Annotated in this window: 106 protein-coding genes and 1 riboswitch (2 of these 107 running past the window's edge); of the genes, 58 read left to right on the top strand and 48 right to left on the bottom strand. The window is 62.2% G+C overall.

The features are described from left to right. Positions 1-57: the final stretch of a hypothetical protein gene (locus tag AC0NIE_RS18965; protein WP_473486560.1), read on the top strand. It extends 609 nt beyond the left edge of the window; only the last 57 of its 666 coding nucleotides appear in the window; its start codon lies off the left edge, out of view; it ends in the stop codon at positions 55-57. Here AC0NIE_RS18965 and AC0NIE_RS18960 read toward each other — a convergent pair. Then, positions 54-479: a L,D-transpeptidase gene (locus tag AC0NIE_RS18960; protein ID WP_473486561.1), complete on the bottom strand. Its 426-nt coding sequence runs from the start codon at positions 477-479 to the stop codon at positions 54-56. The two genes, AC0NIE_RS18965 and AC0NIE_RS18960, sit on opposite strands and share 4 nt — an antisense overlap. Before the next feature lie 240 nt (positions 480-719). On the opposite strand from AC0NIE_RS18960, the gene AC0NIE_RS18955 reads away from it, so the two are divergent. The 6 genes from AC0NIE_RS18955 (at position 720) to AC0NIE_RS18930 (ending at position 7,884) form a co-directional block, all read left to right on the top strand. Then, the gene (locus tag AC0NIE_RS18955) at positions 720-2,000 is read left to right on the top strand and encodes an acetylornithine deacetylase/succinyl-diaminopimelate desuccinylase family protein (protein WP_473486562.1); all 1,281 of its coding nucleotides are present in this window, start codon (positions 720-722) and stop codon (positions 1,998-2,000) included. A 130-nt stretch (positions 2,001-2,130) separates the two neighbouring features. Next, entirely contained in the window at positions 2,131-3,612 is a 1,482-nt protein-coding gene (locus AC0NIE_RS18950) for an ABC transporter substrate-binding protein (RefSeq protein WP_473486563.1), read from the top strand. Positions 3,613-3,634: 22 nt separating this feature from the next. Continuing rightward, entirely contained in the window at positions 3,635-4,582 is a 948-nt protein-coding gene (locus AC0NIE_RS18945) for an ABC transporter permease (RefSeq protein WP_473486564.1), read from the top strand. Beyond that, a complete protein-coding gene (locus tag AC0NIE_RS18940; RefSeq protein ID WP_473486565.1) occupies positions 4,579-5,448 on the top strand; it encodes an ABC transporter permease in 870 nt (289 codons plus the stop codon). The genes AC0NIE_RS18945 and AC0NIE_RS18940 overlap by 4 nt, the downstream gene beginning before the upstream one ends. Continuing rightward, positions 5,445-7,088: an ABC transporter ATP-binding protein gene (locus tag AC0NIE_RS18935; protein WP_473486566.1), complete on the top strand. Its 1,644-nt coding sequence runs from the start codon at positions 5,445-5,447 to the stop codon at positions 7,086-7,088. Before AC0NIE_RS18940 ends, AC0NIE_RS18935 begins: the two co-directional genes overlap by 4 nt. 52 nt (positions 7,089-7,140) lie before the next feature. Then, positions 7,141-7,884: a CPBP family intramembrane glutamic endopeptidase gene (locus AC0NIE_RS18930; protein WP_473486567.1), complete on the top strand. Its 744-nt coding sequence runs from the start codon at positions 7,141-7,143 to the stop codon at positions 7,882-7,884. A 92-nt stretch (positions 7,885-7,976) separates the two neighbouring features. Here the strand turns inward: AC0NIE_RS18930 and AC0NIE_RS18925 are convergent, their stop codons facing one another. Continuing rightward, the gene (locus AC0NIE_RS18925) at positions 7,977-8,408 is read right to left on the bottom strand and encodes a tellurite resistance TerB family protein (RefSeq protein ID WP_123150746.1); all 432 of its coding nucleotides are present in this window, start codon (positions 8,406-8,408) and stop codon (positions 7,977-7,979) included. Between the two features lie 206 nt (positions 8,409-8,614). On the opposite strand from AC0NIE_RS18925, the gene AC0NIE_RS18920 reads away from it, so the two are divergent. The 4 genes from AC0NIE_RS18920 (at position 8,615) to AC0NIE_RS18905 (ending at position 11,089) form a co-directional block, all read left to right on the top strand. Beyond that, a complete protein-coding gene (locus tag AC0NIE_RS18920; RefSeq protein ID WP_473486630.1) occupies positions 8,615-9,400 on the top strand; it encodes a TSUP family transporter in 786 nt (261 codons plus the stop codon). Between the two features lie 51 nt (positions 9,401-9,451). After that, positions 9,452-9,622, top strand: coding sequence for a hypothetical protein (locus AC0NIE_RS18915; protein WP_084646958.1), 171 nt, complete (start codon positions 9,452-9,454; stop codon positions 9,620-9,622). A gap of 99 nt (positions 9,623-9,721) precedes the next feature. Continuing rightward, entirely contained in the window at positions 9,722-10,555 is an 834-nt protein-coding gene (locus AC0NIE_RS18910; protein WP_473486568.1) for a helix-turn-helix domain-containing protein, read from the top strand. A gap of 114 nt (positions 10,556-10,669) precedes the next feature. After that, positions 10,670-11,089: a VOC family protein gene (locus tag AC0NIE_RS18905; RefSeq protein ID WP_473486569.1), complete on the top strand. Its 420-nt coding sequence runs from the start codon at positions 10,670-10,672 to the stop codon at positions 11,087-11,089. 370 nt (positions 11,090-11,459) lie between these two features. On the opposite strand, the gene AC0NIE_RS18900 is transcribed toward AC0NIE_RS18905, so the two are convergent. Continuing rightward, entirely contained in the window at positions 11,460-12,929 is a 1,470-nt protein-coding gene (locus AC0NIE_RS18900) for a cobyric acid synthase (RefSeq protein WP_473486570.1), read from the bottom strand. Next, entirely contained in the window at positions 12,929-13,543 is a 615-nt protein-coding gene (locus AC0NIE_RS18895) for a dimethylsulfonioproprionate lyase family protein (protein ID WP_473486571.1), read from the bottom strand. Before AC0NIE_RS18895 ends, AC0NIE_RS18900 begins: the two co-directional genes overlap by 1 nt. A 152-nt stretch (positions 13,544-13,695) precedes the next feature. Between AC0NIE_RS18895 and AC0NIE_RS18890 the strand changes: the two genes are divergently transcribed. From AC0NIE_RS18890 to AC0NIE_RS18875, 4 genes are all read left to right on the top strand, one after another. After that, positions 13,696-14,862, top strand: coding sequence for an isobutyryl-CoA dehydrogenase (locus AC0NIE_RS18890; protein ID WP_473486572.1), 1,167 nt, complete (start codon positions 13,696-13,698; stop codon positions 14,860-14,862). Positions 14,863-14,878: 16 nt separating this feature from the next. Then, the gene (locus AC0NIE_RS18885; RefSeq protein ID WP_473486573.1) at positions 14,879-15,238 is read left to right on the top strand and encodes a four helix bundle protein; all 360 of its coding nucleotides are present in this window, start codon (positions 14,879-14,881) and stop codon (positions 15,236-15,238) included. Between the two features lie 77 nt (positions 15,239-15,315). Further along, entirely contained in the window at positions 15,316-16,200 is an 885-nt protein-coding gene (mmsB, locus tag AC0NIE_RS18880) for a 3-hydroxyisobutyrate dehydrogenase (RefSeq protein WP_473486574.1), read from the top strand. A gap of 719 nt (positions 16,201-16,919) precedes the next feature. Then, on the top strand, positions 16,920-18,944 hold the full coding sequence (locus tag AC0NIE_RS18875; protein WP_473486575.1) for an ABC transporter ATP-binding protein/permease: 2,025 nt from the start codon (positions 16,920-16,922) through the stop codon (positions 18,942-18,944). Positions 18,945-19,069: 125 nt separating this feature from the next. On the opposite strand, the gene AC0NIE_RS18870 is transcribed toward AC0NIE_RS18875, so the two are convergent. Further along, the gene (locus AC0NIE_RS18870) at positions 19,070-19,366 is read right to left on the bottom strand and encodes a YciI family protein (RefSeq protein ID WP_473486576.1); all 297 of its coding nucleotides are present in this window, start codon (positions 19,364-19,366) and stop codon (positions 19,070-19,072) included. A 144-nt stretch (positions 19,367-19,510) separates the two neighbouring features. On the opposite strand from AC0NIE_RS18870, the gene AC0NIE_RS18865 reads away from it, so the two are divergent. Beyond that, the gene (locus AC0NIE_RS18865) at positions 19,511-19,957 is read left to right on the top strand and encodes a winged helix-turn-helix transcriptional regulator (protein ID WP_095494557.1); all 447 of its coding nucleotides are present in this window, start codon (positions 19,511-19,513) and stop codon (positions 19,955-19,957) included. 107 nt (positions 19,958-20,064) lie between these two features. On the opposite strand, the gene AC0NIE_RS18860 is transcribed toward AC0NIE_RS18865, so the two are convergent. The 3 genes from AC0NIE_RS18860 to AC0NIE_RS18850 form a co-directional block, all read right to left on the bottom strand. Continuing rightward, positions 20,065-20,265 (bottom strand): hypothetical protein, encoded by a 201-nt coding sequence (locus AC0NIE_RS18860; RefSeq protein WP_473486577.1) that lies wholly within the window; start codon positions 20,263-20,265, stop codon positions 20,065-20,067. A 47-nt stretch (positions 20,266-20,312) separates the two neighbouring features. Beyond that, positions 20,313-21,692 (bottom strand): aspartate aminotransferase family protein, encoded by a 1,380-nt coding sequence (locus AC0NIE_RS18855; RefSeq protein WP_473486578.1) that lies wholly within the window; start codon positions 21,690-21,692, stop codon positions 20,313-20,315. Between the two features lie 241 nt (positions 21,693-21,933). Continuing rightward, a complete protein-coding gene (locus AC0NIE_RS18850) occupies positions 21,934-23,997 on the bottom strand; it encodes a prolyl oligopeptidase family serine peptidase (RefSeq protein ID WP_473486579.1) in 2,064 nt (687 codons plus the stop codon). A 146-nt stretch (positions 23,998-24,143) separates the two neighbouring features. Here AC0NIE_RS18850 and AC0NIE_RS18845 point away from each other — a divergent pair, with 146 nt between their 5' ends. Further along, positions 24,144-24,680: a hypothetical protein gene (locus AC0NIE_RS18845; RefSeq protein ID WP_473486580.1), complete on the top strand. Its 537-nt coding sequence runs from the start codon at positions 24,144-24,146 to the stop codon at positions 24,678-24,680. Positions 24,681-24,706: 26 nt separating this feature from the next. Here AC0NIE_RS18845 and AC0NIE_RS18840 read toward each other — a convergent pair whose 3' ends face one another. Both AC0NIE_RS18840 and AC0NIE_RS18835 read right to left on the bottom strand, forming a co-directional pair. Further along, positions 24,707-25,867 carry an MFS transporter gene (locus tag AC0NIE_RS18840; protein WP_473486581.1) on the bottom strand — a complete coding sequence of 387 codons (1,161 nt, stop codon included), beginning with the start codon at positions 25,865-25,867 and terminating at the stop codon, positions 24,707-24,709. 125 nt (positions 25,868-25,992) lie between these two features. Next, positions 25,993-27,861 carry a phospholipase D-like domain-containing protein gene (locus AC0NIE_RS18835; protein ID WP_473486582.1) on the bottom strand — a complete coding sequence of 623 codons (1,869 nt, stop codon included), beginning with the start codon at positions 27,859-27,861 and terminating at the stop codon, positions 25,993-25,995. A 225-nt stretch (positions 27,862-28,086) separates the two neighbouring features. Here AC0NIE_RS18835 and AC0NIE_RS18830 point away from each other — a divergent pair, with 225 nt between their 5' ends. The 4 genes from AC0NIE_RS18830 (at position 28,087) to AC0NIE_RS18815 (ending at position 35,546) form a co-directional block, all read left to right on the top strand. Next, positions 28,087-29,664: a trimethylamine methyltransferase family protein gene (locus tag AC0NIE_RS18830; protein ID WP_473486583.1), complete on the top strand. Its 1,578-nt coding sequence runs from the start codon at positions 28,087-28,089 to the stop codon at positions 29,662-29,664. A gap of 178 nt (positions 29,665-29,842) precedes the next feature. Beyond that, complete coding sequence (locus AC0NIE_RS18825; RefSeq protein WP_473486584.1) at positions 29,843-32,416, top strand: GcvT family protein; 2,574 nt, start codon at positions 29,843-29,845, stop codon at positions 32,414-32,416. A 90-nt stretch (positions 32,417-32,506) separates the two neighbouring features. Then, the gene (locus AC0NIE_RS18820; RefSeq protein ID WP_473486585.1) at positions 32,507-34,201 is read left to right on the top strand and encodes an ArnT family glycosyltransferase; all 1,695 of its coding nucleotides are present in this window, start codon (positions 32,507-32,509) and stop codon (positions 34,199-34,201) included. Between the two features lie 25 nt (positions 34,202-34,226). Next, positions 34,227-35,546 carry a M24 family metallopeptidase gene (locus tag AC0NIE_RS18815; RefSeq protein WP_473486631.1) on the top strand — a complete coding sequence of 440 codons (1,320 nt, stop codon included), beginning with the start codon at positions 34,227-34,229 and terminating at the stop codon, positions 35,544-35,546. 6 nt (positions 35,547-35,552) lie between these two features. Here AC0NIE_RS18815 and AC0NIE_RS18810 read toward each other — a convergent pair whose 3' ends face one another. Together AC0NIE_RS18810 and AC0NIE_RS18805 are read right to left on the bottom strand one after the other, a co-directional pair. Continuing rightward, positions 35,553-36,395 (bottom strand): phosphate/phosphite/phosphonate ABC transporter substrate-binding protein, encoded by an 843-nt coding sequence (locus AC0NIE_RS18810; protein ID WP_473486586.1) that lies wholly within the window; start codon positions 36,393-36,395, stop codon positions 35,553-35,555. A gap of 41 nt (positions 36,396-36,436) precedes the next feature. Continuing rightward, the gene (locus tag AC0NIE_RS18805; RefSeq protein WP_473486587.1) at positions 36,437-37,438 is read right to left on the bottom strand and encodes a fatty acid desaturase; all 1,002 of its coding nucleotides are present in this window, start codon (positions 37,436-37,438) and stop codon (positions 36,437-36,439) included. Between the two features lie 238 nt (positions 37,439-37,676). Here AC0NIE_RS18805 and AC0NIE_RS18800 point away from each other — a divergent pair, with 238 nt between their 5' ends. After that, the gene (locus AC0NIE_RS18800) at positions 37,677-38,519 is read left to right on the top strand and encodes a helix-turn-helix domain-containing protein (protein WP_473486588.1); all 843 of its coding nucleotides are present in this window, start codon (positions 37,677-37,679) and stop codon (positions 38,517-38,519) included. An 89-nt stretch (positions 38,520-38,608) separates the two neighbouring features. Beyond that, positions 38,609-39,625, top strand: a complete 1,017-nt coding sequence (gene bmt / locus AC0NIE_RS18795) for a betaine--homocysteine S-methyltransferase (RefSeq protein ID WP_473486589.1) — start codon at positions 38,609-38,611, stop codon at positions 39,623-39,625. Between the two features lie 112 nt (positions 39,626-39,737). Here the strand turns inward: bmt and AC0NIE_RS18790 are convergent, their stop codons facing one another. The 4 genes from AC0NIE_RS18790 to AC0NIE_RS18775 all read right to left on the bottom strand — a co-directional run bounded on the left by AC0NIE_RS18790 (position 39,738) and on the right by AC0NIE_RS18775 (position 44,931). After that, positions 39,738-41,852, bottom strand: coding sequence for a vWA domain-containing protein (locus AC0NIE_RS18790; RefSeq protein ID WP_473486590.1), 2,115 nt, complete (start codon positions 41,850-41,852; stop codon positions 39,738-39,740). A 2-nt stretch (positions 41,853-41,854) separates the two neighbouring features. Continuing rightward, positions 41,855-42,415 carry an RNA polymerase sigma factor gene (locus tag AC0NIE_RS18785; RefSeq protein WP_473486632.1) on the bottom strand — a complete coding sequence of 187 codons (561 nt, stop codon included), beginning with the start codon at positions 42,413-42,415 and terminating at the stop codon, positions 41,855-41,857. Positions 42,416-42,577: 162 nt separating this feature from the next. Further along, complete coding sequence (locus tag AC0NIE_RS18780) at positions 42,578-43,267, bottom strand: hypothetical protein (RefSeq protein WP_473486591.1); 690 nt, start codon at positions 43,265-43,267, stop codon at positions 42,578-42,580. Between the two features lie 89 nt (positions 43,268-43,356). Beyond that, positions 43,357-44,931, bottom strand: coding sequence for a trimethylamine methyltransferase family protein (locus AC0NIE_RS18775; RefSeq protein WP_473486592.1), 1,575 nt, complete (start codon positions 44,929-44,931; stop codon positions 43,357-43,359). Positions 44,932-45,201: 270 nt separating this feature from the next. Here AC0NIE_RS18775 and AC0NIE_RS18770 point away from each other — a divergent pair, with 270 nt between their 5' ends. Next, positions 45,202-45,900, top strand: a complete 699-nt coding sequence (locus AC0NIE_RS18770) for a corrinoid protein (protein WP_095494578.1) — start codon at positions 45,202-45,204, stop codon at positions 45,898-45,900. A gap of 1,344 nt (positions 45,901-47,244) precedes the next feature. Beyond that, positions 47,245-47,439, top strand: coding sequence for a hypothetical protein (locus AC0NIE_RS18765; protein WP_473486593.1), 195 nt, complete (start codon positions 47,245-47,247; stop codon positions 47,437-47,439). 1,140 nt (positions 47,440-48,579) lie between these two features. Here AC0NIE_RS18765 and AC0NIE_RS18760 read toward each other — a convergent pair. Together AC0NIE_RS18760 and AC0NIE_RS18755 are read right to left on the bottom strand one after the other, a co-directional pair. Then, positions 48,580-48,795, bottom strand: a complete 216-nt coding sequence (locus AC0NIE_RS18760) for a hypothetical protein (protein WP_473486594.1) — start codon at positions 48,793-48,795, stop codon at positions 48,580-48,582. 280 nt (positions 48,796-49,075) lie between these two features. Beyond that, positions 49,076-49,216, bottom strand: coding sequence for an EncA/B family entericidin (locus AC0NIE_RS18755; protein ID WP_473486595.1), 141 nt, complete (start codon positions 49,214-49,216; stop codon positions 49,076-49,078). A gap of 64 nt (positions 49,217-49,280) precedes the next feature. Here AC0NIE_RS18755 and AC0NIE_RS18750 point away from each other — a divergent pair, with 64 nt between their 5' ends. Next, entirely contained in the window at positions 49,281-49,910 is a 630-nt protein-coding gene (locus AC0NIE_RS18750) for a DUF1638 domain-containing protein (RefSeq protein WP_473486596.1), read from the top strand. A 56-nt stretch (positions 49,911-49,966) separates the two neighbouring features. Here the strand turns inward: AC0NIE_RS18750 and AC0NIE_RS18745 are convergent, their stop codons facing one another. Continuing rightward, positions 49,967-50,890, bottom strand: coding sequence for an NAD-dependent epimerase/dehydratase family protein (locus AC0NIE_RS18745; RefSeq protein ID WP_473486597.1), 924 nt, complete (start codon positions 50,888-50,890; stop codon positions 49,967-49,969). 123 nt (positions 50,891-51,013) lie between these two features. Between AC0NIE_RS18745 and AC0NIE_RS18740 the strand changes: the two genes are divergently transcribed. The 9 genes from AC0NIE_RS18740 to AC0NIE_RS18700 all read left to right on the top strand — a co-directional run bounded on the left by AC0NIE_RS18740 (position 51,014) and on the right by AC0NIE_RS18700 (position 59,765). Next, positions 51,014-51,586 carry a DUF4893 domain-containing protein gene (locus AC0NIE_RS18740; protein WP_473486598.1) on the top strand — a complete coding sequence of 191 codons (573 nt, stop codon included), beginning with the start codon at positions 51,014-51,016 and terminating at the stop codon, positions 51,584-51,586. 282 nt (positions 51,587-51,868) lie between these two features. Beyond that, the gene (locus AC0NIE_RS18735; RefSeq protein WP_473486599.1) at positions 51,869-52,780 is read left to right on the top strand and encodes a fatty acid desaturase; all 912 of its coding nucleotides are present in this window, start codon (positions 51,869-51,871) and stop codon (positions 52,778-52,780) included. Positions 52,781-53,020: 240 nt separating this feature from the next. Next, positions 53,021-53,323 (top strand): virulence factor, encoded by a 303-nt coding sequence (locus AC0NIE_RS18730; RefSeq protein WP_473486600.1) that lies wholly within the window; start codon positions 53,021-53,023, stop codon positions 53,321-53,323. Next, positions 53,316-53,915, top strand: coding sequence for a methylenetetrahydrofolate reductase C-terminal domain-containing protein (locus AC0NIE_RS18725; protein WP_095494586.1), 600 nt, complete (start codon positions 53,316-53,318; stop codon positions 53,913-53,915). Before AC0NIE_RS18730 ends, AC0NIE_RS18725 begins: the two co-directional genes overlap by 8 nt. Then, positions 53,912-55,003 (top strand): methylenetetrahydrofolate reductase, encoded by a 1,092-nt coding sequence (locus AC0NIE_RS18720; protein WP_473486601.1) that lies wholly within the window; start codon positions 53,912-53,914, stop codon positions 55,001-55,003. Before AC0NIE_RS18725 ends, AC0NIE_RS18720 begins: the two co-directional genes overlap by 4 nt. A gap of 79 nt (positions 55,004-55,082) precedes the next feature. Further along, positions 55,083-56,057: a methyltetrahydrofolate cobalamin methyltransferase gene (locus tag AC0NIE_RS18715; RefSeq protein ID WP_077383680.1), complete on the top strand. Its 975-nt coding sequence runs from the start codon at positions 55,083-55,085 to the stop codon at positions 56,055-56,057. Further along, positions 56,008-58,137, top strand: a complete 2,130-nt coding sequence (locus tag AC0NIE_RS18710) for an ASKHA domain-containing protein (protein ID WP_473486633.1) — start codon at positions 56,008-56,010, stop codon at positions 58,135-58,137. Before AC0NIE_RS18715 ends, AC0NIE_RS18710 begins: the two co-directional genes overlap by 50 nt. Positions 58,138-58,327: 190 nt before the next feature. Continuing rightward, positions 58,328-58,513 carry a hypothetical protein gene (locus AC0NIE_RS18705; protein WP_473486602.1) on the top strand — a complete coding sequence of 62 codons (186 nt, stop codon included), beginning with the start codon at positions 58,328-58,330 and terminating at the stop codon, positions 58,511-58,513. A 268-nt stretch (positions 58,514-58,781) separates the two neighbouring features. Next, positions 58,782-59,765, top strand: a complete 984-nt coding sequence (locus AC0NIE_RS18700; RefSeq protein ID WP_473486603.1) for an alpha/beta hydrolase — start codon at positions 58,782-58,784, stop codon at positions 59,763-59,765. 1 nt (position 59,766) lies between these two features. Here the strand turns inward: AC0NIE_RS18700 and AC0NIE_RS18695 are convergent, their stop codons facing one another. Further along, positions 59,767-60,666 (bottom strand): LysR substrate-binding domain-containing protein, encoded by a 900-nt coding sequence (locus AC0NIE_RS18695; protein ID WP_029351948.1) that lies wholly within the window; start codon positions 60,664-60,666, stop codon positions 59,767-59,769. A 232-nt stretch (positions 60,667-60,898) separates the two neighbouring features. Between AC0NIE_RS18695 and AC0NIE_RS18690 the strand changes: the two genes are divergently transcribed. The 3 genes from AC0NIE_RS18690 to AC0NIE_RS18680 all read left to right on the top strand — a co-directional run bounded on the left by AC0NIE_RS18690 (position 60,899) and on the right by AC0NIE_RS18680 (position 62,850). Then, on the top strand, positions 60,899-61,087 hold the full coding sequence (locus tag AC0NIE_RS18690; protein ID WP_077383673.1) for a hypothetical protein: 189 nt from the start codon (positions 60,899-60,901) through the stop codon (positions 61,085-61,087). 321 nt (positions 61,088-61,408) lie between these two features. Then, positions 61,409-61,555, top strand: a complete 147-nt coding sequence (locus AC0NIE_RS18685) for a hypothetical protein (protein WP_163602974.1) — start codon at positions 61,409-61,411, stop codon at positions 61,553-61,555. Between the two features lie 293 nt (positions 61,556-61,848). Then, complete coding sequence (locus tag AC0NIE_RS18680; RefSeq protein ID WP_473486604.1) at positions 61,849-62,850, top strand: GlxA family transcriptional regulator; 1,002 nt, start codon at positions 61,849-61,851, stop codon at positions 62,848-62,850. A 52-nt stretch (positions 62,851-62,902) separates the two neighbouring features. Here the strand turns inward: AC0NIE_RS18680 and AC0NIE_RS18675 are convergent, their stop codons facing one another. From AC0NIE_RS18675 to AC0NIE_RS18660, 4 genes are all read right to left on the bottom strand, one after another. Further along, positions 62,903-63,751 (bottom strand): DUF1194 domain-containing protein, encoded by an 849-nt coding sequence (locus AC0NIE_RS18675; protein ID WP_473486605.1) that lies wholly within the window; start codon positions 63,749-63,751, stop codon positions 62,903-62,905. A 128-nt stretch (positions 63,752-63,879) separates the two neighbouring features. Beyond that, positions 63,880-66,441, bottom strand: a complete 2,562-nt coding sequence (locus AC0NIE_RS18670) for a GcvT family protein (protein ID WP_473486606.1) — start codon at positions 66,439-66,441, stop codon at positions 63,880-63,882. A 279-nt stretch (positions 66,442-66,720) separates the two neighbouring features. Continuing rightward, entirely contained in the window at positions 66,721-66,864 is a 144-nt protein-coding gene (locus tag AC0NIE_RS18665) for a hypothetical protein (RefSeq protein ID WP_473486607.1), read from the bottom strand. Positions 66,865-66,990: 126 nt separating this feature from the next. Beyond that, entirely contained in the window at positions 66,991-67,254 is a 264-nt protein-coding gene (locus tag AC0NIE_RS18660; RefSeq protein ID WP_023798910.1) for a hypothetical protein, read from the bottom strand. A 184-nt stretch (positions 67,255-67,438) separates the two neighbouring features. On the opposite strand from AC0NIE_RS18660, the gene AC0NIE_RS18655 reads away from it, so the two are divergent. After that, positions 67,439-67,870, top strand: a complete 432-nt coding sequence (locus tag AC0NIE_RS18655; RefSeq protein WP_473486608.1) for a hypothetical protein — start codon at positions 67,439-67,441, stop codon at positions 67,868-67,870. A 39-nt stretch (positions 67,871-67,909) separates the two neighbouring features. On the opposite strand, the gene AC0NIE_RS18650 is transcribed toward AC0NIE_RS18655, so the two are convergent. Continuing rightward, positions 67,910-70,399: a mechanosensitive ion channel domain-containing protein gene (locus AC0NIE_RS18650; protein ID WP_473486609.1), complete on the bottom strand. Its 2,490-nt coding sequence runs from the start codon at positions 70,397-70,399 to the stop codon at positions 67,910-67,912. 218 nt (positions 70,400-70,617) lie between these two features. On the opposite strand from AC0NIE_RS18650, the gene AC0NIE_RS18645 reads away from it, so the two are divergent. The 4 genes from AC0NIE_RS18645 to AC0NIE_RS18630 all read left to right on the top strand — a co-directional run bounded on the left by AC0NIE_RS18645 (position 70,618) and on the right by AC0NIE_RS18630 (position 75,847). Then, positions 70,618-71,877, top strand: coding sequence for a sarcosine oxidase subunit beta (locus AC0NIE_RS18645; protein ID WP_473486610.1), 1,260 nt, complete (start codon positions 70,618-70,620; stop codon positions 71,875-71,877). An 88-nt stretch (positions 71,878-71,965) separates the two neighbouring features. Continuing rightward, entirely contained in the window at positions 71,966-72,262 is a 297-nt protein-coding gene (locus tag AC0NIE_RS18640) for a sarcosine oxidase subunit delta (RefSeq protein ID WP_473486611.1), read from the top strand. Further along, complete coding sequence (locus AC0NIE_RS18635) at positions 72,259-75,252, top strand: sarcosine oxidase subunit alpha (protein WP_473486612.1); 2,994 nt, start codon at positions 72,259-72,261, stop codon at positions 75,250-75,252. Before AC0NIE_RS18640 ends, AC0NIE_RS18635 begins: the two co-directional genes overlap by 4 nt. Beyond that, positions 75,245-75,847, top strand: a complete 603-nt coding sequence (locus tag AC0NIE_RS18630; protein ID WP_473486613.1) for a sarcosine oxidase subunit gamma — start codon at positions 75,245-75,247, stop codon at positions 75,845-75,847. Before AC0NIE_RS18635 ends, AC0NIE_RS18630 begins: the two co-directional genes overlap by 8 nt. 22 nt (positions 75,848-75,869) lie before the next feature. Here AC0NIE_RS18630 and AC0NIE_RS18625 read toward each other — a convergent pair whose 3' ends face one another. Further along, on the bottom strand, positions 75,870-76,574 hold the full coding sequence (locus AC0NIE_RS18625) for a nitroreductase (protein WP_473486614.1): 705 nt from the start codon (positions 76,572-76,574) through the stop codon (positions 75,870-75,872). Between the two features lie 296 nt (positions 76,575-76,870). Here AC0NIE_RS18625 and AC0NIE_RS18620 point away from each other — a divergent pair, with 296 nt between their 5' ends. From AC0NIE_RS18620 to AC0NIE_RS18600, 5 genes are read left to right on the top strand one after another with little or no spacing between them, the layout of a single operon-like run. Next, positions 76,871-77,464 (top strand): helix-turn-helix domain-containing protein, encoded by a 594-nt coding sequence (locus AC0NIE_RS18620; protein WP_473486615.1) that lies wholly within the window; start codon positions 76,871-76,873, stop codon positions 77,462-77,464. A 16-nt stretch (positions 77,465-77,480) separates the two neighbouring features. Further along, positions 77,481-79,934, top strand: coding sequence for a GcvT family protein (locus AC0NIE_RS18615; protein ID WP_473486616.1), 2,454 nt, complete (start codon positions 77,481-77,483; stop codon positions 79,932-79,934). Continuing rightward, the gene (locus tag AC0NIE_RS18610; RefSeq protein WP_473486617.1) at positions 79,931-80,830 is read left to right on the top strand and encodes a homocysteine S-methyltransferase family protein; all 900 of its coding nucleotides are present in this window, start codon (positions 79,931-79,933) and stop codon (positions 80,828-80,830) included. The genes AC0NIE_RS18615 and AC0NIE_RS18610 overlap by 4 nt, the downstream gene beginning before the upstream one ends. Then, the gene (locus tag AC0NIE_RS18605) at positions 80,830-82,011 is read left to right on the top strand and encodes a pyridoxal phosphate-dependent aminotransferase (RefSeq protein ID WP_473486618.1); all 1,182 of its coding nucleotides are present in this window, start codon (positions 80,830-80,832) and stop codon (positions 82,009-82,011) included. Before AC0NIE_RS18610 ends, AC0NIE_RS18605 begins: the two co-directional genes overlap by 1 nt. Next, positions 82,008-84,482, top strand: coding sequence for a GcvT family protein (locus AC0NIE_RS18600; protein ID WP_473486619.1), 2,475 nt, complete (start codon positions 82,008-82,010; stop codon positions 84,480-84,482). Before AC0NIE_RS18605 ends, AC0NIE_RS18600 begins: the two co-directional genes overlap by 4 nt. Before the next feature lies 1 nt (position 84,483). On the opposite strand, the gene AC0NIE_RS18595 is transcribed toward AC0NIE_RS18600, so the two are convergent. The 7 genes from AC0NIE_RS18595 to AC0NIE_RS18565 are packed head-to-tail and all read right to left on the bottom strand — an operon-like array spanning position 84,484 to position 91,040. Beyond that, positions 84,484-85,071, bottom strand: a complete 588-nt coding sequence (locus AC0NIE_RS18595) for an NAD(P)H-dependent oxidoreductase (protein ID WP_473486620.1) — start codon at positions 85,069-85,071, stop codon at positions 84,484-84,486. Then, entirely contained in the window at positions 85,071-85,652 is a 582-nt protein-coding gene (locus tag AC0NIE_RS18590) for an NAD(P)H-dependent oxidoreductase (protein WP_473486621.1), read from the bottom strand. The genes AC0NIE_RS18595 and AC0NIE_RS18590 overlap by 1 nt, the downstream gene beginning before the upstream one ends. Continuing rightward, entirely contained in the window at positions 85,652-87,049 is a 1,398-nt protein-coding gene (locus AC0NIE_RS18585; protein ID WP_473486634.1) for an FAD-binding oxidoreductase, read from the bottom strand. The genes AC0NIE_RS18590 and AC0NIE_RS18585 overlap by 1 nt, the downstream gene beginning before the upstream one ends. Then, positions 87,049-88,356: a cytosine deaminase gene (locus tag AC0NIE_RS18580; RefSeq protein WP_473486622.1), complete on the bottom strand. Its 1,308-nt coding sequence runs from the start codon at positions 88,354-88,356 to the stop codon at positions 87,049-87,051. The genes AC0NIE_RS18585 and AC0NIE_RS18580 overlap by 1 nt, the downstream gene beginning before the upstream one ends. 1 nt (position 88,357) lies before the next feature. Beyond that, the gene (locus AC0NIE_RS18575) at positions 88,358-89,209 is read right to left on the bottom strand and encodes an ABC transporter permease (RefSeq protein ID WP_473486623.1); all 852 of its coding nucleotides are present in this window, start codon (positions 89,207-89,209) and stop codon (positions 88,358-88,360) included. Next, complete coding sequence (locus AC0NIE_RS18570) at positions 89,196-90,026, bottom strand: ABC transporter ATP-binding protein (RefSeq protein ID WP_473486624.1); 831 nt, start codon at positions 90,024-90,026, stop codon at positions 89,196-89,198. The genes AC0NIE_RS18575 and AC0NIE_RS18570 overlap by 14 nt, the downstream gene beginning before the upstream one ends. A gap of 9 nt (positions 90,027-90,035) precedes the next feature. Continuing rightward, positions 90,036-91,040, bottom strand: coding sequence for an ABC transporter substrate-binding protein (locus AC0NIE_RS18565; protein ID WP_473486625.1), 1,005 nt, complete (start codon positions 91,038-91,040; stop codon positions 90,036-90,038). 255 nt (positions 91,041-91,295) lie between these two features. Between AC0NIE_RS18565 and AC0NIE_RS18560 the strand changes: the two genes are divergently transcribed. Then, complete coding sequence (locus AC0NIE_RS18560) at positions 91,296-91,679, top strand: RidA family protein (RefSeq protein ID WP_473486626.1); 384 nt, start codon at positions 91,296-91,298, stop codon at positions 91,677-91,679. A gap of 630 nt (positions 91,680-92,309) precedes the next feature. Here the strand turns inward: AC0NIE_RS18560 and AC0NIE_RS18555 are convergent. Next, positions 92,310-93,494, bottom strand: a complete 1,185-nt coding sequence (locus AC0NIE_RS18555; protein ID WP_474043632.1) for an IS110 family RNA-guided transposase — start codon at positions 93,492-93,494, stop codon at positions 92,310-92,312. Between the two features lie 145 nt (positions 93,495-93,639). On the opposite strand from AC0NIE_RS18555, the gene AC0NIE_RS18550 reads away from it, so the two are divergent. Further along, on the top strand, positions 93,640-94,443 hold the full coding sequence (locus AC0NIE_RS18550; RefSeq protein ID WP_473485383.1) for a creatininase family protein: 804 nt from the start codon (positions 93,640-93,642) through the stop codon (positions 94,441-94,443). 158 nt (positions 94,444-94,601) lie between these two features. Next, positions 94,602-95,105, top strand: coding sequence for a GNAT family N-acetyltransferase (locus AC0NIE_RS18545; protein WP_473485382.1), 504 nt, complete (start codon positions 94,602-94,604; stop codon positions 95,103-95,105). Between the two features lie 68 nt (positions 95,106-95,173). Here the strand turns inward: AC0NIE_RS18545 and AC0NIE_RS18540 are convergent, their stop codons facing one another. After that, entirely contained in the window at positions 95,174-95,683 is a 510-nt protein-coding gene (locus tag AC0NIE_RS18540; RefSeq protein ID WP_473485381.1) for a tyrosine phosphatase family protein, read from the bottom strand. Then, the gene (cobD, locus tag AC0NIE_RS18535; RefSeq protein WP_473485380.1) at positions 95,680-96,729 is read right to left on the bottom strand and encodes a threonine-phosphate decarboxylase CobD; all 1,050 of its coding nucleotides are present in this window, start codon (positions 96,727-96,729) and stop codon (positions 95,680-95,682) included. Before cobD ends, AC0NIE_RS18540 begins: the two co-directional genes overlap by 4 nt. Here cobD and cbiB point away from each other — a divergent pair. After that, entirely contained in the window at positions 96,728-97,696 is a 969-nt protein-coding gene (cbiB, locus tag AC0NIE_RS18530; protein WP_473485379.1) for an adenosylcobinamide-phosphate synthase CbiB, read from the top strand. The two genes, cobD and cbiB, sit on opposite strands and share 2 nt — an antisense overlap. A 26-nt stretch (positions 97,697-97,722) precedes the next feature. Here cbiB and AC0NIE_RS18525 read toward each other — a convergent pair whose 3' ends face one another. The 5 genes from AC0NIE_RS18525 to AC0NIE_RS18505 all read right to left on the bottom strand — a co-directional run bounded on the left by AC0NIE_RS18525 (position 97,723) and on the right by AC0NIE_RS18505 (position 100,538). Continuing rightward, positions 97,723-98,037, bottom strand: coding sequence for a hypothetical protein (locus AC0NIE_RS18525; RefSeq protein ID WP_473485378.1), 315 nt, complete (start codon positions 98,035-98,037; stop codon positions 97,723-97,725). Between the two features lie 378 nt (positions 98,038-98,415). After that, the gene (gene cobO, locus AC0NIE_RS18520) at positions 98,416-99,054 is read right to left on the bottom strand and encodes a cob(I)yrinic acid a,c-diamide adenosyltransferase (protein WP_473485377.1); all 639 of its coding nucleotides are present in this window, start codon (positions 99,052-99,054) and stop codon (positions 98,416-98,418) included. A 1-nt stretch (position 99,055) separates the two neighbouring features. After that, positions 99,056-99,553 (bottom strand): bifunctional adenosylcobinamide kinase/adenosylcobinamide-phosphate guanylyltransferase, encoded by a 498-nt coding sequence (cobU, locus tag AC0NIE_RS18515; RefSeq protein WP_473485397.1) that lies wholly within the window; start codon positions 99,551-99,553, stop codon positions 99,056-99,058. 22 nt (positions 99,554-99,575) lie between these two features. Further along, positions 99,576-100,343, bottom strand: a complete 768-nt coding sequence (locus AC0NIE_RS18510; RefSeq protein ID WP_473485376.1) for a CbtA family protein — start codon at positions 100,341-100,343, stop codon at positions 99,576-99,578. Positions 100,344-100,358: 15 nt separating this feature from the next. Further along, positions 100,359-100,538: a CbtB domain-containing protein gene (locus AC0NIE_RS18505; RefSeq protein ID WP_473485375.1), complete on the bottom strand. Its 180-nt coding sequence runs from the start codon at positions 100,536-100,538 to the stop codon at positions 100,359-100,361. A 37-nt stretch (positions 100,539-100,575) separates the two neighbouring features. Beyond that, a riboswitch (cobalamin riboswitch) is annotated at positions 100,576-100,786 on the bottom strand. A 259-nt stretch (positions 100,787-101,045) separates the two neighbouring features. Here AC0NIE_RS18505 and AC0NIE_RS18500 point away from each other — a divergent pair. Together AC0NIE_RS18500 and AC0NIE_RS18495 are read left to right on the top strand one after the other, a co-directional pair. Continuing rightward, on the top strand, positions 101,046-102,038 hold the full coding sequence (locus AC0NIE_RS18500) for an acetyltransferase domain-containing protein (RefSeq protein WP_473485374.1): 993 nt from the start codon (positions 101,046-101,048) through the stop codon (positions 102,036-102,038). After that, positions 102,035-102,541, top strand: a complete 507-nt coding sequence (locus AC0NIE_RS18495; RefSeq protein ID WP_473485373.1) for a methyltransferase family protein — start codon at positions 102,035-102,037, stop codon at positions 102,539-102,541. The genes AC0NIE_RS18500 and AC0NIE_RS18495 overlap by 4 nt, the downstream gene beginning before the upstream one ends. Positions 102,542-102,628: 87 nt before the next feature. On the opposite strand, the gene AC0NIE_RS18490 is transcribed toward AC0NIE_RS18495, so the two are convergent. Then, positions 102,629-103,015 carry a MerR family transcriptional regulator gene (locus tag AC0NIE_RS18490; RefSeq protein ID WP_023685221.1) on the bottom strand — a complete coding sequence of 129 codons (387 nt, stop codon included), beginning with the start codon at positions 103,013-103,015 and terminating at the stop codon, positions 102,629-102,631. A 147-nt stretch (positions 103,016-103,162) separates the two neighbouring features. After that, positions 103,163-104,593, bottom strand: a complete 1,431-nt coding sequence (gene mgtE, locus AC0NIE_RS18485; RefSeq protein WP_473485372.1) for a magnesium transporter — start codon at positions 104,591-104,593, stop codon at positions 103,163-103,165. Positions 104,594-105,146: 553 nt separating this feature from the next. On the opposite strand from mgtE, the gene AC0NIE_RS18480 reads away from it, so the two are divergent. After that, entirely contained in the window at positions 105,147-106,484 is a 1,338-nt protein-coding gene (locus tag AC0NIE_RS18480; RefSeq protein ID WP_473485371.1) for a glycosyltransferase family 4 protein, read from the top strand. Next, positions 106,481-107,236: an HAD-IIB family hydrolase gene (locus AC0NIE_RS18475; RefSeq protein ID WP_123151848.1), complete on the top strand. Its 756-nt coding sequence runs from the start codon at positions 106,481-106,483 to the stop codon at positions 107,234-107,236. Before AC0NIE_RS18480 ends, AC0NIE_RS18475 begins: the two co-directional genes overlap by 4 nt. Positions 107,237-107,258: 22 nt before the next feature. Here the strand turns inward: AC0NIE_RS18475 and AC0NIE_RS18470 are convergent, their stop codons facing one another. Both AC0NIE_RS18470 and AC0NIE_RS18465 read right to left on the bottom strand, forming a co-directional pair. Further along, on the bottom strand, positions 107,259-108,974 hold the full coding sequence (locus AC0NIE_RS18470; RefSeq protein WP_473485370.1) for a GH32 C-terminal domain-containing protein: 1,716 nt from the start codon (positions 108,972-108,974) through the stop codon (positions 107,259-107,261). Positions 108,975-109,158: 184 nt separating this feature from the next. Beyond that, a complete protein-coding gene (locus tag AC0NIE_RS18465; protein ID WP_473485369.1) occupies positions 109,159-110,178 on the bottom strand; it encodes a phosphatase PAP2 family protein in 1,020 nt (339 codons plus the stop codon). Positions 110,179-110,246: 68 nt separating this feature from the next. On the opposite strand from AC0NIE_RS18465, the gene AC0NIE_RS18460 reads away from it, so the two are divergent. Next, a complete protein-coding gene (locus tag AC0NIE_RS18460; protein WP_473485368.1) occupies positions 110,247-110,531 on the top strand; it encodes a cupin domain-containing protein in 285 nt (94 codons plus the stop codon). A 22-nt stretch (positions 110,532-110,553) separates the two neighbouring features. Further along, positions 110,554-111,465 carry a dihydrodipicolinate synthase family protein gene (locus tag AC0NIE_RS18455; protein ID WP_473485367.1) on the top strand — a complete coding sequence of 304 codons (912 nt, stop codon included), beginning with the start codon at positions 110,554-110,556 and terminating at the stop codon, positions 111,463-111,465. 111 nt (positions 111,466-111,576) lie between these two features. On the opposite strand, the gene AC0NIE_RS18450 is transcribed toward AC0NIE_RS18455, so the two are convergent. From AC0NIE_RS18450 to AC0NIE_RS18440, 3 genes are all read right to left on the bottom strand, one after another. After that, positions 111,577-111,831, bottom strand: coding sequence for a hypothetical protein (locus AC0NIE_RS18450; protein WP_473485366.1), 255 nt, complete (start codon positions 111,829-111,831; stop codon positions 111,577-111,579). 47 nt (positions 111,832-111,878) lie between these two features. Then, entirely contained in the window at positions 111,879-112,124 is a 246-nt protein-coding gene (locus AC0NIE_RS18445) for a hypothetical protein (RefSeq protein WP_473485365.1), read from the bottom strand. 85 nt (positions 112,125-112,209) lie between these two features. After that, positions 112,210-113,090: the 3' portion of a TRAP transporter large permease gene (locus AC0NIE_RS18440; protein ID WP_473485364.1), read on the bottom strand. 370 nt of this gene lie beyond the right edge of the window; the window shows 881 of its 1,251 coding nt (coding positions 371-1,251); its start codon lies off the right edge, out of view; it ends in the stop codon at positions 112,210-112,212.

Below are 113,090 nucleotides of genomic sequence, written 5' to 3'. Positions count from 1 at the left end.
ATCTGGGCGCTAAGCCTAGTTCTGGTCGGGACGATCGGCGTGTTTTCCGCGCTCTAGTTGGTCACCACGATCCGCGTGTTGCGGAAGCCGGCTTGCCGCACCATCGAATAGAAGGCGGCGGCATTGGCCGGGTGCAGCCGCACGCAGCCATGCGACGCCGGGCGCCCGAGAGATTTTACCGCGCCGGTGCCATGGATGGCGTAGCCGCCGCGGTAGAATACCGAATGAGGCATCGGCGACATGTCGTATTTGCGCGAATACCACATCCGTGCCGTTCGTTGCGGCCGGTAGCTGCCGCGCGGCGTGGTATAGCCTTTGCGCGCCGTGGATACGCGCCATCGGTAAACCGCCTGACCGTATCTTACAGTCATCGTCTGCGATGACACGTCGATCCTTGCAACCAGCTTGGCTGCCCAGCCCTCGACCGAAGAACCGAGCAGCATCGTTGCCAGTGCCGCCATGAAAACGGTTTTTTTCATGCGATCAAACCCCTTTGACTGCCCCTTGCCTGCTTGCCTTCACGCAATTCTTCATCTTTTTAATCGCAAGTGAATGAGGTAACCACACACCTCTGACGAATTCACCAATCCAAAGCAGCGAATTTGAACGATTTCCCGCGATAGTTGCCGTGACGACACGTAACCACGTAACTAGGGCGCGACCCGCCATCAGGCTTGCCAAAGCGCATCATTGGCTGCTCAATTCGCCGAATGAACGAAATGAATGAACGGCTCCTGAAAGCGGTCGGTGATCGGGTCGACGACCTGGTCGCGTTGACCGCGGACCTGATTCGCTTTCCGACCATCAATCCGCCCGGCGAAGCCTATCGGCCATGCGCCGAATACGTCGGAGCGCGGCTGAAGAAGCGCGGTTTCGAAGTCGAATTCATCCGCGCCGAAGGCACGCCCGGTGACACCGATCGCTACCCGCGCGTCAATGTCGTCGCCCGCTTCGATGGCCGCTCGCCCGGCGCCTGCGTGCATTTCAACTCGCATATCGACGTGGTCGAAGCAGGCGACGGCTGGAGCCTCGATCCCTTCGCCGGCATCGTCAGGGATGGCAAGGTCTATGGCCGCGGCGCCTGCGACATGAAGGGTGGCCTGGCCTCGTCGATCATCGCCGCCGAGGCCTTCATGGAGGTCTTCCCCGACTTTCCGGGCGCCATCGAAATATCGGGCACGGTAGACGAGGAGTCCGGCGGCTTCGGCGGCGTCGCCCATCTGGCAAAGCTCGGCTATTTCTCCAAGCCGAAGGTCGACCACGTCGTCATCCCCGAGCCGTTGAACAAGGACCGCATCTGCCTTGGCCATCGCGGCGTCTGGTGGGCGGAGATCGAGACCAAGGGGGAGATTGCGCACGGCTCGATGCCGTTCCTCGGCGACAACGCGGTGCGCCATATGGGTGCCGTGCTAAAGGCCTTCGAGGACGAGCTGTTTCCGGCGCTCGACCGCAAGGTCACGCGCATGCCGGTCGTGCCCGACGGGGCCAAGCGCTCGACCATGAACATCAACTCGATCCACGGCGGCCAGACCGAGGATTTCCGGCCCGGCCTGCCCTCGCCCAACGTCCCCGATTCCTGCCGGCTGACCATCGACCGCCGCTTCCTGCTCGAAGAGGACCTCGGCACGGTCAAAAGCGAGGTGACCGATATCCTCGACCGGCTGAAACGCGAGCGCAAGAAATTCGACTACGAGATCCGCGATCTCATGGAGGTGCTGCCGCTGATGACCGAGCGCGATGCGCCGGTGGTCAAGGCGGTGGCGCAAGGCATCATGGAGATATTCGACCGCGAGCCCGACTATGTGATTTCGCCCGGCACCTACGACCAGAAGCACATTGCCCGCATCGGTCACATCTACGACTGCATCGCCTATGGCCCGGGCATCCTCGACCTCGCCCACAGGCCCGACGAATGGGTGGGGATATCAGACATGGTCGAATCGGCCAAGGTGATGGCGATCGGGCTCAACGTGCTGCTTAGGGGCGCGGGCGCTCGGTAGTCGGTGATGGGCGAAAAAACATTCCTGCCGGCGCTGCCGGAAAACACGAAACGCAATTTACTCGTTGGTGAAATCACGCTTCTATCCACCGGGTTTTGAGCATGTTTTTGAGCATATCGGGAGTTGCACGATGAAATTATGGAAAACCATTCTCACCGCCGCGGCCCTGGTGCTGTCTGCCGGAACATCGGCATTTGCCGCGCGGACCGATCTGGTCATCGGCATTACGCTCGAACCTCCGCATCTCGATCCGACCGCAGGTGCTGCGGCGGCGATCGACGAAGTGCTTTACGCCAATGTGTTCGAGGGGCTGACCCGCATCGGTCCGAACGGCGATGTGCTGCCGGATCTGGCCGAAAGCTGGATGATTTCCGACGACGGCAAGGTCTACACCTTCAAGCTGCATACCGGCGTCAAATTCCATGACGGCACCGACTTCAATGCCGACGACGTGAAATTCTCGCTCGACCGCGCCCGTGCCGACAACTCCGTCAACGCACAAAAGGGCCTGTTCGCCGCCATCGATACGGTCGATGTGGTCGATCCGGCGACGGTCAAGATCACGCTGAAGAACCCGCAAAGTTCGTTCCTCTACAATATGGGCTGGGGCGACGCGGTCATCGTCGCGCCGGAGACAGCCGACACCAACAAGGAAAAGCCTGTCGGCACCGGCCCGTTCAGTTTCCAAAACTGGGCCAAGGGCTCGTCGATCACGCTGATCAAGTCCGACACTTACTGGGGCGCCCCGGTGTCCCTCGACAAGGCAGAGTTCCGCATTGTTCCCGATGCCGCTGCCGCTGTGCCGGCATTGCTTTCCGGCGACATCCAGGCCTTTCCCTTCTTCCCCGCTCCCGACAGTGTCGCCCAGATCAAGGACGACCCACGCTTCAAGGTGGTGATCGGCGCGACCGAGGGCGAAACCATTCTCTCGATCAACAACAAGAAGCCGCCTTTCGACAGACTGCAGGTCAGGCAGGCGATTTCGTTTGCGCTCGACCGCAAGGCGATCATCGACGGCGCCTCGGCCGGTTTGGGTGTGCCGATCGGCTCGCATATGTCGCCCGCCAACAAGGCCTATGTCGACCTCACCGGCCTCTATCCGCACAATGTCGAGAAAGCCAAGGAACTCTTGAAGGAAGCCGGTCTGGAGAACGGCTTCAAGGCGACGCTGAAACTGCCGCCGCCTCCCTATGCGCGGCTTGGCGGCGAGATCATAGCGTCGCAGCTTCGCGATGTCGGCATCGATCTGCAGATCGTGCCCGTGGAATGGGCGCAGTGGCTGGACCAGGTCTTCACCAAGAAGGACTACGACCTGACCATCGTCTCCCACACCGAGCCCAACGACATCGATATCTATTCGCGCAAGGATTACTACTTCAACTACGACAACCCGACCTTCGACAAGATCATCGCCGATCTGAGCCTCACCTCCGATGAGGCCAAGCGCATGACGCTGCTCGGCGAGGCGCAGAAGATACTGGCCGACGATGCCGTAGTCGGCTTCCTCTACGAACTGCCGAAAGCCGGCGTCTGGGACGCCAAGCTCGAAGGTTTTTGGGAAAACGCCCCGATCCAGGCCAACGACCTGACCAAGGTAAAGTGGACGGAGTGAGGCAGCGTAGCGGTCCTCCCCCATGACCGCCTATCTCCTCAAGCGCCTTGCCATCGCGCTCATCACGCTGGTTCTGGCCTCGATGGTGGTCTTTGCCGTGCTGGAGATCATTCCCGGCGACCCGGCGCGGCTGATGCTTGGCATGAACGCCAGCGCCGACCAGGTCGAGTTGCTGCGCAACCAGATGGGCCTCAACGCACCCCTTGCGCTGCGCTATCTGCACTGGGCCGGCGGCTTGCTGAGCCTCGATTTCGGCCGCTCCTACACCTATTCGGTGCCGGTCATCGACCTGGTCCGCGAGCGCGTCGTCGTCTCGCTGCCGCTGGCCCTGATCGCGCTGGCGCTGTCCACCATCATTGCCATTCCGGTCGGGCTGTTTTCAGCCGGCCGGCACGGGCGGGCCGGCGACACGATTGCGATGGGCGCCGCACAGCTTGGCGTCGCTGTGCCGAACTTCTGGTTTGCGCTGATGCTGATCTACCTCTTCGCCGTCTGGCTGCGGCTGGTGCCGGCAGGTGGCTTTCCGGGATGGAGCGCCGGCGTCTGGCCGGCGCTGAAATCGCTGATCCTGCCGGCGATCGCGCTCGCCCTGCCGCAAGCGGCGATCCTCGCCCGCGTCACCCGCTCGGCGCTGATCGAAGTGCTGAACGAGGACTACATCCGCACCGCCCGCGCCAAGGGCCTGCCCTTTCGCGCGGTGCTGTGGCGGCACGCGCTGCGCAACGCGATGATCCCGGTGCTGACCATTCTCGGCCTGCAGTTCGCCTTCCTGCTCGCCGGCACCATCATCATCGAGAACGTCTTCTACCTGCCCGGCCTTGGCCGGCTGGTATTCCAGGCGATCACCCAGCGCGACCTGATCGTCGTCGAAAGCGTCGTCATGCTGCTGGTTGCCGCCGTCATCGCGGTCAACCTGCTCGTCGATCTCTCCTATGCGGTCGTCGATCCGCGCCTGAGAAGCCGCCAATGACGCTGCGCTTCGACATCCCAGAGGAAAATTTTGCCGACATCCTCGTCAAGGCCTTCACCAACCGCTCGTTCCTCGCCGGCTTCGCCATCACCGCACTGGTGGCAGCGGTCGCTATCGTCTCGTTCTTCTGGACGCCTTTTGACGTCACCAGGCTGATCATCGCCGACAAGACCCAGGCACCCTCGCCGGCGCACTGGTTCGGCACCGATCATTTCGGCCGCGACATTCTTTCCATGATCATGGTCGGCGCCCGCAATTCGATCGCCGTGGCGCTGGTCGCTGTCGGCATCGGCATGGGCGTAGGCGTGCCGCTCGGCGCCTTCGCCGCGGCGCGCGGCGGCATCGTCGATGAAGCGGTGATGCGGCTGAACGATCTCGTCTTCGCCTTCCCTGCCCTGCTGTCGGCGATCATGATCACCGCCATCTTCGGGCCGGGCGCGCTCAACGCCATCATCGCCATCGGCATCTTCAACATCCCGGTCTTCGCCCGCGTCGCCCGGGCCGGTGCGCTGGCGATCTGGCCACGCGAATTCATCCTCGCCGCGCGCGCCGCCGGCAAAGGCAAAACGCTGATCACGCTGGAGCATGTGCTGCCCAACATCGTCAGTTTGCTCCTGGTGCAAGGCACCATCCAGTTCGCGCTCGGCATCCTGGCCGAAGCCGGGCTTTCCTATGTCGGGCTCGGCACACAGCCGCCGATGCCGAGCTGGGGCCGGATGCTGTTCGACGCGCAGACCCGCATGGTGGCGGCGCCGTGGATGGCGATCTTTCCAGGCATGGCGATCGTCGTCACCGTGCTTGGCCTGAACCTGCTCGGCGACGGTATTGCCGACATCCTCGACCCTAAATCGCGGCGGCAGCGATGAGCCTGCTCGAAATCGAGCGATTGTCGCTAAGCATCGGCGATACGCCGATCCTGAGGGATGTCGAGCTCTCCGTCGCGCCCGGCGAGGTGATGGGGCTGGTCGGCGAATCCGGCTCGGGCAAGTCGATAACGGCGCTGACGGTGATGCGGCTTCTGCCCTGGGCGGCGCGCGCCACCGGGCGCGTCGTCTTCGACGGCATCGACATCCTTGCGGCCAGCGAAGACCAGATGTGCGCGCTGCGCGGCGACGATATCGGCATGGTTTTCCAGGAGCCGATGACGGCACTTAACCCGGTCAAGACCATTGGCGAGCAGGTCGCCGAAGGCATCCGCTGGCACACCAGGGCAAGCCGCGCCGACGCCGAGGACCGCGCGCGAAAAATGTTCGACCGGGTCGGCCTGCCGGCGGCACAGTTCCCGCTGTCGCGCTATCCACACGAGCTTTCCGGTGGTCAGCGCCAGCGTGTCGTCATCGCCATTGCCTGCGCGCTGAAGCCCAAGCTGCTGATCGCCGACGAGCCGACGACGGCGCTCGACGTCGTGCTGCAGGCGCAGATCCTCGACCTGTTGCGCGACCTGGTCGCAGAGAGCCGCATGGGCCTGCTCTTGATCTCGCACGACCTCGCGGTGGTGGCCGAGATGGCGGACCGCATCACCATCCTGCGCCACGGCGAAGTGATGGAGGCCGGCGACACGGCGCGCACTTTGTCTGAGCAGCTCCATCCCTACACGCGACAACTGGCGCAGGCCTCGATGCATGTGCCGGCGCGTGCCAGGACGCACGAGGTCGGCCAAGACAACCCCCCGCTCCAGGCTGCCAAACCTCTTCTTCAGGTGGACAGCGTGACGCGGGACTATCCGGGACGGCGCAAATCGTTGCTGAAGCGCGCGGCCCCGATCCGCGCCGTCGACGATGTCTCGTTCTCGATTGATCCCGGGCAGTCTGTGGCGCTGGTCGGGAGTTCCGGTTGCGGCAAGTCCACGCTTGCCCGCATGGTCCTGGCGCTGGACGGGCCGACATCGGGAACGATCCGGTTTCGCGGTCAGGTCATCACCGGCAAGAGCGAGGCTGAGCTCAAGCCGGCGCGACGCGACATGCAGGTGGTGTTCCAGGACCCTTACGGCTCCTTCGATCCGCGCCAGAAGGTCGAAAAACTGGTCGCCGAGCCACTGCATGTCCTGGAGAAGAAGCCGACGGATGCGGAACGGCGCGAGATGGTGGCAAAGGCCTTGCACGAGGTCGGCCTTAGTCCACGCGACATGGACAAATATCCGCACGAGTTTTCGGGTGGCCAGCGCCAGCGCCTGTCGATCGCCCGCGCCATCATCACCCGCCCCAAGCTGGTCGTCGCCGACGAGCCGGTCTCGGCGTTGGATGTCTCGATCCGCGCCCAAATTCTCGACCTGTTCGCCGAGCTCAACCAAAAGCTCGGCGTTGCCTATCTATTTATCACCCACGATCTGACCGTTGCCCGCGCCATCACCGACCAGGTGATGGTCATGCATGACGGCAAGATCGTCGAGCGCGGCAGGACGAGCGAGGTTCTCGACCATCCGCAGTCCGAAGCCGCCAAGGCGCTGGTCGCAGCCGCTCCCGATTTGCATCGGGCGATCGCGAAACGGCTGCAGGAACAGGGGTGAGCGGCTTCGTGGCACGGCTAATTCGTCGGGCGCACGGGCGGGAGAATGGCTATTGACAGCCAACAGTTCTGAAACGCGCGAAGGGCCTGAGCCTCCTCCACTGGGCCTGGGCGGCTCTGCTGCGCTGTTCGGGGCGGGTGCTCTGCTGCTGTTCCTGGTAACGCGGATAGCCGTCCCAACGTTCGTCTCCGCTAGCGGGGCTGAGACTGTGGTGATGTGGTTCTTGGCCGCAAGCATCATTCTTTTTGGCCCCCTGCTTCTCACGGCTGCCCTGCTATTGCATCGAGAGCGGAGACAAGGAAGGCTGGTGTCGTTGGGCGCGCGGCTGTGGCTTCGCACTATGAATGGCGGCGATTGGCTCTGGGCTATTGGAGGGCTGGTGGCTGTCAGCGTGCTGACCGGCGGCATCGGCGCGGCGCTCCGGATGCTGCAAGACGGGAAGACTCTTCATCCCTCGTTCATGGCTTTCGAGCCGCTAGGTCCTGGGCGGTACTGGATTCTCGGCGCGTGGCTGCCGTTTTTTGTACTGAACATCGTTGGGGAAGAGTTTGTCTGGCGGGGTGTCGCACTGCCGCGGCAAGAGGTTGCCTTCGGGGGGTGGGCTTGGCTGGTCAACGGGATAATGTGGTTACTGTTCCACGCTGCCTTCCCTTGGCAAGTCCTGTTGACGCTCGTGCCGATCACGTTGCTCCTGCCCTACGTTGTCCAGCGGCGTCGCAGTACATGGGCCGGGATCGTTATCCATGCCGGGTTCGGGGCGATGGGCTTCCTGGTCCTAGCATTCGGGCTCGCCTAAGCGGCGCTGCTCTCGTAATCAATTACGACCCGACTCGCCTCCAAGGGGCGGCGACGCTTCCATGGCCCATCAAATCGTTATCACACGATGCCTCAGCCTTGCGGCTTCACCACATCGGCAGGGCTGATTTCGAGCAGGTCGAGCGTGCGCCGCAAGAGCTGCATCTCGCTCCCGGCAAGTTGCGAATCGGCCTTGGCGATCTCGGCCATGTGGCGGGCGAGCAGCTTGCGCCGTTCGATGTCGAGGTCGCGGAACTGAGCGATGGCTTGCGAGCTGTTGGTCTCGTAGCCGAATTCGTTGAGATATTCGATGACGCTGTCGATGCTGGTTTCGGGAATGCCGAAGGCGTCCCGGCAGATACGCCTGAAGGCGGTCATTTCGCTTTCGCTGACCGACCCATCGGCCAGGATCATGCGAAACAGCATGAGCAGTTCCGCCGACAGTACAGGATCGTCCGCGACCTTGCGCACGCCGGGGTCGCCTTCGAAGATCGAGCGTATCTGGTCCAGCAAAGCGAATGACATCAGCGTCCCTTTCCGATTCGTCAAATGCATGTCGCTCAAAAGTGCGCAGCGGTTTTGAGATAACGACATGCATAAAACAAAAGAGCCAAGCGCGTCGCGGCGCGCTTGGCATAGGTAGCGCGGAATCGGCCTTGCGCAAACGGGTCGGCTGTGGTTCGAATGCCCACATCTTCCCGCTGGCCAGAAGCCCTTCCCGCAACCATCCGATGTTCGATCTCGCCACCCAGACCGTCGTCATCCTCGGCGTCGCCGCCTTCGCTGCCGGCTTCGTCGATTCGATTGCCGGCGGCGGCGGCTTGATCACCATTCCAGCACTGCTGCTGGCGGGCTTCTCGCCGGTCGAGGCGCTGGGGACCAACAAGCTGCAGGGCATGTTCGGCTCGGGGTCGGCGACCATCCACTACGCCGCCAAGGGCCATGTCGATTTGCGCCGGCAATTGCCTTCGGCCCTGTTGGCGCTTGCCGGCAGTGCTCTCGGCGCTTTGCTGGCGACATTCGTGCCGGGCGACCTGTTGCGGGCTCTTCTGCCGATCCTGCTGATCGCCATCGCGCTTTTCTTCGCCCTCAAGCCAAACATGGGCGACGTCGACCGCGCCCGGCGCCTGTCGCCGTTCCTGTTCGGGCTGATCCTGGTGCCGATTGTCGGCTTCTATGACGGCCTGTTCGGGCCGGGGGCCGGTTCCTTCTACATGCTGGCCTTCGTCACCCTGGCCGGCTACGGCGTGCTTAAGGCGACGGCGCATACCAAGCTGCTCAACTTTGCCTCCAACATCGGCGGCTTCATCGTCTTCGCTGCTGCCGGGGTCGTCTACTGGAAGATCGGCCTGATGATGGGTGTCGCCCAGTTTCTCGGCGCCCGTGTCGGCGCCAGCCTCGCCATCCGCAATGGCGCAAAACTGATCAAACCGCTGCTGGTGATCGTCTGCCTGGCACTGGCCAGCAAACTGCTGGCCGATCCGGCGAACCCGCTGCGCACGCTGATTGGTGTGTGACGACGCGACTGATACTATGCGGTTGTACGAATCATGTTGGAGGAGCCACGCATGAATCTCAGTGCGCCTACGCAGCTTATTTTTATCATATCCCTTGTTATCGCCCTCATCGGCCTGCTCGCCGCTCTCGGCGTTCTTGCATTCATTCCTCTGGCCGCGGTGTGGATCGTCCTCATCGCTTATATCGTGCTTGCTGGCGGCTGCCTGGTTCGCGGCGCTTAAGCACTCAGACCTCAGGCAACTCGGAGCGCCCGGCCACACGCCGGGCGCTTTTGATTCTGAGGACTGGTCTGTTAGACTCCTTGGGCGGAAGGAAAGCTCATGCCCGCCGAGAGCGAAGACGGAAGCCGCCATGAAATTCCCGGCCTCGGCCGGGTCGAGATGGTGCGGCGTGCGCCCGGCCCTCGGCTCCACGGCTCAGTCACCGACATCTGCGGTTATCGTGAAACCGCGCCCGGCCGCTTCCGCAACGTCGAATATGCATCGCTGACCGTGCCGCTGGTCATCAGCTTTGCCGAACCCTTCGCAATCGGGCTCGGCAAGAATCCAGGCAACAATGACCGCTTCGCCAGTTTCGCCGCCGGCCTCTATGCCGGTCCGGTGGTGATCGAATCCTTCGGCGGCGCCTGCTGCGTCCAGGTCAATTTCACGCCGCTCGGCGCCCGACGCTTCTTCGGCCTTCCGATGAGCGAACTGACCGATCGCATGGTCGGCCTCGACGATGTGCTTGGCCCCGAAGGGATCGCGCTGCGCGAAAGACTTGGTAATGCGCGCGACTGGACCGCACGCTTCGCCATCGCCGAGACGTTCGTCGCCGCACGGCTGACTGAGGCCCGGGAAACGCCGGCCGAAATCGCCTGGGCCTATGACAGGATCATCGTCTCAGGTGGCCGCATTCGCGTCGCATCGCTCGCCGACAGGCTGGGCTGGAGCCGCAAGCATCTCTCGGGAAAATTCTCCAATGCGATCGGCGTCGGCCCCAAGACGCTGTCGCGCATCGTCCGCTTCAACCGGGCGCTCGGCCTGTCAAGGCAGGACAAATCCGATTGGGCTGATATCGCCGCCGATTGCGGCTATGCCGACCAGGCGCATCTGGTGCGCGAATTCCGCGACCTTGCCGGCGAAACGCCGACGACGCTTGCCGCCCGGCCATAGGTTCTGAAACGCCCCTTGCCACGCCCAGTGGGCGCACGGGTAACATTTCTTCAAGACGTGCGAACAGCTTTCGCCCAGACTGGGTTATCGACAATCCAATTGAAGGAGATCGCCATGACCATGTCAGTCGAACCGCCCAGGCTCTATCCCACCTTGCGCTACCGCAATGCCGCGAAAATGATCGACTGGCTGGGTGAAGCCTTCGGCTTTGCCGTTCATGCCCGCTACGGCGAAGGCGACATTGTCCATCACGCCGAACTGACTTTCGGCTCCTCGATGATCATGCTGGGCACTGCACGCGACGACAAGTTTGGCCAGATGATCGGTGCACCGGGCCCGGGTGGCGGCAGATCGATCTATGTTGCCGTCGACGATGCCGATGCCGCTTATGCCAGAGCAAAAAAGGCCGGCGCCGAAATACTGGAAGAACTCACCGACCGCGATTATGGCAGCCGCGAGTTCATCTGCCGCGATCCGGAAGGCAATGCCTGGTCGTTCGGCACCTATTGGCCGAAGGCCGGTGAAAAAGCGTGAACTGGTAACGCTGCACAGGGAATGTGACGGTTGAGGGCCTGTGGCGGCCAAGGTTTCACCGTTCGTTTCGGTCAATTATCATAAACATTCGGGATTGGTCGAAGCCTCCCCAACTTCGTCATCCCCGGGCGAAGCAGGAGCGAAGCTCCGTCGCGGAGACCCTGGGATCCTGCCATGACAACTTCGCAAGGCGCGGCGACCCAGAACCGAGCACCCTCCGTCGAGTTCCTTCGCAGAGGGGATACTGTCCAGGATACTGTCCCTCCAGCGTTCCGAAAGGTCCCGCACCGCAGGTAACGGCAGGATCCGCCAGGGCATGCGGTTCGTCAACGTAACATCTGACCTGTCAAAACTTCTGCGCGCCGAGGAGCTACCGCGCCAGACCAAAGATGGCGTCGCAGTCGAGGTGGGTCTCCAGTTCGGCTGCGACCTCGTCCAGTGCCCGTTCGACCTCGGCGCGATAGTCGATGCCGCCGCCTTTGACGCCAAGGTTTTCCAGGAATTTCGCCCGAAAAGCGTCAGCGGAAAACAGCCCGTGCAGATAGGTGCCCGACACCTTTCCGTCGACTGAGACAGCGCCGTCAGCGGCGCCGTTGATGACGGTGGACGGCCGCAGCGTGTCGGGACCGGTGGTGCGGCCGAGATGGATCTCATAGCCTTCGAGCGGCAGGTCGAACTGCAGCGAGCGCGCGCTGACATTGCGCACCGTCTTTTCCGGCTCCATCACCGTTTCGACGTCGAGCAGGCCGAGCCCTTCCGTCTCGGTAACGCTGCCCTCGATGCCGTCGGGATCGCGCACGACACGGCCGAGCATCTGGAAGCCGCCACAGATGCCGACGACGTGGCCGCCGCGCTTGCGGTGGGCGACAAGGTCGTGGTCCCAGCCATTGTCGCGAAATCTCAGGAGATCGCCGATCGTCGACTTCGAGCCGGGCATGACCACCAGCCCGGCATCCTCTGGCAAGTGCTGGCCGGGCGGAACGAACACCACCTCGACTTGAGGCTCGGCCTTGAGCGGGTCGAGATCGTCGAAATTGGCAATGCGCGAAAGCACCGGCACGGCGACCTTCAGCGCGCGCTTCTCGCCGGAAGCCAGGCGTTCGAGCACCACCGAATCTTCAGATGGCAACCGCGCCGCCGCCTTCAGCCACGGCACAACGCCAAAACAGCGCCAGCCGGTGAATGTCTCGATCGCCTTGATGCCGTCATCGAACAGCGAGACATCGCCGCGGAACTTGTTGATGAGATAGCCGACGATCATGCGCCGGTCCTCTTCCGGCAGGATCAGATGCGTGCCGGCGACCGAGGCGATGACGCCGCCACGATCGATGTCGCCGACGAGGATCACTGGCACATTGGCGCGCGTGGCAAAGCCCATATTGGCAATGTCTCGGCTTCTGAGATTGATCTCGGCCGGCGAGCCGGCGCCTTCGACGATGACGAGGTCGGCGCCCTCGCCGACCTTGGCCCAGGAGTCCAGCACGGCATCCATCAGCCGGCCCTTCAGCGCCTGGTAGTCGCGCGCCCGCGCCTCGCCGAACACCTTGCCCTGCACCACAACTTGCGCGCCGACATCGGTCTGCGGCTTGAGCAGCACAGGGTTCATGTGGACGGAGGGCACAACGCCACAGGCGATCGCCTGCAGCCATTGGGCGCGACCAATCTCGCCGCCGGAGTTGTCGCCCGGAACGTCGGCGACGGCGGCGTTGTTCGACATGTTCTGCGGCTTGAACGGCCGTACCTTCAGCCCACGGTTCCTCGCCGCGCGGCACAGGCCCGCGACCAGCACCGTCTTGCCGACATCGGAGCCCGTGCCCTGCAGCATGATTGCTCTGGCCATTAATTCCTGCCCTGTGAAACGCTGCCGGTGATCGTGGATTTCGCCGCCAGCGGCCCGCCGCGCCAGATGTAGAGCGCCAGCAGCGGCTGCTTGCCGGTGCGCATCGCGTGACTGATATCAGAGGCATGGTGGATCACCTCACCCGCCTCGCGCCTGCGAAATTCGGCTTCGCCAATGCGCCATTCGGTGCCGCCGGTCAACGGAATGTAGATCTCCTCGGCGACGTGGTGATGATCGGGATAGACGATATCAGGTCCGAGGATCAGCAAGCCGGCCGCGACCTCGTCGTTGACGAAATGGCCGCGCGTACCGAAGACCTCCAGCCAGCCGTAATTGTCGATGAATGTCTTGCCGAAATCCGCCTCGCTGTAGGTCTGGCCCCATCTCAGATCGCCGCGACGCTCCGCAAGCAGCCGCGACAGCGGCCTGGCACCTGCCGGAGCGAGCTCGACGATGCGGTCGAGCTGGCGCAGGCAGGCGAGCGGATGCGGCTCGAGCGGACGCGCCGGCATGGCCCAGCCGATCCGGGCCACCGCACCGCGCACCAGCGCATCATCGAACCCGTCGAGATAGGCATGAAAATACTCGAGCAGTTCATCGAAATTTGTCGTCACGCCTTGCTCCGCACACGCATTCGCGCACAGCCGCTCCCCCAATGGTTGGATGGAGATGGTCGGCTTGCGCGGCGGCATCATTGGTCTAGATTGGACGGCGCGCAAAGCCAAAAACGACAGGCCAGCCGGCCGAAGACATCAGGGAGCACGCTATGGACGCCGCTGTCGATGCGGGTACCAGCCAGTTCGAACTCAACGAGGACCAGCGCGCCATCCAGGAGATGGCCGAAGCCTTCGCTGCCGACCGCGTCGCACCGAACGCTCTCGACTGGGACCGCAACAAGCATTTTCCGGCCGACGTGATCCGCGAGACGGGGCCGCTCGGCCTTGGCGGCATCTATGTCCGTGACGACGTCGGCGGCTCGGCACTCGGCCGGCTCGACGCCGTGCTGATCTTCGAGGCGCTTTCGCGCGCCGATCCGGCCTTTTCATCCTTCATCTCGATCCACAACATGGTGGCGTCGATGATCGACCGCTTCGGCAGTGACGAGCAGCGCCAGCGCTTCCTGCCGAAGCTGACCTCGATGGAGTGGCTGGCCAGCTATTGCCTGACCGAGCCGGGTTCGGGATCGGATGCGGCAGCGCTGAAGTCGCGCGCGGTGAAGAGCGGTGGCGACTATGTGCTGAACGGCGTCAAACAGTTCATTTCGGGCGCCGGCGACAGCGACATCTACATCGTCATGGCGCGCACCGGCGCCGACGGGCCGAAGGGCATTTCCACCTTCGTCGTGCCGAAGGATGCGCCCGGCCTGTCCTTCGGCACCAACGAGCACAAGATGGGCTGGCACATGCAGTCGACCCGCCAGGTCGTCTTCGAGGACTGTAAGGTGCCGGCGCAAAACCTGCTCTCGGCCGAAGGCGCCGGCTTCGGCATCGCCATGGCCGGGCTCGACGGCGGCCGGCTCAACATCGCCGCCTGTTCGCTGGGCGGGGCGCAATCGGCGCTCGACAAGGCGCTGTCCTACACCGCCGAGCGCAAGGCCTTCGGCGCCAAGATCAACCAGTTCCAGGCGCTGCAGTTCAAGCTCGCCGACATGGAGACCGAGCTGCAGGCAGCACGCATCTTCCTCTACGCCGCCGCCTCGAAGCTCGACCGCAAGGCGCCGGATGCCTCGAAATGGTCGGCGATGGCCAAGCGCTTCGTCACCGACATCGGCTTCAACGTCGCCAACGACGCGCTGCAACTGCATGGCGGCTACGGCTATTTGCATGACTACGGCATTGAGAAGCTGGTGCGGGATTTGCGCGTCCACCAGATCCTCGAAGGCACCAACGAGATCATGCGCGTCATCATCGCACGCGCCCTGATCGGTCGGTAAGGCAGTAGGCAGTAAGATGACCGATTCGTACAAGGATCTTATCGTATGGCAGCAGGCGATGGATCTGGCCGTCACCACCTACTCCTTGACCAAGGCATGGCCAAAAGAGGAATTGCATGGGTTGACCAGCCAAATCCGCCGCTCAGCAACCTCTATCCCTGCCAACATCGCGGAAGATTATGGCCGAGACAACAGAGGCTCTTATCAGCAATTTCTCCGGATTGCCCAAGGGTCGCTGAAGGAGTTCGAGACGCACCTCCAGATCGCTGAACGCATTGGCCTTGCTAGGCATGATCAAGCTTATCAGATCCTGTTAGCGACCGAGGGCATCGGAAAAATGCTTCGCCAACTTATTAGCAAACTCGCGCCCGAATAGGCTGCCTACTGCTACTGCCTACTGCTACTGCCTACTGCCTACTGCCTACTGCCTTACCCAAACCACGGAGTGCCATTATGACCACCATCGCCTTCATCGGCCTCGGCAACATGGGCAACCCGATGGCCGCCAATCTCGTCAAGGCGGGATATGCAGTGCACGGCTTCGACCTGATGCCGGAAAATCTCGTCATCGCCAGGGACCATGGCGTCGTCGTCATGGCCAATGCCGTTGCCGCGGTGAAGGAGGCCGATGTGGTCATCACCATGCTGCCGGCCGGCAAACATGTCCTGTCGGTCCACGAGGACATCGCGCCCAAGGCGAAAAAAGGCGCGCTGTTCATCGATTCCTCGACCATCGACGTCGAATCGGCACGAAAAGCCCACGCCATTGCCGCCAAACATAAGCTGCTGTCGATCGACGCGCCGGTTTCCGGCGGCACCGGCGGCGCCGCAGCCGGCACGTTGACCTTCATGGCCGGAGGCTCGAAGGAAGCCTTCGCCAAAGCCGAGCCAATCCTCAAGCCGATGGCCGGCCGTATCGTCCATTGCGGCGACGACGGCGCCGGACAGGCGGCAAAGATCTGCAACAACATGATATTAGGCATTTCGATGATCGGTGTCGCCGAAGCCTTCGTTCTGGCCGAAAAGCTCGGCCTGTCGCATCAGGCGCTATTCGACGTCGCCTCGACATCCTCCGGCCAATGCTGGTCACTGACCACCTACTGCCCGGTGCCCGGACCGGTGCCGACATCGCCGGCCAACAATGGCTACAGGCCGGGGTTTGCCGCAGCACTGATGCTGAAGGACCTGAAACTGTCGCAGGAAGCCGCGCAAAGCGCCGGTGCGGTGACGCCGCTGGGCGCCGAGGCCGCCCAGCTTTATGCGTTGTTCAATGCCCAGGGCCATGCCGGCGCCGATTTTTCCGGCATCATAAATTTCCTGCGCGGTACCCCGGCCTAATGCATGTCGCCCAAAAGCTCGCCCTCGGGCTTGACCCTGGGCTTGACCCGAGCGTGCGCAGCGATTTTGAGACAACGACATGGGATAAAAACAAGAACTTAAAGCGCGTCGCATGAGTTCCTTCAGACGCGCCGCGCTTTAAGCCTTGAACTCGACTGGGCTTTTCGATTTCCCGGCAAAGAGAAACATCGCAAATTTAGATTTGCTTAAACTCTCGATAACCCCCCGGTAACGATGTGCCTGTAAAACGGAATGCGAGGCGGCATATCGCATCCGCCCGGCGCTCCGGATCAGGTCTCGCGTACCGGAGCCCGTAAGTTTCGCAAGTGTTCTGGTAGCGAAGCGCCATGCGTATCTGGCAAAGCCGCGTTCCCGATGGAGCGCGGTTTTTGCGTTTCGCATTATTCAAGGACAGTGAGACGATCGCCCTGGCGCGTCTCCAGATGGTCGTCTGCCTCGTGGCGGCGGTCCTGACCGACGTCGACCCACAGGTGGTAGCACCAATGCTCCCCAGCGCGAGGGTTCGGTGAGCGATCTGAGATTACCTGACTCCCGAAGCTCGTCAGTCCAGTCGACAGGACTATCGACAGCATCACGAAGTGGCAGCAGATCAAGGAAGACGCCAAGAACGACGCCGACCACATCCGCGCCGACGTGGAGATCAAGCGGCTTGAGCGGACCTCATGAAACCTTCTGATTTCTAAGCCGTTATCGCCGGTATGTCCGGGGCTAAATTCAAGCCGAAATCGGTCTCCAAATCACGCGATGCCGAGAAGTCGCGCCAGGAGAAGCAGTCGACTGTCGAAGTCGCGTCTGAGATCGTCGGCGCGGCGCCGCCGCCGCTGGATTTCATCGAACCCGATCCGGAGCTGGCTCCTGAGGAGGTCGAGCAGGCGCGCAAGAGATACTTGCTGAGGCGTTTCTGGACCAGCGCGCGCGGTTACTGGGGCCGCGGAGGCGATAGGCTCGCTTGGCCGTACACGATCGGGTTATTGCTCCTGATCGTCATCAATGTCGGCTTCCAGTATGGGATCAATGTCTGGAATCGCGCAATTTTCGACGCCCTTGAGCAACGCAATGCTCGCACCGTCTATGTCCTGAGCGCCGTTTTTGTGCCGCTCGTGCTCGGAAGCGGAAGCCTTGTCGTTGCACAGGTCTTCCTTCGCATGACGATTCAGCGCCGCTGGCGTTCCTGGCTCACCAACGCGGTCATCGCGCGTTGGCTTGCAAGCGGCCGCTACTTTCAGTTGAATCTCGTCGGCGGCGACCACCAGAACCCCGAAGCCCGCATCACGGAGGATTTGCGGATTGCCACCGAATCCCCGGTCGACTTCATCGCCGGTGTCATCAACGCGTTTCTGTCGGCCTCGACCTTCATCGTGGTGCTCTGGACGATCGGCGGGGCCCTGACCCTGACGATCGCAGGTTCGACCGTGACCATTCCCGGCTTTCTCGTCATCACCGCGGTATTGTATGCCGCGATCACATCCACCTCGATGGCGGTCATTGGCCGCCGTTTCGTCCACCTCTCCGAGGAAAAAAATCAGGCGGAGGCCGAATTCCGCTACACGCTGACGCGCGTGCGGGAAAACGGCGAGAGTATCGCATTGCTCGGCGGCGAGGAGGAGGAGCGTAGCGGCATCGACAAGACGTTCGCCCATGTGCTCAGGCAATGGGCGCTCCTTACCGGTCAGCACATGCGCACAGCGCTGGTGTCGCAGGGGGCGAGTCTGTTTGCGCCTGTCGTGCCGGTTTTGCTTTGCGCTCCAAAGTTTCTCGAAGGCAGCATGACACTTGGACAGGTAATGCAGGCTGCTTCTGCCTTTGCCATCGTGCAGGGCGCGTTCGGATGGCTGGTCGACAACTACCCCCGTCTCGCCAATTGGAACGCCTGTGCACGGCGCATCGCCTCGCTGATGATGTCGCTCGACGGGCTCGAGCGCGCGGAACAGAGCAACACCCTGGGACGCATAAAGCGCGGCGAAACTGCAGGCGATGCGATGCTCAGCCTGAACAATCTGTCCGTGTCGCTCGACGACGGCACCGCCGTGGTCAAGGAAACCAAGGTCGTAATCGAACAAGGCGAGCGGGTGCTCGTCGCCGGCGAATCCGGCTCAGGCAAGAGTACACTGGTGCGGGCCGTCGCAGGTCTGTGGCCGTGGGGTGGCGGCAGCGTCAACATCCACGCCGACAGACGGCTATTCATGTTGCCGCAACGGCCCTATGTCCCCATCGGGACGCTTCGCCGCGCAGTCGCCTATCCAGGCGCCGCCGATAGCTGGACGCTGGACAGGATCAAGGCTGCCCTCGACAAAGTCGGACTCGATTATCTGAACGACAAGCTCGAGGACGACGCGCCATGGGACCAGACCTTGTCGGGTGGCGAAAAGCAGCGGCTCGCCTTCGCGCGTCTTCTGCTGCACAGCCCCGATATCATCGTGCTGGATGAAGCAACGTCAGCACTCGATGAAAAGAGCCAGGACAAGATGATGGAGATGATCGTTCACGAATTGCCGAAGGTCACCATCATAAGCGTGGCGCATCGCGCCGAGCTGGAAGCCTTTCATAGCCGCAAGATCACATTGGAGCGGCGCGAGGGCGGCGCAAAGCTTGTCAGCGATATCGATCTTGTCCAGCGCAAGAGAAGACGGAACTTGCTTGTGCGATTTATGGGGCGCCAGCGCGCCGTACCGAAGCGCAGCACGACCTTGAGCAAAGCGGCGCTGCCCGAGACAAAAAGGTAAAGTCCGCCGGTCGGGCCTGGTGACAAAGGCAGCAAGGAAGAGGTCGCGTCGAGCGGACTGTGACTAAGTGGCCCAAGAAAAAAAGTTCCTGGGCGTCTCTGCCGGCGCTTAAGCCGATGGCAGTGTCAGCTACGCACGCTCAAATGAAGCATCGGATGATGCTCATAATGGCCGGCGCCATTTCTTACGATGGGGTCCTCTGAGGTTATCGCCTGGATGTTTTGATCATCGGCGATCCTGTACAGCGACACGCCATAGCCGCCACTCGGATCCATTACGGGGCCGTGTGCGACGATCAGCCCACGATCGAGCAGATCGTCCAAAAAGGCTCCATGCTGCTTCATCCACTCTCGCTCTTCGTCAGTCATGGTCGCGAGAAAGTCGGTGCGCGGCGGAATATACTTGCACAGGTAACACTTCATTTTGAGCTCCGATTTAAATCCATTTGCCTGCTTGCCTTGGCGATCGCGTCGCCGCCGGCCTTCGCATTCATTTTTTGATGGAACGTCGACGAGCGATCAGATACTATCATTTTAGGAGTAAATCACTATCAAAAAGATATCAACATGAAGGATCTTTCGAACCAACCCTGTCTGATCGCTCGCAGTCTTGCCTTGGTAGGGGATGCATGGAGCATGCTGATCATGCGCGATGCGCATGCCGGGCTCAGTCGTTTCGACGAATTCCGCAAGAGCCTCGGTATAGCCCCGACGATGCTGACCAGCCGGTTGGCAGCCCTGACGGAGGAAGGGCTGCTGGAGAGACGGCGATACTCCGAGCGGCCGCCGCGCGATGAATACGTGTTGACGCAGGCTGGTCAGGATCTGCTTCCAGTGCTGTTCTCACTCGTCGCTTGGGGAGGCAAGCACCGCGGTGGAGGCAATTTCACCCGGTTCTTTGACGCAGAGACAGGATCCGAAATCGACCCGATTAGCATCGACCGTTCGACCGGAGCGCCGATCGGCACCCGTCCCATTCAGATTGTTATGCCCAAGTCCACAACCAACGAGTAAGTAGCGCGGTCTATCGGCCCTTCTGATCACTTGGGACACGCCCCCACCGGCGCAGTCGATGTAGACCTTGTCCACGTCCTCGATCATTTGCTCGGCGATCGCTGCCACTATGTCTTCGTAGCGGCCTTGGTGACCGGCCCCTCCGGCTGGTAGTCGTAGGACAAGGAGGCGACCTGGGGCAGGACCGACACGGCGCGTACTAGATTGATGTGGCCGTCCATGACCATCGAATATTTCAGGGTGTAGGAGACCTGATTGCCGCCTTCACGGCCGATCCTCGCCTGGCGAGCTTCGGCAGAATGCGGCATTCAAACGCCGGGCGTCCGGTTGCAGGACGCCCGGCGATCGTTCTATCTTATTGCTTGCGCATATCCGCTTGCGCCAGATCAAGCGCCTTGGCGATACGGCCGCAGGCCATGTCGATCGTCTCACGCGTCCAGATCAACGGCGGCGACAGGATCATCGTGTCGCCGGTGGCGCGCAGCATCATGCCTTGGACAATTGCGTGATCGCGGACAAGCACTGCCGCACTCCCGGCCGGCAGGAAGCGCTCCTTGGTCGCCCTGTCCCTAACGATCTCGATCGCCCCCATCAGCCCGATCGAGCGCACCTCGCCGACCAGATCGTGACCGCCGATGTGCTCCTGCAGCGCCTTGGCGAAATAGGGTCCGGTGTCGTTCTTGACCCGATCGACCAAACCTTCCCGCTCGATGATCTCGAGGTTCTTCAGCGCCACGGCGCAGGCCACGGGGTGGCCGGCATAAGTATAGCCATGATTGAACTCGCCGCCCTTCTCGACCAGCGTCGCGGCGATGCGGTCACCGACCAGCAGCGCCGACAGCGGCTGATAACCGGAGGTCAGCGCCTTGGCGGTGGTGATGGTATCCGGCTCGATGCTGAAGGTCTGAGCCGCGAACCACTCGCCGGTGCGGCCATAGCCGGTGATAACCTCGTCCAGCATCAGCAGGACATCGTATTTGCGGCAGATGCGCTGCACTTCCGGCCAATAGCTCATCGGCGGTATCTTCACGCCGCCTGCCCCCATCACCGGCTCGCCGATGAAGGCGGCGACCTTGTCGGCGCCGGCTTCGAGGATGGCGTCCTCAACGGCCTTGGCCGCGCGCAGGCCGAAATCATGGTCGCTTTCGCCGGGCAGAGCCAGCTCGTAGGCATACGGCATCATCACATGGACGATGTTGGGAACCGCACCGTTGAGCTGCTTGTGCATCGGCTCCATGCCGCCCAGCGACGCACCGGCGATGGTCGAGCCATGATAGGCTGTCTTGCGCGAGATGATGCGGTTCTTCTCCGGCTTGCCTTCCAATGCCCAATAGTGGCGGACAAGGCGCAGCGCCGTGTCGTTGGCCTCCGAACCGGACGAGCCGAAGAACACCTGGTTGACGTGCTTCGGCGCCAGTTCCGCCAGCTTTTTGGCCAGCAGCACCGGCGTCGGGGTCGAGCATTTGAAGAAAGAGTTATAGTAAGGCAGTTCCTTCATCTGGGCGTAAGCCGCGTCGGCCAGCTCATCGCGGCCGTAACCGATGTTGACACACCACAGCCCGGCCATGCCGTCGAGGATTTCCGTCCCTTCGGAATCGTAGATGAACGGCCCGTTGGCGTGGGTGATGATGCGTGAGCCGGCCTCGCGCATCTCCTTGTGGTCGGTAAACGGATGAAGGTGATGCGCAGCATCGATCTGCTGAAGCTGCTTCAGCGAATAATTCTGGTAGGTCATGTCTGATCTTTCCTCTTGAACCAATCCGGCAATTGCAGATCAATCCAGCAATTGCAGCGGGGGCGGATTCGTCAGAGGAAGGCGGGCGGCGAATAGCCGATGCGGGCGCAAAGCCGCAAAAGCTCGGCGCGAAGCGTGCGCGGCGACGGCGTCACCGCCACCCCAAATGCGCAACATGTCCTCACCCGAGCCATGGGCTGCACCTTAGGCGGTCTGATGCGATCAGTTCAAGCCGTTCCGTTCAAGCCGTTCCGTTCAGCGTCCGTTGCAGGAAGACATACTTCATCGCCGCCTGTGCCGCTTGCGGCCGGCGATCGCCGCGCCCGCCATGGCCGCCCTCGGTCTCTTCGAAGAATAGCGTCTTCGTGTGGCCGACAGCCTGCAGCCGCCCGGCCATCTTGCGCGCATGGCCGGGATGGACCCGGTCGTCGGCGGTCGAGGTGGTCAGCAGCACAGGCGGATAGGCAGCATCGGCCTCGACATGCTGATAAGGCGAGTAAGCGGCAAGCCATTCGGCCTCTTCAGGCTTTGCTGGATCGCCATACTCGGCCATCCAGGATGCCCCAGGCGGCAGCTCGGTATAGCGCAGCATGTCGAGCAGCGGCACGTCGATGATCACCGCACCGAAAAGCTCCGGATGCTGGGTCAGCGAAACGCCGGTCAGCAGGCCGCCATTCGAGCCGCCCTGGATGCCAAGCGTGGCCGGCGTGGCGATGCCGCGTTTCACCAGGTCTTGCGCGACCGCTATAAAGTCGTCGAAGGCATTCTGGCGATTGGCCTTGAGCGCGGCCTGGTGCCAGTTCGGGCCGAACTCGCCGCCGCCGCGGATATTGGCCTGCACATAGGCATTGCCTTTTTCCAGCCACAGCCGACCGCGCACGCCGGCATAGCCTGGCAGCAGCGGCACTTCGAAGCCGCCATAACCGTAAAGCAGCGTCGGCACCGGCCCGTTCTGATCGCGCCGCCTGACGACGAAGTAAGGGATCTCTGTGCCGTCTTTCGAGCGTGCCTCGAACTGTTCCGAGACCAGGGACGACGCGTCGAAACGCTCCGGCTGCGATTTCACCGTTGCCAGCGTCGCAGCATTGTCATCCGACCAGATGATCGAGCTCGGCGTCAGGAAGTCGGTGAAGGAGAAGGAGACGCTGGAGCCGAAACGCTCGGCGTGGCTGATGCCGACATTGCCGTTTTCAGGTAAGGCTACCGGCTCCAGTGACCAGCCGCTGCCGCTGCGGTCGCAGGCGACGACCTTGCCGCGCACATTGTCCATCAGGTTGATGAACAACCGGTCTTGCGTGCGGGCGACGCCGGCGATCGAAACACGATCCGCCGGTTCGAGCACGGTTTCGACAGGTCCCAGCGCATTGGTTTCGATCCAGCGCGCGAAATCCAGCGAATAGAGGCCGTCGGGTCGGCACAGCGTGGCATCCGGCGCCGTCCACGGACTGCGCACCCCGAAGACGAGCTGATCCCTGAACAGCATCGTGTCGGTGATGTCGTCCGGCAGCGGGATGCGCCTGTTTTCGCCGGAAGGCCGACGCAGAAAGCTGTGCGAGGCAAAGAAGTCGAGCGTCCGGGTCAGGAACAGATGCCGCTTGTCGCCGTCGAATTCGAGGGAACCGCCGGCGGCGAGATCCTGCTTCTGCGCCTCGAAGATCGGCGTCGCATCCTCCAGCCTGGTGCCGCGCTGCCACAGCTTGACCACGCGCGGATAACCGGACTGGGTTTTTTCGTCCTCTTCGAAGGCAGCCGAGACGATGACCGTGTCCTTGTCCAGCCAGTTGAAGCCCGACTTCGAGGCGGGCGCGCGAAAGCCGCCCTCGACAAAGGACTTGGTGTCGATGTCGAATTCGCGCATCTCACTGGCGTCGCCGCCGTCCGGCGACAGGCTGAGCAGGCAGCGGCTGAAGTCGGGGTAAAGCCGGCTGGCGCCGCTGAACACCCATTTCACGCCCTCTTTCGCGGACAGACTGTCGAAGTCGATGATCGTCTCCCAATCCGGCTTCTCGGTCTTGTAGGAAGCGACCGTCGTGCGCCGCCAGAGGCCGAGCACATTGGTCTTGTCCTGCCAGAAATTATAGACGTGGCCGTTGAGCGCGGAGCCGACCGCAATGTTGTCTTCGGCGGTCATCAGGTCGAGTGCGGTTTGGAAGTAGGCCTGGTAGGACGGATCGCCCTGCAATTCACCTGTTGTAGCCTCGTTCTGACGGTGAACCCAGTCGAGCGCTTGCTTGCCTGTCCTGTCCTCCAGCCAGAGAAAGGGATCTTCGTCCGCCGAATTCGGCTGCGTCTTTGTGTTCGACATCGTCAAATGGTCTCCGATAAATTGGTCAAGTTCGGTGCCGCAAACATCGGCATGGCGCTATCAACATTCAATTGGAACACGTAAAATCGACGGATCTCCGCAGTTGCGATAGCCAAGCCTTCAGTGCGGACGGCAAGGGAAACTTCATGCAACGTCTCTACATCGCGACTGAGAGATTTGGCCCTTCCGATGGTACCGAATGGAGGAACTACATCGAGTGGTCAGGCCTCAGCCAGTTGACCGAGGTCGTCACGCTCGACGGAATGCTGTGCCCGTTCGCGCTCCCAGAGACCAAGGAGAGCCACTGGCCGCATATTGTTCAAGAAGACAATATGCTCAATTTCTTCTTGGACCTGGATTTCCTTCTTTCGGAACTGGCCGATACGGGCAACCTCAACATCCTTGGCGTGATCCGGAGGCCAACGGTCGATGTGCGCTCGCTTGATTGGGACGGGTTTGCCTTCATGGGCTACGAGTTGCTGGACAAGGACGTCAGCATCAGCGCATTGACCAATTGCGGCGGATTCCCCGACGTGTTTGCAAATGCAGAACTTTCCAGTGTCGGGCTGATAGATGACTTTGATCGCGCGGCCGAAATTCGGGATTTGCTGCATGAAATGCACCCCGAAGAACATCATGCCGACTGTGACCTCTGGGCTGTTTTCAGACGGCAGGGCAATTAAGCGACTGCACTGCGCCGATAGATGCCTCACGCCGTCCGCCGACGCAAAACCGTGGCAACCGCCAACGCCAGGCAAATCGCGCCAAGCGTGATCGGCAGGCCGTCCGCACCGAGAATATCCATGGCGCCGCCCGCCAGCGGCGGCACGGCGATGCCGCCGACGCCCCACATCAGCGAGAAGGCGGCATTGCCGGCGACCAGCGCCGAGCCGGTGAACCGCTCGCCAAGCTCGATGATCGACATCGTGTAGATGCCGTAGGAGACTGCACCCCAGATAAAGACGCATGGCCAGATCAGCGGCGTCTCGATGAGAACCGGCAGCAGCACGCATCCGAGCAGCGTTAGCGATACACAGATAAATCGGACCAGACGCGCCGTCAGCCGTTCCGCCAGCAGGCCGAGCGGCACCTGCATGGCGATGTTGCCGGCGATCATCATCGACAGCAGCGCCGACATGCGGGTTTCCGCGATGCCATAATGCGCTCCGTAGACCGGCAGCAGCGCCAGCACCGCCTGTTCGAAACCGGCGGCCACGACGACCGCCGACAGCAGCAGCCATGCCATCGGCATGAACCCCATGACCGAAACCCGGTGCCCGGCCTCATTGACCTTCGGCAGCCGTCGCAGCACCAGCGCCAGGCAGGCGCCGCAAAAAACGAATGCGGCGATGCCGACGAGAAACGGCGGCCATCCTTCGGTGCCGACGGCAAGCAGGCACAGCGGGCCGGCGGCGAAGCCAGCCGAAATGACCGTGGAATAGATCCCCATCACGCGGCCGCGGCGCAAGGGTGGCGCCAGCGCGATCACCCAGATCTCGCTCAGCACATAGAGTGGATTGGTCACCACGCCGATCAGGAAGCGCAGCGGAAACCAGAGATAGACATTTTGCGTCCAGCCGATCAGCGCCAGCATGATCGCGGAAAGCGCTGCGCAGGTGAGCGCCGTGCGCCCTGCCCCGAACCGGCGCGCCAGCGCCGGGATGAGCGGCGACGAGACGATAAAGCCGACCGGCGTCATTGCCGCCGAAAGGCCGATCATGGCCGGCGAGACGCCCTGGCGCTGCAGGATGAAGCTCAGCAGCGGATAGCTCAGCCCTTGCGCGATGGCGAACACCGAAACGGTGGCGATCACGCCGGTGATCGCCGCCCACTGCATCGTCTCGCCGCTGTTCTGTTCCGCCAGGTCCATGATCCGCACCAATAAGAACCTGCACGATTAGCGTTTCGGCGCCGTGCCGGGAAGCACCGGCGGCAAGAACCGCTTGCGCCAGCCAGAGCATGACTTGTTCAAGAGTCCCGGCGCCATTCAGACCACTACGGAAAATACCGGGCAATCGCCCCCTTCCTGCCCTCCGCGTAAGGCTTCAGCCACTTGTCGTCGATGGACAGCCCATCATTGTCCGACGGTCCTTCTCCAATCGTTCTGCGCCAGGCGCGGAACTTGTAGTGGTCGAACACGTCGAGCATATGCACCGCAAAGGCCGCAGCGAACGTCTTGTCGCCTTCTACAATCACCATGTTCTCGTCGTTTTCATAGGACGCCTTGTAGCCAAGGTTGTGGCTGCCGGCGATGACGGTCGCGTTGTCGGCCATCGGATCGATGATGACGATCTTGTCGTGCACGATCGCATGGCCGACGGTCAGCACTTCCGCCTGGAAATCCCGCGCAACGGAGGTCCCCGTCAGGTTGGCCGCCCTGACGATGGAGACGTTCGGCGCCTCCCAGACCTTCTCCGGAAAGACGAACGGCGATTTGCCGTCCTTGTTCGATTTGTCGGTGACTGGATCCCTGGTCGGGGCAACATAGTTGGGCATGGCGGTGTGATCGCTGATTGCGCCTTGCACGATCAGCTTTGGATTCGCCGTCGCCGCCGCGACCGCCTGATCGACGACCGAATTGTTGCCAAGCCGCGAAGGATTGAACACGAGAAAGAGCACCGCCTCCTTCGCCGCCTTGATCCGTGCGAAAACGTCTTCGAGATCGACAGGCCGCACCGAGATGTCCTTTTTGCTGCGGTCGGGATCGTTTGGCGAGAACCAGATCGTGGTCCCATTGACATGGTGCGGTGTGCGATTCTTCAGGCGAAACGGCTTGCCTTGCTTCTGCGCCACACGTCCGGCGGCGCTATCGCTCGCCGGCGGCGGGAACACGTCGGCCTTCATCCGCTCCCAATAGGCATCGAACACTTTGGCCATGGCAGGGTCGTCGCGGATGAAGGCGTTGTTGGACTGTCCGCAAATGCCCGTCGACGTCCAATTGGTGCTGCCGGTCATGACCGCTTGCGGATTGCCCTGGGCGTCGCGGTAGACGGCAAACTTGTTGTGGCCGATATGGTTGTTGTTGAACAGACGATCGGTCAGCACGACGCCGGCGTCCCGCAGCCGCTTTCTGAAGGGCGCGTTGCCTGCGTCCCACGCCTTCGTTTGTTCATCCCTGCCCGAATTCGAAAGGATGACGTCGACGACATCCTTGGCGTCGATGATAGCGTCGCACAACTCGTCATCGCCAAGTTCATAGAGGGCAAGCCTGACGGTGCCGCCCTCGGCCTTGGCCCGTTTCATCAGGCTGGTGAGCACATCCGGAACCTCGCCGTGAAGATAGGCGCGTATCTTGCTGCCGGGACGCTGAAGCTCGGCCCTGATCTTATCGCGCTGCCCGACTTTGATGCCGGCATCTTCCAGGGCGCGCGACAACCATTGCGTCGAGAGCACGCCGTTGGTGAAGGCGAGCCTCGCCTTGCCGAACATCGATCCCAGGAAGATGGTCGGGCTGACGGCACCTTGTCCGAGATAGCCGAGCGGCCGAGCCGCTCCGGTATAGGCTTTCTCGGGGCGCACCGGCACCGGATCGAGGCCGGGGCGCATGTCGCCGACCGGACGCACCCGGTAGGCGACCATTTCGCCATCCGGCCTGATGTCAAGGCTGTCACGGCGCCGCCGCACCGTAAGATCGCGCCAGAATGTCTTCTGCACCGGCCAGACGCCGGTATCCTGCGGAATCCAGTCCTTGTTGCGTTGCCCATTGAAAGGCACCCAGGACGCCAGACAGCGTTCCTCGCCGGTGCCGGGATAGATGCGGACGATTTCGAAGCCGAGACAGCCGTCGATCATTCCGTCAATATCCCAGGCAATGAAGGCGACTTCATTGTTGGTCGCAGCACGCACGCTGACAACATCCGACATGGAGACAGTCTCCCTCAGGACCGGTTTCATTCAATGTACTTATTTCATATGACGTGATCGCAACGTGACACGTTTCACAGTTCGGGCCAGACCTGGTTTCGCCTGGTCGTCCGGCTGGCGAACGTCCATGTCGCTTCCCTCGTCCTAGTGGTCGCCGCCTCCGCAATGGCGGGGCGGCCGGCGGTCCATTATGCCGCCGCACTGTCGCAGCGTACGAGGACTATCATGACCGCCGCCCTTCATCCCGCCGAGCCGACATTGGCAAACGACCGCGCCCGTCGCGGCGGTCGCGCGGGAAAGCGCGCCGGCGGATCGGCGGCGTTCGAGCAGCCGCCTTTCCGTCAGCTGAAAATCCCGCTGACGCCGACCAAGCTGGTCTCCGACGACGAGCTGGAATCGATCCATCTCGCCTCGCTGCGTGTTCTCAGGGAAATCGGTGTCGACGTGCTGCACGACGAGGCAAGGCGCATCATGAAGGCGCATGGCGCGGATGTCCGCGAAGGCAGCGAGCGGGTGCGCTTCGACAGCGACATGATCCTCGAGCTGGTTTCCCACTGCCCGTCGGAATTCACCATCCATGCTCGTAATCCGGCGCACAATGTCCGCTTCGGCGGCGACAACCTGATCATCTCGATGATGGCGTCGGCGCCCAATTGTTCCGACATCGATCGCGGCCGCCGGCCGGGCAACCAGCAGGACTATCGCAACTTCCTCAAGCTTGCGCAGATGCACAACATCCTCAATTGCACGGGCGGTTATCCGGTCGAGCCGATCGATATCCATCCGTCCGTCCGCCACCTCGAATGCATCCGCGATCTGAGCGTGCTCACCGACAAGGTGTTCCACATCTATTCGCTCGGCAAGGAGCGCAATGTCGACGGCATCGAGATCACCAGGATCGCGCGCGGCATCAGCGACGAACAGCTTCTTGAAGAGCCGTCGGTGTTCACCATCATCAACACCAATTCGCCGCTCAAGCTCGACGTGCCGATGATGGAAGGTATCATCCAGATGTCGAGCAAGGGCCAGGTCGTCATCGTGACGCCGTTCACCCTGTCGGGCGCCATGGCGCCGGTGACCATCGCCGGCGCGCTGGTGCAGCAGAATGCCGAAGCGCTGTCCGGCATTGCCTTCGCCCAGATGGTGCGCAAGGGCGCGCCAGTCGGCTATGGCGGCTTCACCTCCAACGTCGACATGAAGTCCGGCGCGCCGGCCTTCGGCACGCCGGAATACATGAAGGCGCAATTGGTCGGCGGCCAACTCGCCCGCCGCTACAACATCCCCTACCGCACCTCCAACACCTGCGCCGCCAACACGGTCGACGCGCAGGCGGCCTATGAAAGCGTGTTCTCGCTGTGGGGCGCCATCCAGGGCGGCGGCAATCTGATGATGCATGCGGCCGGCTGGCTGGAAGGCGGCCTGCGCTGCTCCTACGAGAAGACCATCCTGGACATCGATCTGCTGCAGATGGTGGCCGAGTTCCTGACCCCGCTCGACCTCTCCGAGGAGGCCCTCGGCTTCGACGCCATCCAGTCCGTCGGTCCGGGCGGCCACTTCTTCGGCACCCAGCATACCCAGGACCGCTACAAGACCGCTTTCTATTCGCCTATCATCTCCGACTGGCGCAATTTCGAGACCTGGGCGGAAGCCGGATCGCCGACGGCTATCGAAAAAGCCAACCGGGTGTGGAAGGAGCGGCTGGCTACTTATGAAGAGCCCTACATGGACCCGGCTATCCGCGAGGAGATCAACGCCTTCGTCGACAAACGCCGGTCCGAAGGCGGCGCGCCGACCGATTTTTGACCATCTGTATTGGTTTGATGAACAGTCGACCCCCACTCCGTCGAGCTTCGCTCGACACCTTTCCTCCGTTCGACGGGGTAGAGGAAGGGCGTGAGATTATTCCAGCCGGCGCCCTTCTCCGCTTTGTTTTCAGGCCCCGCTCACTCGATTCAATCTCTTCAAAAACGGAACTATCTTCATGAAATCTCATGCAAAAGCGGTTGTCATCGGCGGCGGCGTCGTCGGCTGCTCGGTGCTCTACCATCTGGCCAAGGCCGGCTGGACCGACATCGTGCTGATCGAGCGTTCGGAGCTCACCTCCGGCTCGTCCTGGCATGCGGCGGGCGGCTTCCATACGCTCAACGGCGATCCCAACGTGGCCAAACTGCAGGCCTATACGGTGCAGCTCTACAAGGAGATCGAAGAGCTTTCCGGCCAGTCGTGTTCGCTGCACCTGACGGGCGGCGTGATGATGGCCGACACACCCGAGCGCATGGATTTTTTGCGCCTTGCCCACGCCAAGGGCCGCTATCTCGGCATGGATACCGAGCTGATCACGCCGTCCGAGGCCAAGGCGATGTTCCCGCTGATGGACGAGACGAATTTCGTCGGCGCCATGTGGGATCCGGTCGAAGGCCATCTCGACCCTTCCGGCACCACCCACGCCTACGCCAAGGCCGCCAGGAAGATCGGCGCCGAGATCGTGCTGCGCAACCGCGTCGTCGAGCTGACGCAGGAGGTCGACGGCACCTGGAACGTCGCTACCGAACAAGGCACGGTCAAGGCTGACCACGTCGTCAACTGCGGCGGCCTGTGGGCGCGCGAGATCGGCCGCATGGTCGGGGTCGAGCTGCCGCTGCTTGCCATGGAGCATATGTACCTTTTGACCGAGCCGATGCCGGAGGTCGAAGAATTCAACAAGTCGACCGGCCGCGAAATGATCGGCGTTATGGACTTCAAGGGCGAGATCTACACCCGCCAGGAACGCAACGGCATCCTGCTCGGCACCTATGAAAAAGCCTGCAAGCCGTGGTCTCCGGTCAACACGCCGTGGGATTTCGGCCACGAATTGCTGCAGCCCGACATCGACCGCATCGCGCCGTCGCTGGAGATCGGCTTCAAGCATTTTCCCGGCATCGAGAAGGCCGGCATCAAGCAGATCATCAACGGTCCCTTCACCTTCGCGCTCGACGGCAATCCGCTGGTTGGCCCGGTGCAGGGCCTGACCAATTTCTGGTGCGCCTGCGCCGTCATGGCCGGTTTCTCGCAGGGCGGCGGCGTCGGGCTGGCATTGTCGAACTGGATGGTCCATGGCGATCCCGGCTTCGACGTTTGGGGCATGGACGTCGCCCGCTTCGGCGAATGGGCGACGCTGCGCTACACCAATGCCAAGGTGCGCGAAAACTATTCGCGCCGCTTTTCCATCCGCTTTCCCAACGAGGAATTGCCGGCCGCCAGACCGGCGCAGACGACGCCGCTCTACGACACGATGCTGGCCAACAATGCCGTAATGGGCGACTCGTGGGGCCTCGAAACCCCGCTCTGGTTCGCGCCGAAAGGCACGGAGCCGAAGGATATCGTTTCGTTCCACCGTTCCAACGATTTCGGGCCGATCGGCGAGGAAGTGCGCACCACCCGCGAGAAGGTCGGCGTCACCGAGATCGCCAACTTCGCCAAATACGAAGTGTCCGGGCCGGGATCGGAAGATTTCCTCAACCGGCTGATGACCAACCGCATGCCGAAGATCGGCCGCATCGTGCTGACCCCGATGCTGAACGAGTTCGGCAGGCTGATCGGCGACTTCACCATCGCCAAGGCTGGTGAAGAGCGCTTCATGATCTGGAGCTCGTCGGCGGCGCAGAAGTATCACATGCGCTGGTTCGAGAAGCACCTGCCGAGGGATGGTAGCGTCCGCATCCACCGCTTCGACCAGACGCTTGTCGGCCTCTCGATCGCCGGGCCGAGATCGCGCGACCTGCTGCAGAAGCTTGTTGACGTGGATGTCTCGACCAAGGCTTTCCGCTTCATGGATTTCCGCGAGATGGCGGTCGGCGGCGCGCCCTGCATGGTCAATCGCATCACCTATACCGGCGATCTCGGCTACGAGATCTGGATGGCGCCGGCCTACCAGCGCCTTGTCTATAAGGCGATCAAGGATGCCGGTGCAGAGTTTGGCCTCGTCGATTTCGGCATGCGCGCCTTGCTCTCGATGCGCCTGGAAAAGAATTTTCCGACCTGGTTTCGCGAGCTGCGCCCGATCTACGGGCCGTTCGAAGGAGCAATGGATCGCTTTATCAAGCTCGAGAAGAACGATTTCATCGGACGCGAAGCGGCGGCCAAGGAACAGGCAGAAGGGCCGAAACTGCGCCGTGTCTCGTTCATCGTAGATGCCGCGGATGCTGACGTGATGGGCGACGAGCCAATCTGGGCCAAGGTCGGCGGCAAGGATTTTGGCACGGTGGAAAAGCCGCATGGCTATGGCGCGCCGCGCTTCGATATATCAGGCAAGGAAGTGCGCGGCTCCATGGCCGCGGAAGGCGCCTCGGCCGTGCGCGGCATTGTCGACGGCGACTGGCGCGTGGTTGGCTGGATCACCTCCGGCGGCTATGCGCATTACGTCCGGAAATCGATGGCGCAAGGCTATGTGCCGGCCGCCTTGGCCGAGAACGAGAGCGCCGGACTGTTCGAGATCGAAATCCTCGGACACCGGCGGCCAGCCCGCATCAATGTCGAGCCGCCCTTCGACCCGAGCGGCGAGAAGATGCGGACCTAGAGCACCGGACCCAAAGGCCAGCCCTCGCGCTTGACCCGGGGGTGGGACCGATTTGGGAAATCCGATGCTAGAACAAAAGAGAGAGCGACGGTGCGATTCGACTTGCCTGCCCGCCGCTCCGGCAGCGATCAGGGCTGCCACATTGTGCGGGGCATGGTCTTCATGCTAGCGGAGCCGGCGGCAACTGGCACGGGAGATGAGAACTCGTTGAAGTATTCGATGAAATGGGACGAATGGCTTGCCGAGAGCAGAATCGGCCCCTTCCCGGCGGCGATTGTCATGGTCGCCGCTTACTTGGCCTTGCAAACCATCATATTGTCCGTTCTGGCCACTTGGGCAGGAACTGGCGTCGGCGTCGATGACGCGGAGCAACTGATTTATCTTCCCTATCTTTGGGCTGGATATGGCGGCTCGCAACCACCTCTCTACACATGGATCAACTGGCTGGCCGCGCAAATTTTCGGCACCAGTATTTTCACGCTGAAGCTCGTCAAATACTCCGTGCTGTTCCTCGCCGCCTGCAGTGTGTTCGCCGCCATGCGGCAGTTCGGCTACACGAAAGCGACGGCAGCGGCGGCCATGCTGGGACTTTTCACAATCCCGCAAATCGCCTGGGAATCACAGCGCGCCTTGTCGCATTCGGTCGCCGTTGTCGCCTTCTGCGCGCTGCTGCTGCTCGCGATGGCTAATCTGATCGAGCGGCGAAGCGTGATCGCCTATGCGATGTTTGGCTTGGCAACGGCTGCGGCAATTCTTGCCAAATACAACGACGTATTCCTGGTGGTAGCGCTTGTTGCGGCGGTGTTGTCGCTGCGCGAGTTGCGCGGCGCGATCCTCGATCCGAAATTCGCAATCAGCGTTGCCGTCGCGATATTGGTGCTGGCGCCAACCACATATTGGAGCCTCATGCATCCTGCCGATTTGCTGGCGAGAGGCGAGAAGTTCGGAATAGACCTACAGCAGGGGCGCATGACGGCCACGGCCATCGGCGCCGGCAAGTTTATCATGGGGACCTTCAATTTCGCTGTCTTGCCGGCGCTCGTTTCCGCGCTGGCTTTCGCGCTGGTGGGGTTCCGTTTCTCTGAGCGTCCCCCCAAGGCTCCGGCCAGGGAAGTTCTCTTGTGGCGTACCTTGGCGCTCGGCTTGGCCATGCTGGCGATACTTGTGGTGGCCACCGGCGTGACGGAGGTCAAGGCCCGTTGGCTGGTGCCGGTCCTGGTCATCTTGCCACTGGCGACGGCCGCCTACATGGAACGGCTCTCACCACGCGGCAGGGACGCCCAGCTCCTGGTGATCGCGGCCGGAGCGATCATCGCCGTTCTGCTCGCGCCCGCCACTTGGTACTTCCAGATAAACGGGACCAGTGGTCTCTCGCGGATGATCCGGGTGGATTACCCGGCCCTGTATCGCCAGCTGACTGCTGACGGGCCGGTGAAAACCGCAATATCCGACGGTGCATGGGTCGGAAATCTGCGGCTGGTCGACGAAAAATTGGTCGCGCTTAACCAGGAAGTGCCGAATTTCGACAGGCTGGTGCAAGAGCCGGCCGTACTCGTCTGGCTCGACCGCGACGATCCGCGGCCGGTCATTCTGGATCAGCTCAAAAAAGCCGGCCATGAGCCGGACGGCCAACCAAGGCAAATCATGGTTCCCCTATTGCCTAGCACCGACAAGTCTGCCCGGCCCGGCGCGTATATAAGATTGAAGAGAGCGGCTGCGGAAAAAGCCACAGCGCCCGAGGAAGGCGTTAGCAAAGGAGCCGAGGGTGGACAGGAACCCGACTGATCGGCCTCCTCGTCACCGCAGGATCATGCCGTTCGAGCCGGACGAAGCAGGCTCCATCGATGCGTTGCGCCTGAAGTCGCGGCGGAAGGCCGCTGAGCTCAACCAGCATGTGCTGGGCTTCGGCGCACTGGCGGAAGCCGAGTGGCACGCCGCCGGCATTGCCGCCCCCGACCTGCCCGCCATGCGTCAGTACCGGCTCGACCGCATCCGCGCCGAGCTGAAGCGCCGCGACTATGCGGGGGCCCTGTTCTACGATCCGATCAATATCCGCTACGCGACCGACTCGACCAATATGCAGCTCTGGGTCGCGCACAATCCGACAAGGCATTGTTTCGTTGCCACCGAAGGCCCGGTGGTGCTGTTCGACTATTTTTCCTGCGAGCACCTTTCCGACCACTCCGGCGTGGTCGACGAGGTGCGGCCGGCAGTGTCGTGGATGTATCTCTACAGCGGCGAACTGACCGAGCAAAAGGTCCGCCGCTGGGCGGCCGGCATTGCCGATCTGGTGAGGGAGCATGGCGGCGGTATCAGCCGCATCGCCGTCGATCACATCAATCCCGAGGGCGTCGAAGAGCTCGCCCGCCTCGGCATCTCGATCGGCAATGGCGAAGCGCTGATGGAAAATGCACGTCTGATCAAATCGCCCGACGAAATCCTGGCCATGCGCCGGTCGATCGTCGCTTGCCAGGCGGCAATGGGCGAGATGGAAGCAGCATTGAGGCCAGGCATTTCCGAAAACGAACTGTGGGCCGAACTCCACCGCGGCAACATCGCGCGTGGCGGCGAATGGGTCGAAACCCGGCTCCTGACGTCCGGCCCGCGCACCAATCCCTGGTTCCAGGAATGCTCGTCGCGAACGATCGAAGCCGGCGATCTCGTCGCTTTCGATACCGACCTGATCGGCCCCTACGGTTTCTGCGCCGACCTGTCGCGCACCTGGCTCTGCGGCGACACCGAGCCGTCCAACGAGCAACGCGACCTGTTTCGCATCGCCGCCGACCAGATCGCCCACAACATCCGCCTGATGCAGCCGGGCATATCCTTCCGCGACCTTGTCGAACGCTCGGCGATGCCGCCCGGAGATTGCTTCCCGGCGCGCTACGGCGTGCTCTATCACGGCGTCGGCCTGGCCGACGAATACCCGACGCTGCCGCATGCGATCGACTGGACTGAAGACACGCCCGACGGCGTGCTCGTGTCAGGCATGGTGCTTTGCGTCGAAAGCTATATCGGCCGGCTTGGCGGACGCGAGGGCGTCAAGATCGAGGAGCAGATCCTGATCACCGAAACCGGCAACGAGCAGCTTTCGACCTATCCGCTCGACGAGCGGCTGCTCGGCGGCTGACTGTTTTTATGCGATCGCCGCGACTGCCTCACGCAGCGCCACCACGATCTTTTCCGGTGTCGCTCTGGCAGTGATGAACGGCAGGCCCTTGCGCCGCCTTGTCCAGCCAACGGCCGCTACCTTCTGTGCCGCAGGCTCGAAGCGCCGCGCCAGCGCCCAGCTCTGGCAGTCGATGGCCGCGACATCGGCCTTGCCCTCGGCAATGGCGACGATCGAGGCGCGGTGGCCACCGCTTTCGCTGCGCTCAGAGAAGATGTTCAGGCTTTCGCCCAGCGCCTCCAGGTCACGCGTCAGCCCGACGAAGCCCGACATCGAATCGGAGTGGTTGAAGGTGAAGCGCATGTTGCGCAGCAGGTCGAAAGAAACAAGAGGGCTGCCGTCATCAGGTGCTCGAACAGACGGCGAGCCGTCCGCGCGCATCACGATGGCGCTCGAATAGAGTTCGCCCTGCCCGCCCTCGTATGCGTCGTAGCTCGGCTGGCCGACCACCTGGACATGCTCCGACAGGCCGAGTTCCATCGGCCCCCAGCAGGTCTGTGCGAACAGCAGCGCCGGATGCAGCCAAAGCCCGTGAAAATCCAGCTCGTCCGGCGGCAGCGTCGCCGGATCGGGCGCGATCACCTTTCCGGCGGCGTCACGGATGCCGCCGTCTACAGGCCACAGATCGGCATTGACGCGAGCGATGGTCTGCGGCGCGTCGATGCCTCTTTGCCGGAAGGCATCACGCAGCCGTGCCCATTGGGCATCGACCTCGCTCCGCATTTCGGGCCAGTCATACATCGGCAAGGCGGCAACGAAATCGCTCGTGCCGGGATTTTGGTCGCTACGCTGAGAAACTGACGAGACCATTGACGCGCACCTGGGCATCGCCGCCGGCGATGCCGCAAAATTCATTCTTTCGGCGGCTCGGCGGGCACCGGCGCACTGCCAAGCCCATTGAGGCTGCGCGCCCTGACGCGCGGCTTGAACGCCCGGCCCGGTTCCGGCGTGCGCCGCAGCACCGGGTGGACGATCGGCTCCTTCGCCTTGAACGCATAAGCCTTGAGCAGCGCGAAATAGTTTGGATAGGCGTAGCCATTGTTCATTCGTAGCCACTCGTCACGGCGCTCGCGAAACAACTTCGGCAGCCGGTACCAAGCCACCGTCGGGCTCTTGTGATGCACGAAATGCAGATTGTTGTTGAGGAACAGCAACGACAGCGGCGAACGCTCGACAATCACCGTTCGGCCTTCCGGATGCTCCGACCATTGATGCTCGGCGAAGGTACGGATCGAGATCAGCGACTGGCCGAGCCACACCGGCACTAGCACGTAGAGCCACAGCGGGATGCCGAAGCCGAACTGCACGACCGGCAGCACCACGGCGAGGCCGATGGCGTGCAGCAGCCATGCCTTGCGGATCACCTTGTCGCCGGCAAGCATCTGCTTGGCATCGTCGATGAAGAAGCCGGTGCACGACAGCCACGGGCCGAGAATAAGGCGGCCGATCATGGTGTTGTTGATTTTCAGCAGGAACTTCATCGCCGGCGGCAATTCGTCATGGTGCCACAGCGCCTTGTAGTAGCTTTCAGGATCGTCAAGCGGATCGGTCAACCGTTCGTCGGCATGGTGGCGCAGATGAATGGTCTTGAACCGGCGGAACGGCCAGACGAGGCCGATCGGCAGGAAGACGATAGCTTCGTTGAGCTGCGCATTGCGGGTCGGATGGCCGTGCAGGACTTCGTGCGCCAGCGAGGATTGCAGCGCAGCCATCAAGGCCAGAACGACGAGCGCCAGCAACGGATAGGACGGCCACAGGAACAGGCCGGCTGCGAGCCATGTGCCGTAACAGAAGAACGCGAGAAACACGGTCGGCCATTCGATGGCCGGTGCATTGCGTCGTCTGTTATTCATTCTCGTCATGGATCGACCACTGCCCTTCCAGTCGCCGGAACCGTTTTTGATTCCTGACAGTATTGTGTCAGGAGCGTTGACATGCTGCAACGCGACAAAGCGCACAAAATGTTGCGATTGCGCATTTTAAGTCGCATATGTTATTTATTGTAAACGAGCTGGCGGATTCATTTACGCCTGAGGTGCCACTTTGGCGAACTCGGCGGAATTTTTTCCTCCCAATGGCCGGAATGACGATATGGACAAACGCGACCTGTCGACGATCTTTCGGGAGCGCCTGAAAATGCTCCTGACACGATCCGACTTGAACCAGTCCGCCTTCGCGACGGCGGTGGGCATCGATCGCTCGGCGCTTTCGCAGCTGCTGTCCGGCGCCTCGACACGCCTTCCCCGCGCCGAAACGCTGCTCAACATCGCCGCCGAATTCAAGGTGTCGCTCGACTGGCTGCTCGGCCTCAGCCAGGACGAAGGCGTCACCGGCGAAATCCGCGAGAGCCTGGAGATCGAGGAAGCGCCCGACGGCTTCGACCGCACGCTGCTGGCCAAATGGCATGCCGAGGCTGCGGGCACGAAGATCCGTTACGTGCCCGCCGGCATTCCCGATCTTCTGCGCACCGAGGCGCTTGTCGACTACGAGGCTGGTATTGCCAACAAGAGCCGCGAGGCGCAGGCCGGTGAGACGCAGTACCGCATCGACTACAACCGGCGGCCGGAAACCGACATGGAAGTCTGCATGCCGCGCCACACGCTGGAGATCTTTGCGCGCGGACTGGGCGTCTGGGACCGTTTCCCTGAGGCCGACCGCCACCAGCAGCTTCTTCACATGGCGACGCTGCTCGACGACCTTTATCCCACCTTCCGCCTGTTTCTCTATGACGGCCGGATGCGCTACTCGATCCCCTACACTATCTTTGGGCCTTATCGCGCCGCCATCTATGTCGGCGACATGTATCTGGTGCTGAACGCGACCCAGCCGGTCCGCACGCTGACCAGCCATTTCGACAATCTGATCCGCGCCGCCGACATCAACGCACATGAGGCGGCCAGCTTCACGCAAAGGCTGGCGGAAATGCGATTTTAACGGCTTGTTTACCACGCCGACATTGACGCCATATAAAGATTTCTTTATATCCTTATCTCGACAAAGAATTCCCGGAAGGCGTATTTCCAATGACCAATCCAATTGACGCGCTGCTTGCCGAAAAGGGCGTTCTGCTTGCCGATGGCGCCACCGGTACCAATCTGTTCGCCATGGGGCTCGAGGCTGGCGAGGCTCCAGAGTTGCTGAACGAGACGGCTCCCGACACCATCACCAGTCTGCACCAGAACTTCGTCGATGCCGGCGCCGACATCATTCTCACCAACTCCTTCGGCGGCACCCGCCACCGGCTGAAGCTGCACCATGCGCAGGACCGCGTGCATGCGCTGAACAAGCGCGCCGCCGAGATCGCCCGCGCTGTCGCCGATAAAGCAGGCCGCAAGGTCATCGTGGCGGGCTCGGTCGGCCCGACCGGCGAGTTGCTGGTGCCGCTCGGCGCGATGACCTATGACGAGGCGGTCGAGGCCTTTGCCGAACAGATCGAGGGCCTGAAGGCCGGCGGCGCCGAAGTCGCCTGGATCGAGACCATGTCGGCGCCGGACGAGATCCGCGCCGCAGCCGAAGCCGCGATCCGCGTCGGCCTGCCCTATACCTATACCGGCTCCTTCGACACCGCCGGCCGCACCATGATGGGGCTGTTGCCGAAGGACATCCATGGCGTCGCCGATGGGCTGCCGCAGGCGCCGCTCGGTGTCGGCGCCAATTGCGGCGTCGGCGCCTCCGACATCCTCGCTTCGCTGCTCGACATGACCGAGGCGAAGCCGGAGGCGACGGTGATCGTCAAGGGCAATTGTGGCATTCCGGAATTTCGCGGCGCAGAAATCCATTATTCCGGCACGCCCGAACTGATGGCCGACTATGTCAGGCTGGCCGTCGATGCCGGCGCCAAAATCGTCGGCGGTTGCTGCGGCACCTCGTTCGCCCACCTCGCCGCCATGCGCAAGGCACTCGACGCGCACACCAGGTCGGATCGCCCGACCGTTGAGAAAATCGTCGAGCGCATCGGCCCGATGCGCAACAAGCAAGCCACAGTCAACACCGTCGAGACCAGCGAAGCCCGCCGCGAGCGCCGGCGTAGCCGCGCCTGACAAATGTTGAAAAAGGCCGGCAAGGTTTTCCTTGCCGGCCTGTCTCACCCGCCCGTGTGTCGGTTTCCCGTATCAGGACGATTCCATCTGAGGAAACCGGCCGTCATCACCATTACCGGTTACCGCCGAGCGCCGAGGCAAGGCGCACCAGCGAGAGGAACTCGGACCGGTACCCAAACGGGTCGGCTCCCCGGGCGGCAGTGGCAATCTCCAGGATCTTGTCGTAGCCGAACTTCGCGGTCGCATCCTCGTCGCGCAGCTTCTGGCCGAAGGCCGCGACGGCAACGGAGAAACGCTGGTCGGTGCTGGCCTGGTCGAAATCAGCCACTTCATTGGCCGATGTGACCGGCGTGGTGATCAGCTTCGAGGCACCCTCATTCGGCAACTTGTAGCGGATCTTCACGAACGCATATTCGTCGGCATTGGCGACGCCGCCATTGTTCACTGCAGCCTGGCCGTAGCGCAGCGGATCGATTTGCTCGCCGCCGTTGCCTTTCGGCGTGATCTCGTAGATCGCAGTGACCGAATGGCCGGAGCCGATCTCGCCGGCATCGACGCGGTCGTTGTTGAAATCCTCGCGGTTCAAGGCGCGGGTCTCGTAGCCGATCAGCCGGTATTCCGAGACTTTTTGCGGGTTGAACTCGACCTGGATCTTCACGTCCTTGGCGATGGTGAACAGTGTCGAAGACGCATCCTCGACCAGCACCTTCTCCGCCTCGGCCAAAGTGTCGATATAGGCGGCGGTGCCGTTGCCGTTCTGGGCGATGGTCTGCATCATCTGATCGTTCAGATTGCCGCGCCCGAAACCGAACACCGACAGGAACACGCCGGTCTTACGCTTCTTTTCGATCAATCGCTTCAGATCGTCGTCGTCGGTCTGGCCGACATTGAAGTCGCCGTCCGTGGCGAGCATCACGCGATTGATCCCGTCGTTGACAAAGGATTTCTGCGCCAGCCTGTAGGCTTCCTTGATACCCGCCTCGCCGGCAGTGCTGCCGCCGGGCGCCAACGTGTCGATGGCATTGAGAATCTTGTCCTTCTCCGAAACCTTCGTCGGCTCCAGGACAGTGCCGGCATCGCCCGCATAGGTGACGATCGAAACCGTGTCGTCGGGCTTCAATTTGTTGACCAGAAGCCGGAAGGCGGACTGCAAGAGCGGCAACTTATCCTGCTCGTTCATCGAGCCCGACACGTCGATCAGGAAGACCAGATTGGCCTTGGGCTGCTCGGCCGGCTTCGCGTCGAAACCTTTGATGGCGACATGCATCAGCCTGGTGTGCTCGTTCCACGGCGTCGGCATGACGCTGACGGTCGAGTTGAACGGCGTCGAGGCAACGTCCGGACCTTTCCAGTCATAGGGGAAGTAGTTGATCATCTCCTCGACGCGGACCGTGTCGGCCTGCGGCACAACACCATCCCTGAGCGAACGCCGCACGAAGGAATAGGAGGCAGTGTCGACGTCGATCGAAAAGGTCGACACCGGGTCTTCGAGCGCGGCACGCACCGGATTGCTCTTGAAATCCTCGACGCGGTCGCGGTTTTGCTCCTGCGGCAGCATCTGGTCGGCCGGGGCGGTCGAAGGCTGAGCCATCAACTTGGATTGGGCCACAGTACCGGTCACACGGCCAACCCGCGCGGCGCCATCGGCTGCAGGAGCCGCGGTACTTGAACCGCCAGCCAGCGCCTCGCGAGGCGAGGGCTCGGGCGCATTGCGAGCCACCATATCCTGCTGCACCAGGCCACCCATCGCGTTCGATTCGGGCTTCGGCGGCGATGCCGGCGCAAGCGCCTCGGCTGCGTCGCGGCTTTCGACGTCGGCATCGGCTTTGTTCCGCTTGTCGGCCTCGGCTACGGTGAGCGGCCTCACCGTTGCCGGGCCTTTAGCCACTGGTTTATCGGCCAGCGTTTCACTGATCTTCTCGTCCCCACCGGAATGGAACGGCTGCTCCTGCAGCATATAGATGGTGACGTATCCGGCGATCGGCAGGACGATGAGCCCGGCAATGGCCGGGGTGGCGAGGAGTTTCTTTTGCATGATTTCGCTCCAGAGCTTTTGTGCTCGCTCTGTGAGACGAAGCCCTTTCGCCGATCCTTGGGCGGCAGGTGACGTTTTTTCGTCCAGGTCGTAAGCCCGCATGGCGGCCTCGAAGGCACGCGCCTTCGCGTCGGTGCCCGGTGCCGGTGCTGCGATGTCGCGCAGCCTGTTGAGTTCGTTGTCGTCAACCATGATCACACTTCCCCGGCTGAAAGCATGAGCGTCTTCAGCCGTTTCTTCGCTTCATGGATGTGCCAGGAAACCGTCGACTCCGAGATGCCCATCGCCTCGGAAGCGAGTGCGTGGCTCAGCCCTTCGCCATAGACGAGCAGCACCGCGTCGCGCTGCTTGTCCGGCAGCATCCGCACCGCCGCCCAAAGCGCCTCGGCTGGATCTTCGGGCTCGGCCGGGGCCTCTCCCGAGATCAGCTCATAAGCCCCGTAGGCTTCGGTCTTGATCGTCTCGCGGACGGTTTTTCGCATCATGTCGCGTGCCGCATTCAGCGTCATGGTGTAGAGCCAGGTGGTGAAGGCGCCGCTGCCATGATAGTCGCGGATCGCCCGGCCGAGCCGAACGCAGACTTCCTGGGCGATATCCTCGGCGTCGGCCTTTTTCCCGCACCAGCGATACGCGGCGCGATAGACGAAGTCATAGTGCCTTTCGAGCAATTTGCCGAAAGCCCCCCTGTCTCCGCCCTTCGCCCGACCGATCAGCTCGGCGTCGGAGGCTTCGCTTTCATCCAGCATCAGCGCCATCATTTGCCTGTTGGACGAAGGCTAGCGGCGATTCCTTGGGCAATGGAAAGAATTTTTTTGTCAGCCGTCAGACGACGACCACGGTCGCGCGATATCCACGCAGGCCAACAGGGCAAGTCGCAATGGGACAACCCCTGCAAATCCGTGCGGCATTCGGCGACGCTACAGGCTCGCGAACGCGGTCATATGGAAGGCTTGAACCTGTGGTGGATAGCGATAGGCCGCGCCGTAGGGACAGGCGTTGCGGTCGAGACAGCCGCCGGTCCGGCAAGGCGCGCCGTTTTGCCCACGCACATGCGCCAGACATGTTCCATGCGCGAAACCATCTGCAGAATAGGCACCGACCGGACAAGATTTCAGGCAAGGTTTGTCGAGACATCCATCGCAAAGGTGAATCACGTCGCGGGGTTCTGGAAGCGCTATTTCGTCCTCGAACAGCAGCGCGCCGCGATAGGCGTGCCAGAGCCCGTATTGCGGATGCATGAGGATGCCGAGCGGCGACGGCCGCAAGCCCTCCGCCCGCATCGCCCATTGCTGGAACGGCAGATACGGCCTGTCGGAGGGCGAAACCGCCCGCGCCCCGAATGTCTTCGCCACCGCGCCGATGACTTCGCGCGACCAGGTGTCGAGCGGATTGGCAACGGTCTGCAATTGACTCTCCCGCCAGCGCAGGAAATGCGGCCATGGCGCGGCGCCCGCCTGCCCGACCAGCAGGACGGATTTGGCGACAGCGCCGGAGAGACCGGAGGGTGTTTCCTCACCGCCTGCAAAATTGAAGCCGCCGCGAAGCATGAGGCCGGAGGCGGAAAGCGCTGCCGCCATATTTTCGATCAGGCTGCGCTCGAGGATCATCCCTTCCTGTCCGGCTCGGAGAAGGCGCTCCGCCAGACTTCCTTGTGGATGATGTTGGCGACTTTAGCCCCGCCTGACTCGGGCTCCTTTCAGGTGAAGGCGTCGGCCATCGACGCCTTCTTCCTGGCGATGAACTCCTTCAGCCCATCGTCGATACCCTGATCGAGATGCGGCGCCTCGTAGCTTTCCAGCCAGCGGCGGGCGAGTTCGTTGGCGCGCTGCGGCGCGGTTTTTTCGCCCTCGGCCAGCCACTGCTCGTAGGAATTGTTGTCGGCGATATTGGAACGGTAGAAGGCGGTCTGGAAATTGGCCTGGGTGTGGTCACAGCCGAGATAGTGGCTGCCCGGACCGACCTGGCGGATGGCGTCCATCGCCTGGCCGTTTTCCGACAGGTCGACGCCTTCGGAGAACTTCTGCGTCATGCCGAGCTGGTCGATGTCCATCATGAATTTTTCGTAGCAGGAGGCGAGCCCGCCCTCGAGCCAGCCGGCCGAGTGCAGCACGAAGTTGGTGCCGGCAAGGATCGTCGAGTTCAGTGTGTTGGCGCTCTCATAAGCCGCCTGCGCGTCCGGTATCTTCGAAGCACACAGCGAGCCGCCGGTGCGGAACGGCAGGCCAAGCCGGCGGGCGAGTTGCGCCGCACCATAGGAGACGAGCGACGGCTCCGGCGTGCCGAAGGTCGGCGCGCCCGACTGCATCGAAATCGACGAGGCGAAGGTGCCGAACAGCACCGGCGCGCCCGGCCGGATCAGCTGCGTGAACGACGCGCCGGCCAGCACTTCGGCCAGAACCTGGGTCAGCGTGCCGGCGACCGTCACCGGGCTCATTGCGCCGGCGAGAATGAACGGCGTGACGATACAGGCCTGGTTGTGGCGCGAATAGACTTTCAGCGCGCCCAGCATGGTCTCGTCGAACACCATCGGCGAGTTGGCGTTGATCAGGCTGGTCAGCACCGTATTGTTCTCGACGAAATCGTCGCCGAACACGATCTTGGCCATCGCAACCGTGTCTTCGGCGCGCTCCGGCGCGGTGACCGAGCCCATAAACGGCTTATTCGAATATTTGATGTGGCTGTAGATCATGTCGAGATGGCGCTTGTTGACCGGCACGTCGACCGGCTCGCACACCGTGCCGCCCGAATGGTGGATCGACGGCGCCATATAGGCGAGCTTCACGAAATTCTGGAAATCCTCGATCGTCGCATAGCGCCTGACGCCATCGAGGTCGCGCACGAAGGGCGGGCCGTAGACCGGCGCGAAGACCGTGGCGTTGCCGCCGATCTGCACCGAACGTTCTGCATTGCGGGCATGCTGGGTATAGACGGACGGCGCGGTTTTCAAAAGTGAGCGGCAGAGCCCCTTCGGGAAATGCACGCGCTCGCCCTTGACGTCGGCACCGGCTTCTTTCCAGAGTTGCAGCGCCTCGGCGTCGTCGCGAAAGATGATGCCGATCTCCTCGAGCACCGTGTCGGTGTTCTTCTCGATCAGCGCCAGCCCTTCCTCGTCCAGCACCTCATAGACGTTGATCTTGCGCTTGATGTAGGTGAGCTGGGTGCCGGGGCCGCCACCCGAGCGCGCCGCCCGCCGGGCAGCGGCGCCACCGCTGGCGGCGCGTCCGCGCCGCGCGTTTGACGCTTCCTGGTCGACCGCCGTGTTCTCACTCATGATCGTTCTTCCCTGACTTTGTTCTGGCGCAATTGTTACGGCCGCATATCGCGGCTTCTGGCCGGATCGTAGTCATGCACCCTATTCGAAACGGCCCGCCAGCGCCAACGCCTGTCGCAAAATCGACAAGAATTCCAATAGATTTGCAGTCGCTTTCCTTTTGCGGGAAGTCGCAAATCAGCTATGGACGCAAGCCTGTAGCGGGTTAGGTATTGACGTGATATTTGAGGCCCCGCAACTGTATCCGTGCGGCAAGGAGCTGGATTAAAAATGGCCGACGACGAGATCATCCTTTCCGAGCTTTCCGACGACGAGCTCGTGCAGCAGATGCACGACGATCTTTATGACGGGCTGAAGGAAGAGATCGAGGAAGGCACCAACATCCTTCTCGAGCGCGGCTGGGCGCCTTACAAGGTGCTGACCGAGGCGCTGGTCGAAGGCATGCGCATCGTCGGCGAGGATTTTCGCGACGGCATCCTGTTCGTGCCGGAAGTGCTGTTGTCGGCCAACGCGATGAAGGCGGGCATGTTCATCCTGCGTCCGCTGCTCGTCGCCACCGGCGCGCCAAAGCAGGGCAAGATGGTGATCGGCACCGTCAAGGGCGACATCCACGACATCGGCAAGAACCTTGTCGGCATGATGATGGAGGGCGCCGGCTTCGACGTCATCGACCTCGGCATCAACAATGCGGTGGAAAAATATCTCGACGCCATCGAGCAGCACCAGCCCGACATCATCGGCATGTCGGCGCTGCTGACGACGACCATGCCCTACATGAAGGTCGTCATCGATACGATGAAGGAAAAGGGCATCCGCGACGACTATGTCGTGCTGGTCGGCGGCGCGCCGCTCAACGAGGAGTTCGGCAAGGCAGTCGGTGCCGACGCCTATTGCCGCGACGCTGCCGTGGCGGTCGAGACCGCCAAGGACTTCATGAAGCGCAAGCACAACGTCCGCGCTTCGGCCTGAGCTTTTTAACCAACTCCCCGCAGGGACTGGCCCGGTGCCGTCGGCCCCGCGCGCCTTTGACCTCGGCGGCAAGCTCGCCACTGGATTCTCGATCGGCATAGGCATTGCCGTCGGCATGGCGCTGGCCGGCTAGCTATTGGAAGCACGGTACTTCCGCGATCACGCCATACCCACGGTCCCAACCTGTGTTAGCTTATTCGTGCGGCGGACCCCAACGCCGCCCGGCCGGCGCCCTACAAGGCACTCTACCCCAACGCCCCCCAAAGCGGCGCCGGCCATCCCTTTATCTGGCGTATCGCACTGACAAGGAGAAGCCCGCGCTCCTCCTCTGAGCGCGGGCCGATCGGGCTGGGGCCCGATCTGCAGCGGGGGCCAAGCGGGGATAGGCCCACTGCTCCCAGATAACTGTTAGAAACTCCTAATGTTCCGCTTGATCAGCACCGCAAAACGGAGGCGGGATGCCGGTCACTCTTCCTCCCGTTAGGCACCAAATTGACTCTAGGCTCATCCGGTTTGATGACTAAGGGAACGGATCATGACCATTTTACTAAATTAGAAATGTTGCATGGAATGACCTATAGTTCGGCCCAACCGGCGAACGGACCCAATTGCCCGCTGGTTAGGCCCGGCGGCCAGCTTGTCGCCCCCCGATTGGCTGTCGGGCCGTCTTTCAAACGCCCCGTTTGGCCCAAACGTTCGACAAGCGGAACCTTGCCGAGGTGCTGCATCATCATCTCCCCGACCATGAGCCGCTGCCGACCGAACAATAGGTTCCGCCAGCCGCTCGACATGGGGGCAAAATGCGGCTCCTCATAGTCCGCTGGCCTGGCTTGCCCTTCGGATGTCCAGCATCAGGAACATGCTGACGAACAGTGTTCGTTCGAATGATGCTATTCCGTTGCCTTGAGCGTAAGTTTTTGGTCAGCCAGCACAGCGCCTCCTCTTAAGCTAGCTGGCCAAGGCCCAGCGGCCTCCAGCTGCCAGTCCCCCTCGCAACCAAGCCGCTGGGCCGTTCCCGCTAGAGCGAAGCGCGTTGTCTCGTCTATCAGCAACCTCTTGACGTGGTGGCGATCACAGCCACTGTGCGAAGGCGGTAAGCGAGGGACCGCGTAAGCGTCTCCATCCCCTCCTACGAATTCCGGCACTCCATCCGCGATTCTACAAAGGTCAAGCGCGGCCAGCATATTGAGCTTTCTGGCGAGATTACGCGCATAGACGAGGAGGCCGGCAAGGTGACGATCGACCTTGGATCGCTGGTTACGGTGGGTTTGGATAAGGTCAGGCGGATGGAGAAATACCGGCCGCAGGAGCGCAGGAAGCCGCTGCGTGACATGTTGGGCTAGCATGGAAGTCCAACAGAACATCCGCAGCGCCTGGGCCGCCCTCAAACTGGTTCGCATGGCTATTGAACCGACCTGCCGGCCCGGCTTGCCTCCGAGCGAGGAAGCAGTTTTGTTGCTATTCGGATCCGAGCCTGCCCATGAAGGCGAAGCCCTTGCCAAATCCATCATTGAGACGATTGAAAGGCTGGCCCGATGATTCGCCTTGAATCAGTGCCGCGACGAGGAGCGAGCAATCGAGCTCCTCCGGAAACGAAACATTCAAGTCACTCTGAGTTGCCATGCGAAGGGATTTCAATCTTGCCGTCTTTGCGGCGCGTTCGGCGCGCTCAGCCTCAGCGATTACCTTCGCGGAGCGCCTAACTGTGCTATTTCCCAGCCAACACATCTATTCGATCCAGCAGAATTCCGATGCGCCGGTCATGCCCTGACTCTTTGAGATTGTCGCCGTTCATTGTGATGAAGTCGGTTTCGATCGGTGAGGTTAAAACCTGCACTCCCGCCATGCGCGGGCCGATGGCCTTGGGAATAGCCGTTGGCGCGCGCCGCCTAAAGCCGACCCTTGGGCGCGCGTCTGGACTCCAATCGGCAACAAACGCGTTGTTGACTTTGGGAATGGGGGGCGTGGAAAAATCGCGCTACGATAATCGGTCTGGCCAGTGGCGAAAGCGCGCTAGACACCGCCAACACTGGCGACCTTCGCGCAATGCAACTTGGTGGGCGTCGATTGCTGCGGCAAGCGCAATCCTGATCGGCCTGATCGCCCTCAAAGGCGGATCTCCCTAGGCGCACTGCAAACGTTCATTGCCACCACCCTAGGTGCCATAGCCACCGCGCCAGCACCACCGCGATGGCAGATGTAACGGCAATGATCGCGACAAAACGAGCGCGCTGCACTGAAGCTGTAGGGTGGCGCCTTTTAGTTCCTTCATAGGCACTGTAAATGCGGCGACCATCCTCTTCAAAGCGGTCGCTGTTTGGGTAAGCCTTCTTGGGCTTTTGTCGCGGTCGAAGTATTCCCATAGCACCAGCCCCTCCTTCGAGCCGATACTATCCTGTTGCTGCTTGCTCGTCACGGCGTTACAATAAATATCCGTTGGAATGCCAGGATATTTAGATATTTCGCCCGCGCGGCTGGGGGATGGCAGACCAAAGAGGAGACCGAAGCATAAGTACGACAGCCCGTACTTATGCTATACCAGGCCGAGGCGGCGCGTGACGCTGGCATGTCTTGACATCAACAAGCAACAGCGCCCCGCAGCGAACATACCGGTGAAACTTTGGACGGGAAGTTGAGCGCGGCAAGCCTCGCTCGGAGCGTTCGGGCGGGTTGAAGCGCCTATTCTGACTCTTTTGCCTCTTCCTTTTTCAGGATCGGCGTGTCGGCAGTTGTCGGCGTATTTGCGACGCTTGCGACTGTGGTTTGCTGATCTACGCTTGCAGCTTTGGTTTGCTGATCTACGGAAGCCGTCGTTTTAGTGTGGCCAACACATTCCGCTGCGGCGCCGGACACCGAAAGGCCCAGAGCGGCGACAACTAAGAGAGCGGTCTTCATCCTATGGCTCCTAGCTTCTAGCTTCGTTGTTGAGGGTACCAGAAAAGATTAACGGCATATCCCCCGCTCGAAAAGTCAACTTTTCGTGCCCGCCCCAACGAAAATAATTGCAATAGGCGGACACGACGTCCGCGCTTCGGCCTCATCTGGGCGAATTCGGCATGGACCAAAAACCGATCCGCGCCTTGCAGCACGACTTTCTTGTTCCCAGATGTTACAAGGACTTAATGCGCATCGCTTGAGCTATCTTGAGAGCAATGCGCGTTGGCGAGACTGCGGATCAGGGGTTCTCGACCGTGTCCTCAACCGCGTTGGCTGTCGATTTGACGTCCCTGCCGACGCCACGGATGGTGTTGGCACAGGCCGAAAGTGCCAGGGCGCAAGCGAGAATTGCGATCGGTGCAATGCGTAGCGGTTTCATGAATGGTATCTCCCTCAACAGATAGATTCGTGGGACAGCAACGAAAATCGGTTAGACTGGTTCTATGAGCATTGCGCGAAAGCTACAACCCGATCAAGGCGACAGGCTGCTTGTCATCGCCTGCGGGATGATTGCGCGCGAAGTTCTGGCCGTCAAGGAGCAGCTGGGCCTCGACCATCTCGAGCTGACCTGCCTGCCGGCGGAGTTCCATTTCTACCCGGACCGCATCGCGCCGGCCATGGACAAGGCAATCGAGAAGGCCAAGGCGGACGGCTATAGAAACATCTTCGTCGGCTATGCCGATTGCGGCACCGGCGGCCTGCTTGACCGCGTCTGCGAGAAGCATGGCGTCGAGCGCATGGCCGGTCCGCACTGCTTTGCCTTCTACCAGGGCATGGACGCCTATGCGAAGGTCGCCGACGACGACATGATGTCGTTCTACATGACCGATTTCCTGTGCCGGCAGTTCGACGCCTTCTTCATGAAGCCGCTCGGCCTCGACAGGCATCCCGAGCTGATCAAGGACTATTTCGGCAATTACGAGAAGCTGATCTATATCGCCCAGACCGACGACCCGGAACTCGACAAGGTCGCCGAGAAGGCGGCGAAAATGCTCGGCCTCGCCTATGAGCGCCGCTCGACCGGCTATGGCGATCTGACGACGGAGCTGGCCAGCGCCGCGGCACACAGCTGACCGTTCGATCTGACGACGGAGCTGGCCAGCGCCGCGGCACACAGCTGACCGTTCGATCAGGCGGCACCATCTTCCGCTGCAAGCCCGGCGAGCACAGCGGCAAAGCTCGCCTTGCAGACGAAGCCCAGCCTGTCCCGCGCCCGCGAGGCGTCGTAGACGCGGTCGATCGAGGAAAACATCGTCCAGGCCTTTCGCGCATAGAGCGCCGGAAATTCCGGAAAATAGCGGGCGACGACGGGCGGCGCGTCAGCGATCAATGCCTCGCAATCATCAGGCCGGAACGGCGTTGGCGCCGAGATGATGAAGATGTCGAAGCCTAGTTGTGGCGCCTTCTCCAGCGCCGCGACATGGGCCTCGGCGGCATCTTCCACCGTCAGTCGGCGGAACAACAGCTCATTGACCTTGGTGTTGGCGTCCGACTGCTCGATCGCATGCGCCATGTCGTCTGCTTCGGGAAAGAACCGGGCAGTGCGCAGCACGATCACCGGCAGTGCGGACTGGATGTGATAGAGGCGGCAAAGATGCTCGGCCGAAAGCTTGGTTACGCCGTAGATGTTGCGCGGCTCGGGCGACACGTCTTCCGTCAGCCAGGCGGCCCTGCCCGCACCGCCGGTCAAGCCGGCGCTTATGGCTTTCGAGACCATCAGCGAGGTCGTCGACGTGAAGATGAAGCGCTGAACGCCTGATGTCACCGCCGCGTCGAGCAGGTTGAGCGTGCCGCGCACATTCGTCTCGATGAAATCCTCATTACGGTTGTGTTCGATGTCAGGCTTGTGCAGCGCGCCGCTGTGGATGATCGCCTCGATGCGGTTTTCCCTGACCGTCCGCATGACCAGATCACGGTCGGCGACCGAGCCGATCACCTGCGTTTGCGCCGACGGGGCGGGATCGAGGCCGATGACGCCATGGCCAAGAGCCCGCAGGCGCGGCGCTAGCGCGCTGCCCAGCCAGCCTGACGATCCCGAAAGCAAGATCCGCATCGGCGAAATCACGATTTTTAACCCGATCGCTGTTAAGCACGGATGACAGGTCGCCGCGAACGGGTAAGTTGTATGCCAAACGAGAAAACAGGCTGATCCAGCTTTCGACCAGGACACACACCGATGGTCGCTCGCCTCCTGATTGCCGCAGGCGTTGTCTGCTTCGCTCTGCCCGCGCTCGCCGATGGCGAGGTGCAGAAGCTGATCACGCCCGCCGACAAGGTGCGGCTCGACAAATATGACGAGACGCGCAAGGCAGCCCTTGACGAAGCCAGGGCTGGCGACGCCGCCGATATCAAGCAGCTCGACGCCTTGCTGGCAAAGCCGTTGGTCTCGTTTTCCGACAAGGACCTGACCGGCAACTGGCAGTGCCGTACCATCAAGGCCGGCGGGCTGAGTCCGCTCGTCATTTATGGCTGGTTCAAGTGCAAGGTGAGCGACGACGGTTCGGGCTGGATGCTGGAAAAAATCACCGGTTCGCAGCGCACCAAGGGACGTTTCTTCGACGACGGCGAAAAGCGCTCGATCTATCTCGGCTCCCTTTCTGTCAACGACGATCCTGCAAAACCCTATGGCGGCGGCCCACAAAGCGATCAGGTCGGCTATACCTTTCGCAACAGCGCCAACGAATGGCGCATCGAGTTCCCGGCGCCCTATTACGAATCGAAGCTCGACATCCTTGAATTCAAGCGCTGAGCCCGCGATCCCTAGCTTGCGGCGTGCTGCGGCAGGTGCGCGGCAAGCCTGAGGCAGGCGATACGATTTCAAGCTACGCGCTGCGGCAGGCGGCATTCTCACGCGATAGCATCGAGGCGGTCAGGGATGCGCAGCCGCAAGCTTGCCACATCATATCCCGGCCTGCCCTCGAAACAGTGGTCATCCGACGATCTGGTTCTATCTCTGGACCGGCGCAAAAACCGGCGTCTGGCAACGAGCGCCGATTTACCGGACAGCGCCCCGGCGATAAGCTTGGCCCCTATGAGCGAAATCGACCACCGCACCATCATCGCCAGCCTTTCGGTCGGTGATCGTCGCGACCTCACCGCCAAACTGGACAGGCCCGGCATTATCCGGCTGGCTGTTCACGGCGGGCTGGTCGTCCTGCTGGGTGCGCTGATCGCCGCCCGCATTCCGTTCTGGCCGGTTCTCGTGCTGCCGCAGGGGATCCTGATCGTCTTTTTCTTCACGCTGTTGCACGAAACCATCCACGAAACGGCCTTCAGGACGCCGTGGCTCAATCGCGCCATCGCCACCGTGACCGGCTTCCTGATCCTGCTGCCGCCGGCATGGTTCCGTTATTTCCATTTCGCGCACCATCGCCACACGCACGATCCGGACAATGATCCCGAACTGATGGCTCCGAAACCGGAGACCATAACCCAGTACCTGCGCTATCTCTCCGGCGTCCCCTACTGTACCGGCATGGCGCGCGTGATCGTCGTCAACGCGGCCGGCCGCAACCGCGACGGCTTCGTGCCGGACAATGGCCGCGACAAGGTGATTTCGGAAGCACGTTGGTTTCTGATCGCCTATGCGGTGCTGCTGGCGGCCTCCCTGGCCGTGCAGTCGGCGCTGCTGCTGTGGGTCTGGATTGTGCCGGTGCTCGTCGGCCAGCCGTTTTTGCGGGCCTATCTGTTGGCCGAGCACGCGCTCTGCCCGCATGTCGCCAACATGCTCGAAAACACCCGCACCACCTTTACCACACGGCTGATACGCTTCGTGGCGTGGAACATGCCTTACCACTCCGAGCACCATTCCTATCCGGCCGTTCCCTTTCACCGCCTGCCGCGTTTCCACCAGATTGTCGCCGAACATCTGCGCACGACCGAGCGAGGCTATGTCCGCTTCCACAGGAAGCTTGTCGGCAGCTTCGATCGTCGCGCCGGCTGATCCATACCAAGCCAAATACCGAAAACTTTCATCTTTCCCTTTCGGCCTCCAATTGCGTCGCTTTTGAATGCGCGCGCGTCGTCCCATAACAAGCAGCCCAACAGCGGTTCCGGCAATGCTCGGAACCACTGCATCGGCCTGAAGATCGATCTCCGGAAAGCACGATGCAGCTGAGTCAAAGTGGTAGAGCGTCCTTTGTCCATCCGATTGGACCACGGCGCTCTACGGGAGCAGGAATTCATGGCCGATCTGATCGTCGTCTACTGGCGCGACATCCCCGCCCAGGTCATCGTCAAGAAAGGCCGGCAGAACGCCAAACGCGAAATGCCGCTGCGCTTTACCGAGGCGATCGACATGTGCGCGATGCGCACCGGCGCCGGCGGCACCGACGACTACCTGGCCGAATGGCGCAAGGCCGACCCCGTGCCGGTCAGCGACGATCTTGAAGGCGAGGCCGAAAAAGCCTTTCAGGACATCGACGCGAAATACGACCGCGAGCGGCTGGTCGCTCTGGTCAAGGCGGGCGGAAAAGAAGATGTCTGAAACGACCCCGGCGATTACCCAGGCCACTCTGGTCAAGAAGGCAGCGCCGAAATCCGACTACAAGCCGGCCGACGTGTCGCCGCAGCGGCGCGTACAGCGCTCCTTCGCTGTCCGGCTGTGGTCCGTCCGCCACTCGCGACTGCTCGAATGGTTCTACGCCAGGTTCTCCGACATGTTTCTGCTCCTCCATCCGCTGTGGAAGGGCATCGGTTACGGCCGCGTCGAAGGTCCGATCAAATTCGTCGAAAAACGCGTCAAGGGTTTTATGTTCGACTGCCGCATGTGCGGCCAGTGCATCCTTTCCTCTACCGGCATGTCATGCCCGATGAATTGTCCCAAGCAATTGCGCAATGGCCCTTGCGGCGGTGTGCGCGCCAACGGCAATTGCGAGGTCGAGCCTGATATGCCGTGCGTCTGGGTCAAGGCCTGGGAAGGTTCGCGAAACATGGTGCATGGCGACAAGATTCTCGACGTGCAGAAGCCGGTTGACCAGTCGCTGCGTGAGACGTCGGCATGGCTGCGGGTGACCGCACAGGCTGCCGCCGCCCGCGAAGCCGCGCGCAACGCTCCGAACACCGGGGCACCGGCATGATCGGCCGCCAGCCCGACGAGAACCCGGCCGGCATCCATCTGCCGCTCGACCCCCTGCCCGGCCACACCTCGCGCGGCCGGCTGGAGCGCGTCCTGAGACGCGGCGAGTTCGCCGTGACGACCGAGCTCAACCCGCCCGACAGCGCCGATCCGGAAGACGTCTACAACCGCGCCAAGATCTTCGACGGCTGGGTCGACGCCATCAACGCCGTCGACGCGTCGGGCGCCAACTGCCACATGTCGTCGGTTGGCATCTGTGCGCTGCTGACCCGCATGGGCTATGCCCCGATCATGCAGATCGCCTGCCGCGACAGGAACCGCATCGCCATCCAGGGCGACGTGCTAGGCGGGGCGGCGATGGGCGTCGCCAACATGCTGTGCCTGACCGGCGACGGCGTGCAGGCCGGCGACCAGCCAGGCGCTAAGCCGGTATTCGATCTTGACTGCATGTCGCTGCTCGAAACCTGCCGCATCATGCGCGACAACGGCAAGTTCCTGTCCGGCCGCAAGCTGACGACGCCGCCCCAGCTTTTTCTCGGTGCGGCGATCAACCCGTTCGCGCCGCCGATCGATTTCCGCCCCTACCGGCTGGGCAAGAAGATCGCCGCCGGCGCGCAGTTCGTGCAGAGCCAGTACTGCTTCGACGTGCCGATGTTCCGCACCTACATGCAGCGGGTCCGCGATCTCGGTTTCACGGAAAAATGCTTCATCCTGTGTGGCGTCGGGCCGCTGGCCTCGGCCAAGACCGCCAAATGGATCCGCTCCAACGTGCCGGGCATTCATATCCCCGACTCGATCGTCAAGCGGCTGGAAGGCGCCCAGGACCAGAAGAAAGAGGGCAAGCAGCTCTGCATCGACATCATCAACGAGGTGAAGGAAATTCCCGGCGTCTCCGGCGTCCATGTGATGGCCTATCGCCAGGAGGAATATGTCGCCGAGATCGTCGATGAATCGGGCGTGCTGAAGGGCCGCCAGCCCTGGAAACGCGAAATCCGCCGCGACGACCAGCTCGTCGCCGAGCGGCTCGACCACATATTGCACGACGAGATCACCGAAACGCAGGTCGACATGGTCAAGACCGCGCATTGATGGCGCGGACGGTCACCATTCGCTTGATCGAAATCAGAAACGATATAAAGAAGTCTTTATATCACGAGGGAGAGATTTCATGACCCGGACGATCGTCGCCTCGGCGACACGAGAAATCATTATCGGCTTCGACCAGCCCTTCTGCGTGATCGGTGAGCGCATCAATCCAACCGGGCGAAAGAAGCTCGCGGCTGAGATGATCGCAGGCAATTTCGATACCGTCATCAGGGACGCACTGGAACAGGCCGCCTGCGGCGCGACCATGCTCGACGTCAATGCAGGCGTCACCTCGGTCAACCCGAACGAGACCGAACCCGGCCTCCTGGTGCAGACGCTGGAGATCGTGCAGGGGCTGGTCGACCTGCCGCTGTCGATCGACAGTTCGGTGACCGCCGCGATCGAGGCGGCGCTCAAGGTCGCCAAGGGCCGGCCGCTGGTCAATTCCGTCACCGGCGAGGAAGAGAAGCTCGAAGCCATCCTGCCGCTGGTCAAGAAATACAATGTTCCGGTTGTCGCCATCTCCAATGACGAGACAGGCATTTCGATGGATCCGGATGTGCGTTTCGCCGTCGCCAAGAAGATCGTCGAGCGCTGCGCCGATTTCGGCATTCCGGCGCATGACGTGGTCGTCGACCCGCTGGTCATGCCGATCGGCGCGCTCGGCGACGCCGGCCGCCAGGTCTTTGCCCTCCTGCGCCGGCTGCGTGAAGAGCTCAAGGTCAACACCACCTGCGGCCTGTCAAACATCTCGTTCGGCCTGCCGCATCGCCACGGCATTAATGCCGCCTTCATCCCGATGGTGATCGGCGCCGGCATGACCTCGGCGATCATGAACCCGGTGCGGCCGCAGGAGATGGAGGCGGTGCGCGGCGCCAATGTGCTGAACGGCACCGACGAGAACTGCACCAACTGGATCAGGACCTACAAGGACTACAAGCCGGCCGAAGGCGGCCAGGCGATCGCGGCGCCCACACAAGTCAATGCGCCGGGCGAAGGCAATGGCAATGGCGGCCGCCGGCGCGGCGGCCGTGAAGCCCGTATGGCCCGAGGATAAGCGCGCAATCGTGAACTCTCCTGCCAACATTACCGATCCGCTCGTGCTGTTCATGCCGTCCGGCAAGCGCGGGCGGTTTCCGGTCGGCACGCCGGTGCTCGATGCCGCACGCCAGCTCGGCGTCTATGTCGAGAGCGTGTGCGGCGGACGCGCCACTTGCGGGCGCTGCCAGGTCGAGGTGCAGGAAGGCAATTTCGCCAAGCACAAGATCGTTTCCTCCAACGACCACATCTCGCCCAAGGGCGCCAAGGAAGAGCGCTACGAACGCGTGCGCGGCCTCCCCGAACGGCGCCGCCTGTCCTGCTCGGCGCAGATCCTCGGCGATCTCGTCGTCGACGTGCCGCAGGACACGGTCATCAACGCGCAGACCATCCGCAAGGACGCCGACACCCGGGTCATCGCCCGCGATTCGGCAATCCACATGTGCTATGTCGAGATCGACGAGCCCGACATGCACAATCCATCAGGCGATCTCGATCGCCTGAAGATCGCGCTGATGAAGGACTGGGGGCTCAAGAGCCTCGATTTCGATTTCCATCTGTTGCCGCAGGTGCAAGGCATCTTGCGCAAGGGCAACTGGACCGCGACCGCCGCCATCCATAAGGATGCCGAAAGCGAGATCGCGCGGGTCATCTCGTTGTGGCCCGGCCTCAAGAACGAGGCTTACGGGCTTGCCTGCGATATCGGCTCGACCACCATCGCCATGCATCTGGTGTCGCTGCTGTCGGGCCGCGTCGCCGCCTCGTCGGGCACGTCGAACCCGCAGATCCGCTTCGGCGAGGATCTGATGAGCCGCGTTTCCTATGTGATGATGAACCCGGACGGCCGCGAGGGCATGACGGTCGCGGTGCGCGAGGCGATCTCGGGTCTCGTCGACAAGGTCTGCGCGGAAGGCAATGTCCAGCGCAATGACATCCTGGATTCCGTCTTCGTCGGCAATCCGATCATGCACCATCTGTTCCTCGGCATCGACCCGACCGAACTCGGCGGCGCACCCTTCGCGCTGGCCGTCTCGGGTGCCGTGCACATCAAGGCGTCGGATATCGGCCTGAAGCTCAACCAGGGCGCCAGGCTCTACATGCTGCCTTGCATCGCCGGCCATGTCGGCGCCGACGCGGCGGCGGTGACACTGTCGGAAGGCCCGCACCGCCAGGACGAGATGATGCTGATCGTCGACGTCGGCACCAATGCCGAGATCGTGCTCGGCAATCGCCAGCGGGTCGTGGCGGCCTCCTCGCCCACCGGTCCGGCCTTCGAGGGCGCTGAAATCTCGGGCGGCCAGCGCGCCGCTCCCGGCGCCATCGAGCGCGTCCGCATCGATCCCGACACGCTGGAGCCGAAATACCGCGTCATCGGCTCGGAACTGTGGTCCGACGAACCCGGCTTCCTCGACAGCGTGCAGGCAACCGGCGTCACCGGTATCTGCGGCTCCGGCATCATCGAGGTGGTCGCCGAAATGTATCTGGCCGGCATCATCTCCGAGGACGGTGTCGTCGATGGCGGGCTCTCCGCCCGCTCGCCGCGGGTCACCGCGAATGGCCGCACCTTCTCTTACGTGCTGAAGGAGGGTGAACCCAGGATCACCATCACCCAGACCGATGTGCGCGCCATCCAACTCGCGAAGGCCGCCCTCTATGCCGGCACCAAGCTTTTGATGGAAAAGCAGCATACTGATCATGTCGATCGCATCCACTTCGCCGGCGCCTTTGGCTCCTTCATCGATCCGAAATACGCAATGGTGCTGGGACTGATCCCCGACTGCGATCTCGACAAGGTCTCGGCCGTCGGCAACGCCGCCGGGGCCGGCGCGCGCATGGCACTCTTGAACCGCGGCTATCGCCGCGAGATCGAGGAAACGGTGAGCCGGATCGAGAAGATCGAGACCGCGCTGGAGCCGAGATTCCAGGAGCATTTCGTCTATGCCATGGCGCTGCCGAACAAGGTCGACCCGTTCCCGAAACTATCGGCGGCGGTGAAACTGCCACCGCGCAAGACCGTCAGCGAGGACGGCATTGCCGGCGATGCCGCCCCGCGGCGGCGTTCGCGCGAAGGCCACGCGGCACGGCGTGGCCGGGGGTAGCATCCCGCTGCTAAAAGCTGCACTTCGCCCTCATTCTCGTTTGCATGCAAATGTTTCCGGATCAGCCCAAACTGAAACAAGGCGCTGTTTTCGTGAAATCCACCAGATACATGCATGGCGCATTTAACCGGCATTGAACGGCAGGCAGGAAATAACTTTCAGCCGCCGCAGCACTCCAAGGGAGATGAAGATGTCGATGTTCGAGAGCCTCGGCCGCTTTGGTGCGGCCATCAGGCATGCGCACAACAGGAACAGGTCGGTCCGGGCCCTGAACAGCCTGCCGCCCGAAATTCAGAGGGACATCGGCTGGCCCGTGTCGCCGCGCGAAGACCCGCAGGTCACCTCCCCGGCCCTGCTTCTGGGTTCGGCGCGCTGATGACCTTCGCCGACAAATGCAAGCTGCTGGCCAAGCGCCGGAGCCGTCATGCGGCTCCGGCAGCAAGCGACAGTCGGCTGCGCGCCGCACTGCTGCCTCCGCGATGAGCGTTGCGGCGGCACATGGGCAATGACCACCGCCGGTCTTGCTTATGGCTGAATCACACAACCGTGTTGAAACCGTGCAAATCTTGACATTCTGGGCGAAGGCACGATCTTCGATAGCGAGGGGTTCTCTTAGTCGGCTCAGCCGAAGTCCGTGTGTCCGCATGCCAAGTATCAAAAGCCACGTCGTTTCCTTCGTGCTCAGGTATAGCCGCAAGAAAGCCTTCTCCAGCCCGGAAAACCTGCAGCGCTGGATTGCCTATGCGCGCAAGACGGAGAACCACCAGCCGCCCGCATCGCTGCGGTCGCGTTTCGAGATCACAACGTGCAGCGTGGACGGTTTTCCCGTCTACGAGATCGCGCCAAAGACCGGCGAGCGAAAGCGTATCCTCTACCTGCATGGCGGCGCCTATGTCTTTCAAATCACGTCCTATCACTGGGGACTGATCGCCGATATGGCCGACCGGCTGGGCTTCGGTATCACCGTGCCGATCTATCCCATTGCTCCCGAACACGATTTCCACGCCATGTTCGGCATGGTCGGCAAGGTCTACCGTCAGATGCTCGACGAGACGGAAGCGCAAGACATCGTCTTCATGGGTGATTCCGCCGGCGGCAACATGGCCGTGGTGCTGACCATGATGGCCGCGGAAGACGACCAGCCCTTGCCGTCGCGCCACGTGCTGATTTCGCCCGGCCTCGATTTGTCGCTTGCCAACCCCGAAGTGTTCGAGGCGGAACGCTACGATCCGTGGCTGGGAATTCCTGGCGGGCTGGAGGCGGTCCGGCTCTACAGTGCCGGCATAAATCCCAGCGACTGGCGCATCAGCCCGCTTTACGGTGACCTCTCGGTGTTGCCGAAAACGCTGCTTCTGACCGGTTCGCGCGATATGCTGACCCCCGACAATCTGGTCTTCGCGCAAAAGGCCCGTGCCGCCGGTGTCGAGATAGAGGTCGTCCACGAGCAAGGCATGTTCCATGTCTGGCCGCTGATCGACATGCCAGAAGCGCGTCGCGCGCGAGACAGCATCGTGGCGTTTTTAACCAGCGAAACCGAGAGCTATCACGCCAAGGCCGGCGAATTGGCGCTGCAAAGGACAGATCGCGACGTCACCGCTCACAACCTGGCTGCGCCGTTGAGGTCCTGAATCAAAATTTCCCGGTTTCCCTGAACACTTCGAAGGTCGCACGGATGTGGTCGGCGACCGCCTTCACCGGCGCGCTGGCGTCCGGCGCCACGACCATGGCCAGATTGTAGGTGCCGATATCCGGCATGCCGTCCTTCGGGCAAAGCTCGACCATGTCGCTGCCGAGGAACGATTTCGGCAGCGGCGCCACCGCGAGGTCGGACATGATTGCGGCGCGCTGGCCGGCCGTGTGCGCGCTCATATAGGCGACGCGATAGTTGCGGCCCTCACGGCCGAGCGCTTCGAGCGCCCCGGCCCGCCAGGCGCAGCCCTCTTCCCACAAGGACACCGGCAGCGGTTCGCGCAGATGCGCGCAGCCACCCTTGGCGCCGGCCCAGACGATCGGTTCGGTGAGCAGCACTTCGGCGCCGAGTGCGCTGGTCTTGTAGGAATTGGTGAGCAGCGTGATATCGAGCGCCCGGTCGTCCATGCGCCGGCGCAGATTGCTGCTCTGGTCGATGGTGACGTCGACCGCGATCGAAGGATGCGACTGCGCAAAACGCTTCAGCACATGCGGCAGCACGCGCTCGCCATAATCGTCCGGCGAGCCGAGCCGCACCACCCCGACGATATCGGGGATGATGAACTTCGATACCACCTCGCGGTTGATCGACAACAGCCGGCGGGCGTAGCCGAGCAGCATCTCGCCATCCGTGGTCAGCGTCACCGAGCGCGCATCGCGCGCGAACACGGAGCGGCCAAGAATGTCCTCCAGCTTTTTGATCTGCATGGAAACGGCCGACGGCGTGCGGAAGACGGCATTGGCCGCGGTGGTGAAGCTGCCGGTCTCGGCGATTGCCACGAAGGTGCGCAAGACGTCGAGATCGAGCAGCGGCAACGGATGATTGAGTGGGGCGTTCATCGGGATCCACCTTCAATTTTTCTGATGCAAACCATCATTCCATTTCGTTTGATTGAACATCACTTTGGGAGGATAGTCAACTCCATCGAAGGCAGACGTATCGAAAGTGCCTTGAAACGGCCCATGACACGGATCTGCAATCGACACGAAATGAAGCTGAAACAAACCTGAAGTAGCGCTTCGTGTGCGGAGCGACCGGCAAACTCCCGGCTCAACGTAAAGGAGAATGAAAATGTCCATCCTGTCATCCATCGGCCGCATCGCGACCGAATTCAGCGCGGCTCGCGCCCGCTACCAGACCGAACGCGCCATCCGCTCTCTGCCGATCGAACTGCAGAAGGATATCGGCTGGCCCGAAGCCGCCGACACCAAGACCGGCACTCGCCATGGCGTTGGATCCTGGGCTGGTGGAGCAAAATAGATCGTGTGTAGTCAAAGCTGAAGGCCTGCCGCGCAGATCATGTCCGGCAGGCCTTTTTATTTGTAATCAAATGTTTTTTGGAGCCATGTCACCGCCGCATGGCGCATATGAACAGGCTGCATAGCAGCCCATATTTCGAGCTAACGCCCTATAAATAATCACAAATCTTGCCAGTTGCCAAAATTTGTCACATTCCGTGTCGCTTTTCATATCAAGTGGTTCGCTTTTGCGATTTAGTTTCCCCTCACGTAAGCCTATATCAGCGCCAGCCAACGAGCTGCCCCACTCCATCAAGCGAAGGCGACCCGTCTGAGCAACCGAATGGAGATGATGATGAAGCTTTTTGCCCGCCTTTTTTCTCGCCGTGAAATGAACCTGACGACCGCGCTCGAGCGCCAGCGCCTTGCCAACACCATGCCTGGCCAGACCGGCGCCGTGGCCGCCGCGCGCCTCGGCTTCGTCGCCTGATCTGACAAGCTCGCAAGCGGCGCTCCCTGCTGCTGCTTCGAAGTTGATCACAGCGCCGCTTCGGTTTTGCCGAGGCGGCGTTTTTTTGTCATGTGCCGACCACATGCCGCATATTTTGCTCAATCGGGCGGCATGTTGGGACCGTCAACGTATAGCGATTGCCCATTTGCGACCCGTGTCGCAAATAAAGTCTTTCCGTCGCCGCCTAGCCAATTGACAGGAAAGGTTTTTCCTGATGTCGCTATGCTGATCGCGACATCCTGTTCGCGCCATTGCAGCGTGAGGGCTACCCTGTGAACGTCGTAAATCATCCGGTCAGGCGATCGTTTGTATTCTTCCTGGTCCCCGATTTCACCATGATCGCATTTGCGACGGCGCTCGATCCGTTGCGCTCGGCCAACCGGATGCTCGGCTACGAGGCCTACCGCTGGCGGCTCGCCAGCATCGACGGCAAGCCGGTGCGAGCCTCGAACGGCGTCGAATGCGCCGTCAACACCTCGCTGGAGGACGAACGCAAGAAGATGTCCGGCCCCGAACGGCCGAACATGGCGGTCGTCTGCAGCGGCATCAATGTCGAGCGCTACCAGAACAGATCGGCCTTTGCCTGGCTGCGCGAGGAATACAACCGCGGCGTCGCCATCGGCGGCCTGTGCACTGGCGCGCATATACTGGCTTCCGCCGGCCTGTTGTCCAACAAGCGCTGCGCCATTCATTGGGAAAACCTGCCGGGCTTTTCCGAGGCGTTCCCGAAGGCCAATGTCTTTGCCGACCTCTTCGAGATCGACCAGAACATCTATACCTGCGCCGGCGGCACCGCGGCGCTCGATATGATGCTGAAGCTGATCGGCGACGATTTCGACGACAACCTCGTCAACCGGGTCTGCGAGCAGGTTTTGACTGACCGCGTACGCAGCCCGACCGATCGCCAGCGCCTGCCGCTGCGCGCACGCCTTGGCGTACAGAACTCCAAGGTGCTGACCATCATAGAATTGATGGAGGCAAACCTGTCCGAGCCGCTGTCGCTGATCGAGATCGCCGATCACGTCGACCTGTCGCGCCGGCAGATCGAGCGCCTGTTCCGCACCGAGATGGGACGATCCCCTGCCCGCTATTATCTGGAAATCCGCCTCGACCGGGCCCGGCACTTGCTGATCCAGTCATCGATGCCGGTGGTCGAAGTGGCGGTCGCCTGCGGCTTCGTCTCCGCCTCGCATTTCTCCAAATGCTACCGCGAGCTCTATGCGCGCTCGCCGCAGCAGGAGCGCGTCGATCGCAAGCAGTTGCTGGTCGCGTAGACGCCATGCCTCCCGGCGAGGAGTGCTCGCCAAGTCTAGAGGGTCCGATACTCTAGCGACTGTCGAACATCCAGCTTCGGTCGCGCCACATTTTCTCGCCGACCAGGCAGTCGGTGGCCGGCTTGTCTTGCGCCAGCACGACCGGCAGATGCGCCGCTTCTTCCGCCGCCCATCGCGGTGAGTCAGGCCCGGCAAGCTCGAGCACCAGCTTGCGGCGGATCGCTTCGGGAAACTGCGTCCACTCATTGACCGGGATCATGAACGCGCCGGGCCCACCGATGACGCAGTCGGTGTAGTAGCGGTCGAGATAGTTGACGTCGTAGACGCTGGTGAAGCCGCTCCGGGTCATCAGCGGCAGGCCATTGATGGTGATGCCTTGCTTGACCAGCCCGTCACGGGTGATGTCGACGGGAGCACCTTGATTGTTGGGGCCATCGCCCGAAATGTCGATGACGCGCTTGACGCCTTGAAAGCCGCTTTCGGCGAAGAGATCGCTGCCGAATTGCAAGGCACCGGAAATCGAGGTGCGCCGGGCGCTGTTGGGCATATGGGCGGAGAGTTGCTCGACCACCCGCTCCGCGTCGGCACGATTGGCGATTACCGTCCACGGCACGATGACATGCTGCCAGGTCGTGCCGGCCCATTCGACATAGGTGACGGCAATCTTGCCATAGGCGCCATCGGCGATGGCCTGCAAGACCGTGTCGTGCGTCAGCGCCGCGACATAGCCGCGACGCTGGATTTCGAGTTCGGCCGGCGACATCGAAAGCGAAACGTCGACGGCTAGAACCAGCTCGATGTCGACAGGCTCGGCGGCGCGGGATTCCGGCGTCAGCCAAGGCACCAGCGCAAGCGCGGCCGTAGCAGAGAGGAGATGTCTTGCGTGGGGAAAAGCAGACATGCGGTAAGGTAAGCGAGAATCGTCGTGTCATAAAGCGAAAAGCCCGGCGCCGGGCTAAGTCTTTGCGTTCACGTTTTTGCGAACCCGCCCCTTACCCTCCTGCGGGAGGACCCGTAGACAGTCAACGCTTAGCTGCGTGGATTGAGGTTCTCCGGATCGTAGAGCGGTCTGTAGCCGACGGCGGCCACTTCGACCGGGTATTTCTCGCCGAAATATTCGACAGTCAGCTTGCGGCCCTCCTGGCAATACGCCCAGGGCAGATAGGCGAGCGCAATGTTCTTGCCGATGGTCGGGCCGTAGGCGATCGAGGTTGTGAAAGACCGGCGGCCGAGTTCGTCGACCAGCGTCTCACCCGTTTGCGGGTCCATCACCGGCATCGTGCCGACGGGATGACGGGCAACGCCCCTGGAATCGATATTATCCGTCATGACAAGCGTGCAAAGCATGGCCGGCTGATGCGCGCGGGCGCGATATTCCAGATGCTTTGCCTTGCCGCTGAAATCAGCCTCCTTCACCTTCGGGCGGGCAAGATCGGCCTCCAGCAGATTGTACTCGGTCAGAAGGTCGGCATTCTGCAGGCGCAGGCTCTTCTCCATGCGGCGGCTGTTGGCATAGGTCTCGACGCCAAAGGCCATTACGCCGGTCGAACGCAACGCGTCCCATACGGCCAGCCCGTCTTCGTATCGCATATGCAGTTCCCAGCCCTGCTCGCCGACATAGGAGATGCGGAAAGCGGTCACGTCCTTTCCGGCGATCCTGACAGGCTTGATTGCCGCAAAGGCAAAGTTCTCCGGCGTCAGGCCATCCGGGTCCTCGACGACCTTCTGCAAAGTCGAGCGCGCGTTCGGACCCCAGATGCCGATGGTCACGTATTTTTCGGTCACGTCGGTGACGGTGACGTCGAACCCTTTGTCTTCTGCCGTCCGCCGCATGTACTGGAAGTCGCGCGGGCCGGCATCTGCGCCGTCGATGACCCGGCAGCGGTCGGCCATGCGGATGACCGTCAGGTCAGCGCGCACCATGCCGTGATCGTCGAGGAAATGGGTGTAGATGCCTTTGCCGATATTGCCGTCGCCGCCGATCTTGGCCGCGCACAGCCACTCCATCAGCGCGACATGATCCGGACCCTCCACATCGTACATCGCGAAGTGCGACAGGTTGACGATGCCGCAATCCTCGCTCATTGCGAGATGCTCGGCGTTGGAGACGCGCCAGAAATGGCGGTTGTCCCACTCGTTTTCGCGTACCGGCACCCGGTTGCCGTATTTTTCGAGCAGGTGCTCGTTGGCGGCATAGCCATGGGCGCGCTCCCAGCCGCCGAGCTCCATGAAATAGCCGCCGAGTTCCTTCTCGCGCTCCCAGAAAGGCGAGCGGCGCACGTCGCGGGCCTTGGAGAAGGGCTCGCGCGGATGCACCGCCGGATTGTAGACCTTCATCGCCGTTTCGGTGCAGCGGTCCCAGATGAACTGCTCTTGCGTCTGGTGCGGATAGAAGCGCGAATAGTCGATGGCATGATGGTCAATCGACGTCCGGCCGTCCGTCATCCAGTCGGCGATGAGCTTGCCCATGCCGGGGCCGTCCTTGACCCAGATCGCGACGGCATACCAGAGGCCCCGCACCTTCTGGCTCTCGCCCATGGAGGGGCCGCCGTCTGCCGTCACCTGCAGAAGCCCGTTGAAGGAATGGCTCTCATTGTAGCCCAGTTCGCCCAGGATCGGCGTCAGTTCCATGGCCCGCTCGAGCGGGGCGAGGATCTGTTCCATGTCGAGGTCGCGCTGCGAGGGCGAAAGACGGGCCTGGTCCTTCTCCAGAAGGTCGCGCGGATGGCAAAGGCGCGGATTGGTCTCTTCGTAGTAGCCCCACTCGATCTGCCCGCCTTCGGCGGTCTTGGGATCGCCGGTGTCGCGCATGTAAGCCGAGTTGCCTTGGTCGCGCAGCAGCGGCCAGCCGATCTCCTTGCCGGTGCCGGCGAACTCGGTGTACGGCCCGAAGAAGGTGAGCGGATGGTCGATCGGCATCACCGGCAGGTCCTCGCCCACCATTTCCGCGATCAACCGGCCCCAGATACCCGCGCAAACAATCACATAGTCGGCTTCGATGGTGCCGCGATCGGTCACCACGCCCTTGATGCGACCGTTCTCGACGATAAGCGACCTGGCCGGTGTGTTGGCGAAGGATTTGAGTTTGCCGGAGGCTTCCGCCTGGTCGACCAGCTTGCCGGCGACCGTTTGCGAGCGCGGGATGACGAGACCGGCATCGGGATCCCAGAGGCCGCCCTGCACCATCTCTTCTTCGATCAGCGGGAACTTCTGCTTGATCTCGGCCGGTTCGATCAGGCGGGCACGCGTGCCGAAAGCCTTTGCCGAGGCGATCTTGCGCTTGATCTCCTCCATGCGATCATCGTCGCCGACGCGGGCGACCTCAAGGCCACCGATGCGGGCGTAATGGCCCATCTTTTCGTAGAAATCGATGGAGTAGAGCGTCGTCCAGCAGGACAGGAAATCATGGCTGGTCGTGTAGCAGAAGTCGGAGGCGTGCGCCGTCGAGCCGATATCGGTCGGGATGCCCGATTTGTCGATGCCGACGATGTCGTCCCATCCGCGCTCGATCAGGTGGTGGGCGACCGATGCACCGACAATGCCGCCCAGCCCGACGATGACGACCTTCGCCTTTTCCGGAAACCCTGCCATTGCCCGCGACTCCAAAAGTGCTGCTGCGGGCGCCCGCACCCGCTTGATCGGCGCACAATATGCAGGCGACGGCCATCGTGCTACCGCCTGTTTGCGACACGCTGCAGGTGCGGCGCGACCCCGGCGCATAACCCGAAAAATCGGAACCGATTTCCACTGGGATTATGCGCAGAAAAAACTCTACGGCGTCCTGTGCGCGTCCAAAAGGACGCGTGGCACTGGTGTTGAGAGATCAGCTGCTTCAAGGGAAAATGATGCGCGCCAGGCTGGAGGCGGAACTCATGATCCATTTTTTGGAACGACGTGCAACACTGCGGGGCGACGCCCTTTGATGCTCGCCCACAGCGCCTTGAAGGGACCGGCGAGCAGCAGGAACGGTGGGATCAGATTGGGAAAGTAGATGCGGGTGTCGTGGGCCAGCACCCCGAGCACCAATGCCGTAAACAGGACGCCGGCGGAGCGGGAATCGTTAAGTTTCGATGATCCGAAACCATAAAAGGCCGGGCAACTGCCCGGCCTTCGAAAGACAAGTCGTCGTTTGATTATGCGTTACTTGATACGGGCGACGCCGCCTGAGATTTCGATCGTTTCCGAACCGGTCAGCGCCTCGAGGTCGCCATTCGGCATGGTAACGAAACAGCCGGTCGGGCAGAATTCCGCGGTTTCGCCGGCGGCCAGCGCCAGCTCCGTCTTGCCACCGCCTTCGGTCACGACGAGTGTGCGGGTCTCGGCGTCCTTGTTGGTCGCGCTGGCGGCGAAGGCTGAACCGCCCACGGCAAGAAAAGCAATGGCGGCGACGAGAGACTTCCACATTTGCAATATCGGTGTTTCCACCGCCTCTGTTGCATTTCGCAAGGCATTCTCGCCCTTTGCATGTGAGCTTATATGAGATGCAAGCTGAACAGCAACTGAATGCCGCATTCATGCCGCAATTGGTTTTCGGAACGTTCAGCCGAAGCGCCGTGTCGTTCCACAGCAGTGTTGGGAATTGAAATAGATGAATGGCAAAAAGCCTTATCCATACCCGCCGCACACCAATCGTGAACTGGAGATGATGCTTGCTGGGGCCAAGCCCTTAGCGATGTTCGCCCACGAGCGCGTGGACGGCTTTGAAAAATCCGATGCATTGGCCAATCAGGACTTCGCCACCCATGTTGCAAATGGAACGCTGTCCGAGCATCTCCGAACTTTCGAAGCAAAAGGACCGGGAGGAACCCGGCTCAACATCGACTATTATTTCTACGCCCGCGAGGGCGAAGCATGGAGAGTGGAAGCCTTTTCGCTGCTTCTCGAGCTTCTACACCGCGGCGCCTGGTGCCCGCAGTTGGAATGGCTATCGGGAAAGCTCCTCGGATACACTGACGAGCAGAACCGGCATCACCTCTCAAGAACCTATCCGTCAGATCAACTCGAGCACATAAACTTCTAGGGTGATCCGCCATCCACGCTTTTGCTTGGATCTCAGCCTTCAATCGGGATCCGGCTTGCGGGTCTTGCGCCCGGATCTAGCCAGGCGTTTCGTCTCGGCCACAGCTTCAGCCGCCGCGCGTTCCTGCTCGGCGAATTCGGCCTCGATCTGATCGTCATCGATCGGCCATGCCTCATGCTTCTTGGCCTCGACGACGGCGCGCGGCGCCGATGGAATTTCGATATGCTGGTCGGCGAACTCATCGAGGACGGCAAACCGGATATCGTTCTGTACGATGTTGCCGTTCATCACGTCGGCCAGGAACACACGGATTTCGAATTCGAGAGCGGCCGGCCCGAAATTGGTGAACAGCACGAAGGGTTCCGGATTTTTCAGCACCAGCGGATGGCCGCGCGCAATCTCCAACAGCACAGCATGGGCCTGCTTGACGTCGCTGCCGTAGGCGACGCCGACCTTGATGTCTATGCGCCCGAGCTTGTTGCGGTGCGTCCAATTGCCGACGGCATTGTTGATCAGGTTTGAATTGGGCAGGATCACCGACTGGCGCTGGAACGTCTCGATCTCGGTAGCGCGCACGCTGATCTTCTTGACCGTGCCGCTGATCTCACCGGCGACGATCCAGTCGCCGACCTTGAACGGCCGCTCGGCCAAAAGGATCAGACCGGAGACGAAGTTGGAGACGACATTTTGCAGGCCAAAGCCGATACCGAGTGACAGGGCGCCCGCGACAAGCGCCAGGTTGGAGAGATCGATGCCCGCCGCCGACACGCCGACGAGCGCTGCGAGCGCCACGCCCGCATAGCCGACCGCCAGCCGGATTGAGTTTCGCACGCCGGTATCGACTTTGCCGCGCGCCATCACCGAGCCATCGAGCCAGCCCTGGAACCAGCGCGTCAGGAAATAGCCGATGATGAAGACAACGATGCCGGTCAGGATGCCGGTCACCGAGATCGTCACCGAGCCGATGGTGAGGCCCGTCGCCAGCTTGTAGGCCCAGGCCTCGATGTCGCCGGGCTGGAAGCCCCACATCAACAGGATCAGCGGCAGGAACACCAGCACGATCATCAGGTTGATGGCGACGCTGACGACCAGGCCGAGCTGGTCGAGCGCGGACTCCTCGTAACTGGAATTGGTCGATAGCCAGCGCCCGATCGACGTGTTGGCAAAGCCGCCTTCCTCGCTGATCGCCCGCGCCGACAGGAAGCCAATATAGGCGGTGACCAGAATGGTTCCGGTGACCACGACCTGCAGCGAGACGAAAATGGCAAGGCCGATATAGCCGAGCAGCGCCGTGGCAATGGTGAAAAGGCCGAGCGCGACAGCGGTGTAGCGCAGCCACGCCGGCCAGGGACGCCAGCTTCCGTCGGCGGCCTTGAACGGTTTCAGCAGCCCCATCAGGATCAGGATGACGCCGACGATAATGGTGCCGACAAAACTTCTGGCGATGGTCAGCGACAGCGGCGAGCCCATCTTGTCGTTGACGACCGACAGGAAATTGTTGACGCCGATCACCACCGCCATGGCGGTCGTCAGCCGCACCAGCCAGCGGGCCGGACCCGATTCAACGGGTATCAGCCGCCAGTTCGGCAGCCGCGGTTCCAGCGCCGCATTGGTCAGCCGGTTGACGCAGAACACCACCGCGATGACCGAAACCAGCGCATTCAGGAAAACGCCAATGTCGCCGCGCAACACGTTGTAGTAGTTGAAAAAGAACACCGTCGAGACCAGAAAGACGCCAACCGCCAGCGTCGGCAGCAATGTCGACCAGAACGCCACCGACAGCCGGCTGAGATAGGAGGGATCTTCGACGGAAGGGTCAGCTTCGAAGACACGCCCGAACAGGCGCCGCCCACCGACAAAAAGTACCGCCGCCAGGGAAAGTGCCGTCAAGGTCGCGGCCAGCACGGCCTGGAACTTGAACTTGAAGGCGAAGGTCAGCCACGATGACACCGCCTTGTAGAAGCCGGTAAATTCACCGTTCGCATCGGAAATGACCTCAGGGCTCAGAGCGTCGGACAGCACGTAGCGCTTGGTGAGCAGATTGCGAAACAGCTCGCTGCGCATATTGGCGATCTTGGCGATGAGGCCGCTGATGCGGATCGACAGGTTTTGCGCCGCGGCGATGACAGCATTGATCTCGGCCTTTTCGGACGCCAGCGCCTGGCGTTCGCTGGTCACGATGTCGGGTTCTGGCGGCTGGCCCGCGGCCGGAGGCGCCCCGATCTGATCGAGCCTCGCGTTGATCTCCGAAAGGCGCGGGCGGAAGGCAAGCGCGCTGTTCAGCGCACCTCGCGACATTTCCTCGAGCTGCAGGCGGATATCGACAAGGCTGGCGTCGTCGTCACCGTCCTCCTGGATCTTCTTTTCGAGATTGTCGGTCCTCGTCGTCAGGTCCTGCAGGATTTTCTGCTGGTCGGCGACCACCCCGGAGGCAGCCTGGTCAAGCCCCTGCGCCACCGCATCAAGCGACAGCGGCGCCGAGGCAACGATCGCCAGGACCAGAACGAAGCGGAGCAGTCGGAAAAGCATGATCGTTTGGCGACTCACAGGCGGCAAGGCGTTCTAAAGCTCGTCCTTGATAAAGACGCTCATACCAGGGAGCAAGCCGTCCCGCTCTGCTCGTCGATCTCGGCGTCGGCCGGTCGAAAAGCGATGGCGCAATATTGGCTTTGCGGCAGCGGCCTGCTCTATAGTGTGCCGCATCGCCCAAAACGGATGACAAAAAGCCAGAACGGATAACAAAAAGAATGGCGGAATATTCGGCCTTCTCGCTTCTCAAAAACGCGCTGACCGGCAACAAGGACTGGAAACCGGCCTGGCGCAAGCCGGACCCGAAGGCGTCCTATGACGTGATCGTCATCGGCGGCGGCGGCCATGGCCTGTCGACCGCCTATTATCTGGCCAAGGAGCACGGCATCACCAATGTCGCGGTGCTGGAAAAGGGCTGGCTCGGCTCCGGCAATGTCGGCCGCAACACGACGGCCGTGCGCTCCAACTATCTGCTGCCGGCCAACACGCGCTTCTACGAACATTCGATGAAGCTGTGGGAGAACCTCTCGCACGACCTCAACTACAACGTCATGTTCTCGCAGCGCGGCTGCCTCAACCTCGCGCACACGCCTGCCCAGCTCGACGATTTTGCCCGCCGCGGCAACGCCATGCGCCATCTCGGCGTCGACGCCGAACTGATGACCACGGCCGAGATCGCACGCCTGGTGCCGGCGCTGGACGTCTCCGCCACGGCGCGCTTCCCAATCGTCGGCGGCCTGATGCAGCGGCGCGCCGGCACCGCCCGCCACGATGCCGTCGCCTGGGGCTATGCGCGCGGCGCCGACCGTCGCGGCGTCGACATCATCGAGAATTGCGAGGTCACCGGCTTCCTGCGCGACGGCGACCGCATATCAGGCGTCTCGACGTCGCGCGGAGAGATCCGCGCCAGGAAGGTGGCGGTCGCGGTGGCCGGCAGCACCGGGCAAGTCATGCGGCTCGCCGGCATCGATACGATGCCGATCGAGAGCCATGTGCTGCAGGCCTTCGTGACGGAATCGCTGAAGCCGTTCATCAACACGGTCCTGACTTTCGGCATGGGCCATTTCTATATGTCGCAGTCGGACAAGGGCGGCCTTGTCTATGGCGGCGATCTCGACGGCTACAACAGCTACGCCCAGCGCGGCAGTTTGCCTGTTGTCGACGAGGTGATGAGCGAGATGCTGGCGCTGTTTCCGGCTCTCGCCCGCGTTCGCATGCTGCGCTCCTGGGGCGGCGTCTGCGACATGTCGATGGACGGCTCGCCGATCATCACCATCGGCCCGCTGCCGGGCATGTATCTCAACTGCGGCTGGTGCTACGGCGGCTTCAAGGCGACGCCGGCCTCCGGCTGGTGCTTTGCCTGGACCATCGCCAAGGATGAACCGCACGACATCAATGCGCCGTTCACGCTCGATCGCTTCCATCGGGGCCTGGTGATCGACGACAAGGGCCAGGGCCCGACGCCGCGGCTGCATTAGACCATGATCCCGAACCGAAGGTCAGCGTAGCAAAAAGTGGAAACCGGTTTTCGGCCAAGACCATGGTCAAACGAGAAGATACAATCGCATGCTGATTACCTGCCCCTATTGCGGCCCGCGCGACGTCATCGAATTCACCTATCAGGGTGACGGCAACCGCGAGCGCCCTCAGCCTGGCTCGCAGAACCTCGATGCCTGGAACGCCTATGTCTACGACAGGTTGAACCCGGCGGGCGACCACAACGAGATCTGGCAGCATTCCGGCGGTTGTCGCGCCCATCTCAGGGTTGTGCGCAACACGCTGACGCACGAGATCTCCAGCGTCGCCTTCACGCGCGGCGACCACAAGTCAGCTGCTCGGCACAAGGCGGAGGGCAAGACATGAGCCCGCGCCGCACCGATGCCGGTGGCCGGATCGACCGGCTGCGGACCATCCGGTTCACCTTCGACGGCACGCCCTACACCGGCCATGCCGGCGACACGCTTGCCTCAGCGCTGCTGGCCAACGGCGTCACCCTGTTCGGGCGCTCGTTCAAATATCACCGCCCGCGCGGCGTGCTGACATCAGGCGTCGAGGAGCCGAACGCCCTGGTGACGGTATTGCGGGACGAGGTTCGCGAGCCCAACATCGCCGCGACCATGGTCGAGATCTATGACGGGCTGACCGCTGTCAGCCAGAACCGCTTTCCATCGCTGGCCTGGGATGTCAGCGCCGCCAACCAGCTCGGCGGCAGGCTTCTGTCCGCCGGCTTCTATTACAAGACCTTCATGGGACCCGCGATCGGCCCGCTGAAGAGCACGCGTTTCTGGATGTTCTGCGAGCATTTCATCCGTCGCGCCGCCGGTCTCGGCCGCGCCGGGACCGCTGCCGACACGGCACGTTATGAGCGCATGAACGCCTTCTGCGATGTGCTGGTGGTCGGTTCCGGTCCGGCCGGACTGATGGCCGCCAGGGCAGCCGCCGATCAGGGCGCGCGCGTCATCCTCAGCGAGCTCGAACCGCGCTTCGGCGGTTCGGCCAACTGGTCGGGCGAGACGATCGACGGGATGCCCGGGGCGGACTGGGCAGCGCGAGCCGCTGGCCAGCTCGAAGCCTATGACAATGTCCGCCTGCTGCCGCGCACCACGGTCTGGGGCTATTACGACGGCAACGTGCTCGCCGCGCTCGAACGGGTTACCGACCACAAGGAGAGGCCCGGCAAGGGCGAACCGCGCCATCGCTACTGGATCATTCGCGCCAAGTCGGTGGTCCTGGCCACCGGCTCCTTCGAGCGGCCGCTGGTGTTTCCGGGCAACGATCGGCCAGGCGTGATGCTGGCCCAAGCCGCCGAGCGCTATGCCAACGAGTACGGCGTGCTGCCGGGCCACAGGATCGCGCTCTTCACCAACAATGACAGCGCCTATCGCTCCGCCCTGGCGCTGAAGAAGGCCGGTGCGGCGATTGTCGCCATCGTCGACGTGCGGCCGGAGCTTTCGAGCGAGATGCGCGAGCTCGCCGATGAAGCGGAAGCCAAAATCCTTTCCGGTCACGCCGTGGTCGCCACCGAAGGCGGCAAGGCGCTGTCCGGCATCAAGGTGCAGCGCTTCGACATGGTCAACGGCGCGCTTGCCGGCGAGGCGCGCAGCATTCAAGCCGACTGCCTGCTGATGTCGGGCGGCTGGTCGCCGACCATCCATCTGGCCAGCCAGGCCGGCGCCAAGGCGGAATGGAATGCCGCCCGACAGGCCTTCCTGCCACCGAAGCCAACACAGCAGTGGATTGGCGCCGGCGCCTTCACCGGCAGCTTTTCCACCGCCGAGGCAATCGCCGAAGGCCGCGCCGCCGGCCTATCCGCGGCGGGTGGAACGGGTACGCCAGCGGCCTTGCCGGTCGTCGAAGCCGCACCTGGCGATCCCGATCCGGCGCCGGTGTTCGAGATCAGGGCCGATGGAAAAAGCTTTGTCGATTTCCAGCACGATGTGACCGCGGAGGATGTACGGCTTGCGCATCGCGAAGGCTTCATCTCGGTCGAGCATCTGAAGCGTTACACCACGCTCGGCATGGCGACCGACCAGGGCAAGAGCTCCAACATACCCGGCCTAGCCATCATGGCCGAAGCGTTGGGCAAGCCGATTCCCGAAGTCGGTACGACCCGTTTTCGTCCGCCCTTTTCGGCCGTGTCGATCGGCTCGCTGGCCGCCGAACGGTTCGGCGACCTGAGGCCCGAGCGGCTGACGCCGATGCATGACTGGCACGTCGCCAATGGCGCAACCATGTATTCGGCCGGCCTCTGGTATCGCCCGATGATCTACGGGCTTTCAGGCGAGACGATCGAGCAGGCCTATGTGCGCGAAGCCAGGGCGACGCGCGAGAGCGCCGGCATCGTCGACGTCTCGACACTGGGCAAGATCGCCGTGCAAGGCCCGGACGCCGCGGAATTCCTCGACAGGGTTTACACCAACATGTTCTCGACATTGGCCGTCGGCAAGGCCCGCTACGGGCTGATGCTGCGCGAGGACGGCCTCGCCTTCGACGACGGCACGACGTGGCGGATCGGCGAACAGGACTTCCTGATGACCACCACCACCGCCAATGCCGGCAAGGTGATGCAGCATCTGGAGTATTTCCTTGACGTCATCTGGCCGGAGCTGAAGGTCCACGTCACCTCGGTGACCGACGAATGGGCGGGTGCGGCGATCGGCGGGCCAAAGGCGCGAGCCATTCTTGCTGCTTGCGTCACCGGCACTGCCGTCGACAATGCCGCACTGCCTTTCATGGGCATCGTGCACGGCAAGATATCGGGTGTGCCGGTGATGATCTGCCGGCTTTCCTTCTCCGGCGAAATGGCGTTCGAAGTTTACTCCGGCGCCGGCTACGGCACCCATGTCTGGGAAGCGTTGATCGAAGCCGGCAAGCCGTTCGGACTGGTGACTTACGGGCTTGAGGCGCTCGGCACGATGCGCATCGAGAAAGGCCACGTCACCGGCGCCGAGATCGACGGCCGCACCACGGCACGCGACCTGCATCTCGACTGGATGCTGTCCAAGAAGAAGCCCTTCATCGGCTCGGCGATGATGGATCGCGAGGGCCTGATCGCGCCCGGCCGTCTGGAACTCGTCGGCCTGGTTTCGCTGGACAACCAGCCGCTCAACGGCGGCGCGCACATCGTCGAGGCGCTTGACGAAGCCAATCCGCACGATTCCATCGGCCACATCACAGCTTGCTGTTATTCGCCGGCGCTCGGCAAGTACATCGCGCTCGCTTTGGTCAAGGACGGCAAGGCACGGCGCGGCACGCGCGCCCATATCTCCGATCCCCTGCGCAACCGGTTCGGCCCGGTCGAGATCGTCTCCAACCACTTCTTTGATCCGGACGGGAGCCGCATGCATGGTTGAGCGCCAATCACCGATTGAGTTGGCACCGCTTGAGCCGGAACTGCGCACCGGCTCGCACGGCGATTTCGAACACGGCGTCGATGTCATCCTCTCCGAAACCAGGCCGGGGACGATCCTGCAGCTCGCTGCCTGGCCGGGCCAGGAGAAGGAGTTGATATCAGGTATCCGCACTGTTACCGGCCTCGCTCTGCCCGATGGCGCCGGCGCCGGCAGCACCGACGGCGTGAGGTCGGTGTTCGGCTTTGCGCCGGGAAAATTCACTGTGGTCGATGAGGCCGAAGGCCTGGCATCGGCCTTTGCCAATGTCGTCACCCCGGCGATCGGCACGATGACCGACCTGTCGCATGGCCGCACCGCGATCCGCATCGCCGGACCGAAGGCCGAATGGGTGCTGGCGAAATTCTTCGCCATCGACTTCGCGCTGCCGGCCTTCCCGGTCGGTGCCGGCCGCTCGACCATGCATCATGACGTCTTCGCCCAGATCCAGCGCACCGGCGCCGACCAGTTCGACATCTATGTATTCCGCTCGTTTGCGCGCTCGTTCTGGAAGGCGCTCTGCCATGCCAGCGAGGAAGTCGGCTACGAGGTACAATAGACCGAGACGGCGTATCGTCACCTCACGTGGCGAACGTCACCCACTCTTCCAGCGGCGCGCGGTCAGTGCGGAACTCGTTTTCGGGCTTGGACGTGTCCTCATGGCCGAGCGCCATGCCGCAGACGACGATCTCCTCGTCGGGAATGTTGAGCACCGGCCTGATCTGCTTGTGATAAGGGGCAAAGGCGGCTTGCGGGCAGGTGTGCAGGCCCCTGCCCCGTGCCGCCACCATGATGTTCTGCAGGAACATGCCGTAGTCGATCCACGAGCCCTTGTTCAGCCGCCGGTCGACGGTGAAGATGATGCCGATCGGCGCATCGAAGAAGACAAAGTTGCGGTCGTGCTGCGCGCGCATCCTGTCCACTTCGCGTCGGCCGATGCCGAGCACGCTGTAGAGGCCGAAGCCGTTGGCCCGCCGCCGCGTGAGATACGGTTCGAAGAACTGGTCGGGATAGTAACGATACTCGTCCCACTCAGCCTTTTCGGCGCGGATGCCGGAGTTGAGGATAGCATCGGTGATCCGCTGCTTGACCTCGCCCTTGGTGACGTAGACCCGCCAGGGCTGCATGTTGGTGCCCGAAGGTGCACGCGCGGCAACAGAGAGAATGGCGCGGATCGTCTCGTCATCGACCATGTCAGGCAGAAAGGCACGCACCGAACGGCGCGAGGTTATCGCCTCGTCGACGATCGCCGCATCCTTGGCAATTCGGGTGTTGTTTTCCAGCATGGGCCGTCCTTAGCGCGGATCCCGGAAACCGGAATCGGTTTCCGGAAAGGATCATGCGCAGTCTAGAAATGATAGAGCGTGCTTTGCGCGTCCAATTGGACGCGCGGCGCTCTATCGTGGGTCTCAACCGGACGCCCCTCAACTCGCCGTTCGTAGCCGAGCCCTTTGCCTGAACCGTCAAAATGGCGCAAGTAAATCTTGGGGCCTCATGAAAATGCTATTGATTTTTTCACGAACTTGACTTCTCATGAAATTCGCCCCGTATTTTTCACCAAAAGGGCTTTTCACCAAGAGAAATGGCTTTGCCCTCAACCGCCATCAGATCGGAGCAGGAAAACCGCGAACGGCTGCTGGCCGGCGATATCAGGGCGCTGCGCCGGGCGCGCGGGCTGACGCTTGCCGAGATTGGCCTGAAGCTCGGCCGCTCCGTCGGCTGGGTCAGTCAGGTCGAGCGCGGTCTGTCGATCCCATCGCTTAGCGATCTCAGAGCCTTCGCCGAATTGTTCGGCGTGCCGGTCAGCCTGTTCTTCAGCCACGACGTGCCCGTCGAGAACGAGCGCGGCGTGGTCGTGCGCGCCGGCAGCCGCCGCACGCTTGGTACAAGCGATTCCGGCCTGGTGGAGGAGCTTCTGTCGCCCGATCTCGGCGGTAGCTTCGAGATGCTGCGTTCGGTCTTCGCGCCGGGTGCTGAACTGAAGACCGAGGCGCGCCGGCCGACGGAGGAAGCCGGGTATGTCGCTTCCGGCAGCTTCGACATCGAGATATCAGGCGTCTGGCACCGGCTTGGTGAGGGTGACTCCTTTCGCTTCGACGGCAAGCCGTTCCGCTGGCGCAATCCTGGAGCGGAGCCGGCGGTAGTCATCTGGGTGGTTTCGCCACCCGTCTATTGAAGGTTTGGAGAAGAATATGGCCGGTTTGCCGACCACGGCACGTGTGGTGATCATCGGAGGCGGTGTCGTCGGCGCCTCCTCGCTCTACCATCTCGCCAAGGCGGGCTGGACTGATTGCGTGCTCTTGGAAAAGAACGAGCTCACCTCCGGCTCGACCTGGCATGCGGCCGGCAACGTGCCGACCTTCTCCTCGTCATGGTCGCTGATGAACATGCAGCGCTATTCGACCGAGCTTTATCGTGGGCTGGCCGACAAAGTCGGCTATCCCATGAACTATCACGTCACCGGCTCGCTCAGGCTGGCCCATACGGCCGAGCGCATGCAGGAGTTCCAGCGTGCCAAGGGCATGGGCCGCTATCAGGGCATGGACATCGACGTGGTCGGGCTCGACGAGATCAAGCGCCGCTACCCGTTCATCGAAACGCATGAGCTGAAGGGCGCGCTCTACGATCCGAACGACGGCGACATCGACCCGGCGCAGCTGACCCAGGCGCTGGCCAAGGGCGCTCGCGACATGGGCGCGACGATCATCCGTTTCTGTCCGGTCATCGGCGTGCGCCGCGAGAAGGACGAGTGGGTGGTCGAGACCGCGCAGGGCGAGGTCCGCTGCGAGATCGTCGTCAACGCCGCCGGCTACCGCGCGGCTGAAGTCGGCAAGATGTTCGGCCGCGACGTACCGATGATGGTGATGAGCCATCAATATATCCTGTTCGAGGAAATCCCCGAATTGGCCGCATGGTCGAAGGAGCAAGGCAAGAAACTGCCGCTGCTGCGCGACGTCGACACCTCCTACTATCTCCGCCAGGAAAAGAACGGGATGAATCTCGGCCCCTATGAGCGCAATTGCCGTGCGCATTGGGTCGGCCATAACGACCCGATGCCCGATGATTTTTCGTTCCAGCTGTTTCCCGACGATCTCGACCGGCTGGAGGACTATCTGGCCGATGCCGTCGCCCGCGTGCCGATCCTCGGCACCGCCGGCCTGTCCAAGGTCATCAACGGCCCGATCCCCTACGCGCCGGACGGCAACCCGCTGATCGGGCCGATGCCCGGCGTGCCGAACGCCTTCGAAGCCTGCGTGTTCACCTTCGGCATCGCCCAGGGCGGCGGCGCCGGCAAGGTGCTGGCCGAATGGGTGACTGAGGGCCAGACCGAATGGGACATGTGGTCCTGCGATCCGCGCCGCTTCACCAGCTTTGCCTCGGCCCCGGATTACTGCGTCGCCAAGGGCATGGAGATCTACGGCAACGAATACGCCATCCAGTTCCCGCGTCATGCCTGGCCGGCTGGGCGCGACCGCAAGCTGTCGCCGATCCACGATCGCATCAAGGCGCTCGGCGCCCGCTTCGACGCCTATAATGGCTGGGAGCGCGCCACCTGGTACGCGCAGGCCGGCGACGACGTCTCGGAAGCCGCGACGCTGACCTTCCGCCGCGATGGGCCCTGGCAGCACCGCATCCGCGAAGAATGCCTCGCCGTGCGCGACGCCGCCGGCATTTTGGATCTGCCTGGTTTTTCCCGCTTCAAACTCGACGGTCCGGGTGCTGCCGAATGGTTGAGCCAACAGGTTACCGGGCTGGTGCCGAAACCGGGCCGCATCGGCCTCGTTTATTTCGCCGACGACAAGGGCCGCATCGTCACCGAAATGTCAGTGGTGCGGCACGACGAGAATTTGATGACGCTGATCACCGCCGCGGTGGCGCAGTGGCATGATTTCGAGTGGCTGAAATCCCGCATGCCGAAGGACGCTTCCTTCAAGCTGATCGATCGGACGGAGGTATATGCCACGCAGGTCCTCGCCGGTCCCAACGCGCGAAAAATCCTCGCCGATGTCTGCGCCGCCGACCTTGCTCTGCCTTGGCTGACGCACCAGGAGACGACAATCGCCGGCCGTTGGGCAAGGCTTATGCGTGTGTCCTTCGCCGGCGAACTCGGCTGGGAAATCCACACCAAGGTCGACGACACCGCCGCCATCTTCGACGCCGTCTGGGCGGCTGGCCAGAAGCATGGCCTGAAGCCGTTCGGCATGTACGCGCTGGATTCGCTGCGGCTCGAAAAAGGCTACCGCGCCTGGAAAGGCGACCTGTCGACCGACTATTCGATCCTGCAGGGCGGGTTGGAGCGTTTCGTGAAATGGGACAAGCCGGAATTCCGCGGCAAGGCGGCACTGCAGAACGAGAAGCAGCAGGGCGTCAAGAAGCGTTTCGTCACGCTGGTCGTCGAAAACCCCGACGACTGCGATGCGCCCACCATGTCGACGCTGTGGCATGACGGCCGGATCGTCGGCGAGACGACGTCCGGCGGCTGGGGTCATCGCATCGACAAATCGATCGCGCTCGGCATGCTGCGCGCCGATCTTACTGAGCCGGGAACCGCGGTCGAGGTCGAAATCTTCGGCGAGCGCTTCAGGGCAATCGTGCAGAAGGACGAACCGCTGTGGGATCCAAAGAACGAGAGGTTGCGCGCGTGAAGACTGTCATTCTCACCGATGGCGGCATGGGCCAGGAACTGGTACGCCGCAGCAGCTCCGAACCCACCCCGCTATGGTCGGCCAGGGTGCTGATCGACGAACCGGACTTGGTGCGCGACCTGCATGCGGAGTTCATCCGGGCCGGCGCCCGCGTCATCACCATCAACACCTATTCCGCGACGCCCGAGCGGCTGGCGCGGGAGGGCGCGGAAGAGCTGTTCAAGCCGCTGCAGAAGCGCGGCATCGAGCTTGCGAGGCAAGCTCGCGACCAGGCCGGCGACGCGGCAATCGCCGGCTGCCTGTCGCCGCTTTTCGGCAGCTACGCACCGGCACTGACGATATCCTTCCAGGATACGCTCGACATCTACCGCCGCATCGTTGCCGAGCAGGCTGACGGCGTCGATCTGTTCCTGTGCGAGACCATGGCGTCGGCCGAGGAGGCGCGCGCCGCTGTCACCGCGGCTTCGGAAAGCGGCAAGCCGGTGTGGGTGTCGTGGACGCTTGCCGATCACGGCACGCCGCGCCTGCGCAGCGGCGAAGCCATAGCGGCTGCGTCGAGCGCTCTCGACGGGCTGCCGGTCGCAGCTAGACTGATCAATTGCTGCCGGCCCGAAGCGATTGCTGCAGCACTGCCCGAACTGATCGGCCTCGGCGGTCCGGTTGGCGCCTATGCCAACGGCTTCACCTCGATTGAGGCGCTCAAGCATGGCGGCACCGTGGAGGTGCTGCACGCCCGCCACGACCTCGATCCGGATGCCTATGCCGGCCAGGCGGTCGGCTGGGTCGAGGCCGGCGCCAACATCGTCGGCGGCTGCTGCGAAGTCGGACCGCCCCATATCGCCGCCCTGCGCGACCGGCTCGAACAGGCCGGCTACGAAATTTCGGGAGTAGCATAATGCCCAGACCATCATCGCGCATTTCCGGCATCGTGCCTTCCGGCAAGGACGGCTGGGAGGTTCATTCCGCCGCCTGGGCGCGCAAGCAGGCCGGCGAGGACATCATCATGCTGTCGGTCGGCGACCATGATTTCGACACGCCGGCGCAGACGATCGAAGCCTGCGTGACCGCGGTTCGCGCCAGCAACCACCACTATACCCCGCTTGCCGGCATTCCGCGCCTGCGCAAGGCAATGGCGGCCGCCTCGACCGCCTGCACCGGCATTGTGACCGACTCCGATCAGGTCATCGCCACGCCAGGCGGACAAGCAGCGCTGTATGCGGCGGTGCAGGCCGTTCTCGACCAGGGCGACCATGCCATCGTGGTCGCGCCCTATTACGCGACCTACCCCAACACGTTCAGTGCAGCGGGCGCCGATTTCACGGTGGTCGAGACGCCCGCCGAGGATGGTTTTCAGCCGCGAGAAGCCGACATTCGCGCGGCGCTTCGGCCGAACACGCGCGCCATCCTCATCAACACGCCGAACAACCCGACGGGTGCTGTCTATTCGCGCCAGCGGCTTGAAGAGCTGGCGCAGATCTGCCGGGAATATGACCTCTGGCTGCTGTCGGACGAGGTCTATTGGACGCTGGGCGGTGGCGAGCACATCTCGCCGCGTTCGTTGCCCGGCATGGCGGATCGCACGCTGGTCATCAATTCCATGTCGAAGAGCCACGGCATGACCGGCTGGCGCATGGGCTGGCTGACCGGGCCCGAAGAGATGATCTCGCTGCTGACCAGCCTCAATCTGGTGACGACCTACGGCCTGCCGGCCTTCATCAGCCTCGCTTGCGCCGAGGCGCTGGAAAACGGCCACGGCGTCAAGGAAATTGCCGAACGCTATGCTGCAAGGCGCACCATCGTCCTCGATGCCATGCGCGGCATGAACAACGTCACCGTGCGCGGCTCCGAAGGCGGCATGTATGTCATGCTCGACATCTCGGCTCTCGAGCCGGACGACGAGAAATTCGCCTGGGCTCTCCTCGACAAGAAAAAGGTCGGCGTGATGCCGGGCTCAAGCTTCGGCGAGGCGGCCGCCGGCCATATTCGCGTCAGCCTCTGCCAGCCCGAGGCGGTGCTTTTGGAAGCAGCCACTCGCTTGCGCCGCTTTGCTTCCAGCTATCGCCGTGAGGCTGCATGAGCGCCCTGCCCCCCAAAACCATTCCGACCAAAGTCATCCCTACGAAAGCAAGGGCCGTCATCATCGGCGGCGGTGTCTCGGGCTGCTCGGTCGCCTACCATCTGGCCAAGCTCGGCTGGACCGACATCGTGCTGCTCGAACGAAAGCAGCTGACATCGGGCACGACATGGCACGCCGCCGGCCTGATCGGCCAGTTGCGCGGCTCGCAGAACATGACGCGGCTGGCGAAATATTCGGCCGATCTCTACGTCAAGCTGGAAGCCGAGACCGATGTCGGCACCGGCATGCGCCAGGTCGGCTCGATCACCGTGGCGCTGACCGAGGAGCGCAAGCACGAGATTTATAGGCAGGCGTCTCTCGCCCGCGCCTTCGATGTCGACGTGCGCGAGATTTCGCCTGGTGAAGTCAAGGAGATGTATCCGCATCTCAACATTTCCGATGTAGTCGGCGCCGTGCATCTACCGCTCGACGGCCAATGCGACCCAGCCAATATCGCCATGGCGCTGGCCAAGGGTGCGCGTCAGCGCGGTGCGACGATCGTGGAAAATGTGAAGGTCACGAAAGTCCATACCAGGGATGATCGCGTCACCGGCGTTTCCTGGACGCAAGGCGACGAGCAAGGCATGATCGAAGCCGATGTCGTCGTCAATTGCGCAGGCATGTGGGCGCGCGAGCTCGGGCGCCAGAACGGCGTCACCATCCCGCTGCATGCCTGCGAGCACTTTTACCTCGTCACCGAACCGATCCCCGGCCTGGCCCGCCTGCCGGTGCTGCGCGTGCCGGACGAATGCGCCTACTACAAGGAAGACGCCGGCAAGATGATGCTCGGTGCCTTCGAGCCGGTGGCCAAGCCCTGGGGCATGGACGGCATAAGCGAAGATTTCTGCTTCGACCAGTTGCCCGAGGATTTCGGGCATTTCGAGCCGATCCTCGAAATGGGCGTCAACCGCATGCCGATGCTGGCCAGCGCCGGCATCCACACCTTCTTCAACGGTCCCGAGAGTTTTACCCCCGACGACCGCTACTATCTTGGCGAGGCGCCGGAGCTTTCCGGCTACTGGATGGCGACCGGCTACAATTCGATCGGCATCGTCTCCTCCGGTGGCGCCGGCATGGCCCTGGCGCAATGGATCAACGACGGCGAGGCACCCTTCGACCTGTGGGAGGTCGATATCCGCCGCGTCCAGCCGTTCCAGAAGAACCGCCGTTATCTGAAGGAGCGCGTCTCCGAGACGCTCGGCCTGCTCTACGCCGACCATTTCCCGTACCGTCAGATGGCGACCTCGCGGAACATCAGGCGCTCGCCACTGCACGAACATCTGAAGGCGCGCGGCGCGGTGTTCGGCGAAGTCGCCGGCTGGGAGCGCGCCAACTGGTATGCTAGGCCCGGCCAGGAGCGCGAGTACCGCTATTCCTGGAAACGGCAGAACTGGTTCGACAACCAGCGCGACGAACATCTGGCGGTCCGGAACGGTGTCGGGCTGTTCGACATGACCTCCTTCGGCAAGATCCGTGTCGAGGGCCGCGATGCCTGCGCCTTCCTGCAAAAGCTTTGCGCCAATGACATGGACGTGGCGCCGGGCAAGATCGTCTACACCCAGATGCTCAACCAGCGCGGCGGCATCGAGAGCGACCTCACCGTCTCGCGCCTGTCGGAAACCGCCTTCTTCCTCGTCGTGCCCGGCGCGACGCTGCAGCGCGATCTCGCGTGGCTAAAAAAACACCTCTCCGATGAATTCGTCGTGATCACTGATGTGACCGCTGCCGAAGCCGTGCTCTGCCTGATGGGTCCGGATGCGAGGAAGCTGATTCAAAAGCTGAGCCCGAACGATTTCTCCAACGAAACCAATCCATTCGGAACGTTTCAGGAGATAGAAATCGGCATGGGGCTGGCCCGTGCCCATCGTGTGACCTATGTCGGCGAACTGGGTTGGGAGCTTTATGTCTCGACCGATCAGGCAGCCCACGTGTTCGAGGCGATCGAGGAGGCCGGCGCCGATGTCGGCCTGAAACTCTGCGGCCTGCACACGCTGGATTCCTGCCGCATCGAAAAGGCGTTCCGGCATTTCGGCCACGACATCACCGACGAGGACAATGTGCTGGAGGCAGGCCTCGGCTTCGCAGTGAAGACCGCCAAGGGCGATTTTCTTGGCCGCGATGCCGTGCTGAGGAAGAAGGAAACCGGATTGAACCGGCGGCTGGTGCAGTTCCGCCTGAAAGACACGCAACCGCTGCTCTTCCACAACGAAGCGATCCTGCGCGACGGCAAGATTGTCGGCCCGGTCACCTCGGGCAACTACGGCCATCATATCGGCGGCGCTATCGGCCTAGGCTACGTGCCGTGCCAAGGCGAGAGTGAGGCGGATGTGCTGTCGTCGTCCTACGCGATCGAAATCGCAGGCGAGCGCTTCGCCGCCGAGGCATCGCTGAAGCCGATGTATGATCCGAAGTCGGAACGGGTGCGGATGTAGCTCAAAACCGCTCCAGCTTCGTTCGCACTTTCTCCACAAACGCCGTCCTCGTCTTCGGTGTCGATGAGTCCATCAGGTAGTGCGCCAGAAAGAACGTCCTGCAGCGGGTGGCGCAGAGCGCCCGCATGCCGCGCAGGATTGTCTTGCGTCCCGGCTGGCCGACGACGACGCTCCACCAGGTCGGTGCGCCGCAGGTCGTGATCACCCCTATCTTCGTCACATGCCTCATCAGCGACTGGATCCGCCCATTGCCGGCCGGCAGCCGGAAGGCGACGTCGGTCGCCCAGACCCGGTCGAGCCAGCCCTTCAGCATTGCCGGCAGCCCATACCACCATGTCGGATAGATGAAGAGGATTGCCTGGGCCCAACTGAGATTTTCGATATGCCGCTTGAGCGCCGGATCCTGCGGGGCGTGCTCATTGTAGGAGCGTCGCTCGCCGCAGCCCATGACCGGATCGAAATTCTCCGCATAGAGGTCGAGCAGCCGCACCTCCCAGCCCCTCGCCTTCAGCACCTCGATGGCACTATCCCGGATCGAGGCGCAAAAGCTTTCGGGCACAGGATGGCAGTAAACCACCAGGACCCGCATCAGAACGCTTCCATGCTGGCCGCGACCTTCGCTGTGAATCTCTTCCGCGTTTCATCGGTCGACAGGTTCATCGAATAATGTGCGAGATAGGACACGGAGGCACCTGGCTTGACCGCGGCGCGCAACACACGCTTGACCAGCTTGCGCGGCGGGTCGCCCATCAGCATGGCGTGGAACTGGCTGCCGCCATAGGTGGTGACCGCCGCCAGCTTGCGGATGTTGTGCAGCGACGGCTGCACCTTGCCATTGACCAGCTTGAACGAGACGCCAGGCAGGAAGACGCGGTCGAAAAAGCCTTTCAGGATCGCCGGATAGCCGAAGTTCCACACCGGAAACGACAGCACCAGCGCCTCTGCCCGCAGCAGGCGCTCGACATAGGGCGCTGCCGGATCACCGGCGCCGCGCTCGTCGTGATAGCCGAGCCGCTCGGCCCGCGTCAGCCGCGGATCGAAATTCTCGGCATAGAGATCGCAGTCGTCGACCGCGTGGCCGGCGACCGTCAGCCGCTCGACGATCACCTTGTGCAAACCGGCATTGAAGCTGGTCTCGACCGGATCGGCGTAGAGAACGAGGATGTTCATCACCCCGCCTTCTGCAACCCCTTGAACAGGAACGACTTGCCCGAGCGATAGTCGTAGTCCGGGTTTTCCCAGGCGATCATCTTGCCCGGATTGAGCAGCCCTTGCGGATCTGTCTCGCGCTTGAAGGCGAGCTGCACCTCGTCCGTCTGCTTCATACCGCCCTCTTCCAGCGTGTAGCGGTGCGGATTGAAAACCCAGCAGCCATTGTCCTCGTGGATGCGGATGATCTCGTCGAGCCGCTCCGCCGTTGTGAAGCGCACCAACGGCAGCCCGGCCACGCCGATCGCGCCGTCGAAGCGGATGAATTCGAGATGTGTCGGCACTTCGTCGCCGAAGCGGTCGATCATCGCCTTGACGTAAGCGAGGTGATCCGGCGAAGGATAGCGGGTCTGCAGATAGGTAATATCAGGGTCGACCCTGATAGCGCGCAGCGTCGTGTGGTTCCAGGTCAGCTCATAGGCCGGCGGCAGGCCCTTGAGATCGGCCTCCTTGTCGGCGCGGAAGACGATGTCGCCCTTGCTGCGTCCCGTGAGGGCGACAAAGGCGTCCATCGCCTGCGGCGCGATCATGCAGACGACGATGCTTTGCTCGCGCCGGAAGAACCTTTGATGCCGCTTGAAATAGTCATAGGGGATCGGCGCGGCGATCGGCGTGATCAGCTTCGCCAGAATGCCGTCCTGGATGGCCAGGTCATTGCCGAAGCCGGCCGCATCCATGAAGTCGTCGAAGCCGACGATGACGTCGATCCAGTCGTAAGCAGCGGTCAGCGGCATCTCGACCTCGGTGATGATGCCATTGGTGCCGTAGGCGTGCATCACCTTCAGCACCTCCTCGCCGGTAAGGTCCATGATGCGAGGCTCCGCCTCCATCGTCACGGTCCGCAGCCGGATGACATTGCCGAGGTCGCGCAGGCCACCCCAGCGGATCGAGCCGACACCGCCCGAACCGCCGGCGACAAAGCCGCCTATGCTCGCCGTGTTGTAGGTCGATGGCGACATCCGCAGCTCCTGGCCGGAATGCGCGCGCGTCGCTCTGTCGATCTCGGCGAGGACCGCACCCGGTCCGGTCACGACGCGGCCGGGCGCGATCGTCTTGACTGCATTCATCTCGGCGAGATTGAGGACGACGCCGCCGGACAAAGGCATCGCCTGCCCGTAATTGCCGGTGCCGCTGCCGCGCGGCGTCACCGGAACGCCATGCCGGTGGCAAGCGGCAAGCACACGGATCACCTCGTCTTCCGTCATCGGTGTCACGATCATGTCGCCGGCGACATGGTCGAGCTGCAGCTTCAGCACCGGACTGTACCAGTAGAAGTCGCGGCTCTTCTGCTGGACGATCGCCGGATGGTCGTCGATCTTCAGACCGTCGAGATCGCGTTTCAGGGCAGCCAGGTCCATCATTCCACCATCAGATCATCGAGTTCGGCATAATCGGGCAAGCAGCGTTCGATGGCGCGACCCTCGCGTACGACGATGCGATCCGATTCGGGCCGCGACAGCAATTCCGTCCAGTTCCGTCCCCTAAAGACGACGAAGTCAGCAGCACCGCCGGCGGCGAGCGTGCCGAAGCCATCGAGCCGCATCACCTGGGCTGGTGTCGAAGTCACCGCTTGCGGCCAGTCGCCGACCGGGTGATCGAAATGCAGGATGCGCGTCGCCATGCGGTAGACCTCCAGCATATCGAGATCGCCATAGGCGTAGAACGGGTCTCGGGTGTTGTCGGAGGCGACGGCCACAGGAATCCCGCGCGCCTTCATCTCGTGCAGCAGCGTTATCCCGCGCCAGCGCGGCGTGGTCTTGTCGCCGCGCCGGTCCTGCAGATAGAGATTGCACATCGGCAGCGACACCACGGCAAGCCGCGCCTTCGCCACCTTGTCCAGCGTGTCGAGCACATCGAGATCGGGCTGGCGTGCCAGCGAGCAGCAATGGCCGACAAGGATGTTTCCCTCAAAACCGTTCCACAGGGCCGCCTCGGCGATCTTCTTCAGCGAGATCGCCGAAATATCATCGGTCTCGTCGGCGTGGAAATCGAGGTCGAGGCCATGCTTGATTGCCTGCGCGAACACCTGGTCGAGAAGCTCTTCCAGGTCCGGCAGCATATAGGTGACGACGCCGAGCACACCCTTGGCCGCAGCGACGCGTTTGGCCAGTCTCTCGAACCATTTCTTGTCGCGCACGCCTTCGATGCCGAGCAGGCAGGCCGCCTGCAGTTCGATGCGGCCACGCCATTTCTCCCGTATCGTCTCGAACACCGGCCAGGAGATCTCTTCCTGCGGCGCGACGCTGTCGAGATGGGTGCGCAGTGCCCTGGTGCCGTGCGCATAGGCGGAGCGCAGTGAAAAATCCATGCGGCGGGCGACGTCGTCGGCGCTCCAGCGGGCGACACGGTCGGCGCCGGTTGCGTTCAGCGCGCCCATGAATGTGCCGTCCGGATTGGGTTTTCGAGGCCAGATATGGCCCTTGTCGATGTGCGTGTGGCAGTCGACGAAGCACGGCATAACGATGCGTCCGCCGAGGTCGACGGCCTCTGCGGGTGTATTGGACTGGCGATGCGCGATAATGCTGGAAATCCTGCCGTCGGCGACGGCGATGTCGGCGAGCGCAAAGCCATCGCTGTCATAGGCAGCGGAGAGTCCCGGCGTCAGGGACGCATGAAGCCGGGCGTTGGTGAGATGATAAGGACCAGAGGCCGGTATCTCCAACATTTCATCGCTCCTGCTTCAGCGCGCTCTCGTGCCAGCGCCGCAGGATCAGATGCGAGATCAGTGACAGCACCAGGAAGATCAGAATGCCGGTGAACGAGATCAGGATCAGCGCCGCGAACAGCCGCGGTGCGTTGAGCCGGTAGCCGGCCTCGATGATGCGCGAGGCAAGCCCAGACGACTGGCCGGTGGCCCCGGCGACGAACTCCGCCACCACCGCGCCTATCAGCGACAGGCCGCCGGCGATCTTCAGCCCGCCGAGGAAATACGGCATCGCTGCCGGCAGGCGCAGGTAGCGCAATTGCTGCCAGCGGGTTGCGCCGTTGAGCTTGAACATGTCGCGGAGGTTGCGGTCGACGGAGTTGAGGCCAAGCGTGGTGTTGGACAGGATCGGGAAAAAGGCGACGATCCAGGCACACAGCAGGAGCTTCGTCGTCTGGTTGTCGACATAGATATTGATCAGCGGGAAGATCGCGACGATCGGCGTCACCTGCAGGACGATGGCAAACGGGAAGAACGACATCTCGACCCATTTCGATTGCGCAAACAGCACCGCCAGCCCGACCCCGCCGATGACGGCCAGAAGCAGGCTGAGGAAGGTGATCCTGAGCGTCACCAGCAGCGAGGAGAACAGCAGCCCGGCATCGTCAAACAGCGTTTGCAACACCACGCCGGGGCGCGGCAGGATATATTTCGGGATGCCATTCCAGACGCAGATACGGTCCCACAGCCAGATCGCCAGGATCATGATCGCCAGCGGCAGCACCCATCGGCCAATCCGCTCGAGCCGCTCCTGGCGCACGCGACGCGCCTCCTCGGGGTCGAGTGTCAGAGTTTGCTCTTCAATGGCCGTCATGATGGGGCCCGGCGGTTGAGTTGATGGCGCCGATCAGCACATCGGACGCTTGGCGGCAGAGCGCGGCATAATCGGGCGAGGTGCGGAAGGTTTCATTGCGCGGATAGGGCGCATCGATGGCAAGTTCCCTGAATACCCGGCCCGGTCGCGCTGCCATGACAACAACGCGATTGGAGAGGAAAACGCTTTCGAAGACGCTGTGGGTGACGAAGACGACGGTAAAACGCTCGTCCTGCCACAGTTCCAGGAGATCGTTGTTGAGCTTGAAGCGGGTGATCTCGTCGAGCGCCGCGAACGGCTCGTCCATCAGCAAAATACGCGGCTTGGTCACCATGGCGCGGGCGATCGAGACGCGCATCTTCATGCCGCCGGACAGTTCGCGCGGCACGGCATTCTCGAAGCCGGTCAGGTGAACCCGCGCCAGCATCTCCATCACCGCCGGCGCAGCCTTGGCTCGCGACACGCCCTTCAGGCGCAGCGGCAGCCAGACATTGTCGAAGACATCGGCCCAGGGCAGCAGCGTCGGCTCCTGGAAGACGAAGCCGATATTCGAGCGGTCGAAGGCGCTGCTGCCGCGCCAGTCGAGCAGGCCGGAGGTCGGCGTCGCCAGACCCGCAATGAGGCGCAAGGCCGTCGACTTGCCGCAGCCGGACGGGCCGAGAAGGCTGAGGAAATCGCCTTCCCTGATCGTCAGGTCGACGTCGCTGAGCGCTGTCACGCCGTTGGAAAAGACCTTGCCGACGCCGCGCAGCGCCAGCAGCATCGGACCTTTGCCCGATGCGCTTGCCGGCGCTTGCGCCACTTTCTCCTGCATCATGCCTGAGCGCTATTTCTTCAGGTCGAGCCCGACGCCCTTGTTGACGAAGGCCAGCGTGTAGGACTTCTTGATATCGACGCCGGCCGGCACGACCTTGGCCTTGACCATCTTGTCGTAGAAGCTTTGGATGCGTGCGTCGGTCATCGCGCCGATGCCGAGTTTTTCCGTGTCGCCGGAATCGACGATACCGAATTTCTTCATCTGCTCGATCGAAAACGCGATCTGCTCATCCGTCATATCCGGATTTTCCTTCTTGATCATCTCGTTGGCGGCCTTGTTGTCGCCGTAGAGGTAGCTGTACCAACCCTTGGCCGAACCATCGACGAAGCACTGTACGACCTCGGGCCGCTTGTCGATCGTCTCCTGCATGGTCTCGACCGTGGTCGCATAGGTGTCCCAGCCATAGTCGGCCAGCAGGAACTGGTTCGGCGTGAAACCGCCCTGCTTCTGGACGGCGAACGGCTCCGAGGTGACATAGCCTTGCTGGATCGACTTCTGGTTGGCGATGAAGGGCGCCGGATTGAAGGTGTAGGGCACGCGTTTGGCGGCATCGAAACCGAGTTCCGTCACCATCCACTGGAAGAAGGTCTGCGCGCCCTCGTCGCCGAGGATGTACTGCTCGGCGTTTTTCAGATCCTCCCATTTGTCCAGGCCCTGGCCAGGCTGGGACATGATGACCTGCGGATCCTTCTGGAAGTCGGCGGCCACGACGCGCATCGGAATGCCCTGCTGCACGGCGTCGAACGCCGACAGCAAATTGCCGCCCATATAGAAATCGATCTTGCCGGCGAGCAGCAGCGGCCGGCCGCTGACCTGCGGGCCGCCTTGCATGATCGTCACGTCGACGCCGCACGCCGCATAGGTGCCGTCCGCCACAGCCTGGTAGTAGCCGCCATGTTCCGGTTCGGCCAGCCAGTTGGTGCCGAAGGTGACCTTCTCGTTCGCTGCTGCGCTCAGCGTACTTGCGGCAAGCAGCACGATCGCACCCGCCGAGATCTTAAATTTTCCGTCCATCCACACCACCCTTTATTGGCTCCGGCGCGCCACGCGCCGGGCTCGACACCATCGGTTCAAAGAAGCAAGACACATGCCATCGCCGGGACCGCCCGCCTGCGCAACAGTCGTGCGCGAAGGCCGGACGGGTCATGCTGTACCGAAGGCATCGTGCCTATTTTTTGAACGCCTGTCCACAATCGCCCTGATAGCATGCACTGCATCTTGAGGGGGCCGCCAATCCGGCTTTAGGCTCACATCAGATTGGAGATTTCCATGTTCAAATTCCTGACGCCGAAGTCGATCAAGCCGCCCTTCGCCCGCTATAGCCATGGCGTCGAGGTACCGCCCGGCAAACGGCTGGTGCTGTGTTCGGGCCAGGTCGCCATCACTCCGGACGATCAGATCCCGGAGGATGCCGGCGCACAGGCCAAACTCTGTTTCGGGAATATCGCCGCGATTCTCGGCGACGCCGGGCTTGGACTTTCCGACATCGTCCGCATCAACGCCTATGTCACCGACCGCGCCTTCCTGCGACCCTATATGGACGTTCGCGACCGCCTGTTCACCAGCCCGGCGCCGGCTTCGACGCTGATGATCGTCTCCGGTTTCGCCCGGCCGGAATTCAAGGTCGAGATCGAGATCATCGCGGCAGGGTGAAGGCTGAGAATCGACAGGCCAGTGATCTCAAGTTACACGACAAAGGCTGGTGCTGCCCCTCGTCCGCCTGGCAATCCCCCTTGTATGGGGCTTTCGCTGTCAAGGGGCCTTTTCAAGGCGGCCATCCCTTTGTTCGACGGTTTGGCGGCCATCCCTCCGTCCCGACCTGCTTTTGGAGGGAGCGTCGCGCGCAGAGCCTGTCCAGGATGCCGCTTGCGGCACCGGCGGAGCCGGCGCGGGCACGCGTCCTGGACGGGGTCGAGCCCGGCGCTATCGTTACCGGTCAGGGGCGTCATGACAGCCTCGCAATTGCAGCATCGGCTGGTTTCGGTCAGGCCGGCCGGCGGCTGGCGGCGCAAGGGCGACCTGAGGGGGAACCTGCCTGGCGTGGCGCCAGCGCGCCCACAACCTTGTATTCGGCGGATCGCGGCGATCCGAACCCATGATGCAGTCATGCGCATCGGCGGCAAGGCTCCTCGGAGGCGGTTCCCATTCTCTCCCGCGCGCATGGATGTCATGCCATAGGGGCCCTACGGGTCACCGCCGCCTCGGATCATCCTGGCATTGCTTCCGCTGTCGGCGGATGGATGCCCGGACCTTTGTGTGTCACCTTTGTGTGTCGTGTGCTCCTTAACTGGTTTTCATCCGATCGTTCATGCCGCAGGGGCGCAGGATGGCGCCGGCCGGCACTTCGCCGGCGGTCACATAGCGCCACAGCGCGATCAGCAGCTTGCGCGCCAGGGCCACGATCATGGTCTTGCGCAGGTTGCGCTGGAGCCCGGCGGTGCGCTGCGCGAACCACTGCGCCAGGGCGCTGCCCTTCTGGAACATCAGCCAGCGCCAGGCGAGCTGGATCATGCCGCGCCTGACCCGCGCATTGCCGGCCCGCGCCAGCCCTTTCTCGCGCCGTTTGGAGCCGCTCTCGTCCGGCGCCCCGGTGAGCCCGGCATAACGGGCCACCGCGCGACGATCGCGCAGATTGCGCGACAGGATCTCTTGCACCAGCATGTCGGCCGTCTCGATGCCGATGCCCATCATCCTGGCCAGCATCATCACCATGGGATGGGTGCCCTCCTGCGGCGCCTGCTTCAGCCGCTCCAGGCGTGTCGTCTCGATCTCCTTGAGCTGCGCCCGGATCAGCCGCAGCCGTGCCATGTCGCGGCGCAGCTCGGCCAGCGTGTTGGGTGGCAGCGGCACCCCTTCGGCGCCACGCAGCTGTTCCAGCCGCTCCGCCGCCTTCTTCAGCTTCACATTGAAGCCGCGGACGCCAAAGCGCGCCAGCGTCGCCTGCATCCGGCTGACAAGGCTGGTGCGCTCGCCAACCAGCGTCTCGTGCTCGCGATTGGCGCGCCGCGCGTCCTCCTCCTCGATCGTCGGGATCGCCACCATGCCGCAGTGCCTGGCCTCGCCGCGCAGCCAGCCGACAAACGAACGCATCAGCAACTGCGTGTCCAGCCGGTCCGACTTCGCCCGCCGGTGCTCGCGCGACACCGGGATGCTGGCCGCGTGGATCACATGGGTCTCGATCCCTTGCGCCAACAGCAGCCGAGCCAGCCAGAAGCCGTCGCGGCCAGCCTCGAACGCCACCGCAATGCGCGCGATCGTCTTGCCGGCCTTCACCGCCTCGTCGCGCCAGCGACACAGCAGCCTCAGCAGCGCCACAGGATCGGCACCCTGCTTCTTCAGCGGCTCGCGGCCAAGCCCGGGAACCAGCCCGGCCACCAGCCAGCTCCTGGCGCTCAGTTCAACGACCGCGACCAGTGTGCTATCCTGATCGAAGGCGACGAGGGACTTGCTCAGATCATTCTGGTGCATCGGGGCGCTCCATTCGTTGAGTTCACAGCAACGATGGTGCCACAACCCTCGCCGCCGCCCCATAGCTTCTCTCCCCGTCCTTCACGGGGAGAGGGTAAGGGTGAGGGGCAGCGCAGACGAGCATTCCGTATCTTCGAGGTTCAAAATGGCCGGAACAAACAAACGCGTGTGGTGGGGCGACTACCGGACCACCGAATACGCCACCATCGATCCGGAGGCGACGATCGCGGTTCTGCCGGTGGCGGCGATCGAACAGCACGGGCCGCATCTGCCGGTTTCGACCGACACCTCGATCATGAACGGCATGCTCGAAACGGTGATCGCTCGCTTGCCCGGCGATCTCGACATCCGCATCCTGCCGGTCCAGGCAGTGGGCAAGTCGAACGAGCACCTGCATGCGCCGGGAACCCTTACTCTGCCGCCGGCGACCTTAATCGAGGCCTGGACCGAGCTTGGCCTGTCGATCGCGCGGGCCGGGTTAAGGAAACTGATTGTCGTCAACTCGCATGGCGGCAACGAGGAGATCATGGGCATCATCACCCGCGAATTGCGCGTGCGGGCGAAGATGCTGGCGGTGAAGACAAGCTGGCAGCGCTTTGGCCGGCCGGCCGGCATGTATACAGAGCTTGAGGACCGCCACGGCATCCATGGCGGCGACGTCGAGACCTCGCTGATGCTGCATTTCCGGCCGGATCTGGTCGACATGGCAAAGGCCGACAATTTCGTGTCCAACGTCGCCCGCGCTGAAAAGGAATTTTCGCTGCTGCGCCACACCGGAACGCACGCCTTCGCCTGGATCGCCACCGATCTCAACCCGAACGGCGTGGTCGGCGACGCCAGCATTGCAACGGCCGAAAAAGGCAGGCTTACCGCCAACCATCAGGCTGACGGTTTCATCAGCCTGTTGAAGGATGTGCGCAAGGCGAAGCTGGCCGACTGGCTGGCCTAGGGGTCTACTTCAGGTCAAGGTGAGCCGAAATGCGGATTTCTGCACACGCCCCGCTTGAGGTTCACGGCAGACAGCCACTTTTGATGGCGCTAGTTTCCAGACCGTGCGTAAAGTAAAGTCTCGCCGGTTGTTGCTAGTCTCACATCCGTGGGTGCGCGATGGTTGTCGTCACAAAGGCACTGACGCTTGCTGACTTCCATGAAGCCCGCGCACTCATCGCGGAGATGGGTCAATGGGACGTTGCACAATGCGGCGTGCACGGTCTTCCGTCGGAAGACGTGATTTCCGCCTACTATTCTGACGATGCCGCGAGCTTGTTGGAAAAGTGCACCTTGCCCAGCACAGGGATGTACCTCGCTCGGATTGGCTCTGTGGCCTTGGGCTGCGTCGGCCACGTCAGCCATGGAGATGTTGCCGAGGTCGTTAAGCTCTTCGTGCGTCCTGAAGGACGAGGAAAAGGCGTAGGAGCCCGCCTCCTTGCGACGGCGCTCGATGCTATCGAGCAGTCCAAGTTCGCAAAAGTGAACCTGGTGACAATTTCATTCATGACGAGTGCTATCACTCTTTACCGCAAGTTCGGCTTTCAAGAGTGCGCACCGTTCGAACCAGCACCGAAGGGCTTGGGGGAGGCTACGCGATACATGGAAAGGGTCACCAAATAGTTTGGACGGCTGCCGTGAAAACAAGCGCAGCCCAGCCCGATCGGGACGGATCAGGCCTCTGACCAGAATCAGCCGTCTATCTTCAACGCAAAAGGCGTGCCTTCGAAGGCCTCCGCGCCGCGCCCGATCGCCTCGATCGCGCGGATCATGCGGCCGTTGCGATCAAGAAGCGCATCGGCGACCGCAACCAACCGCGGATTGGGTGTCGCCGTCGGCGACAGCGCGCGCAGCGTCTCGGCCAATTCAACCTCGCAGCGCTTCGGCGCCAGTGCTGCCGCGATGATGTAGGCCGAGGCGGTCGACCGGCTGATGCCGGCATAGCAATGCACGACCAGCGGCCGCGCCCGATCCCATCGGCGCGCGAAATCGAGCAGGTTGCGGACATGGATTTCGCCCGGCATGGTCATGCCCTCTTGCGCCACGGCAATGTCGTGCATGACCAGATGCAGATGGTTTTCCCGGGCGATCGAGGCCGGCCGCGTCACCTCGGTACCGGCGGCCAGCAGGGAAAGCAGCCGCTCGGCGCCGGTCTTCGCGACGGTTTCCTCGACTTTTGACAGCGAACAGACATGGATCATTGCTTGATCTCCTTGGTGTCGCGTTGTTGCGCCCAGTCGGCAAGAGCCAATTCGAGTCGCTGCCATTCCTCGTCCCCGCCCGGCAGCCCGGCGCGCAGCACATGCGGCCGGTCGGAGAAATGGCGGAGCAGGATGCCGCGCTCGCCAAGCACCGAAAACAAACCGGCGGCGTCCGCCAGCCTGATATAGCGGAACAGCGTGGTGCCGCCGGCAACAGCAACGCCGAAGCGGCCGAACAGCGCATCGACCCGCGCGGCATCCTCGGCCAGACGGCGCCGCATCTCGACCTGCCAATCCACGTCGGCAAGCGCGCGGATGCCATATTCGAGCGCCGGTCCGGCAACAGCCCACGGTCCGAATTGCGCCTGTAGCCGTTCGACTGTCAGCGCGTCGGCCAGTGCAAAGCCAAGCCGCAGGCCGGCGAGGCCAAAGAACTTGCCGAAGGAGCGCAGCACGACCATGCTGCCTTGCTCGACATCGCCGGCCAGGCTTTCCGCGCGCGGGCCGACATCCATGAAGGCTTCGTCGACGACCAGCACTCCGCCTTTGGCGCGCAATCTTCCGGCAAGCCCAAGCAGCTTCTTGCGTTCGATGACGCGCCCGTCCGGATTGTTGGGGTTGACGACGATGGCGAGGTCGGCTCCTGCCAGGGCCTCGAAATCGTCGACCTCCATCACCGCATGACCGACGATCGCCGCTGCCCGCTGATGTTCGGCATAAGTCGGCCCAAACACCAGCGCCTTGCCGGGGCTCGCCAGCGAGGCGACGCGCGGCAACAGGATCTGCGTGCCCGGTGCCGCCACCACATTCGCTGCCGATGGCGCGCCATAGGCGCTTGCCGCGACGTTGGCCAACTCACGGGCGCGCGAAGCTTCCGGCAATCTTGACAGAGCGGTGGCGGGCGGCTCGAAAAACGGGTAGGAGTGCGGATTGATACCGGTCGAGAGGTCGACGAAGGGCTGCGGCGCATTGGGAAAAAGCGCCAACGCCCGGCCAAGGCTTCCGCCGTGATCCAACACTGCCGCCGCTCCATCAAGAGACTTCATGTCGATCCTGATCGCTTTCCTGTCACTGGTTGTTGAATTCGCTGTCGGCTACCCGGGCTGGCTGCTTGGCGCCATCGGCCATCCCGTCACCTGGTTCGGTAGGCTGATATCCTTTCTCGACCGCAGGCTCAACCGCGCCATTGATTCCGACGCCGTCCGTCGTCGGCGCGGCATTGATGCACTGCTGATCATCGTGCTGGTGCCGGCCACCATCGCTTTCGCGGTTGAAACCGTGCTTTCGGGCATTCCAGCCGGACTGGTCCTCACGGCAATTCTGGCGACATCGCTGCTGTCGCAGAAGAGCCTGGCCGAGCATGTCGAGCAGGTGGCCGACGGACTCGACAATGGCGGGCTCGACATCGGCCGTGCTGCCGTTTCACGGATCGTCGGCCGCGATCCGAAAAAGCTCGACAAAGCCGGCGTCTGCCGCGCGGCGATCGAAAGCCTGGCCGAGAATTTTTCCGACGGCGTCGTCGCGCCCGTCTTCTGGATCGGCGTCGGTGGGCTGGCCGGCGGCGTCGCCTACAAGGCTGCCAACACCGCCGATTCGATGATCGGCCACCGCACGCCGCGCCACGAGGCCTTCGGCCAGGCGGCAGCGCGCTTCGACGATCTGATCAACCTGCCGGCGTCGCGGCTGACCGCGCTGCTCATCGTGCTGGCCGCCTTCTTCGTCAAAGACGCCGATGCCGGCAACGCCTGGCGCACAGTGCTGCGCGACGCGAAAAAACACCGCTCGCCCAACGCCGGCTGGCCTGAGGCCGCGATGGCCGGCGCGCTCGGGTTGGCGCTCGCCGGGCCGCGCTCCTATGACGGCGTCATGGTCGACGATGCATTCATGGGCGAAGGCGGCCACCGCGATGCCGAGAGTGTCGACATCAGGCGGGCACTGAAACTCTACCGGGTAGCCGACTTTCTGCTGATCGCGCTGTTCGGCTTGCTGTCGGTGATTGTTATCGCTGCGTGACGCCCGAATGGGTCGGCAAACCCGACCTACCAAGTAACACGGACTTCCTTTGCGCTTGGATCGGCTGCCTCGCCAAACCTTTTGATCGCGTATCCACCGGCAGCTACGGGAAAAGATCTCAATACGGGTTCGACTACAACAAAAAGTCGTTCAGCGTTTGGCCCATACATGTAGAGGATGCATTCGCCCTCACCAAACAAGTCACCGTCAAACTCGCCGACCGACGCATCCTCGATAGCTTTCTCTAGCCGATCCTCGAGCGCGTAAATGGATTCGCGTTCTTGCGACGCTCCAAATTGACCGTCCTTCAGAAGAAGATAGACGATTACCGCCTGTTCCACGAACAATCTCCAGCTTGCCTAGCGATCAGAATTCTATCCCCTGCCATAAGGCGGGCGCCGAAACTCTACAGGGTCGCCGACCTAGTGCTGACGCGCTGTTCGGGAGATCTCGGCGGTCGTCATTATGGCGTGATCGACGCTCGAGATCGAGCGCAAAACAAAAACCCGCCTCGCGAGCGGGTCGGCGGTGCGAATCAGCACTATAGAAGAATCAGTATCATAGCTGCCGGCACAAAGCAAGAACAATACAGCTTGAGGTTGTCGAAAACCGCAGGTGAGATCCGATCTCCCCCGCAAGGGGAGATCGGCAATTTTACCAGCGTCACCGCCACCAGCACCGCAATGCTTGAGGGTGCCCTGCCGAAGCGCAATCACCCCTCAGAATTCAATCCCTTGCTGCGCCTTAACGCCGGCGGAAAAGTGATGTTTGGTCACGCCCATCTCGGTGACCAGATCGGCGGCATCGACCAGCGCCGGCTTGGCATTGCGGCCGGTGACGACGACATGCAGGTTTTCGCGCCGCCCTTTCAGCGCCGCCACCACTTTGTCGAGATCGAGATAGTCGTAGCGCAGCGCGATGTTCAGTTCGTCGAGCACCACAAGGCTGATCGACGGATCGGCCATCAGCTCGAGCGCCTTGGCCCAGGCAGCCTCGGCGGCGGCGATGTCGCGCTTCAGATCCTGCGTCTCCCAGGTGAAACCCTCGCCCATCGTGTGCCAGACGACCCGATCGCCGAAAGCGGCAAAGGCATCCTTCTCGCCGGTATGCCATTTGCCCTTGATGAACTGGACGACGCCGACGCGCTTGCCGTAGCCGAGCATCCTCAGCGCCAACCCGAAAGCAGCGGTGGTCTTGCCTTTGCCGGGCCCGGTGTTGACGATCAGCAGCGCCTTCTCGACCGTCTTTCCGGCGACCTCGGCGTCCTGCACCGCCTTGCGCTTGGCCATCTTGGCGCGGTGACGTTCCTCGTCCCTGTCGTTAATCGGCTTGTCTTCAATGTGTTTGTTATCAGCCATGTCATTTCACCTCGAGCGGCAATCCCGCCACCATCAGCAGCACGGTGCCGGCGACTGCCGCGACCTGCTGGTTGAGCCGGCCGGCGGCATCGCGAAACCGGCGAGCCAGCGCATTGTCGGGCACGATGCCCTGGCCAACCTCGTTGGAAACCACGAACCATGGCCCGCGCGGCCGCGACAGCACATCGGCCAGCCCTCGGCATTCGGCCTCAATGTCGCGTTCGGCCAGCATATGGTTGGTCAGCCACAGCGTGAGGCAATCGACGAGGACAGGCCGGCCGTCAGGCAACGCCTCAATCGCGCCGACGAGATCGAGTGGCGCGTCGATGGTCGTCCAACCCTCGCCGCGCCGCGACCGATGCAGCGCGATACGCTCGCGCATCTCGTCGTCATAGGCTTGCGCCGTAGCGATATAGGCCCACGGCGCCGGACAGGCCGTCACCAGTCTTTCGGCATGCGCGCTCTTGCCGGAGCGCGCACCGCCGATGACCAGGGTCAGCTTGCCGCCGGGAGCAGCGCGATCAGGCAAAGCTGTCGCGCAGGCCGGTCGTGCTGCCGGTCAAGCGGCCGCGCACCACGCCGACGACGGCGCCGAGCACCAGCCAGAACACCAGATTGGTCAGTGTCACCGCCACCACGAACTGGTGGTGCAGGGCTTCCGGGATCGGCGATTCAAAACTGTCGGGCTGCGGCGCGCCGACGATATGCGGCGCCACGATCCACGCCACGGCAAGCAGCGCCAGCGGCAGGGATTTGCGAAAGGCGAGCAGCCCAAGACCGGCCGCTGTCACCACCACAGTTGCCGTCCACCAGATCTGGCGCTGGGCGAGATCGGCAGCCGGCATAGCCGGCAGTTCGGGAGGCAGGCCAAGGTTCGGAGCCAGCGTGAACACGGCAAAGCCGGCAAGGCCCCAGAACAGGCCCTGACGCCAATTGCCGATGCCGCCGGCGAACTCCGAAGCGGCGACCAGGATCAGCGCAAAGCCGATGCCGGTGACGACGTTGGCAACGACGTTGAAGGCGAAGCGCTCGAAACCGTCGGCCGGCGCCCAGCCTTCGTCTTCCGCAGCCGGAGCGGCCGGTTCGGCGCTACTCATGGCATTGGCGTCCGTGGCGTTCGCGGCCGGCGCCGCGGCGTGGTCATGCGTGTGGCCACCGCCGGCCTGCTCGTAGACTTCCGCCTTGAGAATGAGCGGCACGGTGGCGTAGGCCTGCATGCAGGCGAGAACGACGCCAGCCACAAGCCCTGCGATCGCCGCGATGAACACGACGTTGCGAAACAGTGTCATGATGTCGGCCCCTCGTCAGTGGCAGGGAAACGCCATCGAATGGCGATAGTCGTGGGCGGCATTGTGGACCGCATCGATATGCGAGAAGCCGACAAAGCCCATGACGAAAATGCCGAGAAATGCAGCAAGCGCCAGCTGCACGAAGCGCGACTGCGAGGAGACGGAAGCGACGAGCGAGACGGAAGCGGTATTCATGTCTTGTCCTTTCGCCCTCCACCCGAGGGCATAGAAATCAGTTCTCCTGTCGCCGGCAGGTCTCCTGGCTCGCGGATCAGCGCCCTTCCCCACCTTCCCGAAGAAGCTCTTCCCGAAAGAAACTCTTCAGTGGCATATGGAGAGGACTACCGCACACAGTTGCGGGGGCAGCCACGGCATTGGGCAAAGAATCGCCCTTACCGCATTCCCTCTTGGTTCCAAACGGAACCGACGACGGGTGCGACTATAGGCAGAATCGCCGTGCCCGGCAAACCAAATTCCGCCAGCTACCAGCGCGAATGCGCCGTCTCTGGAACCAGCCGGCCGGCGCCACGAGGCCGGAGTGCTGATGCCCGAGGAATATGGCCCGCATCGCTTCTAATGGGTGCGTCAGCGGCATACGGCGCTTTCACCGACGCCCTGAGCATCAACGGGATTTGCCCTGTCTTCTTTTGTCCGGGGCAACCATGATAGTCGTCTTCAAGTGCTGAATCAGATTGCGAGACCATGAGCATTTCTACGCCGACCGTTCAGGACCGATCCAAGCGCATCATCGCCATCGACGTCGCCCGCGGCGTCGCTTTGCTTGCCATGGCGAGTTACCATTTCACCTGGGATCTCGAATTCTTTGGCTACACCGATCCCGGCCTGACCGCCTTCGGCTGGTGGAAATTCTACGCGCGCTGCATCGCTTCGACCTTCCTGTTCCTGGTCGGCGTCAGCCTGTTCCTCGCCCATAGCAAACTGATCCGCTGGAACGGCTTCTGGAAACGCTTCGCCATGGTCGCCGGGGCGGCGCTCGCCATATCGGCTGCCACGAGGCTTGCCACGCCGGACAGTTTCATCTTCTTCGGTATCCTGCACGAGATCGCGCTCGCCAGCCTGCTCGGCCTGGCGTTTCTGCGGCTGCCGGCGCTGCTGACGCTTGCTGTCGCAGCTTTCGTCATCACAGCGCCGCTCTACCTCAGGTCCGAGATCTTCGACCATCCGGCCCTGTGGTGGGTCGGCCTGTCGGCAACCAACCCGCGCTCCAACGATTATGTCCCGCTGTTTCCATGGTTCGGCGCTGTGCTTGCGGGTATCGCGACGGCAAAACTCGCCTCCGCCTCCGGCCTGCTGACGCGGTTGGCAGGCCTGACGCCCGGCCGCTGGACAAATCCGCTGGTCTTTATCGGCCGGCACAGCCTCGCCTTCTATCTGATCCACCAGCCGGTGCTGATCGGCTCGATCTGGCTTTTTTCGCAAGTCATGCCGGCACCGGTCGAGACCAGGCAGGTCACCTTCCTGAAAGAATGCCAGACTTCGTGCGAGCAATCGCGCGACACGGAGTTCTGCTCCAGCTATTGTGTGTGCATGCTCGATACACTCGAGGGCGAGGCCACGCTTGATCGGCTCTACCGCAACGACCAAGCTGCGGAATCGAAGGCACATCTCGACGAGCTCGCCGGCGCCTGCACTGCCAAAGCCGACAGCACTTTGATGGAGGGAGGAGCACAATGACCGACCATCAACAGAAACCTGGGCAACAGAAACCGGGACAGCCGAAACCGGGGTTTATACCGTGGCCGCCGCTGATCTATGTCGCGGCCATCGCCGTCAGCATCGCGCTTGGCTTGCTCTATCCGCTGCCATGGATCGGCGGCCTTCTGGGCGACATCCTGTTCGCGGCCGGCTGGGTGGCATTGTTCGGCGTCGTCGCGCTCTGGTTCACGGCAATCCGCACCATGATCCGGGCAAAGACGACTCTCCACCCAAACGCCGTGCCCGATCACCTGGTCACATCAGGCCCCTTCGCCGTCAGCCGCAACCCGATATATCTGGCCAACACGCTGCTGCTGATCGGCGTGGCCCTTATCTCGGGGATCGTATGGTTCCTGCCGCTGGCGATCATCGCCGCCTTCGCAACGCAGAAGATGGCGATCGAGGGCGAGGAAAGAGTTCTGACGGCGAAATTCGGCAAGAAATACCGGGATTACGCTAAAAAGGTGCGGCGCTGGATTTGAGGCGTGCGGCAAGGTCTTTTTAAGAATTCGCTCTGGCAGAAAACCACACTAGCTGGCCGCCAGAGTAGAATTGTCAAAAAAGGCCGCTCAGGTGTTGACGCCGAGCTCCACCAATCGCTCGACGCAGGATTCCTCGGCCTGATCTAGTTCCGCCAGCGTCTCTTCGAGGTCGCGGCGCTTCTGGCGCAGATCCTCGCGCTTTTCCTCGATTCGTTTGATCATCAGGTTGAGCTGACCGACCTCCCCGGGCGGCTCCTTGTACATCTGGATGATTTCGCGGATTTCGTTGATCGAAAAGCCGAGCCTCTTGCCGCGCATGATCTGGCGGATGAGATGCCGGTCCGACGGGCGAAACAGCCGCGTGCGGCCGCGCCGTACCGGCTGCACCAGCCCCTCGTCCTCGTAGAAGCGCAGCGTCCGCGTCGAAACATCGAATTCGCGGGTCAGTTCGGTGATCGAATAATATTCCCGCATCGTTACTCCAAAAGCCCGGAAAGCGGCGCGATTGCCATCATGCGGCGATGCCTTCATTCACAAAAGGGCTCGTCCCGCACCGGAATCGACCGGCAGCTCTCCATCCAAACCTCGCACGCAACTTACGTAAAAGTCAATTGAAACGCCTTATCCGGCTCCCGCGCCCAGATGCAGCCACCAGGTGGCAAGGCTAAGGAAGGCGAGGAAACCGATAACGTCGGTAATCATCGTCGTGAAGATTGATGACGAAATCGCCGGATCGGCGCCGAGCCTGTCGAGGAACAGAGGAATCAGAATGCCGCCGAGTGCCGCAGCCAGCATGTTCACGATCATCGCCGCGGCAATGACGAAACCGAGATCGGGATTGTGAAACCAGAGGCCGGCGACCAGCCCGAGGATCGCCGCAATGACCATGCCATTCAGCAAGCCGACCACAACCTCGCGGCGAATGACGCGACCGGCATTGTAGATATCGAGGTCGCGTGTGGCGAGCGCGCGCACGGTCACTGTCATCGTCTGCGTGCCGGCATTGCCGCCCAGCGAGGCGACGATCGGCATCAGTGCGGCAAGTGCGACCATTTCCTCGATCGTCGCACCGAACATACTGATCACCGAGGCCGAGATGAAGGCCGTCCCGAGGTTGACCAGCAGCCACGGAACGCGCGAGCGCGAGGTCGAGAGAATGCTGTCCGACAGTTCTTCATCGCCGACACCACCCATGCGCAGCAGATCCTCCTCTGCTTCCTGCTGGATGACGTCGACGACATCGTCGATGGTCAGCACGCCGACCAGCCGGTCATTCTCATCGACGACGGCGGCGGAGAGAAGGTCGTATTGCTCGAATTCGCGCGCCGCCTCTTCCTGGTCCATCGTGGCCGGAATGGCGTGCCTGGTCTCATGCATGACCTCTTCGACCTTGATCGAGCGCTTGGTGCGCAGGATCTGGTCGAGGTCGATGGCGCCGAGCAGCTTGAAGCTTGGGTCGATGACGAATATCTGGCTGAAGCGGTCGGGTAGGTTCTGGTCCTCGCGCATGTAGTCGATGGTCTGGCCGATCGTCCAGAACGGCGGCACCGCGACGAACTCCGTCTGCATGCGGCGGCCGGCGGTCTCTTCGGGATAGTCGAGCGAGCGGCGCAGCCTGATCCGCTCGGTGAACGGCAGTTGCGACAGGATCTCGTCCTGATCTTCCTTTTCGAGATCCTCGAGAATGTAGACCGCGTCGTCGGAATCGAGATCCTGCACCCCCTGGGCAATCTGCGCGTTGGGCAGGCTGTCGACGATGTCGCGGCGGATCGCCTCGTCGACCTCGGTCAGCGCGGAAAAATCGAAATCGGCGCCCAGCAATTCGACCAGCGCGCGGCGCTGTTCGGGATGAAGCGCCTCGAGCAGATCGCCGAGTTCCGATTGGTGCAGGTCGTCGACTTCACGCTTCAGCGTCAGCGTGTCGCGATCGGCGATCGCGGCGCCGATCTGGGCCAAGAACGACGACAGAATGGCGCCGTCCTCGCCATAAATGTCGGCATGGCTGCCGTCAGCGGCCCTGGCGCCGGTCGTCTGTTCGTCCTGGCCTTCCACCAGCGCCTCCCGCCATCAGAATTCCGGAAAAGGTGCCTGTCACGTCTAGAACATTGGACCCAAAAGTGGAAACCGGTTTTGGGAAAAATCCGATGCTCAAACACAAAGATAGTGCGGCGGCACGATTCGACCTGAGAGTCCGCCTCTATGGCGCAACGCGTGGGAATATCAAACGAAATACGCCCTTCCCCGCCGTGGAGCGAAGGCTGGTGCAACCGGATCGCCCGACAGACGTTGATGCCGCACTCGGCCCTCTCCTCAAGGACGCGAAGGCTCAGGCGATGAGGTCAGAGACCAACGGGCGCAAGGGATGACAGACTGATCGAAATGGCAGCCGTTGGACACCGTAAAATCCTCGAAGAACCGTCGAACGTCGATTCCAGGCAACTCGGTGACCGAAATATGCGACAGAGCCGGTTTGCCTTACCATAACGTCAAATGCGTTGACCTGAGCGCATGCTCGGAATTTGCGAATGGAGGGTGGAATCCTTATAGTTGTGAATTGGCGCACGCTTTCGACTGCGGGCGTGCAGAATCGTAGAGAAGGATACAGATGCCGGACGTCAACTCGGATGCGGCGACACCTCGAATTGCACTCATTTCAACCCACGGCTACGTAGCTGCCAACGCACCACTCGGCGCGGCCGATACCGGCGGACAGGTGGTCTACGTCCTGGAACTTGCAAAAAAGCTGGCCCAGTTGGGCTATGCTGTCGATATCTGGACGCGGCGATTTGAAGACCAGCCTCCTGTCGATGAAGTGGCAGACGGGGTTCGTGTCCTGCGTGTCGCCTGTGGCGGACGCGATTTTATTCCGAAGGAATATCTTCACCGCCACCTTCTCGAGTGGTGTGAAAACGCGCTGCGCCTGATTCGCAGGGAAAACCTCTCCTACGACTTCATCAACAGCCACTACTGGGATGCGGGCGTGGCGGGGCAGCGACTGTCGGAAGCGCTCACTATCCCGCACATCCATACGCCGCATTCCCTCGGCATATGGAAGCAGCGCCAGATGAAGACGGACTACCCGGACAAGGCCGATACATTCGAGGCCGAGTTCAATTTTACGGAGCGCATAAAGCACGAGACGATCATCTATCGAAGCTGCGCCATGGTGATTGCCACGACGCCGCCGCAGGTGGACATGCTGATCGAGGACTACAGTCTCGAGCGCGACCGCGTGCATATGATCCCGCCCGGTTACGACGACAACCGGTTCTTCCCCGTCAGCGAGGCGTCTCGCCGGTTGATCCGCCATCGGCTCGGCTTCGAAGGGCGAACGATCCTGGCGCTCGGCCGGCTCGCCACCAACAAGGGCTACGACCTGCTGATCGATGCGTTTTCCGTGGTGGCGCCGCGTGTGCCGGATGCGGTCCTGAGGCTCGCTGTCGGCGGCGAGAACATGGACGAGCAGGAACAAAAGATCCTGAACCAGCTCAAGGAACAGGTTGAACAGCTAGGCTTGCAGGACCGTGTCGTCTTCTCAGGCTATGTTGCCGACGAGGATCTGGCCGACACCTATCGGGCGGCGGACATGTTCGTCCTGTCGAGTCGCTACGAGCCGTTCGGCATGACCGCGATCGAGGCGATGGCCTGCGGAACGCCGACCGTGGTTACGATCCATGGCGGCCTCTATCGCGGGATCAGCTATGGCCGGCACGCGCTGTTCGGTGATCCGTTCGACAAGGAAGACCTCGGCATCACCATCGTCAAGCCTATGAAGCACCCGCGCCTCTACGGCCGACTGGGCCGCATGGGTGCGCACAAGGCGCGCAGCCTGTTCACCTGGACAGGTATCGCGCAGCAGTTGGTCAGCCTTGTCGAAGGACGTCCGGTGTTGAAGGCGGTCGACGACCATGATTGGGACGAGCCGTGGAACGACGGCGATTGAAACCGATCGCGCTTCTATCGAGTGATCTCGACGGGACTCTGGCGGGCGATCCGCCGGCGACGTCACGCTTTCGGTTAAAATGGGAAGCTCTCGATCCCGAGCACCGGCCGGTTCTCGTCTACAACAGCGGTCGTCTGGCCGACGACATTTTGAACTTCGTCGACGAAGTCGCCCTGCCAGCGCCGGACTACGTGATCGGCGGTGTCGGTACGATGCTCGCCGGTCCGCGGCACACCTCGCGCCTCGGGCATTTTACCCAGAGGTTTTCGGAAGGCTGGTCTCTTGAAAAGGTCGATGCGGTGCTCGGATCGCTCGAAGACACCGTCCGTCAACCCGACGGCTATCAACACGCCTTCAAATCGAGTTGGTACCTGCTCGACGCAAGTCCGGAAGCCCTTGCCAGCATCGAGCGTGCTCTGGCCGAAGCCGGCCTGTCGGTGACGATGGTTTATTCGAGTGGACGCGATCTCGACATCCTGCCGCGTTCAGCAGACAAGGGGCAGGCGCTGGCCTGGCTCTGCAATGAACTCGGCATCGGTCTGGATGAGGTGGTGGTCGCCGGCGATACCAACAACGATCGCAGTATGTTCGACCTGCCGGGTGCGCGTGGGATTGTCGTTGCCAATGCCCTTCCCGAACTGCTTGACATGGCGCGGGACAACCCGCTGATTTACAGCGCGAAGAAACAGTTCGCCCTTGGCGTCGTCGAAGGCCTCGCTCATTGGTCGGTGTTTGCGGACGCCCGATCCTGAGCTGAAAATATTGATCTCCCTGTCACGGTTTGAGCGCCCATACCGTCGCGTGTAGAACGGCACCCGTCTCGGCGATGAGACGTGCCGATTGTACCGGCTCAAAACCGCTGATCCGCTTCGTGCCAGCCCAACGGCCGCGATCCGCGAAAACCTCTATCGATCCGTAGTCGAGGAATATCCGCAGCCGTTTTGGACGGGCTCCCTTGGCGATATAGTGAGGAGATTCCGCTGCGCCGCCGTCTTCATGACAAATGGCAAGTCCCTCGTCGTCAACCACAACTTCAAGTCGGACAGTTGGATGTTGGAGTTTCAGGCGGAAATGGGCACCCGGCCTTTCCAACTCGAACAGGATTTCGACCGCGCCATTGATAAAGCTTACCTGTTCTCCGGCTGCGAGGCGTGTCCGATCCAGAATATGGCTCCGCAGGCTCTCGGCTGCTCCGATGGGCGGGGTATGCAACTCGCCTGCAGACAGATGGATGTTGCGAGGCAACGTCATGGCTGTGGGGAAATCGATCGCCGGTCCGGTGTCGGCCCAGTTGGCAAGCCATCCTATACCGACAATGGCATCACCGTCGACGAAGGCCTGGAAGGCGTAATTATCCGTCCCGAAGTCCAGTTCCTGTTCGAATTCCTTGGCAAACGTCCGACCATCGAACCAGCCGACAATGGCCATGGTCAGGTTCTTGCGCCGGGTGGACTGGTCCTCGCTGTTCATCAGCCCGAGAATTAGAACCCAGCGCGTCGCGGGGTCGGTCGCGGGCCCGTCGAGCGGCAGCAAACAGGGACATTCGATCGCCGTCGTCCGATAGTGTTTCTCGACCAGAAGCTTGCCGATATATGTCCAGCCGGTGGCGGCCGTATGGTCACGGGTTTCGTAGAGCAGGACAACGCCGCCTTCATCGCTCTGGCTGCCCAGCAGCATCTTCCAAAGGCCATCCGGTCCCCTGAAGACGTATGGGTCGCGAAAATCCGCTGTCAATCCCTCGTCAAGCGGGCGGTACGGCAGGATGACGTCGGCATTTCCCGCCATGATGAGGTCGCTGGAAGTGGCAGTGAGCTGGATTTGCTGTTCCGGGATACGGTCCTGTACCTGCTCGGTGAAAAAGACGCGAATGCCCGGGCCATCGGCAAGCGGGACGGCTGAGCCGGAATATGCACCGCCCCGTTTGTCGGGCCTTGCGGTAAGATCTTCCGACGGGAACAGGAAGATGGGCATGTGACGCCACCGCAAATAGTCGGAAGAGACGGCGTGGCCCCAATGCATCGTATTCCACCGAAGTCCATGTGAATAATGCTGGTAAAAGAGATGTGGGCGACCTCCAAACCGACCGAATCCGTTTGGATCGTTCATCCAGCCGAACGGCGGACGAAAATGATAGCTGTCAGGGATGTTCGGCGGCGCATTTCCGGGATTGGTGTGGAGAACTGTAATGCCTGTCTCCAGCACGTCGGCCAATGCGAACCAGTAGGCAACCGATACCGATGTTTGGTCCGTGTCGTAGTCCAGTTCGACACTGCCGCCGCCGAAGACGTGAAAAATTCTGAATTCATACTCTTCGGCGTTCGTAACGCTCACCTCGCCGAACTTGCCACGGACATTGGAAAAAGACAGCGAGCCCGGAACGTCCGGCTTGGTCGCCTTAAGCCAGATATGGAACGTGGCGTTGACTGGCAGGTCGGCATGCAGGCTTCGAATGGTGTCCCCTCCTGCAATCCTCACCTGGCTGTCACTCATAAAGATGCCTCCATTGCGTCCGGCTTTCCCAGGCAGGTCGAGTACCAAAACCGGGTGCTCGACCTGGAATGCGCTGCGGAAGGTTAAAGCTGGATTTTCACTTTGGCAAAGTCATTCCCCGGATCGACGCAAGACCTTCCCTTTTCCGCGGGTTGCCTCTGGCTGACATTGCCAGGCGTTGCACCTAACCCTCTATGGGTTGGCGTATCGCAAACTGTGTCTCGATCTGCGCTGGCTGGCGTCCGGTCACCCACCAGATCACCGACACCACGATAATGGAGACGTAGCCGTCAACTGCGTAGTGCCATCCGGTATATACCGAACCGTACATTATCAGGGCTGCGAACATCCAACCGAGAATACCGAGCCAGAGATTGAGGGAAGAAAGCAGATAAGCATTCAGTGTGGCAAAGGCGACGTGCATGCTTGGCATGGCCGAGATGCCACCGCCAAGGTCTGGCCGGCCGCTCTGGTAAGCCGTTAGAAGATATGCAGCGGGCTCCCGCACCATGTGGCTATAGTCGAGACCGTCCATGGCGGCGTTGAGTCCGCTGAAGCGGTCCTCGCCAACAAACTGGTGATAGTAGATCGGCCCAACCGATGCCAGCGCCAGGGCCAAGATGGTGCCGAGGATGAATAACGTCAGCGCGGCTGCCCAGAGGTAGCGGATGCGGCCAATCTTGTCCGACCAGAGAGACACGAAAAGCATGGTGCCGAACCACTGGAAAAACCAAATGACCTCATAGCTGTTGAAGACGACGATCGACCAAATGTTGCTGTCGAGCCTGTGCGTGAGTTCCCACGGCGCTGTCCCGTGCAACCATTCATCCAGATCGGCTAACCAGTTGTCCGCATAGAATGGAACGACGGACGGGATGGCCATCTTGTAGGTAGAGAACGCGGTCAAGCTGGCGAAGAAGAACAGCAGCACCAGCAAACAGCCACGCCAGCGCGCTCGGACCAAATCGACGGCGTAGCGAGTTGGTTTTCCTCGACCATAAATAAGCGCAGCTGAACAGACACCAGCAACAAACAAGATCGGAATACCGGCGACGAACTTCTGGGCATAAACCAGTGTTAGGTGGAAGAAAGACTGCGGACTTATTGCAGACGCGCACGTCACGTAGATTGCTAGAAAGAACGCAAGGCGCAATGACCATTTTGTCGATGGACCGTAGTCCCCCGCCTCCGCAATTGAGAGCATGCTAATTTACCAAGGTTCAAATGCCGACGTCGATGGCATTATGTATGTGATAGCGAAGCAAGCTTACCATGCGGTTACTTCAACGCCTGGCTGTCACTCATAAAGATGGCTCCGTTCCGCACTGGCACGACAACGAGCAGATCCTTGTCACGGTATCGGGCATGTGTAAGCTCACCATTGACGGCAATATCTTCGACGCACTTCCGGGCGACCTTCTTTTCTTTCCTGCCGGCCCCCCGCCATTGCGCGTTCGGCACGGGACCGGAAGGCTGCGTCTATTACGAAATCTTCGCGCCGCCCGTCCGCACCAACTGCCGGGTTGGATCGGACCATCGGTCCTGCGCTACGACTGAAAGCTGAATTTAGGAGGATCTCATGGCCATCGGTCCTGACACCAAAAGTGTCTACACCATTGCCCCGACGCCGTTCGAGGCGGATGGCAAGATCGACTGGGAATCACTTGATTCGATGGTCGATTTCTACGAGCGCTGCGGCGTCGATGGGATGACAATCCTCGGCATCATGGGTGAGGCCCCGAAGCTCGACGCCGGCGAATCGCTCGAGATCGTCAAGCGTATCGTGGCGCGCACTAAGCTGCCGGTCATCGTCGGCGTCTCTGCCCCTGGCTTCGCCGCCATGCGCAGCCTTGCGCGCGCCTCGACGGAGGTTGGCGCGCAGGGCGTGATGATTGCGCCGCCACCGGCGCTGCGCACCGACGATCAGATCGTCACCTATTTCCGCAACGCATCCGAAGCGGTCGGCGAGGATGTTCCTTTCGTCCTGCAGGACTATCCGCTGACCCTCTCGGTCGTCATGACGCCGGCCGTCATCCGCCGCATCGTCACCGACAATCCGGCCTGCTTCATGCTCAAGCACGAGGACTGGCCGGGCCTGGAGAAGATCAGCGCGCTGCGCGGCTTTCAGAAGGACGGCTCGCTGCGGCCGCTGTCCATCCTCACCGGTAATGGCGGCCTCTTCCTCGACTTCGAGATGGAGCGCGGCGCCAATGGCGCGATGACCGGCTATGCCTTCCCCGATATGCTGGTCGACGTGGTGAAACTGTCTGCCGCCGGCGAGCGCGACAAGGCGCACGATCTTTTCGACGCCCACCTGCCCTATTTGCGCTATGAGCAGCAACCAGGCGTGGGACTTGCGGTACGCAAATATGTGATGATGAGGCGGGGTGCCATCGCGTCCGACGCCCAGCGCAAGCCGGGCAGTGCGTTGTCGGCGGCGGCCAGACAAGAGGTCGACTACCTGCTTTCGCGGCTGCAAAGCCGCGTCTAGAGCGCTTGCGTCTCGATGGAACCAAAACCGCGCTCTAACTCTTTGTTTCAACGCATTTTGTCGAACGCCAGACGAAGACATTTTGGCTGCCTAATGCTCTAGCTTTCGTCTTCAGCTTTTTGACTTTTGGTCGCGGGCGTGAGCCTCGACCGAGGGCGCATTGACGCCAGGTCCGGTCGGCGAACGGGCCAAGGGGAGCGAATGGCACCACCGGACTGCGCTACGGGCCAGGATCCGCAGAGCCTCGGCTCGTGCCTGGCGCGCCCTATGCTCCAGCGCCAGCAGATCCAAAGGACCCTGCCGCTGCCGCCAGGTGAACAGAAGATCATCGGTTTCTCGGGTTTGCCGATCCTTGTTCGGACACATCGGTGTTGTCCCTCCCGGCTCGTTGGGAAAAGCGATACCGAACCGAGTCAGCGGATGGATCGCTGATAGCCGGTGTGTTTTCGGCGCGAGCCGTAGCGCTTCTCGTAAAGCGGTCGCAGCAGCGACTGAATGTCAGGATCTGACACGCGCCTGTCTGCGGTTCTTGCCGAGCTCTTGATTCCCTTGATCTGTCCATCGAGGGTCCGGCGTACGTCGTGCGGAAAGATGCCGTTTCGATACATCGCGCTCTCCTGATTGACGAAAGTGTTGGGGCGATAGTCGGAGGGCAGCACTACGGAATGATTTCAAGGAGGAGGAATTTGATTACAGCTGCAGCAACGGAGGAAGACCGGCGATCAGCTGCCGCCCCGGAACGGCTCAGCCTATGATCAGCGCATTGTCGCCGGCAACCACAGGGCAATCTGCGGGAAGATGATCAGCAGCACTGTCGTCACGACGAGCGCAATCGTCAGGATGCTGGTGCCCCTGTAGACTTTCGTCAGGTCGGCTCCCGCGGTTGTGCCAACGACGAACGCGACAAGGCCGACCGGCGGGAAGACTAGCCCGATAGTGACCATCATCATGGAAACGACGCCGAACCAGATCGGATCGAAGCCGAGCGAATTGATGAGCGGGAACGTCAGTTGCAATGTCAGAAAGCAGCAGCGGGATCTCGTCCATGAACATGCTGATGACGAAGTAGACCGCCAAAATGCCGATGATCACCATCCAGCGATTGAGATCCATCGCGGCCACCAACGCGACGATCTCCTGCGGGATACGGCTGAGCGTCATGTAGTGGCCGAGCAAGGTCGCGCCGATCAGGATCAGGAAAATCATCGCGGAGGTGCGAATCGTCGATTTCAGCGCCTGCAACACGTCGTGCGCCGACAACCTGCCTAATGCGACGCCGATCACGCCCGCCATCAACGCGCCGACCGCACCGACCTCGGTCGGAGTCGCGATTCCGAGGTAGAGCAGCGCGATCACGACGACGATGAGCAACAGGCTCGGCCATACGCGCGCCAGGCTTGCCCAGCGCTCCCTGGCCGGAGCGCGATAGGTCTTAGGCGCATGCGCCGGGCTGATCGTGACCCAGAGATAGATCGTCAATGCCAGCAGGATGCCGGCCAGAATGCCGGGCACGATGCCGGCGATCAGCAGCTTGCCGACGGAAGTTTGCGTGGCGAGCCCGTAGATCACCATGGCGACGCTTGGCGGGATCAGGATGTCGAGCGTGGCGCCGACGCCGATCGCGC

This window comes from Mesorhizobium sp. WSM4842, assembly GCF_055901575.1.
This window is presented reverse-complemented; position numbering and strand designations above follow the sequence as displayed.

Excerpts from the sequence above, each read along its gene's own strand:
- AC0NIE_RS18915 (WP_084646958.1), top strand. The coding sequence starts at position 9,452 with ATGAATCTCAGTGCGCCTACGCAGCTTATTTTTATCATATCCCTTGTT.
- cobO (WP_473485377.1), bottom strand. The coding sequence starts at position 99,054 with ATGGCTGATAACAAACACATTGAAGACAAGCCGATTAACGACAGGGAC.
- AC0NIE_RS18910 (WP_473486568.1), top strand. The coding sequence starts at position 9,722 with ATGCCCGCCGAGAGCGAAGACGGAAGCCGCCATGAAATTCCCGGCCTC.
- AC0NIE_RS18765 (WP_473486593.1), top strand. The coding sequence starts at position 47,245 with ATGGAAGTCCAACAGAACATCCGCAGCGCCTGGGCCGCCCTCAAACTG.
- AC0NIE_RS18640 (WP_473486611.1), top strand. The coding sequence starts at position 71,966 with ATGCTGATTACCTGCCCCTATTGCGGCCCGCGCGACGTCATCGAATTC.
- AC0NIE_RS18615 (WP_473486616.1), top strand. The coding sequence starts at position 77,481 with ATGGCCGGTTTGCCGACCACGGCACGTGTGGTGATCATCGGAGGCGGT.
- AC0NIE_RS18625 (WP_473486614.1), bottom strand. The coding sequence starts at position 76,574 with ATGCTGGAAAACAACACCCGAATTGCCAAGGATGCGGCGATCGTCGAC.
- AC0NIE_RS18685 (WP_163602974.1), top strand. The coding sequence starts at position 61,409 with ATGGAGATGATGATGAAGCTTTTTGCCCGCCTTTTTTCTCGCCGTGAA.
- AC0NIE_RS18710 (WP_473486633.1), top strand. The coding sequence starts at position 56,008 with ATGGCGGCCGCCGGCGCGGCGGCCGTGAAGCCCGTATGGCCCGAGGAT.
- AC0NIE_RS18725 (WP_095494586.1), top strand. The coding sequence starts at position 53,316 with ATGTCTGAAACGACCCCGGCGATTACCCAGGCCACTCTGGTCAAGAAG.
- AC0NIE_RS18590 (WP_473486621.1), bottom strand. The coding sequence starts at position 85,652 with ATGAACATCCTCGTTCTCTACGCCGATCCGGTCGAGACCAGCTTCAAT.
- AC0NIE_RS18575 (WP_473486623.1), bottom strand. The coding sequence starts at position 89,209 with ATGACGGCCATTGAAGAGCAAACTCTGACACTCGACCCCGAGGAGGCG.
- AC0NIE_RS18460 (WP_473485368.1), top strand. The coding sequence starts at position 110,247 with ATGCGGTTACTTCAACGCCTGGCTGTCACTCATAAAGATGGCTCCGTT.
- AC0NIE_RS18815 (WP_473486631.1), top strand. The coding sequence starts at position 34,227 with ATGCCGTTCGAGCCGGACGAAGCAGGCTCCATCGATGCGTTGCGCCTG.
- AC0NIE_RS18565 (WP_473486625.1), bottom strand. The coding sequence starts at position 91,040 with ATGGACGGAAAATTTAAGATCTCGGCGGGTGCGATCGTGCTGCTTGCC.
- AC0NIE_RS18850 (WP_473486579.1), bottom strand. The coding sequence starts at position 23,997 with ATGTCGAACACAAAGACGCAGCCGAATTCGGCGGACGAAGATCCCTTT.
- AC0NIE_RS18935 (WP_473486566.1), top strand. The coding sequence starts at position 5,445 with ATGAGCCTGCTCGAAATCGAGCGATTGTCGCTAAGCATCGGCGATACG.
- AC0NIE_RS18645 (WP_473486610.1), top strand. The coding sequence starts at position 70,618 with ATGGCGGAATATTCGGCCTTCTCGCTTCTCAAAAACGCGCTGACCGGC.
- AC0NIE_RS18810 (WP_473486586.1), bottom strand. The coding sequence starts at position 36,395 with ATGGTCTCGTCAGTTTCTCAGCGTAGCGACCAAAATCCCGGCACGAGC.
- AC0NIE_RS18730 (WP_473486600.1), top strand. The coding sequence starts at position 53,021 with ATGGCCGATCTGATCGTCGTCTACTGGCGCGACATCCCCGCCCAGGTC.
- AC0NIE_RS18700 (WP_473486603.1), top strand. The coding sequence starts at position 58,782 with ATGCCAAGTATCAAAAGCCACGTCGTTTCCTTCGTGCTCAGGTATAGC.
- AC0NIE_RS18835 (WP_473486582.1), bottom strand. The coding sequence starts at position 27,861 with ATGTCGGATGTTGTCAGCGTGCGTGCTGCGACCAACAATGAAGTCGCC.
- AC0NIE_RS18900 (WP_473486570.1), bottom strand. The coding sequence starts at position 12,929 with ATGGCCAGAGCAATCATGCTGCAGGGCACGGGCTCCGATGTCGGCAAG.
- AC0NIE_RS18770 (WP_095494578.1), top strand. The coding sequence starts at position 45,202 with ATGGCCGACGACGAGATCATCCTTTCCGAGCTTTCCGACGACGAGCTC.
- AC0NIE_RS18775 (WP_473486592.1), bottom strand. The coding sequence starts at position 44,931 with ATGAGTGAGAACACGGCGGTCGACCAGGAAGCGTCAAACGCGCGGCGC.
- AC0NIE_RS18455 (WP_473485367.1), top strand. The coding sequence starts at position 110,554 with ATGGCCATCGGTCCTGACACCAAAAGTGTCTACACCATTGCCCCGACG.
- AC0NIE_RS18945 (WP_473486564.1), top strand. The coding sequence starts at position 3,635 with ATGACCGCCTATCTCCTCAAGCGCCTTGCCATCGCGCTCATCACGCTG.
- AC0NIE_RS18720 (WP_473486601.1), top strand. The coding sequence starts at position 53,912 with ATGATCGGCCGCCAGCCCGACGAGAACCCGGCCGGCATCCATCTGCCG.
- AC0NIE_RS18740 (WP_473486598.1), top strand. The coding sequence starts at position 51,014 with ATGGTCGCTCGCCTCCTGATTGCCGCAGGCGTTGTCTGCTTCGCTCTG.
- AC0NIE_RS18940 (WP_473486565.1), top strand. The coding sequence starts at position 4,579 with ATGACGCTGCGCTTCGACATCCCAGAGGAAAATTTTGCCGACATCCTC.
- AC0NIE_RS18670 (WP_473486606.1), bottom strand. The coding sequence starts at position 66,441 with ATGGCAGGGTTTCCGGAAAAGGCGAAGGTCGTCATCGTCGGGCTGGGC.
- AC0NIE_RS18555 (WP_474043632.1), bottom strand. The coding sequence starts at position 93,494 with ATGCACCAGAATGATCTGAGCAAGTCCCTCGTCGCCTTCGATCAGGAT.
- AC0NIE_RS18470 (WP_473485370.1), bottom strand. The coding sequence starts at position 108,974 with ATGAGTGACAGCCAGGTGAGGATTGCAGGAGGGGACACCATTCGAAGC.
- AC0NIE_RS18735 (WP_473486599.1), top strand. The coding sequence starts at position 51,869 with ATGAGCGAAATCGACCACCGCACCATCATCGCCAGCCTTTCGGTCGGT.
- AC0NIE_RS18905 (WP_473486569.1), top strand. The coding sequence starts at position 10,670 with ATGACCATGTCAGTCGAACCGCCCAGGCTCTATCCCACCTTGCGCTAC.
- AC0NIE_RS18825 (WP_473486584.1), top strand. The coding sequence starts at position 29,843 with ATGAAATCTCATGCAAAAGCGGTTGTCATCGGCGGCGGCGTCGTCGGC.
- AC0NIE_RS18885 (WP_473486573.1), top strand. The coding sequence starts at position 14,879 with ATGACCGATTCGTACAAGGATCTTATCGTATGGCAGCAGGCGATGGAT.
- AC0NIE_RS18655 (WP_473486608.1), top strand. The coding sequence starts at position 67,439 with ATGAATGGCAAAAAGCCTTATCCATACCCGCCGCACACCAATCGTGAA.
- AC0NIE_RS18750 (WP_473486596.1), top strand. The coding sequence starts at position 49,281 with ATGAGCATTGCGCGAAAGCTACAACCCGATCAAGGCGACAGGCTGCTT.
- AC0NIE_RS18465 (WP_473485369.1), bottom strand. The coding sequence starts at position 110,178 with ATGCTCTCAATTGCGGAGGCGGGGGACTACGGTCCATCGACAAAATGG.
- AC0NIE_RS18490 (WP_023685221.1), bottom strand. The coding sequence starts at position 103,015 with ATGCGGGAATATTATTCGATCACCGAACTGACCCGCGAATTCGATGTT.
- AC0NIE_RS18785 (WP_473486632.1), bottom strand. The coding sequence starts at position 42,415 with ATGGCGCTGATGCTGGATGAAAGCGAAGCCTCCGACGCCGAGCTGATC.
- AC0NIE_RS18495 (WP_473485373.1), top strand. The coding sequence starts at position 102,035 with ATGACCGACCATCAACAGAAACCTGGGCAACAGAAACCGGGACAGCCG.
- AC0NIE_RS18760 (WP_473486594.1), bottom strand. The coding sequence starts at position 48,795 with ATGAAGACCGCTCTCTTAGTTGTCGCCGCTCTGGGCCTTTCGGTGTCC.
- AC0NIE_RS18950 (WP_473486563.1), top strand. The coding sequence starts at position 2,131 with ATGAAATTATGGAAAACCATTCTCACCGCCGCGGCCCTGGTGCTGTCT.
- AC0NIE_RS18830 (WP_473486583.1), top strand. The coding sequence starts at position 28,087 with ATGACCGCCGCCCTTCATCCCGCCGAGCCGACATTGGCAAACGACCGC.
- AC0NIE_RS18800 (WP_473486588.1), top strand. The coding sequence starts at position 37,677 with ATGGACAAACGCGACCTGTCGACGATCTTTCGGGAGCGCCTGAAAATG.
- AC0NIE_RS18510 (WP_473485376.1), bottom strand. The coding sequence starts at position 100,343 with ATGACACTGTTTCGCAACGTCGTGTTCATCGCGGCGATCGCAGGGCTT.
- AC0NIE_RS18505 (WP_473485375.1), bottom strand. The coding sequence starts at position 100,538 with ATGAATACCGCTTCCGTCTCGCTCGTCGCTTCCGTCTCCTCGCAGTCG.
- AC0NIE_RS18675 (WP_473486605.1), bottom strand. The coding sequence starts at position 63,751 with ATGTCTGCTTTTCCCCACGCAAGACATCTCCTCTCTGCTACGGCCGCG.
- AC0NIE_RS18745 (WP_473486597.1), bottom strand. The coding sequence starts at position 50,890 with ATGCGGATCTTGCTTTCGGGATCGTCAGGCTGGCTGGGCAGCGCGCTA.
- AC0NIE_RS18600 (WP_473486619.1), top strand. The coding sequence starts at position 82,008 with ATGAGCGCCCTGCCCCCCAAAACCATTCCGACCAAAGTCATCCCTACG.
- AC0NIE_RS18920 (WP_473486630.1), top strand. The coding sequence starts at position 8,615 with ATGTTCGATCTCGCCACCCAGACCGTCGTCATCCTCGGCGTCGCCGCC.
- AC0NIE_RS18650 (WP_473486609.1), bottom strand. The coding sequence starts at position 70,399 with ATGCTTTTCCGACTGCTCCGCTTCGTTCTGGTCCTGGCGATCGTTGCC.
- AC0NIE_RS18890 (WP_473486572.1), top strand. The coding sequence starts at position 13,696 with ATGGACGCCGCTGTCGATGCGGGTACCAGCCAGTTCGAACTCAACGAG.
- AC0NIE_RS18845 (WP_473486580.1), top strand. The coding sequence starts at position 24,144 with ATGCAACGTCTCTACATCGCGACTGAGAGATTTGGCCCTTCCGATGGT.
- AC0NIE_RS18560 (WP_473486626.1), top strand. The coding sequence starts at position 91,296 with ATGTTCAAATTCCTGACGCCGAAGTCGATCAAGCCGCCCTTCGCCCGC.
- AC0NIE_RS18585 (WP_473486634.1), bottom strand. The coding sequence starts at position 87,049 with ATGGACCTGGCTGCCCTGAAACGCGATCTCGACGGTCTGAAGATCGAC.
- cbiB (WP_473485379.1), top strand. The coding sequence starts at position 96,728 with ATGTCGATCCTGATCGCTTTCCTGTCACTGGTTGTTGAATTCGCTGTC.
- AC0NIE_RS18925 (WP_123150746.1), bottom strand. The coding sequence starts at position 8,408 with ATGTCATTCGCTTTGCTGGACCAGATACGCTCGATCTTCGAAGGCGAC.
- AC0NIE_RS18690 (WP_077383673.1), top strand. The coding sequence starts at position 60,899 with ATGTCCATCCTGTCATCCATCGGCCGCATCGCGACCGAATTCAGCGCG.
- AC0NIE_RS18580 (WP_473486622.1), bottom strand. The coding sequence starts at position 88,356 with ATGTTGGAGATACCGGCCTCTGGTCCTTATCATCTCACCAACGCCCGG.
- AC0NIE_RS18755 (WP_473486595.1), bottom strand. The coding sequence starts at position 49,216 with ATGAAACCGCTACGCATTGCACCGATCGCAATTCTCGCTTGCGCCCTG.
- AC0NIE_RS18550 (WP_473485383.1), top strand. The coding sequence starts at position 93,640 with ATGGCCGGAACAAACAAACGCGTGTGGTGGGGCGACTACCGGACCACC.
- mmsB (WP_473486574.1), top strand. The coding sequence starts at position 15,316 with ATGACCACCATCGCCTTCATCGGCCTCGGCAACATGGGCAACCCGATG.
- AC0NIE_RS18635 (WP_473486612.1), top strand. The coding sequence starts at position 72,259 with ATGAGCCCGCGCCGCACCGATGCCGGTGGCCGGATCGACCGGCTGCGG.
- AC0NIE_RS18620 (WP_473486615.1), top strand. The coding sequence starts at position 76,871 with ATGGCTTTGCCCTCAACCGCCATCAGATCGGAGCAGGAAAACCGCGAA.
- AC0NIE_RS18790 (WP_473486590.1), bottom strand. The coding sequence starts at position 41,852 with ATGGTTGACGACAACGAACTCAACAGGCTGCGCGACATCGCAGCACCG.
- AC0NIE_RS18955 (WP_473486562.1), top strand. The coding sequence starts at position 720 with ATGAATGAACGGCTCCTGAAAGCGGTCGGTGATCGGGTCGACGACCTG.
- AC0NIE_RS18695 (WP_029351948.1), bottom strand. The coding sequence starts at position 60,666 with ATGAACGCCCCACTCAATCATCCGTTGCCGCTGCTCGATCTCGACGTC.
- AC0NIE_RS18875 (WP_473486575.1), top strand. The coding sequence starts at position 16,920 with ATGTCCGGGGCTAAATTCAAGCCGAAATCGGTCTCCAAATCACGCGAT.
- AC0NIE_RS18540 (WP_473485381.1), bottom strand. The coding sequence starts at position 95,683 with ATGATCCATGTCTGTTCGCTGTCAAAAGTCGAGGAAACCGTCGCGAAG.
- AC0NIE_RS18855 (WP_473486578.1), bottom strand. The coding sequence starts at position 21,692 with ATGACCTACCAGAATTATTCGCTGAAGCAGCTTCAGCAGATCGATGCT.
- cobD (WP_473485380.1), bottom strand. The coding sequence starts at position 96,729 with ATGAAGTCTCTTGATGGAGCGGCGGCAGTGTTGGATCACGGCGGAAGC.
- AC0NIE_RS18705 (WP_473486602.1), top strand. The coding sequence starts at position 58,328 with ATGTCGATGTTCGAGAGCCTCGGCCGCTTTGGTGCGGCCATCAGGCAT.
- AC0NIE_RS18715 (WP_077383680.1), top strand. The coding sequence starts at position 55,083 with ATGACCCGGACGATCGTCGCCTCGGCGACACGAGAAATCATTATCGGC.
- AC0NIE_RS18805 (WP_473486587.1), bottom strand. The coding sequence starts at position 37,438 with ATGAATAACAGACGACGCAATGCACCGGCCATCGAATGGCCGACCGTG.
- AC0NIE_RS18480 (WP_473485371.1), top strand. The coding sequence starts at position 105,147 with ATGCCGGACGTCAACTCGGATGCGGCGACACCTCGAATTGCACTCATT.
- AC0NIE_RS18960 (WP_473486561.1), bottom strand. The coding sequence starts at position 479 with ATGAAAAAAACCGTTTTCATGGCGGCACTGGCAACGATGCTGCTCGGT.
- AC0NIE_RS18870 (WP_473486576.1), bottom strand. The coding sequence starts at position 19,366 with ATGAAGTGTTACCTGTGCAAGTATATTCCGCCGCGCACCGACTTTCTC.
- AC0NIE_RS18865 (WP_095494557.1), top strand. The coding sequence starts at position 19,511 with ATGAAGGATCTTTCGAACCAACCCTGTCTGATCGCTCGCAGTCTTGCC.
- AC0NIE_RS18860 (WP_473486577.1), bottom strand. The coding sequence starts at position 20,265 with ATGCCGCATTCTGCCGAAGCTCGCCAGGCGAGGATCGGCCGTGAAGGC.
- AC0NIE_RS18450 (WP_473485366.1), bottom strand. The coding sequence starts at position 111,831 with ATGTGTCCGAACAAGGATCGGCAAACCCGAGAAACCGATGATCTTCTG.
- bmt (WP_473486589.1), top strand. The coding sequence starts at position 38,609 with ATGACCAATCCAATTGACGCGCTGCTTGCCGAAAAGGGCGTTCTGCTT.
- AC0NIE_RS18595 (WP_473486620.1), bottom strand. The coding sequence starts at position 85,071 with ATGCGGGTCCTGGTGGTTTACTGCCATCCTGTGCCCGAAAGCTTTTGC.
- AC0NIE_RS18660 (WP_023798910.1), bottom strand. The coding sequence starts at position 67,254 with ATGTGGAAGTCTCTCGTCGCCGCCATTGCTTTTCTTGCCGTGGGCGGT.
- AC0NIE_RS18570 (WP_473486624.1), bottom strand. The coding sequence starts at position 90,026 with ATGATGCAGGAGAAAGTGGCGCAAGCGCCGGCAAGCGCATCGGGCAAA.
- AC0NIE_RS18500 (WP_473485374.1), top strand. The coding sequence starts at position 101,046 with ATGAGCATTTCTACGCCGACCGTTCAGGACCGATCCAAGCGCATCATC.
- AC0NIE_RS18605 (WP_473486618.1), top strand. The coding sequence starts at position 80,830 with ATGCCCAGACCATCATCGCGCATTTCCGGCATCGTGCCTTCCGGCAAG.
- AC0NIE_RS18630 (WP_473486613.1), top strand. The coding sequence starts at position 75,245 with ATGGTTGAGCGCCAATCACCGATTGAGTTGGCACCGCTTGAGCCGGAA.
- AC0NIE_RS18780 (WP_473486591.1), bottom strand. The coding sequence starts at position 43,267 with ATGATCCTCGAGCGCAGCCTGATCGAAAATATGGCGGCAGCGCTTTCC.
- AC0NIE_RS18545 (WP_473485382.1), top strand. The coding sequence starts at position 94,602 with ATGGTTGTCGTCACAAAGGCACTGACGCTTGCTGACTTCCATGAAGCC.
- AC0NIE_RS18840 (WP_473486581.1), bottom strand. The coding sequence starts at position 25,867 with ATGGACCTGGCGGAACAGAACAGCGGCGAGACGATGCAGTGGGCGGCG.